We start from the raw sequence: 115,343 nt of genomic DNA, 5'->3' as shown, positions 1-115,343 counted from the left end.
AGGAAAGACGCTCGCCCCGGCGCACCTGTACCGACCCACGGTCCAGGATGTCCTCCGGGTGGAGTTTGCGGGCCATGCCCACTGCCTGCACAATTGCTGAGCCGTTGTCATCCTGCTTGCGGACCTTGTTGGTGTCCGGATCGACATAGAGCGGCAGGGTATCGAGGTCGCGGTTGGCCGGGAAAACCACACGCTGGACTATTCGAAGGTTCTGCTGAGTCGAGGCCGGGCTGTCTGCGGCTGTTGTGGCCGTCATGGCAGTCTCCTGGCTTTCATTTGTTGTGGCGGTCATGCGTCCACTCCACCACTTTCCAGCTTGGCGCCGCCCGTAAAGTGCGGCTTGATCTTGTTGTCGAACATGGACAGGGCCGAGCCGATGGCCATGTGCATGTCCAAGTACTTGTACGTTCCAAGACGCCCGCCAAACAGTACAGACTTCTCGCCACGTGCAAGATCACGGTACGCGAGCAGTTTGCTGCGGTCTTCTGATGTGTTGACGGGGTAGTAAGGCTCGTCGCCCTTCTCCGCAAAACGCGAGAATTCGCGCATGATGACCGTCGCGTCCTTCGTGTAGTCGCGCTCAGGGTGGAAGTGGCGGAACTCGTGGATGCGAGTGAAAGCAGTCTCCGGGTCCGGGTAGTTCATCACCGGGCACCCCTGGAAATCCTCAATCGGCAGCACTTCTTCTTCGAGGTCGATCGTGCGCCAGGAGAGATCACCCTCGGCGTAGTCGAAGTAGCGGTCAACCGGGCCTGTGTAGATGACTGGAACCTGCCCAAGAACGGATGAACGGCCGAATTCGCCATCGTCAAAGAAATCCGTGTTCAGGACAACTTCAATGTTGGGGTTGTCCGCCATGCGTTCGATCCAGGCCGTATAACCGTCAACCGGGAGGCCTTCATGTGCGTCATTGAAGTAACGGTTGTCATAGTTGTAGCGCACGGGGAGCCTGGAGATGATCTCCGCGGGAAGGTCCTTCGGATCCGTCTGCCACTGCTTGCCCGTGTAGTGCTTGATGAATGCCTCGTACAGGGGCCGTCCGATCAGCTGGATTCCCTTGTCATTCAGGTTCTGGGGATCAGTGCCGGCAAGCTCGCCCGCTTGCTCGGCAATGAGCTGACGAGCTTCGGTGGGGCTCATTGCTGCACGGAAGAACTGGTTGATGGTGCCGAGGTTGATCGGCATGGGGTACACCTCGCCCTTGTGGCTGGTGTAAACCTTGTGCTGGTAGCTCGTGAACTTGGTGAACCTGTTCACGTACTCCCAGACACGTTCATTCGAAGTATGGAAGAGATGCGCTCCGTAGCGGTGCACCTCGATGCCCGTCTTCTCTTCATTCTCGCTGTAGGCGTTTCCTCCAATATGGTGGCGGCGATCAAGAACCGCGACCTTTAGCCCCAACTCGGTAGCGGCGCGTTCTGCAATGGTCAGGCCAAAGAAACCCGAGCCGACGACGACGAGATCAGCGTTCACAAACTCTCCTGTGTATTGGCGTGCGGGCACAGAAGTGCCCACGTCTACTGGTCAAGGCTACCCGACATGGCGTGCGTTCCCCGTATCCGGGCCCTTGGCCAAGCAGGGGCGGCTGGGGTCCACAAACACCAGAGGGAGGCTGGCACGTGGCCAGCCTCCCCCAAAGGCGATGCTTGATTTGGCGTCTCAGAGGCTGATGACAGAGCCCGATTTGGCGGAGTCCAACACGGCCTCAGCAACCCGCAGGGTCTCAAGGCCTTCGGCCATCGTGACGATATTCATCGACTTTCCGAGGATTGCATCGCGGAACGCCTCGTGTTCCATCTTTAGCGGCTCCCGCTTGGCAAGGGCGAACCGGGTGGAGGACCCCTCCGATACTCCGCGGAAGGCTGCGACGGAATCCCAATCAGTCTGGAACGTTCCGTTCTCCACGAAGGTCAGGTCTGCAGAAATGGTGTCGGCGATGAACGCCCCCCGTTCGCCCAGAACGACCGTTGTACGTTCCTTCATGGGTGACAACCAATTCACGATGTGGTTGGTTACGACACCGCTCCTGAGGTGGCCAATGGCTGTAACCATGTCTTCATGTTCGCGGCCACTGCGGGAGGTCGTGTGCGCTACGACGTTCACGAAGTTGCTCTGCGCCAGCCATGCGGTGAGGTCGATATCGTGCGTCGCAAGATCCTTGACCACCCCGACGTCGGCGATGCGCGCCGGGAAGGGTCCCTGCCGTCTTGTGCTGATCTGGTAAACGTCACCAAGGTCACCATTCCCGAGCCGCTCGCGAAGGCTTTGCAGGGAAGGGTTAAAGCGCTCGATGTGACCGACCGCGCCGATGAGGCCGTTGGCTTCGAAGGCCTTGGCAATGCGTCCGCCCGACTCGGAATCGTTCGCGATCGGCTTCTCGACGAGACAGTGGATACCGGCCTCAGCAAGCCGCAACGCCACTTCCTCGTGCAGGATGGTCGGCACGGCAGCCACTGCCATGTCGATTCCCTGCTCAATCAGTTCCTCAACTGTGTTGTAGACAGTCAGGCCATCAGCAACATTGTGTGGATCACCGAACGAATCCGCGACAGCAACCAGGTCAACGCCATCAAGCTCGCGGATTACGCGGGCATGGTGGCGGCCCATCATACCCAGTCCGATGAGGCCTGCCCGGAGGTTTGCCACTAGCTTCCTGCCTTTGCGATGGCGTTGACAGCCGTCACGATGCGGTCCAGATCATCCTGGCTCAACGATGGGTGCACCGGGAGGGACAGCACGCTGGCTGCAGATACCTCGGTTACAGGCAGCTCATCCGATGTCTGGAAGGGCGCAAGGCGGTGGTTCGGGATGGGGTAGTACACGCCACAACCGACGTTGTATTCCTCACGCAATGCCTTAGCGAAACCATCACGGTCATCGGTAATGCGGATGGTGTACTGGTGGTAGACGTGCTCATAGCCCTCGGCTACCTTCGGGGTGATGACGCCTTCGATGTTTGCGTCAAAGAATGCTGCGTTTTCCTGCCGCGTCTTCGTCCAGCCTTTGACCTTTGTCAGTTGGACGCGCCCGATGGCTGCATGGATGTTGGTCATGCGGGCGTTAAAGCCAACCAACTCATTTTCGTACTGGCGCTCCATGCCCTGGTTACGCAAGAGGCGGAGGCGGCGTTCGACGTCGGCCAGGCCTGTGCTGACCATCCCACCTTCGCCGGAAGTCATGTTCTTCGTGGGGTAGAGGCTGAACATGGCGAAGTCGCCGAAGGTTCCGACCTTCCGGCCGTTGACAGCGGCACCATGAGCCTGGGCCGCATCCTCGAACACCTTAACGCCGTGCTTCGAAGCGAGCGCGCCGATGGCATCGACGTCGAAGGGGTGACCGTAGAGGTGGACCGGCATGATCGCAGCCGTGCGGTCGGTGATCTTCGACTCAACGGACGCAGGGTCCAGCGTGTAATAATCCGGGTCAACATCGGCAAAGACCGGCGTGGCTCCGGTCAGCGCCACCGAGTTGGCCGTGGCTGCGAAGGTGAAGGAAGGAACAATGACTTCGTCGCCGGCGCCAATGCCGGCGGCCAGAAGGCCAAGGTGCAGCCCTGAGGTGCCAGAGTTGACGGCGACAGCTGCGCGGCCGTCCAGAAGTACTTGGGAAAATTCCTGCTCGAAGGACGCAACCTCCGAGCCTTGGGCAAGCTGGCCGGAGGCCAGAACTGCCTCTACGGCCTTGCGCTCGTCGTCGCCAATGATGGGTTTGGCGGGGGGAATGAATTCGGGGCTCATGCCTCTACCTCTCGAAGTGTCTCGTTCTGTTCAACATATGTGGCGCCGGTTTCCGGGCATACCCAGTTCCCGCCAATGTTCTGCAGCGGGAAGCCCGCCTTACCGACCCAGCCCCGCCGCTTGGCCGGAACCCCGACCATCAGCGCGAAATCAGGGACATCTTTGGCAACAACTGCTCCGGCGGCTACGGTGGCCCAGCGTCCGATGGTCACGGGAGCGACGCACACGGCGCGGGCACCAATGGACGCTCCTTCACGAATAGTGACGCCCACAGGCTCCCAGTCGTGCGCACTCTTCAGACTTCCGTCCGGACCTACAGCACGGGGATAAGTATCGTTCGTCAGCACTACTGCGGGACCGATAAACACGCCGGCCTCCAGTTCTGCGGGCTCGTAGACAAGTGCATAGTTCTGGACTTTGCAGTTGTCCCCCATCTTGACGCCAGTGCCTATGTAGGCGCCGCGTCCGACGATGCAATTGACACCCAATTCAGCTTTCTCGCGGACTTGGGCCAGATGCCAGATCTTGGATCCATCACCAATTACCGCCTCGTCTGAAACATCGGCGCTCTCTGCAACCACTATCACCGGTGAAGGTCCCTTCTCATTGAGCACACGCGACAACGAGTTTCATCTTAGCCGAGACGCCATGTCCTCGCGTCAAGTCGGCGCCTTCAGCCGGTATCGCCGAGAGTTGTCCACATAGCCCAGGAAAGGGGCAGCAGCCTGCCCGGGAATTCCATAGCCTCAGTTCTGGACGGCTACGGGAATTCAGGAAGGAGCGGGCAAATGATCTTTGAGTGCACGCTCGTTGGCGGCCCGAATGCCGCATCACCGGCGCCACCGGAAGAGTTGACGATCACTGTCTCCAGCGGAATGCCGGGCTCAGAACTTCAGCGGCAATTGCAGGAAGCCCGCGGGGTCGGTCCCCTGTCAGTTGCCGGGGAAGACCTATCCGCCCTGACCGTCGGACACCCCCCACTCGTAGCCGGGGCCGTTCTGGTGGACGGACATTGTCCTGCGGAAAAGTCGGACTCTCCGGCCACGCCGCTCCTGCTCCTGGCACATACCGGGCCGGGGGCCGGCTCAGTCTTTGCACTCCAGCGGGGTTTCCACCGCATTGGCCGCGGCGCTGTCGACATTTGCATCCCTGATCCGGGGATGTCCCGTGAGCACGCCGTGTTGGAGGTGTCCGGCACCGCACTGAGCGTCACGGACAAAGCGAGCCGGAACTCGGTACTCGTTGACGGGGAGCGTGCCCGGGAAAGGACGGTGACATCGTCGTCGAGAATTCGCTGCGGAAGCACTACCTTCACCATCGTTACGCCAAGCAGCTCCACCCCCGGGATTCATGCCGACGCCGGACGTTCTGTTGCCGAGCCCCTTGAAGTCCAGCGCCACACGGGCTCCTTGAACCGCTGGTCGGTTGCCGTTGCGGCGGGGCTCCCGCTCATAGCAGGCGTTGGCCTGGCACTCGCGACGGGGATGTGGATGTTTCTGGGGTTTACGGCCGTTTCCGCGGTGAGCCTCATTGTTCCAACGATCACAGGAAGGAAGGGACGCCAAGAGTTCAGGCGTGCCGTCGCAGAGGCGGTGCGGCAGGACTCCGAACGCCGCCGCCGATGTTCGCCGTCTGCGGCGGAAATCATTGTTGCCACCTTGGCCCCCGCGGCAGGCTTGATCCTGAAGCCTCCAGCACCTCTAACATTGCCTGGCTCTGGGGCAGGACCGCCCGATGCATCACGACAAGATCCGACCGCCGGGTCAGCAACATGGATCCGGCTGGGTACCGCGCCCAGTCTGGCCAATGTGCGGCTCGTCCCAGCAGATCCCCATTTCCGTCCACCCGCAATCGGCCCCATGCCAGTGACGCTGGGCTCGCACCCCGCCATTGTTGCCTTGCACGGCCAGACCGAGCACATCGACGCCCTGATCCGTTTCATCGTCATGCAACTGGCAAGTTTCCCAAGGTCGTCGTCCACACCGATCATTCTTCTCGGACCAATAGGGCGGCTACCTCTCAGCGCGCGGTTCCTGCCATACCTGACACTTGCCACGAATGAGGCGGCAGCGACAGCAGCTCTTCGAAGGTTGAAGGGAACCAACCAGGGCAGGCTCATAGTTCTCTGTGACTCGCAGGGCTCGGGTAACCGCTGTACCAAACTCCTGGATGCCGCCATCGAGGCTTCGTGGCAGGTGTTGCGGCATTCCGGCCCCCATGCCGGACCCACGGGTGTGGCCATTGAGATAGGACCATCTGGTACATCCGCCGTTTTGCAGGTTCCCAGTGGCCGCCAGGAGTTCATCCCGGACATGGTTCCGCTTAAGGCCTTCGAACAGTTTTGCCGCACAGTGGTGTCCAATCCACACGGGGAAGGTCCTGCCGGCGACGGCATACCAGGATCCTGCTCTCTGGATGACCTGCTTCCAGGCGGACCTCGAGGCATACTGCGGCGATGGACTGGCGAGAACGGGCAGCATGAACTGCAGGCGATTCTGGGTCAGGGCCAGGAGGGCCCCTTGACGTTTGACTTCCACGTCGACGGACCCCACCTCCTGGTAGCCGGGACCACCGGCGCCGGGAAGTCAGAACTCCTCCGCACAATCGTGGCATCCATGGCACTGAATCATTCGCCGGACCAGGTGACATTCCTCTTCGTCGATTTCAAGGGCGGATCCGGCCTAAGTCCTTTACTTGGGCTTCCGCACTGCGTCGGGCTTCTTACTGACCTTGGAAGTCATCATCTTGACCGCGTGCTTACTTCCCTTCGAGGCGAGATCCGCCGTCGCGAGAAGCTGTTCGCGGACGCGGGGACTTCAGACTTGTCTGCATATCAACGTTCACGTGCGGCTGTAGAGGTGGCGATCCCCCATCTGGTACTCGTTGTGGATGAGTTCCGAATGTTGGTCGACGAAGCCCCCGGAGCCCTTCGTGAGCTGATGCGTGTTGCCGCCATTGGGCGGTCCTTGGGCATTCATCTGGTTATGGCTACTCAAAGGCCGCAGGGTGCGTTGACCGCCGACATCCGCGCCAACGTCACTTCAAGCATCGCCCTGCGAGTTCAGTCGGATGCGGAGTCAATGGACATCATCAATTCCAAAGCTGCAGCATCCATCGGCGTTGATGTCCCGGGGCGGGCGTATCTTGTGAGGGCCACGGGTTCCCCCGAAGAATTCCAGGGAGCGTCCCTTGCTGTGTCAGCCACGGTCAGCCGGAAGGCTCCGGGGGCAGCAATCGTTCAGTCGGCCATCGAGGCCTTGCACGCTCCTCAAAACAAACAGCCAATGGTCGGTAAGTCAGCAGCCCAGGCGGAGGCAAGGGCGGAGGCGGTGGTCTCGGCAACCCGAACAGTCTGGCGCTCCCTGGGGCGGGCCGATCCCCGGCAACCTGTAGCCCCACTCTTGCCGTCATCCATTGGGTGGAATGAAGATCTGTCCGCTTTCGGTGTTGCGGGCAAGGACGGTCAAGACACACTGGACACGTCGATGGCCCCCGTAGGTCCATTGGGGATCGTGGACAGGCCGGAACAGCAGTCAGTTGAGGCCCTGGAATGGTCACCTCCTGACCATGGTCATTTCGCCATGATCGGCAGCAGTTCCAGTGGAATGCACGAATGTTTCAAGGCTGCTTCTGCGATGCTGGCAGCACATGGCACCCCACCACATCTGTACATCCTGGATTCGGCTGGAATGCTGGGAAAGCTCCGCCGGGGAGGCAGCTATGGCGCCACCTTGGGCCTGCACCAGCTGGCATTGGCCGTTCGGGTCCTTGAGCGGCTTACTGAAGAAATGGCACGTCGACGCGTGGCGGGCGAGGACGTCTCCGCAAGTCCCCGCATGGTCCTGATAGTTACTGGCTGGTGCTCATGGGCCGCAGCGCTCCGATCAGGGCGATTCGCGTGGGCAGAGGACCTTTTGAGGGACATCATCCGGGACGGGACCCCCCTTGGAGTCACAGTCCTGATATGCGGCGAACGCGAACTGGTAAGCTCACGCTTTTTTGCCGCCATCCCAAACCGGGTATTTTTTCCAACGGGAGCCACGGAAGAGTCACGATATCACTGGCCCCGCCTTCCGGAAGTCGAGCATGTCCAGGGGCGCGCTGTTGCCATGGGTGCATTTGTTCAGGGCGCAGCCACGGCAGCTCATTTCCGCACTGCACCAAGCGGGACAGCCTGGCCGTTCATTGACCTTCAGCCTTCGTCAAAACCACCTTTCCGAGTGCGGCCGCTCCCCGAATCCCTCAGCAAGTCTGATTTCGATGTTGCGATGGCTGCGATCCCAAGACCGTCCGGCCCGTCCTCGGGATCGGCGCAGTCCGCCAGCAACGAGGTTGCGGCTGAAGACCTGGACTGCCGAATGACGCCGGACTCCATCCCCTTGTGGATCGGCATCGGAAATGACGAATCAGTTCCCGTCTCATTTCCCCTTGGGCCGCGTGGCGTCAGCATCATCATTGGGAGTCACGGCTCCGGCAAGACTTCAGTGTTGGCATCCCTGAAGTCCCTTCATCCCCAGGTTCCGTGGGTCTTCCCGGGAGTCGGAAGTACGGCTGGAGCTTTCTGGGCAACTGTGGCCCGCTCAGCGACCACGGGATCGCTGGATCCTGCAAGCATCCTCATTGTCGATGACGCCGATCTCCTGGATCCGGAGGGGCGGGCAGCTCTCGCCGCACTGGCTGGCCGGACACGAGGAGTGATCTTGACTGCCACGTCGGGTCCCGCTTTGCTTCAGCGCCTGCCACTGGCCGCAGAGGTCCAAGCAAGTGGCATGGGCCTCATTCTGGCTCCGAGGACTCCCCTGGACGGCGACATCCTCGGCGTGAGGCTGGAAATAGAAACCTCACCGCGTGCTGGTCGGGGTGTGATTGTCCGCGGAAACCGTGTGGTCCAGGTGCAGGTGGCTTTCACGTCCGACACCAGAAAGCACATCAGCACGATCGGAAGTCATGGCAGCATTCGCTAGAGCGCGCCCTGCGTCCCTCCTGCTCGTGACGCATATCCGATAACGCTCTTTTGGAACAAAAAAACGATCGCAGCCAGTGCAGGCAAAATCATAGCCAACCCTGGCAGAACCAAGCCGCCGGTCATCGTTGGGAACCCAATGGTGAGGACGAACAACTGAGCAACCAGAGCGGCGGCGCGGGTCCATCTGTACCCGCGGAACAGGAAATGGCCCACTGCGAACAGCCAGGCCGAGAAGGCCAATAAGAGGCCCAGAGTAAAGACCGCTCCCCAAAACGTCAGGACAGGGGCTCCTGTCAATAGTTCGAAAGCGTACCAAGCAGCTGCACCAAGGAGGGCCAGTGCTTCCAGCACGACAACGATCGAGATAATCAGGATTCCAGGGGGCTTCTTGCCACCGGATTTCAGCCCCCCAGATATCGGGTCCTCAGGCACAGGTCTGACTGGACCGTCGTTTCCATCTGATCCAGAGTTTGGTTGGGCCGGGTTAACAGGAGGTCTTGACACACTGGCACACTACCGGACATAGTCATCTAGCAGTGAGGGCACTGGCGGCTGATGTGATGCATCGCTCACGGATTCAGGGCATTTCAACGACTAATACCCCTTGTTTACAAGGCGTTAACATGAAACGCTTGACTCAGACGACCAAGGGGGCCCATGCGGGCCCCTTTCCTTTGGAGCCTCTCGTGAATGTTTTCACAAAAGGCTCAAACTAGTTCTCACGAATGGAGTGACTGATCAGCATGGATTGGCGTAATCGCGCAGCCTGCCTCGACAAGGACCCGGAGCTCTTTTTCCCAGTCGGCAACACGGGACCAGCACTTCTGCAGATTGAGGAAGCAAAGAGCGTTTGCCGCCGATGCCCCGTCGTGGACACTTGCCTTCAATGGGCTCTTGAGTCCGGCCAGGATGCAGGCGTCTGGGGCGGCATGAGCGAGGACGAACGCCGCGCACTCAAGCGTCGCGCAGCACGCGCCCGGCGCGCTTCGTAGCAGGCAGTACAAGCACCAAACGCAGAAGGCCGCGGACCACATGGTCCACGGCCTTCTGCGTTTAAGACAGTTGCCTGTTAAACCCGTCGACCTCCGGAACGCCCTATGCGCGAGCCAGGTTCAGGACAATTTCGACGGCGGTACCGCCACCCTCCCGCGGGCTCCATTGAATGGATCCCCCAAGCTCACTTGTGACGAGGGTACGCACGATCTGCAGGCCCAGGCCCTCCGTGTACTGCCCGTCCGGCAGCCCAACGCCGTCGTCGGCAATTGTCACTGTCAGGAATTCGTCATTTCCGTCTCCTGCTGCACGATCAGCCAGCAACCAAACGGTTCCCGTCCTCCCCTCCAACCCGTGCTCAACAGCGTTGGTGACCAGTTCGTTGATGACCAGTGCCAGGGGCGTGGCGAAATCGCTGGGGAGCTCGCCGAACATCCCGGACCTTTCGGTGCGTACTTGCTGGGAAGGCGAAGCGACTTCGGCAGAAAGCCTGAACTGGCGCCCGATGAGTTCATCGAAGTCGACGCTTTGGGTCAGACCTTGGGAAAGGGTCTCATGAACAAGCGCGATGGTAGCCACGCGGCGCATGGCCTGTTCCAGTCCCTGTTTTGCTTCGTCGCTGACCATACGTCGGGACTGCATACGCAGCAGGGCGGCAACGGTCTGGAGGTTGTTCTTTACTCTGTGGTGGATCTCGCGGATCGTCGCGTCCTTGGTGACCAACTCCATTTCACGGCGCCTCAACTCGGACACATCGCGGCACAAAACAAGGGCGCCAAAGCGATGTTGCTCGTCGCGCAAGGGAATGGCACGCAGGGAAAGGCTGACCCCTCTGGACTCAATCTCGCTGCGCCACGGCATTCGTCCGGTGACAACCAACGGCAGTGTTTCGTCCACCATGCGCCGATCCTTCAGCAATCCGGCCGTCACTTCAGCGAGGGAACGTCCTTCCAGGGACTCGACCTCCCCCAGCCGCCGGAAAGCAGATACGCCATTGGGACTTGCGTACTGCACGATGCCTTCAGCGTCGAGCCGGATGAGTCCGTCCCCTACACGGGGAGCACCTCTGCGGGATCCGGTGGGCGATGCGAAATCAGGCCACAACCCGAGAGTTCCCATGCGAAGGAGGTCGTAGGCGCATTGCCGATACGTGAGTTCCAGCCTGGATGGCATACGGGAACTGGACAGGTCCATATGGGACGTGACAACGGCCAGGGTCCTGCCGTTGCGCACCATCGGCACGGCTTCGACGCGCAGCGCCATCTCGCTGCTCCAGCTTGTCTCACTGGAGCGCTCAATGGAGCGGCTGTTCCAGGCCTTTTCCACGAGTGGACGAAGATCCGAGCGGATGCCCTCACCCACGAAGTCCGCGTGAAACACCGTATGCGATGTTGACGGACGTACGTGGGCGAGGGCGATGTACCCAAACTCCGGATGCGGAAACCACAAGGCGAGGTCGGCAAACGCGAGGTCGGCGACCATTTGCCAATCGCCTACCAGGAGGTGCAGCCATTCAGCATCGCCAGGCCCGAAATCAGCGTGTTCCCTGATGGGGTCTGTAAAGATTGCCACTGCACCTCCATTTGCGACGCCAGGACCAGCCCCTAGCGTCGAACGATTGACCTCAAGAGCCTTAATGCTACCGATAGTGAAGCCATGTCATCGGCTTCGAGGGAATTGACCTCATCAAACATGGTTTTCGCCCGTCCGAGCTGTTCGGCATTCAGGCCTTCCCACGTCTTCAGGCGATCCTCGGCAGGGGTGCCCGGCGTGCTCGACTCAAGCACCGACGTCGTCATGTCTGCGACGGTTGAGTAGAGGTCGTCCCGGAGCGCCGCACGGGCCAGTGCCTGCCAGCGGTCGTCGCGTGGCAAGGCGCTGATCCGTTCCAGCAGCGAGTCAACGTGGAAGCGGTTGAAGACCGTGTAGTAGACATGTGCCACTTCCTCGACACTGTTGGTTCCGGTCTGGGCGATCTTTGCGATGTCCAGCAAAGCATAGCTCTCGAACAGCTCCGCCCACCTGTGGGCCAGGTGATCCGGCAGCTCCCAAGTGCGGGCTTTTTCCAGCCAGCCAGTGATGCGAACTTTGTCATCCCCACGCAGGTAATCCAACAATTTGGCCCGAAGCGGCACCATCATGGGCTTGAATGACTTCACGACGTCCGCGATCGGGCGGGATGCCATGCCCTGCCCGAGCACCCACCGGACCGCACGGTCAAGGAGCCGGCGGACATCGAGATGGACTTCGCTCCAGTGTTCGGTGGGGAACGATGCCGGAAGGGCATTCAATTCCTCAACCATCGGATCGAGATCGTAGATTTCACGCAGCGCCACGAATGCCTTGGCTACGGCTACCTCGTTGGCGGACGTTTCTTCGATCGCCCGGAAGGCGAAGGTGATCCCACCGAGGTTGATGATGTCGTTGGCCACGACCGTAGCGATGATTTCGCGCCGCAGCGGGTGGGTGTCCAGTTCGGCGTCGAACCTCTCCCGCAACTGCTTCGGGAAGTAGGCCCGGATCGTGTCCTTGAACCAGGGGTCGTCGGCCAGGTTGCTTTCCCGAAGGGCACCCGCCAACTCGATCTTCGCGTAGGCGGCCAGGACAGACAGCTCGGGAGACGTCAGTCCCTGTCCCTGTTCCAGGCGCTGCCGCAATGTCTCTGTAGTGGGCAGTGCCTCAAGGTCACGCTTGAGGTCGGCTGATTTTTCCAGCCAGTCCATCAGGCGCTCGTAGCTGGGGCTCCAGTCCGCAACGCGAGTACGGTCGTTAAGGAGCAGGATGTTCTGGTCGATGTTGTCCTGCAGGACCAAGCGGCCGACTTCTTCGGTCATGTCAGCCAGGAATGCTGCCCGTTCTGCGGCCTCAAGCTTCCCGGCCGCCACCATACGATCAACGAAGATCTTGATATTGACCTCGTGGTCGGAGCAGTCAACGCCCGCTGAGTTATCAATCGCATCCGTATTAAGGATGACACCCTGCAACGCAGCCTCAATACGACCACGCTGGGTCAACCCCAGGTTTCCGCCTTCGCCGACCACCTTGACGCGGAGGTCCTTGCCGTCCACGCGGATGGCGTCGTTGGCCTTGTCCCCTACGGCAGCATGCGTCTCCGTGCTGGCCTTGACGTAAGTGCCGATGCCGCCGTTGTACAGAAGATCCGCCGGGGCAAGCAGGATTGCCCGAAGCAATTCGGGAGGGCTCAGCTGGGTGGTTCCGTCCGGCAACCCCAGGGCCTTTCGTACTTGGTCGGACACGGGGATCGTCTTGGCTTGGCGTGGGTAGACGCCACCCCCTTCGCTGATGAGGGCCCGATCATAGTCATCCCACGAAGACCGCGGAAGCTCAAAGAGCCTCTGCCTCTCTGCATACGAGGCGGCGGTGTCCGGGTTGGGGTCCAGGAAGATATGACGGTGGTCAAATGCGGCCACGAGCCGGATGTGCCGCGAAAGCAACATTCCGTTGCCGAAAACATCACCTGACATGTCGCCCACGCCGACAACGCTGAACTCTTCAGACTGGGTATCGAGGTCGAGTTCACTAAAGTGCCTCTTCACAGACTCCCAGGCGCCGCGGGCGGTGATACCCATGGCCTTGTGGTCATAGCCTACGGATCCACCCGACGCGAAAGCATCGCCAAGCCAGAACCCATATTCGGCCGCCAATCCGTTGGCTGTGTCTGAGAACGTCGCGGTTCCCTTATCGGCTGCCACCACCAGATAGGAATCATCGCCGTCATGGCGAACAACGTCCGACGGCGGCACAAGCCGTTCGCCCTCCGCTGTAGTAATGAGGTTGTCGGTGATGTCCAACAAGCCGCGGATGAAAGTCTTATAGCTTTCCACGCCCTCGGCCATCCAGGCCGCGCGGTCAACTGCGGGGTTGGGCAGCTTCTTCGCGAAGAAGCCACCCTTGGCACCGGTCGGTACGATGACCGCGTTCTTAACCGTCTGCGCCTTCACCAAGCCCAGGATTTCAGTACGGAAGTCCTCCCTGCGATCAGACCAGCGGAGACCACCACGAGCCACCTTGCCAAAGCGGAGATGGACGCCTTCCACCCGCGGAGAGTAAACCCAGATTTCGAACATGGGTCGCGGGAACGGCAAGCCATCGATGGTGGTGGGATCCAGCTTGAAGCTCAGGTAACCCTTGTTTTGGAAGAAGTTGGTGCGCAACGTCGACTCAATAAGGTTGACGAAGGTCCGAAGCACGCGGTCCGCGTCCAACGTAGCGACTTGGTCGATAGCTTCTGCGAGGGCTGCCCTTGCGGCACCTTGCTGGTGGGGACGCTCGCTTTCCTCGACGCTGGGATCGAAACGGGCAGCAAACAGGACGGTCAGACCCCGCGCAACATCCGGGTTGGCCAAGAGGGTATCGGCGATGAACCCAAAGGAGTTGGTATTGCCCATCTGGCGCATGTACTTGGCGTAGGCGCGGAGGACCACCACTTGGCGCCAGTGCATGCCCTCGCGGAGCACGAGGCGGTCAAAGTTGTCAGACTCGACGGCCCCGGTGACGGCAGCACCAAATGAGTCAGCCAGGAGATCTCCGGTGGCGAGTGGGTCTATGCCAGCCGGGTACTTCAGCCCAAGGTCATACAGGAAAAAGTCGCGGTGATCCGCAGTTTCGATTTCGAAGGGCCGTTCGTCCAGGACTTCAAGGCCAAGGTTGTGGAAGTAAGGAAGGATCTGGCTCAGGCTCTTGGGCTCCATCAAGTAGAGCTTGACGCGCGCATCCTCCTCCAGTGCGTCACCGGCACCTTCGGGAAGGTACACGTGCACGCCGGGGCGGAGTTCCTTGCTCGCTTCCCCTGCCCGTTCGGCCTGGGCTCCATACTCTTCAAACCGTTCGATGTCCTCAAGCGCGTCTTCAACCTCGTAGTCAACGCGGTAGCCGGGAGGGAATGCCTCAGCCCACAGGGCGGACAGTACGTCGGCGCTCTCCGCGGGACGGTTCTCCCGAAGTACCTCGGCGATGCCTTCGCTCCAGGACCTGGAGGCACGCATCAGGCGGTGCTCAAGTTCTTCTACGTTGACTTCGGCAAGTTCCGCTGTGCGTGGCAGCCTGATCCTGAAGAAGACACGCGCAAGCGCGGACTCCGTGATTCTCGCTTCGTAGTCAATACTCTCGGCCTGGAAGGTCTCGCGCAGTTCCTGTTCAATACGGAGCCTGACGCTCGTGGTGTACCGATCGCGCGGCAGGTAGACGACGGCGGACATGAATCGTCCGTAAATGTCGGGGCGCAGGAAAAGCTTGGTCCGGCGCCGTTCCTGGAGTCGCTGGATCCCGGTGGCCGTAGCCGCAAGGTCCGGAATTTCGATCTGGAACAGTTCGTCGCGAGGGTATGTTTCCAGGATGCCCAGCAGGTCCTTGCCCGAGTGTGAGTCCATCGGGAAGCCTGCGTTACGCAACACTGCATCCACTTTGTCGCGGACGATGGGTATGTTGCGAACCGATCCCGTGTAGGCACTTGTGGCGAAGAGCCCGATGAAGCGACGCTCGCCGTTGACGTTTCCGGCGGCGTCGAAGCTCTTGACTCCGATATAGTCCAGGTATGCCGGACGGTGCACGGTTGAGCGGGAGTTCGCTTTTGTGATAACCAGGGCCCGCTTTTCACGGGCGCGCTTGCGGCCGGCGTCAGTGAGGTGCTGGATCTGCCGCGTGTTGTCGCCCTCGCGGAGCAAGCCAAGTCCGCTGTGCTCACGAAGTTCCAGGACGTCCTCGCCGTCTTCGTTCACGAGGTCGTATTCGCGGTACCCGAGGAAGGTGAAGTTGCCGTCATCCAGCCAGCGCAAAAGGTCCTGCGCCTGCCTGAGTTCGGCAATCTGTTCCGGGTGCGAGACCTTTCCAAGCGCTTCTGCCAGCTCCAGCGCCTTGCTGCGCATTTTCGGCCAGTCCTCCACTGCGGCACGGACATCGCCCAGGACGCGTTGTAAGCCGGCAATCAATTCTGCTCGGGCTTCCTCGCTGACGCGGTCAATTTCGACGGCGATCCAGGACTCCATGTGCGAGGCGTTATCGTTGTCGCCGAGCAGGTGGGCGACACTGGGCAGCGCAGCGGTGTCGCCGCTGGAAATGCCGATATTTGACGGAACCCTGGAAGCGCCGGTGAGCTCGCCGGAAACGCGGTCACGGGTAACCACGAAAAGCGGGTGCATCACCAGCCGGATCGCGCAGTTTTGGCGGACGAGTTCGGCGTTTACGGAGTCAACAAGGAACGGCATGTCATCAGTAACGATGTATACGACGTTTCGGTCGGCTTCGACGCCGATTTCCACAATGGCATTTCCAGGTCGCCGGGAATGGGCAACTTTCCTATGTGTGCTTGCCCGCGAAATCAGCAGCTCGGGCGCGTAGGCCCGGGAGTCCTCCTCTGCGAGATGCTCATAGTAGTCACCGAAGAACCCTTCACGGACAACTGCTGCATCGGACCGATCCTCCACGCTGGATCCTGACGACATCTACAAACGCCTCCATCACATGTTGATTGCTGCGACTCTGCAGCCCACATGGCGAGCCTAGCGCTTAAGCAGACCGAAGGCTCTGGTAGATCGGCCAAGGGATTTCCGATTTTGCTGGATAGGTGCACAGACTAACCCCGCGATGGCTTTTCGCAAGGGAGAGTCGGGCGATGATTCCAACAGGACAGATCCCGACAATAGTGCAGCATCGCACGCTTCCGCGTCTGCAGGTAAGTAGGCATCAACGCCATGGCCAGGGCCGAAGCGCTCCCAGGCCTCGGATAACTGCTGTCGGGGCGAACGGCCCACCGTGGCCCGCTTCACCTTATTGAGGAGCACCCGTGGCGTTGCCTGTGGAACCGCAGCTTCGAGCTCGGCAAGGCCACGGACCAATCGCGGGACGCCGATTGCATCCGCAGCCCCAACGGCAAAAACCTCGTCTGCCAGCTCCAAACTGCGCAGGGTAGCGCCATTGCGGCGTGGCGCCATAGTGTCAAAGCTCAGTTCCTCATCTGCTTCCAGGCAGAAGCCGGTGTCCACGACAACCACCTCGGCCACTTGCTTGGCCCTTTGGAGGACAAGCGAGAGTGCGGAGGCCCTTAGTTCAGTCCAGCGGTCCGCCCTTGTGGTTCCAGTGAGTACTCGAAATCCACCAGTCTTGATGAAGACAGGCGTAGCAGCCCTGTCCAGTGCATCCGCATCCAGCAATCCTTGGTCAGCGAGTCTGCACGCCTGGGCGAGGCCCGCCGACTCCTCCAGCAGCCCAAGCATGACCGATACGCTCGCACCGTAACTGTCCGCATCCACAAGAATCACGGACTTGCCTTCGGCCGCCAACTCGGCAGCCATGTTTACCGCAACCAGAGTTCTTCCCGGAGCGCCCGTTGGTCCCCACACTGCTATCACCCTCCCCCCGCCTGCCGCTTCTGGTTCTGGGGTTTCCGGCGCCAACTGGAATCCCGCAGATGAGTCCGCGAATCCGGCGTCTGGAAACTTGCGGGCTCCAACGGGCCCACCGTGGCGGCCCACTGCATCGGAAATCCTCAGGGCAAGATCGGCGGGCTTAATATCGGTAGACGCTGTCACTACACCAATAGCGGTGAGCCTGGAGACCTCCAGGGGGTCCACGGTCAGGGCGAGAATGGACACACCTACGGCGGCCAGCCGGTCCACCAATGTAGCGGTTAACTCTTCGGAGCCTTCGGCAACGACGGCGGCCAGGGCAAGCCCGCTTTGGCAGGCAGCCATCAACTCTGCAAGCTCTGAACACCGCCGGACCACAGTGACGGGGCCATGCAAGCGCTCCAGCCCGCCAACCACGGCTTCCTGTGCCTGGCCAACAGTGATGACCGGGATGCTCATTGGCTGATGCCCGCAGGGTTCCAAACAACAGACACCTTGGCGGCGTTGGCCTTGGCGCCCAGCAGCTTGGGCATCTGCTTGTCCGTGACCAGCACCAGCACGACCGTTGTCTTTGAGGCACCGAGAGCACTCGAACCCGCTGTTACTTCTGCGATTTCGGCGCCGGGCAGCAATAGCTGTGGTTCTTCAAAAGCGTTTTGGGAACCGGGCATTGCGACCCAGACGTCCACCTTCGCCCCGGGAACCGCCTGCGCTGGAAGTGACTCTTCCATCGATATGGCAACAGGCTTGCGGTTCAGGACGTCAGCCTGTCCGAGGCTCTTCTGTGGAACGAGTTGGCCCTTCTCAATTCTCTGTAGAGCTACCTTGCCCTGGTCAATTCCGTCCTCCACGGTTACATAGCCGGACTCGACGTCATCCAAGCGAACCTGGACGACGGCTAAATCCTCAGGAACCACGGTTTGCCCAACCGAAATACCCTCCCGTGCGGCATAAACCTGAGTGGTCCGATCAGCGGTACTGACAACTGAGATGACTCCGGCGACGGATACAAGCATGAGCAGTACTCCCACCAGTAGTCGTGGATCCCTCCAAGATGGCTTCTTCAACCTGTTGCCGGCGACGCCTGCACTCGGATCCATTTTCCTGCTCCCCCATTGAAGTTCTCATGGCATGGTTACCCGCGCCGCCTCTTCATTGTTGCCGTGACATGGCCTACGCCAAAGTCAAGAACTCCAAATCATGGGAAATTGTGGATAACTGTGCCAAACGGCGCCAACAGATGCCAAAATAGTCCCATGCCCCGATTCCTGACTCTGGCGGACGTCGCCGAACAACTGCAGATAAACTCGCCGCAGGCCTATGCCCTGGTGCGCAGCGGTGAGTTGAAAGCCATTCAGGTCGGAGGACGTGGTCAATGGCGCATCGAGGAAAAGATGCTGGAACAATACATCGAGGAGCGGTATGCCGAGGCCAGCCGCATGATTGAAGAGGCCAAGTCCAAGTCGAGCTAGCGTTCGGGAACCAATCGGGCCGATGAACGGCTAGAGCCCCTGGCTCCCGCTCGAGCAGACCGCCTCAAGTGATGTAAATGGAATTGTCCTCACGGCGGCCACTGCACCGCCGCGCCGCGCCTCGCCCCGCGTATCGGCAAAATCGAAATGGTCACGCCCAACCCTGTCGATGACGCCATGGAGCCTGTGGCCTCCCTCCGGGCCAGTGGCCAAGACGACCGTCACCTGGGTCCTGTCACGCGAGAGTCCGCGGAGGGCGCTGGCAAGCCTTAGCGAACTTTGGATCTGGGAAACAGGTTTTCTAGCCAATCTTCCGAGTCCGTCGTAAAGACGTACCGATGCGCATGGAATGAGCCATTGCCGTCCGTTGTCGATCAACACAAACCAATCCCCACCGACGTGACCCAACGTCCCCTGGAGAGAAATACCGCCGCTCAGCACCAAAGCGATCTCAGCTCCGCCGACTCCCCGAAGCCTGTCCACAAGGTCAAGGCCGGCTAGCTCGACTCTCACGCGTTCGGATATTTCCGATTCACGGGCCAAGGCGCGCTCAGCAGAAAATTGCGCTTCCAGATCTTCAAAGAGAGAGTCCCATCTCATATGGTCACAATAGGACCCGTAGCGCGTGGCGCCAAGCGCAATGGGATTTTCCCGTCATGATTGGACAAAGTCCTTCGACTATGCTGAGAATGGGCAAACAGCACTAAATGACATCAAACAGCATTAAACAGCCGAAAGGGTAAGTATGAGCAGCTATCCGGCAAGGGTCCGCCACGATGCCACGTTGGCCGCCGTACTCCTCGCGTTGGGACTTTTGCTGCTAATCGTTGGGCAGAACCTCTTGGGGCAGTGGCAGGTGGATGCAGCCCACGGGCAGAGAAGTACGTTCGACCACCTCCTCGCCCTTGCATCCAGCGCGTCGGGAATTGCCATCGTGTCTTGGTGGGTCCTCTCACTTGGCCTCGCAGCTTGGGCTGCAGTTCTGCAAAGTGCGGGGAGGAGGGGCAGCGCCAACGCCATCGCCAAGTTCAGTCCCGCTTTCATGCTGAGACTGGCGTTTGCCCTTCTAAGCCTGAATCTCCTCGGAATTCAGGCCGCTCAGGCTGCGGCAACGCCGGAACCTCAATGGCAGGCCACTTCCAGTGGCGCCACAGGCAGGGCAGCGTGGCATCCGTCCGGTGGCGTACAAGAACCCCTGCCCGCTGTGGTGATGGCCCCTGCGCGAACCACCGAAGAAAGCCACGAGGCAAATCGGTCAGGGCCTGCCTGGCAGCCACAGGCTCCCACAGTTGAACCCGGCCTCCTGTCGCGACAAGGCTCTCGCGACAGGGCGTTTGAACATCACGCTGAAGCCAGCGTTGTGGTCAAGCCGGGTGACACGCTGTGGTCCATTGCCGCAGACAACCTTGGACCCTTCGCAACCGACGTTGATATAGCACTCCATTGGCCGATGTGGTATTCAGCCAACCGAGGGATCATTGGCAACGATCCCGCGACGTTGCGCCCGGGACAAGTCCTGCAGCCCCCAACGCCCGGCTGAGGTCCTCGCCGCCCGTAAAGAATCCGAATGTATTGAACGGCACCCACTCAGGGGCACTCGTTCATGACCTAAGAGCAGTCCCATTGTCATCCCAGACGTAGCAACCTGAGCCAAGCGATGCCCGCGCAACGGCCCACAGAGTGAACTCATGAGGATTGACCATGACTGTTGTAACTGCACGCCGCCACGCAGACCGCCAAAGAACAAAACATCCTGCAACGAACGCAGGAGCCAACCCTTCTACCCTTGACGTAAGGCTGGTGGCACGAAGCATCGCCCAAGCTGCGGTTGAGGTCCTTGCCGGGACACGGTCCGTTGTCCAGCTGTCCAGATCCCTCGATGAGCAATGCTTTCTCTCGCTCCAGCATCGGGCCGCCCTTACACGCGAACACTCTGCACGCACCCGCGGCTCGCTACAGGTTCACAGAAGCCCAATGGTCCGTTCCGTCCGTGCTTGCGCCATTTCAGACTCCATCTACGAGGTCAGCATCGTTGTTTCTGAGGAGCAGCGCTCCCGCGCTATTGCCATGAGGTTGGAACACTCCGACGGGACGTGGCAGGTCACCGCCCTGGAGATTGGCTAGTCACCCAGATTGGCTAGGCACTGGAGATTGGCTAGTCACCCCAATTGGCTAGGCACCCGTGATTGACTAGTCACCCCTGAACCAGGCAGGTTGCCTCGACCGGGGAAGGCGGCTCTACGAAAAAAGACCCCGGACATGTGTCCGGGGTCCGTTTTCATAGGCACTAGATCAGCGTCGCTTCTTCTTGGCAGTTTTGCGCTGCTCCTGGGTGGCTGCCTTGGCAGGATTACCGGATCGGCCCGAGGAGCGGCCTTCGATGCGGGTCTGGCTCGCTCCGTCCTCGCCTGGGGCTGTGTACTGCAATTGGGCCGGCTTTTCGGGTGTCTCCAGACCGGCAGCCCGGATCTGGGGATCGTGGTGCTCGGTGTGTGCACCTGCCACAGTATCGTCGGCAACAACGACATCTTCGGCGGGGGTTACCTCAACTTCAAGGTTGTAGAGGAAGCCAATGCTTTCCTCGCGAATGGCTTCCATCATGCTTTGGAACATCACGAAGCCTTCGCGCTGGTACTCAACCAGCGGATCCCGTTGGGCCATGGCCCGCAGCCCGATGCCCTCTTTGAGGTAGTCCATCTCGTACAAGTGCTCTTGCCATTTACGCCCAAGCACCGAGAGAACCACCCTGCGCTCGAGCTCCCGCATACTTTCAGAGCCAATGGCTTCTTCACGGGCCTGGTACACCAGCCGCGCGTCAGAGAGGATCTCTTCCTTGAGGAATTCGGCAGTGACCCTGGACTTGCCGCCGGCCTCATCAATGATTTCCTGGGCAGTTACGGTGGCCGGGTAAAGCGTCTTCAGGTTGGACCAGAGCTGGTTGAAGTCCCAGTCATCGCCGTTGCCTTCTGCCGTAGCGGCGTCAATAAGGGCGTTGATGGTGTCTTCCAGGAAGAACTGGACCTTTTCGTGCAGGTCATCACCTTCGAGGATCCGACGACGGTCCCCGTAGATCGCTTCACGCTGGCGGTTCAGGACGTCGTCGTACTTGAGGACGTTCTTACGCTGCTCCGCGTTGCGGGCTTCCACCTGACCTTGAGCCGAGGCAATGGCACGGGAGACAAGCTTTGATTCCAGCGCGACGTCGTCGGGCACGGAACTGTTCATGAGCCGCTCGGCAGCACCGGAATTGAACAGCCTCATGAGGTCATCGGTCAGTGAAAGGTAGAAACGGGATTCCCCGGGATCGCCCTGACGTCCGGAGCGGCCCCGCAACTGATTATCAATCCGGCGGGATTCGTGGCGCTCGGTGCCCAGCACGTAGAGGCCGCCAAGGTCCAGTACTTCCTCGTGCTCGTCCTTAACCGCCTGCTTGGCCGCAGCGAGTGCCTCCGGCCATGCTGCTTCATACTCTTCCGAGTTCTCCTCCGGATCCAGGCCCCTCTTGGCGAGATCTGCGATAGCGGTGAATTCGGCGTTGCCACCAAGCATGATGTCGGTACCGCGGCCTGCCATGTTGGTGGCTACCGTGACAGCACCCTTACGTCCGGCCTGAGCCACGATGGAGGCTTCCCGCGCGTGGTTCTTGGCGTTGAGAACCTCGTGGCGGATTCCTTCCTTCGCCAGCAGCTTGGACAGATACTCGCTCTTCTCAACGCTGGTGGTGCCAACCAGTACGGGCTGGCCCTTCTCGTGGCGTTCCGCGATGTCCTTGACGACGGCGTCAAACTTGACGATCTCGTTCTTGTAGACGAGGTCCGACTGGTCAATGCGCTGCATGTCCCGGTTTGTGGGGATCGGCACAACGCCGAGTTTGTACGTGCTCATGAACTCGGCTGCCTCGGTCTCGGCCGTACCCGTCATGCCGGACAGCTTGGAATACATGCGGAAGTAGTTCTGCAGCGTTACCGTTGCCAGAGTCTGGTTTTCGGCCTTGATCTCGACGTTTTCCTTGGCCTCAATGGCCTGGTGCATGCCTTCGTTGTATCGTCGACCGGCGAGGATACGGCCTGTGTGCTCGTCAACAATCAGGACCTCGCCGTCGAGGATGACGTAATCCTTATCGCGCTTGAAGAGTTCCTTCGCCTTGATGGCGTTGTTCAGGAAACCAATGAGTGGGGTGTTGGCCGATTCGTACAGGTTCTGGATACCGAGGTAGTCCTCCACCTTTTCAATTCCGGCTTCCAAGACACCAACAGTCCGCTTCTTCTCGTCGACCTCGTAGTCAACCTCTGGTTGAAGTCGGAGTACGACCTTCGCGAATTCGCTGAACCAGCGGTTTGTGTCGCCTTGGGCCGGGCCGGAGATGATGAGGGGGGTTCGCGCTTCATCAATCAGAATCGAGTCAACTTCATCCACAATGGCGAAGTTGTGGCCGCGCTGGACCAGTTCACTGGCGTCCCAGGCCATGTTGTCGCGCAAATAGTCGAAGCCGAATTCGTTGTTTGTCCCGTAGGTGATGTCTGCCGCGTACTGCTGCCGACGCACGGACGGATCCTGGTTGGAGAGGATACAGCCGCTTGTGAGGCCAAGGAAGCGGTAGACACGTCCCATAAGCTCGGACTGGTATTCGGCGAGGTAATCATTCACCGTGACCACGTGGACGCCCTTGCCCGTAAGGGCATTGAGGTATGCCGGTGCAGTTGCCACGAGGGTCTTGCCTTCACCGGTTTTCATTTCGGCGATGTTGCCCAGGTGGAGGGCGGCACCACCCATGAGCTGCACGTCAAAGTGCCGCATGCCCAGCGTTCGGGATGAGGCCTCGCGGACTGCAGCGAACGCCTCCGGCAGGAGAGCGTCCAAGGTCTCGCCGTCCTGGTGCCGCGAGCGCAGACGGTCCGTTTCCTCCCGAAGTTCAGCGTCAGAGAACGTCTTGAAAGAGTCTTCCAGGGCATTGATGGAATCGGCATAGTTCCGCAGTTGCCTGAGTGTTTTCTTGTCACCCGTGCGGAGAAGTTTTTCGATTAGTGATGCCACGTGAAATTGCTCCCAGTCTCATGCTGCCGAATTCTGGCTGTTTCAGTCTACGGGAGAGAGTATCGCCACGTTATCCGGTTCCCCTGTGAGCGGACTGCTTTGCCCCTCTGGTTCACAGCGTCCGACAGTGCCCCGGCCCACTGCCTCGGCGAGCGGTTCCGAGAGATCCCCCACGGGCCACACAACAACTTCCTGAAGGCCGAGCCATTGGGCCAAGAGCCACAATTCGGCGGAAAGCTCGACGGCGGTATCCGGTGGCGCTCCTGGCTCACCAAAGGCGGACCGAACCAGGAGTTGGCCTGCGGCCCTGTCAGCCTTCAAATCGACCCGTGCCACAATGCCTTCCCTGAGCAGGAAGGGCAAAACATAGTAGCCGTAACGGCGCTTTGCGGCGGGCGTGTAGATCTCAATCCGATAATGGAATCCGAACAACTCTTCGAGGCGCCGCCGCTCGAAGACCAGCGAGTCAAAAGGGCTCAGGAGGGCCCGGCCTTCGGCCCTGCGTGGCAATCTGGCCTCGACGTGCCGGTAGGTTTCCCGGTCCCAACCGCGAACGGAAACGCGCTCCAGCCGGCCTGCTTGGAGAAGGCGCTGTACTGACGCCGCCCCGGCCTTCATCGGCGTCCGAAAGTAGTCGGCAAAACAGCGGACCGTTCCGATGCCGTGTGCCATTGCGGCTGCATCCATGAGCCGGTCAAGGGCGGCATCTGCATCCATCCCGCCGTGCACCGAACCCGGCAGAACCCTGGAAGTAAGTGTGTAGAGGCGTTCGAATTGGGGTGTCCGCGAAGCTGCCGAAACGCGGCCTTCTTCAAACAGATGCTCCAGAACGCGCTTCACGGTGTTCCAGTTCCAGCCCCAATTTACGCTTTCAGCATCCCCTGTGTGCCCAAGTTGTGCAGTCAAGGCAGACGCCGTCATCGGCGGTCCAGCCTCCAGGGCCGCGAGGATTCGTTCCTCCATGGCAATCCGCACGGTGGGCTCCAAGTGATGAGCACCCACCCACGCCCGCTTTTGCCAGAGAAGGAGATCCTGAAAATGCTCCGGTCGGATATAGCTGGCTTCGTGTGCCCAGTACTCCATCATTTTGCGAGGGTTTCTACCTGCCATGGAGTGAAGGATTGCCGGATCGTAGTTTCCCAAACGGGAAAAGAATGGCAGATAGTGGCTCCGGGCCAACACATTCACGGAGTCGATCTGGACAAGCTGGATCTGGGCAAAGGTCCGGCCCACCGCCCGTGAGGTCACGGGGCCGGCGGGCCGGACTTTCGCCAATCCTTGGGCTGCCAATGCGATCCGCCGTGCCTGTGACAGGCTCAGCGAAGCGGTCATTGAAGTCCTTTCACGGCGATCAAGCCTTACTTGGCGGTGGCCGCCTGGTCATCTGAGCGGTACGCGTGGATCTTCTCCTCCACGGCTTCCTCGCCGGGCTCGCAGGTGGAGTCCAGGGTTATGACACCATAAGTCCAGCCATTGCGCCGGTACACAACCGAGGGCGCATTGGTTTCCTTATCCAGGAACAGGTAGAAGTTGTGTCCCACCAGTTCCATGTTGTCCACCGCATCATCGAGCGTGAGGGATGCTGCAGGGAAAACCTTCCGACGGATCAAAACGGGTGAATCTCCCGCTGGAATGTCGTTCTCGATCTCGTAGGGCGACCGCACATCGGCCTGCGGTGCAGGCTCCTGGTGGCTGTTGGCCTCTACGTAAATTGGCTCGCTGGCACTCGCGGGCTCAAGGGAGGCCGTTGCTTCCCGAACGGCCTTGGGCGTGTGTCGCCCATGGTGCACCTTCTTCCTGTCCTTTGCGCGACGCAACCGCTCAAGCAGCTTGTTGTACGCAAGATCGAAGGCAGCAAATTTGTCAGCGGCTGTGGCCTCGGCACGGATAACGGGGCCTCGGCCCAGAACTGTCACTTCAACGGTGAGCTGTCCCGGCGTTTGCCGGGGGTTGGTCTCCTTGGAAACCTTGGCGTCGACTCGCTGGACTTTGTCCCCCAACGATTCAATCTTTGAGATTTTCTCGCCGGCATATTCGCGAAAGCGGTCAGAAACTGTCAGATTTCGTCCGCTGATCATGAACTCCATGGTGCCCTCCAAATAACTCAGGTGACACGACAACGACGCTGTAGGGGGCTGGTCTGACGGACAGTCGAGCCCCTTTCCGAGCCGCTATCGACAGGTACATCTGTTCTTGGTACCCACAACCGACGTTAGTTCATCGGCACGAGTTATTCACCCTTTGGCCACTTATTTTTTGTTTGCGTCTTAACCCCACCACGGGGCTCGTCTCCGGCGGTGTGCGAGGCGTAGGCTGGTGGCCTCGTGGCCGCGAGAACAACGGCGCCGCAGACTATCCCTCCGGCCGCAGACACTGCCCGTGCAGCCTCCGCAAGCGTGGCTCCAGTGGTGAGAACATCGTCCACAATCAGGCACCTTTGCCCACGGATCTGTTCCCTGTAGCGGGGCCGAACCCTCATGGAACCCCGGACACGCCTGGCACGCTCACCCCTGCCGAGGCCTTTTTGGCCTGTGGAACCATCTCTCCCCTCCGCGCCAAGGATGGCTCTGACGCCATTTCCAATCAGGTCTTTGCACGTTGCGGCCAGCCCCCTGTTTTCCAGGAGACTCCCGGTCTTCTCAAGTGCATCAAAACCCGGGTACCGGGAAAACATCCCTCGTCTCTTCATGCAGTGGAGCAGAACGTGTACGGGGCTGAAACCCCGGCTTCGGAAGGCCTTCGCACTGCTGGGAACAGGAACAACGCAAAAGCCTGGCTGGTTACCAGTGGCCAGCCGAACTGCGTTTCCGAGGCAGGGCGCCAACACCTCAGCCAGTCGCCTCTGGCCGAAGCTCTTGAAGGACAACAGGGACTGCGAAAGTTCATCCCTGTAGGGCCCCGCGGCCACCACGCCCAGCTTTACGGTGCCATCCACATCAACCAACGCAGGCGATTCCTGTTCGGCCCTGAAGGGCTTCCTGCAAAGCTGACGCACCCGCTTGGCACAATGCCTGCACAGGACGGTATCTTCCGCACCACAGCAGACGCATTCAACGGGAACCAGTAGTGCAAGCAACTCCATCAACGCCCCTTGCAGGTTGGCGATCAGGCGCCCAAGCAAGCGCCTGTCTTTTCCGCGTCGCCGGGGTCCTGAGGAGTCCGGGGCACCAACATCCGGGTCAAGCCGGCGTCGGATACGTTGAGCAGATCCAGGACAATTGACGGCAGATGGAAGGTTGTTCAAGGAAACGATCATGCTAGTAGCCTTGAGCACTTTTTGTTCCGGTGACAGCCCTGGAACCCGCTATGTGAACAACCACCGTCTTGTTGCGGCAGCGCCTCCAGGGCGCTCCGGCTCAGCCGGGGAAGGCCGGCTCCGTTGGGCCCTTGAGCTGAAGCTCCCAACCATTTCCGACACGTTGGAAAATTCCCGCTGCGGACTGGCCGTAGATCTGTTCTGACCCGTTCCCTGCGCTCAGGCTCATGAGGCCGTCCCAGGGTGCCAGTTGCTGCGGCTCCCCCGAGGTAAGGGAAAGCAACTCCGGAACCACTGTAGCCGTCGCCGAACTGGCCATGACGGCAACCGTGGATCCGTTGACCCACACTCCCTGGTCAGGCGAGGTGGAGGTGAAAAGAGTGACAGGAGCCGTAAGATCCTTCGGCGCGCCGTCTGCATTCCGGACGATGCCCGTCACCTGAACCACTGATTTACCGTTCGCCTCGGATATCACCAGGGCCCGGGTGCCTTCGCGCGAGATCCGAAAATCCTTGACGATCCGTCCGGACAGCCACGTGGGAGAGATGGTCGCCGTGGGTATGGCCATTCCGGGGGCAACGCCCGTGGGTTTGAAAGCCACAACCTCAGTATTCCCGCTGGCGCCTGGTCCCGCCGTCCAAACCCAATCATGAGGACTGAACGATGGCCCGGTCAACGTGCTTCGGGTGGTCAACTGGCGGGCCGGTTGACCCGGCTCGATGGAGTACAAGGTGGTTTTGTCGCCGTTGAGGAAGGCAACGGTTTGGGATACAGGCGATTCGGCGGGTGAATGGGGCCCAAGGCCTGCAACCGACTGGATGTCGGGCAATGGTGAAACACGATTGTTCTCGTAGCGGACCAAGTCGCCGTTATTGACCGCAATCTGGCGGGCAGGCACATTCTTGTCCACAACCGGCGGTAGAACTGTCCCGTTGTCCTCGACTCGGACCAGGTCCTGGTCGGCGCGAAGCTGGACATTAATGACGTCCGGTTGCCCCCTGAACGTTAGTGCCAGCTGGTTCTGCATGCGTTGGCGGTCTTCTGCCGATGCGTCGAACAGTTCCTTGGCTGACAAATCCACCTGGGCTGCTCCGGAAACTACCGGGACAGATTCCCGGGCCAACTTCATTCCAGAGGGAAAGGCGCTCACCACTGCCCCACGCAAGTAGGGCGCAGGCCCAGCAAGAAGGGCGCTGGTCATGGATTTAACAGTCTTCTTCTTGATGAACCATCGGTAGTCCGGCACCGCATACGTGAACGTCGGGTCATAGAAGTAGATGGGGAAGGCGCCGTAAATGACTTTGAACGTCTCTTCCGGAATCGCAGTACCATCCGGAACTTTGGAGATCCGCCACTCCCCTTCCACTTTCTCCAGCGAGACGGGGATGGTCTCCTTGGTCCCAGGTGGGAACTGCGTGGCTATTCCGTCCGCATCCACCGTGTAGGCAAGATCGACCTCGTAGAGGTATTCATTCTCCACGGCCGTCTTGACCACGTGCGCCCCGCGGAACACGACGGCCCGCTTATCCGGTTTCCACGTAACGGCCTGGGCCTGGGTCAGATATTGCCGTGCTACGGGATAGTCGTCCTCATAGCCGCTGCCGGCCATATAGAAATCCTCAATGACGGCTTCAGGTGTGGAGCCCGCCCGCGGTGCTGCGGGGAAGAATACAGGGGCGTTGGGGTTTCCTGCTCCCTCATCCTGGCTTTTTCCCACTGGGCCGGAGCGGGGAATCTGGGCGCATGAAGCCAGCAAGACCATGAGCGCCGCCAGCACGGCAACGGCAGCCCGTCTGCGTGCGGTGCCAAGGACCCTCATGATGCATCGCCCTTTCCCTTGTCACCCAAAGGAGGCGTTCCGACGTCGGACTTGCCCTCTGTAGCGCCAAAACCCGTACCCAGGACAAGCATCTGGCGTTCGCTGCCGGCTCCGGGCAATTCGATGTCCGCAGGTTCCAGCTGAAGTGGCGACTTGAGGATGGTTCCACCCTGCTTGAGCGGCAAGGTCAACCTGAAGTTTGAGCCCGCCCCTTTGCGGCCCCATGCCTGAAGCCAGCCGTTGTGCAGCTTGGTGTCCTCAGCGGCGATGGACAAGCCCAGTCCGCTGCCACCAGTGGTACGGGCGCGTGCCGGGTCAGCCCGCCAGAATCGGTCGAAAACCCTGGCAGCTTCCGCTTGGCTCATTCCAATTCCGTGGTCACGCACGGCCACGGCCACGGCGTCATGGTTTGCTGCCACGGATATGTGGATCGGCTTTCCTTCGCCGTGCTCAAGGGCGTTGAGAAGCAGGTTCCTCAGGATCCGGTCAATCCTGCGCGAGTCCATTTCGACAATGATGCTCTTCTGACGGGCGTTCAGGCGGACCTCAGAGCCGTATTCGGCGGCTACGGGTGCTGCACCCTCCATGACGTGCGAAATCACCTGGAAGATGTCCTGGGGTTCGGCGTCCAAGACGGCGGCCCCAGCATCGAAGCGCGAAATCTCCAGCAAATCCGACAACAAGGACTGGAACCGCTCCACCTGGTGATAGAGGAGTTCGGCCGAGCGTTTGTTCATCGGATCAAAGTCTTCACGGGCGTCGTAAAGGACCTCGGCAGCCATGCGAACGGTGGTCAAGGGGGTGCGAAGTTCGTGGGAAACATCCGAGACGAATCTTTGCTGCATTTGGGACAACGTGGCCAACTGCGTGATCTGCTCCTGCAGGCTGGCGGCCATATGGTTGAACGACGCACCAAGCCTGGCTACCTCATCCTCGCCTTTGACCACCATGCGCTCTTGGAGTTGGCCTGCCGCCAGCTTTTCCGACACCACGGCAGCGTGGCTCACAGGGCTGACGACGTTGCGGGTGACGTACCAGGCGATGGCACCGATCATGAGCACCAGCGCCGCACCACCTGCCCACAGCACGTTCTGGATTTCGTCCAGGGTCTTCTGGGCAGTGTTCAGGTCATAGATCAAATACAGCTCATAGGCAGTGCCGTTGAAGGTCACTTTGTTTCCTACAGCAATACCCGGGCGGTCCTCGTTTCCGACCGGGAACTGCATGGAGGCCCAGAATTGTTGCTTCCCGCCTTCCTGGACAGCCTTTCGCAATTCCGGCGGGATGACGCGGACAGTGAGCTGGTCCGAGGCGCGCGACTCAACCCAGCGGTTACGGGGTTTGGTCTGTTCCGGCACTGCTTCAAAGACGTAGCGCCGCTGGATCACAGAGCCCCGGCCCTCTACGGCGGTTAATGTGTCATAAACCAACGTGATGACGCTTGATTGATCAGTAACCTGTGCGCCGTCGAAGGTGTCCTGAACCTGTTTGACGTTGTAGCGGGATTCCGACTCCGCCTGGGCCAGCCTTTCCTGGAACAGGTTATTCGCGATCTGGTTGGAAAGGTAAGCTCCGACGATCGCAAAAGACGTCACGGCAAGCAGGAGAGTCGTCAGCACGGTCCTGAACTCCAAAGACCGGCGCCACCGCCTCAGCAAAGAACGCCAGAGGAAGCGAAGACCTGGCCGTATCTGCCGGACACCGATCGAGACGAGTCGGGAAACCCTCAGAACCAGAATCAGGCCACGTCGCGTCCATATCCTGGCGCGCCACATCAGCCAGGGAAGATTCCTTCTTACTGGATCGCTGGGAGCGGAGGGTGAATTCCCGGACGCCGAAGTCTCTGCGGTCTGTTCCTGGGCTGCGGTCTGCTCCTGGGCCCGCTGCTCCGGACTGTCGGCCCGCTGGTCCTTGTCCGTAGTGCCGGTCTTGCCGGTGGGAGACTCAGGAACCTGCTTTATACCCGACACCACGCACCGTCAATACAACTTCGGGCGCTTCCGGATCCCGTTCAATCTTGGAGCGCAAACGCTGAACGTGGACATTGACCAGCCGGGTGTCCGCGGCATGGCGGTATCCCCATACCTGTTCAAGCAAAAGTTCGCGCGTGAAGACCTGCCACGGCTTGCGGGCCAGTGCTACCAGGAGGTCGAACTCCAACGGTGTAAGCGAGATTCGCTCTCCACCGCGGGTGACCAGGTGCCCGGCGACGTCGATGGTTACATCAGCAATCCGCAAGGTTTCAGGCGCCTTTTGTTCGCCCGGCCGAAGGCGTGCACGGACTCGGGCCACGAGTTCAGCGGGTTTAAAAGGCTTGGGCACGTAGTCGTCAGCACCGGATTCAAGGCCGCGGACAACATCCGAGGTGTCCGATTTTGCGGTGAGCATGACGATGGGAACGTCCGATTCTCCACGAATCTGCCGACAAACTTCGATGCCATCCGAACCCGGAAGCATGAGATCCAAGAGGACCAAATCGGGCTTGGACGAACGGAACACTTCAAGAGCCTGGCCGCCGTCTGCGCAGAATACCGGCTCGAAGCCATCATTGCGCAGGACAATACCAATCATCTCTGCGAGCGCTTCGTCGTCGTCAACTACCAGAATGCGTGCCTTCATAGTTATATATTCCCTTATCGCCCAGCCTTTGTCCTGTTGGGCGGCCGCACGGCATGGCGTCCCCCAAGGCACTTCCACCGTACTGCACGTCCGCGCTTGGCTCGACGTAGTTCCGCTGGCCAGGACAGTGAGGGCTTCAAGCTATGAGGGAGGACACCGGGACTATAGGCTTGGGGCGAAGGTCCAATGTGGGGGACGTCGCATGTCGGCGGCCGGGTCTCTTGGGGAGGAAATCGTGTCACAGCCAGAGCACGGCCAGCAGCCATATCCGGGCGGTCAGCCTGCCTGGGGCAACCAGCCCCAGTGGGGTGGGCCACCCACATGGTCACACCCACAGGGTGGCGCCAACAATTGGCCGGGCTACCCTCCGCCCGGACCAGGACCAGGACCAGGACCAGCGGGCGGATGGCCTGCGGCTGGGCCCGGCGGTCCATACTATGGAGCGCCCGGCGGTCCGCCCTATGGCCAACCAATGTACGTTGCCCCACCCAAGCCAGGTGTCATTCCCTTGAGGCCCCTGCAATTCGGGGAGCTGCTTGATGGCTCCTTCCAGACCATACGCCGGAATGCCGCCTCCATGTTTGGTTCAGCCCTGATCGTCCAGGCCGTTGCCGCTGCCCTCCTGGGTGTTGTCACCGTCGCCATGTACGAGCTTATGGATTCGTTGGAAGCGACGGATTTCAGCGGGGACGCGACTGGGTTCTTCGGCCCGTTCGTGGCCGTCATGGCGGGTTCGGTGGGAGTCTCCGTGTTGATCGGCTTTCTCGGCGCCGTTCTCCAGGGCGTCATGGTCATTCCGGTTTCCCGTTCTGTCCTCAACCGGCGGACGGGCTTCGGTCAAATGTGGAAGCTGGCTGCCGGGCGGATCCTGCCTCTCCTGGGAGTAGCAGCCGTGCTCACTTTCGGTGGACTGCTGGCCGCAGCTGCCGTCGTCGGGATTGCCGTGCTGTTGTTCACGGCCTTGGGACCGGCTGCCTTGTTGATTGTGTTTCCCTTGGGCTTCGGGGCCATCGTCGTCTTTGTCTGGATTGGACTGAAGCTCATGTTCGCCCCCGCCGCCATCGTCGTGGAACGGATCGGCGTCTATGACGGACTCCTGCGATCCTGGCAGTTGACCAAGAGCAATTGGTGGCGCATCTTCGGCATAACGCTGCTGGTGAGCGTCATGGTGGGAATCATCGCCCAGATAGTGCAGATTCCAGCGTCTCTCGCTGCTACCGCGATAGGCTCCGTAGTCTCCCCCCACCCCGACGCCGGGACAGTGGCCTCCACCCTGGTCCTCACGACTGTGATCTCGATGGCAATTGGGGCTTTGGTAGGGTCTGTGACTTTCGCTTTCCAAACATCGGTGTCCGCGCTCATCTATATGGATCTTCGAATGCGTCGGGATGGGCTGGACGTGGAGTTGATGCGCCTGATGGAAAGTGGTGCAGATCCGGAGGGAATCCCCGGTGGTCCTGCCCCGCAGTTCCAGGGCAGCACATGGCCCCCTGGCGGCGGGCAATGGCCAGGCACTCCTCCCGGGCGCCGGCCGCAGGCATGAGTCCAGCCTTACTCCATGTCATTACCGCTTTGGCCGGCACTGAGCCGCCGGTGAGTCCGGACCGGGACGAAGCACGTCGTTGGGCCGAGGAGGAACTATCCAAGGCGCAGTATGCCCAAGCCCGGCCCAGTTGGCTGGACCAGCTTTGGCGCGATTTCCTGGACTGGCTCAGCTCCCTGGACGGGGACGGAACTTCCCCGGCCGGCAACATCGCTGTTCCCCTCATCATTGCCTTGGCTGTGGTACTCATTGTGGTGGCTATCTTCGTAGTCCGTCCCAGGCTGAATGCAACGCGAAAAACCTCCGTTGCCGGCATTTACGGCAAGGACGCGGTTGTGGACGCTGCCACATATCGGAAGCGCGCTTTGGCCGCGTCCGACGACGGCGACTGGCCGTCCGCCGTCGTCGATCAGTTCCGGGCCTTGGTGCGCTCCGCGGAGGAGCGCGATGTTATTGAAGCGCGGGCTGGACGGACGGCCGATGAAGCCGCTAATCACTTGGGCCAGGCCTTCGCTCCCGCCCAGCTCCGGCTTGTTGATGCCGCCCGCCTGTTTGATGCGGTCCGCTACGGAGAACAGGCCGCGACACGCTCGGATTATGACGAGCTGCGCAAGCTGGATACAGACCTCCTGGCCCTGACACCTGACTTCAGCGGCCAGTACCAACAGGGATTCGCGGTGCCGCGATGACCCTCCAGGAACAGGTGCCTGAAGCTTTGCAGGAAGGAACTCCTCCTCCACGGCGGACCAGCGCCATGTGGAGTTGGTTCCGAAAGCACCTGGTTTGGATTGCGCTGGGCGTAGTGTTTGCCGCGTTCGTGACGTTCCTGGCAGTGGAGCGGTTCTCGGCGCCCAACGACTCCCGGGCCTTGTCTACCCGTAATCCCGCTCCCGACGGGGCCATGGCGTTGGCCGAAATACTGGGGCGCCACGGTGTTGCCATAACTCCCACCGATACCCTCGAAGACACCTTGACAGCCATTTCCGACGACACCCATACCACCGTGCTGCTCTATGACCCCCGCGGTTTCCTGGACAGGTCGCAGTTGGAAGATCTCAGGTCCGAGGCCGACCGGTTAGTGGTGGTCGCACCACGACTACGCACGCTGAACGGCCTTGAGCCGGGCATCCGTCCCGGCGGAGTGGTTCCCGAAGCAACGAAAATCCTTGAACCTGGCTGCGGCCAGGAAGACGCAGAGCGGGCGGGAGCCGTTGCAGCACAAGGACCCGTCTACCTGGGTCCCGTAATTTGCTACGCCACCCGCAGCGATGGACCTGGTCTTTATGTGGCCTCGGCGGATGGGCGCGTGGTGGTGCTGGGGAGCACTGAGTTGCTGGAAAACCAACACCTCGCTGCCGAAGGCAACGCAGCATTGGCCATCCGGACCTTGGGAGGCGCGCCCGACTTGGTCTGGTACACACCAGGCCTCACGGATGTAGCGTCCGATAGATCCGCCCCGACGCTGAACGAACTTGCACCTGCATGGCTGGCGTTTGCGGGCCCATGGCTGGGTGTCGTAGCTATCCTTGCCATTCTCTGGCGCGGACGACGCTTGGGACCGTTGGTCTTTGAACCGCTTCCCGTGGTGGTGAAGGCAGCCGAAACGGCCGAAGGCCGTGCACGTCTCTATCAGGATTCACGTGCCGTTGAACGCGCGGCCGACAATTTGCGGGCAGGAACCCTCGCCCGGTTGGCCAAGCATTTCAATCTGGGGACCGACGCCACCGCGGAAGTCATCGTCGACGCCGTGGCCCGGCGCCTTGGACGGCAAGCACCGGCGATCCGGTGGTCGTTAATTGATTCCAAGCCGCAGACAGAAGGACAACTGGTGCAGTGGGCACAACAGATCGAACGAATCGAACAGGAGGCGACGGCCTGATGAGCAACCAGCCGAACAGCTATACGGACAGCAACTACCAATACTCCGGAGGCGCGGCCCATCAGGGGGTGGAGGATCCTGCCCGGCAGTCCCTGTTGAACGTCCGGACCGAGGTTGGGAAGGCCGTGGTGGGGCAGGATCCCACAGTGACCGGGATGCTCATCGCCCTTCTCTGCGACGGCCATGTCCTGCTGGAAGGTGTGCCCGGAGTCGCCAAGACCCTGTTGGTCCGGGCGTTGTCAACTGCCCTGAGCCTGGAAACCAAGCGCGTACAGTTCACCCCGGATCTCATGCCCGGAGACGTCACGGGTTCCTTGGTGTATGACTCGCATTCATCGGAATTCACTTTCCGGGAAGGGCCTGTTTTCACGAACATCCTGCTGGCCGATGAAATAAACCGAACGCCACCCAAGACGCAGGCCTCGCTCCTGGAAGCAATGGAGGAACGCCAGGTTTCCGTAGACGGCGTGTCCAGGCCGCTGCCGGCACCCTTCATCGTGGCAGCCACCCAGAATCCTGTCGAATACGAAGGAACCTACCCCCTGCCCGAGGCCCAATTGGACAGATTCCTCCTCAAACTGACCATGCCTTTGCCGGGCAGGGCCGAGGAAATCGAAGTGATCCGTCGGCACGCGGGCGGCTTCGATCCCCGAAACCTCGCCGCAGCCGGCGTGCGGCCGGTGGCTGGCGCCGTCGAGCTTTCCAACGCGCGTGCGGCTGTGGCGCAAGTGACTGTGGCACCGGAAATCCTGGCCTACATCGTGGATGTAGTCCGGGCCACCAGGTCAGCCCCGTCCTTCCAGCTTGGCGTCTCCCCTCGAGGCGCTACTGCTCTTTTGAACACGTCAAAGGCATGGGCCTGGTTGTCCGGGCGGCCCTTCGTGACGCCGGACGACGTCAAAGCGTTATCGTTGCCTTGCCTCAGGCACCGGGTAGGCCTGCGTCCTGAGGCCCAGATGGATGGCATCCACGTTGACGACGTCCTGGGCAGCATCCTCGCGTCCGTTCCGGTGCCTCGTTGATTCTGCCGGTGATGCAGATGATGCAAATGACAGCAATGGCAAGGTTGCCCTGATGGCCATCACGGGTCGTTTTGTGTTGCTGGCAGTTGCCGGGCTGGTTCCGTTGCTGCTGTTTCCCGCGTGGAGCACGGTGCTGTTCGTCGCTATCGGACTGCTGCTGTTCCTGACCCTTGACCTTGTCCTGGCGGCTTCCCCAGCCAAACTGGGCTTGGTACGTCAGCAACCGGGCAACGTCACTTTGGAGAGTCACGTTGATTCCGTCCTCACGGTAACCAACCTGGGCGGCAGGAAGCTGCGGGCGATGGTCCGGGATGGTTGGCAACCTTCCGCTGGAGCCCTTAACCCAGCCCAGCCGCTGGACGTTCCACCTGGCGAACGTCGCCGCATGACGGTGTCCCTGGTGCCACGGCGCCGCGGGGATCTTGAGAGCCCACACGTGACGATCCGCTCCTATGGGCCCTTGCGGCTGGCTGCCCGGCAGCGAACAAGGGCACTTCCCGGGCGGCTTCGAGTGCTCCCGCCCTTCCATTCCAAGCGGCATCTGCCATCGAAACTACGCAAGCTGCGCGAACTTGATGGCAGGGCCGCTGTGCAGATCCGGGGCGCGGGAACGGAGTTCGATTCCCTGCGGGACTACGTTCGTGGCGATGACGTTCGTTCCATTGACTGGCGTGCAACCGCACGTCGCACATCTGTGGTGGTGCGTACCTGGCGTCCGGAACGGGACAGGCGGGTTGTGATCGTTCTGGACACATCGCGAACCGCAGCGGCCAGGATTGACGACGAGCCGAGGCTCGATACTTGGATTGAGGCTGCGCTGCTGCTCGCGGTTCTGGCGGAACGGGGCGGGGATCGGGTTGACTTCCTCGCCTACGACCGGATGCTCCGCGCGAGGGTCGAATCCGCTTCGAAAGGCAATCTCCTGGCCCAACTCGTTCAAGCCATGGCGACGTTGGAGGCCGAGCTCATCGAACTGGACTGGCAGCAGATCCCAGGCCAGGTGCGGGCTGTCTCGGCACACCGCTCTCTTGTGGTGCTTTTGACAGCCCTCGACGGCGGCGCCCCCGAGGAAGGCCTTCTTCCCATGGTGGCCCAACTGGTCCGCCAGCACGTAGTGGTGGTCGCATCTGTCCGGGACCCCTTGCTGGCAGCCATGAAAGCCGGACGTTCCACCGCCAGCCAGGTTTTCCGTGCCGCCGCCGCGGAACGCGCACTCCTGGAACGCGCTGCCGTCACAGAACAACTGCGGCAACTCGGCGCTGAAGTGGTGGACGCCGAACCCTCTGAGGTCCCTCCCCTGCTGGCTGACACCTACATCCGGCTAAAAGCGGCCGGACGGCTCTAGGAAGGATTCCAATGAACGAACCTATCTACCGGTTGGCCCTGGGCAATGATTTCACCAAGCTGGCCCCCGAACTCCAGGAGTACTTCTCCCTCGCGGCAGGCTCCGGCTCATATGGAATCGGCGAAGGGGTCTTTGACGTCGTGGGGTGCCAGCAAAAATGGCTGCGTCCTTTGCTGGCCTTGACGGGAAGCGAAGAGGCCTTCTTCCCTGAATACGGTGAAGGCATTCCGTTCCGCATTGAAAACCACGCCCACGTGGATCCCTTTGGCCGGCAAGCCCTCACGGCACGGCGTGAAATCTACTTCCCATCCGGGACGCGGTTGTTCCACGACACCACGAGCGCTATCACGACGCCGCATACCAGCTCCGACACGCCCTCGCCGACCCGCTTAGTGGACCATGTTGGTCGTTACCGCCGCCTCGTCACCGACCTCGATGTCAGCGTCACGCCCATCGGCAGGCTACGCGGAGTGTCGAAAGCGAGCCGGCTCTTCCTGGGTCCACTACGCATTCCATTGCCGGCGGCGCTCGACGCGAAGGCCTTCGCGGAGCAATGGTGGGACGAGAACGAGGGCAAGCACCGGATCCAGGTCAAGGTCATCCAACCCCAGATCGGCGTAGTGCTTGTCTATGCGGGCCGCTTCGATTACCGGTTGGCGCCCTACCTACCCGGGGCTGCCCCTGGCACATCGCTCCCCCGCTACGCGGAACCGGATCGCTGGGAAAAGAGAATCTAACCCCCTCGCCGATCAGCCTTGCGCCAGTTGGTCCAGGCCGTCCGCCACTTGGGTGAGCCGGGTGAGCACTTCCTTGGCTGTGGACGGCTTCAGATGCGCGAGTCCCGTTGCTGGCGTTAAGCGCAATGCCGACAAGGCCGACGCCGGGAGGCCCAGTTGGCTCCAAGGCCGCCAAATGCTTTCCACGACGTCCGCAGTCCGCGGGAGCATGGCATCAGCGCCCATTGTGGGCATAGCACCGGCCCACACACGTTTGCCATCTTCCACTGCCCCGGCAAGGTGCTCCCATTGGCGGGTTGTCAAGGCTTTCAGCGGCACGGCAATGCCATCGGCGCCCGCTTCGAGTATGCGATCGATTGGTGCCTCGATCTCCGGTACGGACACCACGATTTCGACGGCTCCCGCTGCCCTGAGCGCGTCGATCACCAACCGCCAGGCTCCCGCCACTTCCTCACCGGGGATGGAGCGCAGAGTGCGGTAACCACTCGCCGTCGGGATGGTTCCGCCCATAACTGCGGCAATGTCCGGCTCGTCCAACTGGACCACGACGCCCGCTCCTGGGACAGCTCCCAAGATCCGCTGAAAGTGTTCTGCGACTCCAGCTGCCAGTGACTCTGCAATGTCACGGCGCGCCCCAAAATCGAGAAGGGCTCTCTCGCCGTTGTGGAGGTACAAACCGGCTGCGAGGCTCATGGGACCCATCAGCTGGATCTTGATCCCGGTGGCTGAAACTTCCTCTGTTCCAGCGATGTCGGCCAGGATGTTGATGTCGGTGGCAAGCGCGGATCGTGCCCGCTGGGCGTCCTTTCCTCCCCGGTCCACCAATCTCCATCCGTGGGGTTGAACGTCCACGGCCAAGTCCACCAGCAGCGAAGCTGTACGTCCAACGGCGTCGGATCCGACACCACGGTCCGGCAGTTCGGGCAGGAACGGAAGGTGGGGGTCGCCCAATTCGCCCCGAATGATTCGCATGGACTCGGCAGGGTCAATCCCGGGCCATGGGCCCAGCGCCGTAGCGCTGACCCGCTGCACTTCTCCCGACATACTTTCAGGCCTGCCGGCTGGAGATCTGGTGATCCTCTGCGATGGCCTCGTGATGGCGGATCACTTCACTGATGATGAAATTCAGGAACTTCTCGGCAAATGCGGGGTCAAGATGCGCGTCCTCGGCCAGGCGGCGAAGCCGGGCGATCTGGGCTGCTTCCCGTCCGGGGTCGCCCGCGGGAAGCTTGTGCGTGGCCTTCAGGATCCCTACTTTCTGGGTGGCCTTGAAGCGTTCCGCGAGCAGGAAAACGAGTGTGGCATCAATGTTGTCGATGCTGGACCGGATGGAGAGCAGCTCATCCATGACGCCGCGATCCACCTGGCCCGCGAGGGAACTCGCTGACGGGTTGAAGGAATCGTCGTCTTCGGGGAGGGCATTGTTCTGCTCGGTCATGATCCCCAGTCTATGGTGTGGGGCGGTAGCGTTGCGGGTGTTACCTGCCGGCGCCGGTAGAACCGTGTTCCCGTCGCGCAAATCGGTGCAGAATGGCAGCATCACTGCACGTCGACCAAGGGAGCTTCCATGAAAATCGCTGTTCTGGGAACAGGAATGGTGGGCCACGCCCTCGCTGGCAAGTTGGTGTTGCTGGGCCACGAGGTCATGATGGGTTCCCGTGAATCAGGCAATCCCAAGGGCGAGGAGTGGGCGCAGCAGGCTGGTCCACGCGCCCATGCCGGCTCTTTCGCGGAAGCGTGCGCCCAGTCCGAGCTGATCATCAACGCCACACCCGGTACGGTCAGCCTGGCCGTCCTCGCCGAAGCCGGCGAGGCCAACATCAACGGCAAAATCCTGTTGGATGTGGCAAATGCGCTTGATGGATCCAGCGGCTTCCCGCCATCTCTCACTATCTGCAACACGGACAGCATCGCCGAGACCATTCAACGGACCTACCCCGAGGTGCGGGTAGTGAAATCCCTTAACACAGTCAGTGCCCCCGTGATGGTGGATCCAGGGCGCCTTCCGGGCCCACATGACATGTTTATGGCCGGAAACGACGCGGATGCCAAATCCACAGTGTCAGGCCTGCTGCAGGAGTTTGGTTGGGCACCCGAGCACATAAGGGACCTTGGTGGACTTGATGCTGCCCGCGGCATGGAAATGTGGCTGCCCTTGTGGCTAAGGATCTTCATGCAGCAGCCAAAGGGAAAGATGTTCAACATCGCCATCGTCTCGGAATAGGTCAGGAAGCGCCGTCCGCGATGGAGGCATCGAAGGTCCGCTCCCCAGCGTGGAGAACGGACCTTCGATGCAGCTTCACGGACTTCGCAGCCGCCGGGTTTCTGGGACCTAGCCGCCCAACAGCGCCCGGTGGGCCTCCCGGCGTCGTGCTTGTTCATCAGGGTCCGGAACCGGCAAGGAGGCGATCAGCCGTTTGGTGTAATCATGCTGGGGCGAGCCCATCACATGGTTCCCGATGCCCTGCTCCACCAACTGGCCCTTGTACAGCACGCCAACCCAGTGCGAGAGCATGTCCACCACTGCGAGGTCGTGGCTGATGAAGAGCGCCGCGAAGCCGAACTGCTCCTGGATGTCCTTGAACAAGTCCAGCACCTTGGCCTGCACTGAGACGTCCAGCGCAGAGGTTGGTTCGTCGGCAATCAGCAGACGCGGATTGAGCGCCAAGGATCTCGCAAGCGAGGCCCGCTGCCGTTGTCCACCGGACAGCTCGTGCGGGTAGCGTTGCGCGTACGACGCCGGCAACTGGACTGACTCAAGCAGCTCGCCTACCTTTTTCCGCGCCTCAGCCGCGCTGGGCTTCGTGTGGATAATCAGCGGCTCGGCCACGCACTCGCCGATGGTGAGATGAGGGTTGAAGGAAGCGGCCGGGTCCTGGAAAACAAAGCCGATCTCCTTCCGCAGCGGACGGAAGGTGCGCTCCTTGAAGTCCAGCATCTCGTAGCCGAGGACTTTCAGGCTGCCGCCCGTTGTCCGGTTCAGGCCTGCGATTGCCCGGCCAATGGTGGACTTTCCGGAACCGGACTCGCCCACCAAGCCAAAAACCTCGTTCTCCGAGACCGTGAAGCTGACGTTGTCCACGGCTTTGAAGCCATGACGGCCAAACCGGCCCGGGTACTCAATGGTGAGGTTCTTCGCTTCGACGAGGACCTTGCCATCCTGATGCAACCGACCGCGGGCGCCTTCAGAGGCTGAGTTCCGGCCCAGGTGCGGGACCGCGGCGAGGAGCTTTTTCGTGTAGTCCTGCTTCGGTTCCGCGAACAGCACCCTTGAGGGCGCTTCTTCCACCACGTCGCCCTGGTACATGACCACCACGCGGTCTGCGAGGTCGGCCACGACGCCCATGTTGTGGGTGATCAACACGATGGATGTGCCGTAGTTGTCCCGCAAGTCCCGGAGTAGCTGCAGGATTTCCGCCTGCACTGTGACGTCCAGGGCAGTCGTTGGCTCATCGGCCACAATCAGGCCCGGGTTCAAAGCCAACGCGGCGGCAATCACCACGCGCTGCTTCTGCCCGCCGGAAAACTGGTGTGGGTAGTAGTTGACGCGGGTCTCGGGGTCCGGAATGCCCACCTTTCGCAGCGCTTCCGTGGCCCGTTCCTTGGCCTCCTTGGAGGACACACGGTGGCCGTCCTTGGCGTGGGCACGGATCCCCTCGGCAATCTGCCAGCCAACGGTGAACACGGGATTCAAAGCAGTGGATGGCTCTTGGAAGACCATGGCTACGTCGCGGCCACGGATCTTTCGTAGTGCGGATTTGCTGACGCTGATCACGTTGTTGCCATTGATCACCACCGCGCCGGAGCTGATGGCAGTTTCCGGAAGCAGGCCAAGGATGGTCTTGGCCGTCACGGTCTTCCCGGAGCCGGACTCCCCCACGATCGCCACTACTTCCCCGGCTTTGACGTCCAGGCTGACATCCTTCACCGCATAGACATCCCCGCTGTCTGTGGCGAAGGTGACTTTGAGCCGGTCAATGGTGAGGACCGGTTCACCGGTGGCCCCGGCATCGGAAATGTTTCCGAGGTTGGTGGTCATGGCTTACCTGCCTCTGAAGATGTTGGAGTTGCCGGGGATTTCGTTGTCCCTGCGCGCTTGCGTCCACGGATCCGGGGATCGTTGAGGTCGTTGATGCTTTCGCCAACCAGCGTCAATCCCAGGACCGTCAGGACGATTGCAATGCCAGGGAAGACGCCGGTCCACCAGATACCGGAGGACGTATCGGCCAGCGCCTTATTCAGGTCAAAGCCCCATTCTGCAGCGGACGTTGGCTCGATGCCGAAACCCAGGAAGCCAAGGCCGGCAAGCGTAAGGATCGCCTCGGAGGCATTGAGGGTGAACATCAGGGGCAAGGTGCGCGTTGCGTTTTTGAAGATGTGCCGTCCGATGATACGGAGGCTGGACGCACCCAGGACCTTGGCCGACTCGACGAAAGGCTCTGCCTTGAGCCGAATGGTTTCAGCGCGGATGACCCGGAAATACTGTGGCACGAACACCACGGTGATGGAGAAGGCACAAGAGAAAATACCGCCCCAGAAACTGGACTGGCCACGGCTGATCACAATCGAGATGACGATTGCCAAAAGCAGGGTGGGGAACGCATAGATGGCGTCCGCCACTACTACAAGGATCCTGTCCAACCAGCCGCCGAAGTAGCCGCTGAGCAGGCCCAGGGCGACGCCGAGGAAAAGTGACATTGCCACGGACACGATGATGACGGTCACGGCCGTCTGGGATCCCCACAGGACGCGGGACAGGACGTCATAGCCGCCCACAGTGGTACCAAGCAGGTGCTTGCCACCCGGCGCCTCTTGGGTGGGGAAGGATCCGGACGCATCGCTGAGTTGGGAGTAGCCGTAGGGGGCCAGAAGCGGGGCGAAAATGCTTGTCAGCAGGAACAATCCACTGAGGACAACGCCCACGACCAGCATGCCGCGTTGGAGGCCAACGCTTTTCCTGAGGTGGGACACCACCGGAAGCCGGGAGAAGAGGGGCTGCTTGGGAGCAGTCAGTGAAGGAGTGCTCATGGTCAGTACCTCACTCGGGGATCGATGAGCGCGGCAATGATGTCCACGATGAAGTTGGTCACGGCGACGATGATGGCCAGCAGCACGACAATGCCTTGGACAGCCACAAAGTCACGGGCATTGAGGTATTGCACCAGCTGGTACCCCAGCCCCTTCCACTCGAAGGTTGTCTCGGTCAGGATGGCGCCGCCGAGCATGAGCGCAATTTGCAGGCCCATGACAGTGATGATGGGGATCAGTGCCGGTTTGTAAGCGTGTTTGGTAACCAGCCGGAACTCACTGACGCCCCGGGACCGGCCAGCCTCAATGTAGTCCTTTCCCAGCGTGCCAATGACGTTGGTCCGTACCAGCCGCAGGAAAACCCCGGCGGTCAGCAAACCCAGGGCTACGGCTGGCAGGACAGCGTGGGACGCAACGTCTCCAAGGGCAGCAAAGTTGCCGCTGCGGAGCGCGTCCAACCAGTAGATGCCTGATGGAGCTCCCAGGCTGCTCATGCTCAATTCCGTGCGTGTGGAGGCGCGTCCTGCTACCGGGAACCATCCGAGCCACACTGAAAAGGTCAGCTTGAGAAGCAGGCCCGAGAAAAACACGGGTGTGGCGTAGCAAAGAATCGCGAAGAACCGAAGCACGGCGTCGGAGCTCTTGTCGCGGTGTTGGGCTGCGATGAGTCCGAACGGGATGCCGACTGCGAGCGCCACGATCAGGGCGTTGATCGAAAGTTCAAGTGTTGCGGCCCCAAAGGTGGTGAGTACCTCCACGACGGGTCGGCGGTCGGTGATCGTCGTGCCAAAGTTGCCGGTGATGAGTTGGCCAAGGTATTCGAAGTACTGGATCAGAACCGGGCGGTCATAGCCGGCATCGTGGATTCGCTGTGCCAGGACATCCGGTGGGAGGCGTCCGCCCTGGGCAGCAGTGATGGGGTCTCCAATGACCCTCATCAGGAAGAAGACCAACGTCACCAGAATGAAGACGGTGGGGATGATCAGGAAGAACCGGATCACGATGTACTTTCCAAGGCCTCCCCCGGCCTTGGACTTGCTCCTGGGAGCTACTATCCCGGGCTCCGCCTCGGGTACCTCTATAACTGTTGTCATTGTTACCTGTATTTCCTGCCCGTGGATTGCGCGGGATTGGCTCATGCATGCCGGCCACGAGGGTGGTCAGCAAAGGAGGCGGGACACCGGATCAGTGTCCCGCCCCTTTCCATCACAGTGGTGTGGTTACTTGGAAACTGTTCCGAGGCGGAACTTGAAGGATGCGTCCAGCGTCTTATCGACGCCGTTCACGCTACTTCCGGCCACCGCGACTTGAGCGCCCTGCAGCAGGGGCAGGGTTGAGATGTCTTTGGCCAATGCGTTCTGGACATCTTTAATGTCTGCTTCCCGCTTGGTCTTGTCAGCCTCGGTCAGCTGCTTCGCGATCAAGTCGTTCACAGTGGGGTTGTTGTAGTGGTTCTTCAGGAAGCCGCCCTCCGGGAAGAACGGAGTGAGGTAGTTGTCGGCGTCGCTGAAGTCGGGGAACCATCCAAACTGGAAAACGGGATACTCGTCAGCACGGCTCGCCTTGCTGTAAGTAACCCATTCCGTAGACTGCAGATTGACCTTGAAGAGGCCGGACTTCTCCAGCTGCTCCTTGATCATGGCGTACTCGTCACCTGAAGATCCCCCATAGTGGTCCGGGTTGTACTGCAGGTTCAAGGCAACGGGTTCGGTAATTCCGGCGTCCGCCAGCACCTTCTTTGCCTTGTCCAGGCTCGGCTTTCCGTTATCTCCATAGGCATCCTTGAACGATTCGTTGGCGCCGAGGAATCCGCTGGGCACGTTGGAGTACAGCGGGAGGTAGGTGCCCTTGTAGACCTGGTCAGCAATGGCTTGCCGGTCCACGAGGTTGGCTACGGCTTGCCGGACGGCGAGCGCCTTGGCGGTGTCAGCGCCGGCTGCCTTGGTGCCAAAAGGCATGGTGTCGAAGTTGAAGGTGATGTAGCGGATCTCGCCGCCCGGGCCCGTCAACACCTTGACTTTGGAGTCTTTGCGCAGGTCATCGACATCCGTGGCACTGAGGCTGCGGAAGGCGACGTCGATGTTGCCCTGCTGGATGTCCAACTTGAGGTTGGTGGGGCTGGCGTAGTACTTGATGGTCGCTTCGTCGTTTGCTGGCTTGCCAAGGACACCCTTGTAGTCGCCGAAGGCCTTGAAGCTGACAAGTTCGTTCTTCTTGTAGCTATCGATCGTGTATTGGCCGTAGAAAGCTTTTGCCTTGATGATCTCGTCGTCCGGAAGAACCTTGTCCGCAGGGAAGACTTCGTCGTCAACAATGGGCGCGGCAGGACTGCTGAGAATCTGGCTGAAGGTCTGGTCATTTGCGTTCTTCAGCTTGAAGACCACCGTGGTGGCATCAGGAGTGCTGACACTCGCGATGTTGGTCAGCAGGGACGCCGGCCCGGCGGGGTCGTTGATCGCAACCTGTCGGTCGAACGAGAACTTGACGTCCTTGGAGTCCAGCGTGTGTCCATTGGCCCATTTCAGGCCCGACTTGAGTTTGACCGTGTATTCCGAAGGTGCCGTGAACGAGGACGATTCCGCAAGGTCCGGGACCGGTTCAGCACCCCCTGGCTTGGAGTTCAACAGGAACGAGTAGATCTGGTTCATCACCATGAACGAACCATTGTCATAGGATCCGGCCGGGTCCAATGACGTGACTTTATCTGTGGTGCCGTAGGCGATCGGGCCGGCGGCAGCCGGGGCGGACGAGGAACCGCCGCCGGAGGGGCCCGTGCATGCAGTCAAAGCGAGGGCGGAAACGCCCGCCAGCGCGATAACGCCATGCAGGGCCTTCTTCTTCAGTGCCATCTGTGAACCTTCTGTTCGATGGATTAGGCGCACCGCCGTGGGATATTTGTGACGGGGCGCACTCTTGATTCCACGATTCAATCAGACTTCAGCGCCGCCGGGTCCTTGATTTTATGATTCGAGACACAATATTTACCTACGAGTAGGTTTTCCGGGGGACGCCAAAGGATTGCCACTGAAGGATCGCCGGAATATCTTTATTCCGAGTTGATAAGCGCTGATCACGGACAGGCGGAATGCGGCCGTGGACAGCATCCAGGCGGCGGTTCAGGGGGCCGCCGCGGTAATGGGTGCAAGTACCAGTCCTAAGGACAGGAACATGAGCAAGGCAGCCCTCTGTGTGGGGATCAACAAGTTCAAGTATTTACCCGAATCGAGCTGGCTTCACGGTTGTGTTAATGACGCTGAAGACCTGGCCGCCCTCCTTGAGGCGCAGTATGGGTTCGCCTCCTCCAGCATCAAGGTCCTGAGAGATGCCAAGGCCAACAAAAAGTCCGTGATGGCTGAACTCAACAAGTTGGTCGATAGCGCGGTGGACGGAAAGTCCGACCACATCGTCTTCACCTTCTCCAGCCATGGCACGCAGATACCTGATACCAGCGGCGATGAGATGGATCGGCTGGACGAGGCCTTCGCCTGCTACGACATCAACAATGCCGGCGACTCATGGGACCCGGAGACGGTGATCAGTGACGACGAGTTGGCAACGCTCTTCGGGCGGCTGCCGGAGGGCGTCCTCATGGATGTCGTCCTGGACACTTGCCACAGTGGCACTGGACTGAAGTCCCTGGACCTCTTGCCGGGCCGACGCCCGCGTTTCCTGCCTGCACCAACGCCTCGGGCTGTGGTCGCAAACGAGTCCAGTGACTCCCGCACCCTTCGCGACCTTGTGAAATCAGCAAAGTTATCCAAGCCCGTGCTGATGGCAGCCTGCCGATCGGATCAGACGGCTGCGGACGCCCTGATCGAGGGCCGCTACAACGGAGCCTTCACCTATCACTTTGTGAAGACCCTGCAGGGCAACGGCAAAGCAGGGCGGGCGGAAGTACTGAAGCTGGTGAGCAAAGGGCTCAAAGGCGGCGGTTTTGATCAAGTCGCCCAATTGGAAGGCACGACGGCGGCACGCAAGGCTGCGTGGGGCAGCTAACTTTCGCTCGGGTCACCTCAGGGCACTAGCTGTTCCCGCGTCCTTATTCTGCGCCCCTATTCCCCCGTGCCGTGGAACTTGTCCCTGACACCGGAAGACGCGGCTTCCTCGGCGTCGTGCTGTTGATCGGAACCAAACAGCATTCCTTGCCGCTCCCGGTCCATCACCGGTTTGAGGGCGGCATACACAAGCCGCCCACCGGCGTCGAATCTGAGGACTCCTCCCCCACGGACGTCCACGAATTCCCGCCGCGTCTTCAGGCCAAGGCGGACGTAGGCCTCCTTACGGCTCATCCGCACCGTTTGAATGAATGATGCCCCGATTTCGGAGATGATGAAGCCGTCCGGTGATACGCGTTCGGACGTACGCACCCTGGTGGAGCTCAGAGGAGTACGCCGCTCCAGCCGGGCCGCGTCCAGGAGCCTCGGGTTTTCCCACACGAAGCGTTGGACTTCCTGGGGATCGGACCCCAGTGCCGAAAGCCGGATCGGATAGCGAAGCCCTTGGTAGTTATCCACCCCGCTGATGTTGTTCAGCGACACCCGGCGGATCCCAATGGCCGAGAATTCCGTTTGGAGGGCATCCCGATACCCGTAGGTGTCTTCCGGGACCATGTCCAGATCCGCGGCAATGATGCCACGCAAGAGGTCCCGCCAGGTAACGTCCACGGGTGGCATGTAGGAAAGGCCCCTGATCACCATGCGCAGGACCCTCGTGGCCACAATTGAACCGGATTCAGCTTTCTGCTGCAGGCTTTGGTTGTCTCCAAAACGGGCATTTCTTTCCGACCACAACCGCTGGACGGCGCGGAGTACTGCCCCAACCACCACAGCCCCGCGGGCGTGCGGGTCCAGCATGGTTTGCCAGCCCTCAGGAACGGCGCCAACAAATGGTTCCCTCAAGGGACCACGGGCGAAAAGGTCCCTCGCAAAGTCAAAGAGGGACCTGATCAGGATCGCGTCGTCCACGATCTGCCCTGCCTCAAAGCCTTCCCCTGCAGCTTCAAGTTCCCGGAAGACCACCTCACGGGAAGAAAAAACCGACAGTATGGCCACCAGGTCTGCCAGTGCCTCGTGCATGGCAAGTTGCTCCATGGTGGCCAGCTGGTCTGCCCATGCTGGCCGGAAGCCGTCAAGGATCGCATGGGTGACTTCATGGGCAACGATGTCCCTGTACAGCGCAGTGGGTACTTTGTAGCCCATGCGGTCCACTGAACCGAAGCGGATGGTGTTGGTACCGCGCTCATATCCGGTATCAATGGCTGTCACACGATCCCGTGCCTTCAGGACCACCCGCCCCTCCGGGTTCCAGGGCATCCGCCGGCCGAGCGTGGATTCGAAGATATCCAAGGTGCTCATGGCCACGCCGTAGACGTGCTGGGCAAGGAAACGGGTATCGTCCAGGAGTTCGCGAAGGTCCGTGGGGGGAGGTTCTGAAACCAGTTGCCAGGGGTCGCCTTGGCGCGTCAGGGTAACTGGCGAGACATTGGTTCCGCGCCACTTTCGGATGTGGATCGCATACCGGTGTCCAGTGGGACCACGCCGGAGCCGCTCTACGGGTATCCGCACTTGGGCCGTCAGCGGTGGGGCCCCGCCGCTGCCTATCGGCCCCTCCGCAAGGACCATCACGGAGACCATCTGCCCGGCTTTGATGTCTCCAGGGCTCTTCTTTGGAAATGCCACAGTCATCGCCATCCCGGGTGCGGACCCCAACATACCGCAGCGGTGCGCTGCTTAGGCCAGTATGGGGGCCCTCAAACCCGGAGGCAATAATGCGGTAACGGCTAGAGAATTGCCCTCTGCAGGGAACGAGCGGCGTCGATGGTTGCCTGTCCCAGTACCCGGGTGCCCTGATACAGCACCACGGTCTGGCCAGGTGCCACTCCCCGCAGCGGTTCGGTCAGGGTGACCACCAGTTCGGCCCGCTCAACACCCTCGTCATCGGCAACCGGCTCAATGTGTGCACGGGCCGGCACAGGGTCACCATGGGCACGCACCTGGGCATGGCACTCGAATTCCGCACCGGTCCCAACCTCGGAGATGGGCAAACCAGCCCAGGACACCTTGATTCCACGGATTTCATCGATGGCAAGGAGCGCTTCCGGCCCCACAACAACCTTGTTTTCCTTAGGCCGGATTTCCAGGACGAACCGGGGCTTGCCATCGGAGGCCGGGGTGCCCAGCTTCAGTCCCCGGCGCTGGCCCACGGTGAAGGCGTTGGCACCCGGGTGCTCGCCTACCTTCGTGCCAGTTTCGTCCACGATGTCGCCAGTTGTCATTTCGATTTTCTCGGCCAGCCAGCCACGCGTATCTCCGTCGGAGATGAAGCAAATATCGTGGCTATCCGGCTTGTTCGCCACCGACAAACCACGCCTTTCGGCCTCGGCCCTTACTTCGGCCTTGGAGGGGGTGTCCGCCAGCGGGAACATGGAGTGCTTGAGCTGCTCATGAGTCAGGACGCCCAGGACATAGCTTTGGTCCTTGGCCCAGTCGGCCGCACGATGCAGTTCGCGGTTGCCGTCCGCATCTTCGATTACCTTGGCGTAGTGCCCGGTGCAGACAGCGTCAAAGCCCAGGGCAATGGCCTTTTCCAGCAAGGCAGCAAACTTAATGCGCTCATTGCAACGCATGCACGGGTTCGGCGTACGCCCGGCAGCATATTCGTCAATGAAGTCCTGAACGACATCTTCCTTGAAGCGTTCGGAGAAGTCCCACACGTAGTAAGGAATCCCCAGGACGTCGCAGGCCCGCCACGCATCACGGGAGTCTTCAATGGTGCAGCAGCCCCGGCTTCCGGTGCGAAGGGTGCCAGGCATGCGCGACAACGCAAGGTGGACTCCGACGACGTCGTGTCCGGCCTCGACGGCGCGGGCGGCTGCCACGGCGGAGTCGACTCCGCCGCTCATTGCTGCAAGTACTCGCATGCTGGCTTTCTGTGTTTTAGGGAGTTTTAGATATTGATTCCGGCTGAGGCGAGCCGGCACGCCCAACTATTCTAGCTCCCGCACCAATGCCCGCGCTAAATCCCTTGACTGGCCATAGGACCAAATCTAAAGTCAAAGTAAGTTGTTTTAGAATATGCCAACACAAAGGTGGGCTGAAATGACACACGAACGGATGGTCATCGCCGGCGGCGGGCTGGCCGGTGCAACCACAGCAAAAACCCTTCGCTCAGAAGGCTTTACTGGACCCATCACCCTCCTGGCATCCGAGGAACGGATCCCTTACCTTCGGCCACCTCTGTCCAAGGAGTTCCTTCTGGGCAAGGCCGACGAAGATAGCGTCCCGGTGATGCCGGCCGGCTGGTACGAAGAAAACGACGTCGAACTCCTGTTGGGCAACCCCGCAGTGGGCATCGATGCGGGGAACCGGACCGTAACCCTTCAGGATGACCGAACCCTTGACTACGCCAAACTGCTGATAGCCACCGGAGCGCAACCGCGGCAGATTCCGCTGCCCGGCGCCGAGTTGGAGGGCGTGATGACTTTCAGGACCTTTGAGGACAGCCTGCGCCTGCAATCCCTGCTCAGGGACGGCGGCAAGCGTGTTGTCATGGTGGGTTCCGGATGGATCGGCATGGAGCTGGCCGCGGCTGCCCGCAGCTACGGCAATGATGTGGTCCTGCTCGGTTTGGAAGAAATCCCCCTCAGTGCCGCCATCGGCCCCGAACTGGGCAACTACTTCCGGGCACTCCACGAAGAGAACGGCGTGAGCTTCAGGCTGCCCGCGAGCGCTGCTGCCATCGAGGGGAAGGAGGGCCAGGCCTCCGCGGTGCGAACCAACACGGGCGAAGTCCTGCCCGCAGATATCGTCATCATTGCGGTTGGGGTAGTGCCTGACACATCGTTGGCTGAGACAGCAGGGCTACGTCTGGACAACGGAGTCGTGGTGGATTCCGCACTTCGCTCAAGCGCCTCGGACATCCTTGCAGCAGGTGACGTTGCCAACGCCCTGCATCCCTTCACCGGAGAGCATCATCGCAGTGAGCACTGGGCAAACGCACTTAACGGCGGCAAAGTGGCCGCCAAGACGATGCTGGACCAAAATGCCGCCCTGGACGTTGTCCCCTATTTCTATACGGACCAGTTCACGCTCAGCATGGAATACTCGGGTTTCCCCACACTGACCTCCGGCGTAGAGCCTGTAATCCGCGGCTCGCTCGATGACGGCAGTTTCATCGCGTTCTGGCTGCGCGATGGCCAGAAGGAGCAGGGCGAAGTGGTGGCCGGCATGAGCGTGAATATGCGCCGCGTGCAGAAGCCGATCAAGTCGCTGATTTCTGGCCGGGTGCCCGTAGACGTAACCCGCCTGACAAATCCCGATGTTCCCCTTGAGGAGCTTTTGCCTGGCGACTGATTTCCTGGCTAAAACTCCGTCGTGCCCCGTCGCGCTACCGTTGCCGCTGTCTGGATGCTGGATTCATGACCGGCCATGCCTGCTTGGCGAGCCCGCGAACAAGCTTCGGGAAGCGCCTTTAGCAGGGCATCAACATCGGCATCTGTTGAGCTGTGCCCCAGGGTGAAGCGTTGGGCACCACGGGCAGTATCTTCATCCAGCCCCATGGCCAGGAGGACGTGGGAGGGGCGGGGCACCCCTGCCGTACAGGCCGAACCCGTAGATGACTCAACACCTGCGAGGTCCAGAAGGAACAGCAGAGAATCTCCCTCGCAACCGGGAAAAGTAAAGTGGGCGTTGCCGGGCAGCCGACCGTCCCCGGGTGCCCCACGGAGCACCGCGTCCGGCACGGCCTCCCGAACCCCGGCAATGAGTCGGTCCCGCAGCCTGCTGATTCGCTCGGCCTCCGTGGCCAGATTAGCCGTAGCGGCCTCCGCAGCCGCCGCGAAGGCGGCAATGGCCGGCGTATCCAATGTTCCCGAGCGCACATCGCGCTCCTGCCCGCCGCCGTGTTGAACCGGAGTCAACTTGATCGCCCGCCCAAGGAACAACGCGCCGACTCCGACGGGTCCGCCGAGTTTATGCCCTGACACTGACATCGCGGCGAGCCCGGACGAGCGGAAGTCGACCGGAACGGAACCGAATGCCTGGACAGCATCCGAGTGCACGGGAATGCCGTATCGGCTGGCCAGTTCGACGATCTTTGCAACGGGCTGGATGGTGCCCACTTCGTTGTTGGCCCACATCACCGTGACAAGCGCAACGGAGTCGGGGTCGCGCTCCAGTTCGCGCTGCACGGCATCGAGCTGCACCGCACCGTCTGCATCGACAGGCAGCCACACGGCTTCGGCCCCCTCATGACGCTCAAGCCACTCCACCGTGTCCATGACCGCATGATGTTCGACGGCGGAACACAGGATTCGGATCCTGCGTGGGTTTTCGTCATGGCGGGCCCAGAAAAGGCCCTTGACCGCCAGGTTGTCGGCCTCAGTCCCACCCGAGGTGAAAATTACCTCGGACGGGTGGGCGCCAGCGGCCGCCGCCAGCGTTTCGCGTGCATCTTCAACGGCGCGCCTTGCCCGACGCCCGGCTCCATGGAGGGAGGACGGGTTGCCGGTTCGCGCCAGCTCGCGCGTCATGACGGCAAGGGCTTGGGCCGACATAGGTGTGGTGGCGGCGTGATCGAGGTATACAGGCACGTTGTAATTCTACCGGCGGCGTAATTCCATCGACGGCGTCAGTGTCCAGTTTTGGGGTCAGGTCTTGGAGCCCGGTTCCAGGCTGCTAATCCGGGCACAACAATGACCAGAACCAGGTTCCGGAAGGACGTTGTCAGCACTAAGACCGGATGCGGTGGCCGCGCCCTTAAGGAACGCGCCATTCATGGCGCAGACCACCTCCTCATGATCCTGTGAGAGCCGATGGAAAGGGCAGTTGAGCAGGCGGTATCCTCCGGCGTCATCAGCGGTTGGCTCATAGCCAAGGTCCGCCAGCGCACCGAGGAAATCGCCGGGCCGGCCCGCTTCCTGTCCTTTGCGGTCGGCAACATCCATCAAAGCGTCCCGCACGGGCAGCTCGCCTTTAAGGGAACGTGTGATCGCTGTAGCCATCAGATCCCCAGCGAGGTCGTACTGGCGCTCAGGGACTGAGGCGACAACCTCGTCCATGGCCGGGCGGTAGAGCTTGGCAGGCCGGCCGGAACCGGGCCCGGCTTTGTCGGAGGACTTTCTGAACTCCACTTGCAGGACGCCGTCCTTGACCAACCGATCCAAATGGAAGGAGGCCGTGCTTCGGGGAATACCGAGGGCACGGGCCGCTTCGTCCCGCCCTACGGCATCTGCAGCGCCGCGCACGTAGGCGAACAACACCCTCCGGTTGTCGTCGTCCAAAGAGGCGATCGCTGAAATCCTTTGGAGCCAAGAGTGGCGTGCAGTGGTCATACAGCCAGAATATCTCTAAAAACAAGATTCGTTGCTTAATCCCAGAAGGAGATCTAAAATCAAGATACCTATTTTTAGAAAGGAATGCGCCATGGAAGCCGCAACCACCCACATGAGCCCCAAGTCCAGCCGCAGCGACCTCCGGGACCCTTCCCGGCAGGCCTTTGTCCTCCTGAGGACGATCTTCACGATTGCCCCGATCATTTTCGGGCTCGACAAATTCACCAACCTCTTGGTGGACTGGACTGTCTACTTGGCGCCCGCAGCCACCGCCGTGATACCTGTTTCAGCCCAGACCTTCATGTACGGCGTGGGAGTCATCGAAATTATCGCCGGCATCCTCGTCGCCCTGCGGCCGCGCTGGGGATCCCTCATTGTCGCCGCCTGGCTGCTCGGCATCATCGTCAACCTACTGGTGCTTGGCTCGTTCTTCGACGTCGCACTGAGGGACTTCGGCCTGCTGGTGGGAGCACTCGCGTTGAACCGCCTGGCCACCGCGTTCAGGAAATAACACGGCGTTCAAAAAATGAAACTCACGCTGGTGGGACCACGGCCAACCGGGACTGGACCTCAGCCCTGGCCTTGGCCAGGGTCCCACTATCCGGACATGCAACTGATACATACACAGAGGAAGCCGGGCTGCTGAAAAGTCTTGCGAGTACCAGGGCAGCGGTGCCGCCGGAAGCCGGAGCTGATTCCAAGGCCAACAATTCCACTCTGTGCTCCGGCTTGCCGGAATCCTGGCCCCAGCGCAATGAGGACGGCTTTAGCTTCTCCACAGCGATGCCCGGATCCAAGTAGCGGAACAGTTCCTTCGTGGACGCGGCGTCATCGCCCGGCACCACCAATGGCCTCTGATTAACGCTGACCCGGACAACCACCACGCACCCATCAGTCTTCGCGTACCGGGTTTCACCTTGCAAGCCGGAGTGCACAACGGACCATCCCTGCACCTCTTCAAGGCGGCTGGACACTAATACCGGATCTCCAGGCGCCAATGTTCCTCCCGCACTCAAAGGCAGGTCCTTCGCGGCGAGAGCCTCAGCATCATGTCCGGGCGTGATGGTTGGGGTGGACAGCGTCGACTCGGAAGGTGAAGGCTTCGGTGCTGCGGGATCAGGCACGTTCACACTGCATCCGGCAAGCAGCGCACCCAAAGCAGCCAGCGCACCCAAAACAGCAATGGCAGCCCAACCAGGCTTGGCGCCCGCCATCGCCGGGGCCTGACTTCGCGCAACCCTCCGTACCATCGGCGATCCTCTCTTTTGGCGGCGAGTCTTTTTGCTGGGAGCCGCTTCTGCCGCCATCGAGTCTAACTGCCTGCAGCAGCGGTTCAGCTAGGCAAGGACGCGGAGACCACGGGGTACAACCTCGACCTCCACAGGCAATCTGCCCACGCGCTCGCCGTCGGCGTAGGCCACTACACCTTCTGCCTCCAGGCGCACTTTCCGTACCCGGCGGATCTCCACGGCCGGATGGCCAAGGTGTTTGCCCGCGAAGACCTTGGGAAACACTGCCAGGAAACGCAGCCGCGACAATGGCTTGACCACAAACAAATCCAGCCACCCGTCGTCGGGCAAAGCATCGGGCGTAATCCTCATCCCGCCCCCGATCGATTGGCCGTTCGCCACAGAAATCAGCAACGCCGGTTGGCGCCACTGCTCGCCGTCGGCAGTCACCGTGTATTCGATACGCCGGAACGAACCGAGTTCACGGAGCATCGCCAGGTTGTAGCGGCTCTTTCCCCGGGGCCAACGCCACGAGTTCGCCCTTTCGTTGACAGCAGCATCAAATCCGGCCGACAGGACCCCCGCAAAATAGGTGCTTCGCCCGCTGGCGGTGACGCGTCCGGCGTCGATCTTCCGCCCGCCCGCAGCCATTGACTCCAGCAAGCGATTACAGGCGGCATTCGTGTCCGTGAGTGGCAGGCCCAGCAGCCTGGCAACATCGTTGCCAGTTCCAGCAGGAACAATTCCCAGCGGCACATCCAATCCGGCGAGCGCGTTGACGCCCAAATGGACCATGCCGTCCCCGCCCACCACAACCAGCGCACTGATGCCTGAAGTCAGGGCCTCATCAACCAGGGTCCGGAGGTCGTCATAGCTCCCCGCTTCCAGCACGACGACGTCACAACCCCGGGCGCGAAGGCAGGCCGCGGCTTCGTCCCCGGCAAGACCGTGACGGCCGAACGATGCTGTTGGATTGATGGCAAGGGCGATCTTGGGCGCCGGAGGATTCACCTGCTGAATTATGCCAGCCGGGAACCACGGAGCCCGCTGCCGACGTTCTCATAGTGGCTGGATAAACTGGCCATACCGCCCCGCCCCTGGAGCGGACCACCATCCTAGAGAAGGGCCTGTGCTTGGCCGAGGGCAGTAGTTCCCACTATCAGGTTCTTCGCGTGTCCGTCACTGCGACGGACAAGGAGATCAAGGTGGCATATCGGAAGGCCGCCCGGAAGGCCCACCCCGATCACGGCGGCGAAGCCGAAATGTTCCGCCGAGTAACGCTCGCTTATGAGACCCTGATTGATCCGAAGCGTCGGGCCGAGTATGACCGGAGGTATGCCAGCGGCGCCTCCGTCCGCTCCCAACCACGTCCGGGCGACTACACAGGCGCGGCCGCGCCGGGTGCGGCGACCAGTACGGGGGTCAGACGTCCGCAGGCCCCGCGCAACACGGCTGGCGATCCGCCCGTTTACGTTCCGGCCTTTGATGACCCTCTTGAGGTTCCCCTCATTTCGATGGCAGAAGCTGCCCAGCAGGTCCATGGCTTGCCGCGAAAGCGCGGCATTTTTGGAGCCGAAGCCCGCATCCAGCGCGAGATGCGTACGGTTCAGCTCATCAGCAGGCAGGTCCTGCCTGCCATCCCCGCCGCAAGGCTCATCAACGGGCTCCGCTCGCCCTCTGACAACAACCACATCGACCACGCAGTGCTTTCCGGCTACCGGCTGGCATTGGTTGGTTCCATGCTGTTGCCCAGGGGCGCCTACGCGTGGGACGGCAATTCGTTGCGCCACGGCGGCCGGTCCGTAGCCCCGCCGCAGCTCGCCCACATCGTCCGCCACATGCAGGACATCTTCCCCGAGTTGAACGTCACCGGCTGGGTGGTCCTGCACAGTCCTGACGGCAACCTGCACGAACCAGTCATTGACCACTACGGCAAAGGGCAGTCCAGCCATAACGCGGTTGAGGTGGTCAACGGCGCAGGATTGGTCCGTGGGTTGAAACAGTTCCTCGGTTCAGGACCATCACCCAACACGGTGGTGGTTCCAGTTCTTGCCCGCTTGCTCCGCGGCATGCACTGAGATCTTGCTTTCTCCGGCACTGGTTGAGGGCGATGGTTGATTCAGTATGAAGCCAGTGCGATGGGACTGGCTGGGACGGGACTGGCTAGGATGGGACGGTGTTCCGCATCCTCTTCCACACTCCAGAAATCCCGGGCAATACGGGCAACGCCATCCGTTTGGCCGCCATCACCGGCGCCGAACTCCATCTGGTGGAGCCTCTGGGCTTTGACTTTTCCGATGCCAAGCTGCGCCGGGCGGGCCTGGACTACCATGATCTCGCCGTCGTTACGGTACATAAGGACATCAACGCGGCTTGGGCTGCCCTGCAGCCTGAGCGAGTGTTTGCGTTTACGTCCGACGGCGAAACGTCCTACACGGATATCAACTACCGTGAGGGTGACGTCCTGATGTTCGGCCCTGAATCTGTGGGCCTCCCGGATTGGCTGAAGAAGGATTCGCACGTCACTGCCCGGGTGCGGCTCCCGATGCGACCTTCCCTGCGTTCACTGAACCTGGCAAACGCCGCGTCCATTGCGGTTTTCGAGGCGTGGCGCCAGAACGGATTTGCCGGTGCCAAGGTCTAGCCCATCCGCGGCGCCCACAGCTTCGAATACCCTGTGCAGGATCAATTCCTGCCTTTGATATTCATGAGGGAGCAGACGTGAGCGCGCTGGAGACCCAGGTGGTGGCGGCAACCCGCTGCACCGCTGTGCGCCCAACGCCGGGCCCTCATGCTGCGGGTTTCAAACCGCACGACTTATGCTGGACAGTGATGGACATCCCCAACAACCCCGGTCCCCCGGTCGTCGAGACTTCGGGCACGGCGACAGACCTGAACTCGCAGCTCACTGACCTGCTTGAATTGATTGCTGCGGGCGATCAGGACGCCTTCGCTGAGTTTTATCGGCTAACCTCCAGACGAGTCTTTGGCATGGCCAGGCGCGTCCTGATTGACTCCGAGCTGAGCGAAGACGCCACCCAGGAAGTCTTCGTCCAGGTCTGGCAGGGCGCCGCCAGGTTCGATCGCGCATCCGGCAGCCCCATGGCCTGGCTGATGACCATCGCGCATCGCCGTGCCATTGACCGCGTTCGTGCCGTGCAGGCAGCCACAGACCGCGAAGCCCGATACGGCGCAGCGAGCCAGGACCTTGATCGCGACGTCGTATCCGAGGAAGCCGAGACGAACTTTGAGGCCGAGGCCGTCAGCCGGTGCCTTGGCACCTTGACGGACACACAGCGGGAATCGGTCCGCCTGGCCTATTACGGTGGGCTCACTTACAGGGAAGTTGCGGAGCATCTTGGTGCCGCGGTCCCTACCATCAAGTCCCGCATCCGCGATGGACTCCTGCGCTTGAAGACCTGCTTGGGGGTGGGCTGAAATGAGCGAAAACAACGGTGGAGGATTTGTCCGCAGAATGTTCGCCAATGACATCGCAACCGACTTGGCCGAGGGCCGAGTCCTGGAACTCGCGGAAATCTATGCCTTGGACGCGGTTACTGAATCCGAACGGGCCCTGATTGACGATTACGTCAAGGACGCCCCGGAAGGTCCAGCGTTCCAGGAGCGGGTCAGGCAGGCCCGCGAAACCCTGGTGGCAGGTTTCGCCCCTGAGGAAGAGCCGCCCCCTGCCGTCTTCGCCAAAATTATGGACCGGATCAACCGGGAATCCGCAGATTCCCCTGCAGGGCCGGGTAGTGATCCAAAGCCGGAGCCAGTCCTCGACGTACTGGCACTCGCCCGGACCAAGCGCGGAGAACGCCGCGGCCTCGGGCGCGGACGCGCCTGGCTGGTGGGCGCAGCGGCTGCTGCCGTCATCGCCGTCGGTGGCGTGGGTGTAGGCGCGTACATGGCCGGCCAAAACGATCCCGTGAATCAGGTCCTGCAGGCCCAGGACGTCCAGAAGAAGACGGCCCAGGTTCCCGGAGGCGGCACGGCTACCATTTCCGCTTCCTCCGCCAAGGACTCCTTTGTGGTGTTGATGGACGGCGTTGCCCCGGCACCCGACGGTAAGGTCTACCAGTTGTGGACGTTGCCGAAGGATGGATCTGCCCCTGTGCCGCAGGGCACTATGGACGCCGAGACGTTGTCCAAGCCGGCGGTGGTGAAGGGATTGTCCACAGCTTCCTCAGTAGCTATAACGGTGGAGCCCACTGGCGGATCAAGCTCGCCCACGCAGCCGCCTGTGTTGGTGGTTCCGCTGAGCGCCTGATGTCAGCCAGGCCTGGCGTCAAAGCTTAAAGCCCGACGGCGGCCGCGCACCTTCCGTGAGGTAGGTGGGGCGGCCGCCGTCGTTCTTGCCTGCAGTTGACCGGCAGCTACAACACGAGCGACAACAGCATCACGAAGCCGAAGCCAACCAGGGAGATCAAGGTCTCCATGACGGACCAGGTCTTGAAGGTCTGACCGACTGTCAGGCCGAAGAGCTCCTTGACCAGCCAGAAACCAGCATCATTCACGTGCGAGAGGAACAGCGAGCCAGCACCGATTGCCAAGGCGAGCAGTGCCGCGTGGGTCGGGGTCAAACTGCTGGCCAGGGGCGCCACAATGCCCGCAGCAGTCACGGTAGCTACAGTGGCGGAGCCCGTGGCGAGGCGGAGTGCCACGGCAACAATAAAGCCGAGCACAAGGACGGACATGTTGGCACCTTCCGCCCACTTCTTGACGGCGTCGCCCACTCCAGCACCAATCAGTGTCTGCTTGAAACCACCGCCGGCTCCAACTATCAGAAGAATCGCTGCGATGGGGCCAAGGCTGTCGCCCAGCTTGGCAGTGATCTTGCTGCCAGTGAATCCCACTGCGTAGCCGAAGCTCACAGTGGCAGCAAGTACCGCCAAGGTCATGGCGACCAGGGGCTGGCCCACGAAATCGAAGAAGATCCTGATCATCGGAGCGGTGGCCGCGTCCGGCCAGATAATGTCTCCCAAAGCCTTTAGCAGCATGAGGACTACCGGGAAAATGATGGTCAGCAGCGTCACCAGGAACGAGGGCTGGCGCTTGACGTCGCTAAGATCGGCGCGGTGCTTGGTGTCGATGCCACCCGCCACGGCGGGAGCGTTTACCGGAACCCAACGTGCGGCCAGGCGGGAGAAAAGCGGTCCACAAATGATGACCGTGGGAATGGCCACGAGGATGCCCAGGCCCAGTGTTGTTCCCAATTCAGCTTTTACGGCGCTGATGGCAATCAGGGGTCCCGGGTGCGGGGGCACCAGGCCATGGAGCACTGAAAGGCCCGCCAAAGCCGGTATCGCGATGCGCATGAGCTTCATCCCGGATCTCTGCGTCACAAGGACAATCACGGGAAGCAGGAGCACAAGACCGATTTCGAAGAACATCGGCAGGCCAATGATCACTGCCACAAGCGTGATCATCCAGACGATCTTGTTGCCGGTGGCCTTGGCCAACAACGTATCCACTACCCGGTTGGCTCCGCCGGAGTCCGCGAGCAACTTGCCAAGCATTGCGCCCAAGGCAATCAGGAGGCCAACTTCCTTGAGGACGCCGCCAACTCCGTCCTCGAAGTTGGTAATGACCTTGCCCAGTTCCACGCCTGAGGCGAGGCCGACAAACGCCGAGCCCAGCACCAGCGCCAGGAATGGGTGGAATTTCAGCTTGGCGATCAGGACCACAATCAGCGCAATACCCAACGCTGCCACCACAAGAAGCTGGGTGTCGTGCGCGGACCAATCCTGCACCTGTGTGGCCGTTTCCAGCGCGATCATGACGCTGCCGCTTCGGAACCGGCGCCCAGGGGACGCAAGCCGAGCCGTTCGATGATTTCGTCCGCCTCCTCAGCGGGCGAGGCGGAAACACACAGCGAGATGTAGTTCTCGTCTTCTGTAGGTTCCTCAAGTGCTTCGAACTGGGACTCCAGGAGCGACGGCGGCATGAAGTGGCCGTGCCTTGACGCCAGCCGGTCCGAGATCTTGTCTTTGCTCCCTTGCAGGAAAACGAAAACAACCCCTTCGCCCCTGAGTACGTCGCGGTACTTCTTCTTCAACGCCGAGCACGTGATGATGGCCGGCGTACCGGCATCTGTGTGCTCACGGATCCACTGGGCAATGATGCCAAGCCAAGGCCATCGGTCCTCATCGCTGAGGGCCTGGCCCGCGTGCATCTTGGCCACATTGGCTTCCGGATGGAGATCGTCGCCTTCGGCGAGATCCCATCCAAGCTTTCCGGCAAGAACGCCGGCTACAGTCGACTTGCCCGAACCGGAGACTCCCATAATCACCAGTACGGGTTGCTGTGCAGTCTTCGCCATCAAAGTCTGCCTTCCTCGAATAAATATGATTTAACCGAGGTCCAGCATATGACACGGGTTACATATCGGCAATGTCAGAAGCCGGCGATAGTACTGGATCCGTTAACGGACACCACGTGGAAACTCTCAGCACTTGCGCCGGCAGGGAGCCCTGCACGCGCACCGTTGGCCATCAACATGCCACGGACCACACGCTCCATCCCCTCGATGTCCGGGTGCTGGCTCGCGTGGATGCGGATCGCATCCAGCTTGGCATCAACGTGCTTGGTGACGTCCACGAAATGGTTCTCACGGTCCTCCGGACTGGAGATAAACCAGAGCCAGGGCAACTTGTAGGCTTCCAGACCGGCCTCAGCCAACTCAGAGTAGGCAAAGGGATTCTCCACGGCGGGATAAACCGCCCGGGTCACGGCTTCCCCTGCTGCGAGGTGGTCGGGGTGGCTCTTCTGGAGGCGGTCCCAGTTCCGTTCCGGGTGCATGGTCAACACGATGTCCGGGCGGATTTCCCGGATCAGCTTCACAACCTGCTTGATGACGTTGTGTGTCGGCTCAAGGTAGCCATCGTGTTCGTGCAGGTAGCGGATGTCGTTGACTCCCACCAACTCTGCCGCGCGTTGCTGTTCTATGGCACGGAGTTCGATAATGCGTTCCCGGTCAACGGGATCAAACCCGCCGGCGTCGCCGTCAGTCATGATGCAGTAGGTGACCTGTACACCGGCAGCAGTCCAGGCAGCTATGGTTCCTGCAGCTCCGAAGTCGATGTCGTCAGGATGGGCAGTAAAACAAAGCACCCGCTCAACACGCTCCGTGGAGGCGTTGAACGGGCTCTTTGCTGACGAAACGCCAGAAGTCAAAGGGATCAGCCTTTCCGCTTTTTGATCTCAGCTGTTGCCTGCGGCACAACTTTGAACAGATCGCCGATAATGCCGAAGTCCGCGATCTCAAAGACAGGAGACTCTGCATCCTTGTTGATGGCCACAATGACCTTGGACGTCTGCATTCCTGCCTTTTGCTGGATTGCTCCTGAGATGCCTGCCGAAATGTACAGCTGCGGAGAGACAGTCACACCGGTTTGGCCCACTTGCGCGTCGTGGCCAATCCACCCTGCATCGGTTGCTGCCCGCGAAGCACCAACCGCAGCACCAAGGGCATCCGCGAGTTCTTCCAACGGGCCAAAGTCGCCATCGACGCCCCGCCCGCCGGCCACAACGATCCGGGCCTCGCTGAGGTCGGGCCGGCCACTGGCGGGCTTCTCAGTGCGGGAGGAGATCCGGGCCGCATTCGCTGCAGCATCTGCAGGAACCTCAACCTTGGCTGTCGCGGGAGCTGTCGCTGCGCCCGCTGGCTCCGGTTCCACGATGTTCGCTTTTACGGAAAAGACTGCCACCGGAGTGGTGGCCTTCGCCGTGGTGTTGTACGAACCCGCGAGGACCGACTTGTGGGCAGTGCCGTCCGCCTCCAGACCAACGACGTCCGTGATGACTCCGGCGTTGAGCTTAATGCCGAGTCGTCCCGCGATCTCTTTGCCCTCGGGCGAGTTTTCAATCAGGACAGCAGCGGCGCCTGAAGCCGCCACTGCAGCCGCGAGGTACGCGGCCTTCGGCGCAACCAGGTAGTCATCCAGGTCCGCCACAGAGGGCTGGTAGATCGTCGCCACGCCATAAGCACCCAAGGTGGCCGCGACGTCGTCGGTCAATTCACCGTTGAACGCGACGGCGGTCTCCCCCAGCTTCCGCGCAAGGGTCAGGAGCTCCAAGCTGCTCTTCTTGAGCGCAGCTCCGGGGTTGTCAATGAAAACAAGTGCATTTGCCATGATTGGAGTCCTTTAGAGCAGCTTCTGTGCGGCCAGGAAGTCGACGAGCTTGATGCCGGCGTCGCCCTCGTCGGTGATGATCGTCCCTGCGGTTCTGGGCGGGCGGGCAGCTGCAGACTCCACAACCGTCCACGAGCCTGACTGGCCTACCTCGGAAGGATCGACGCCGATATCGGCAAGCGACAACGAGGCAATCTTCTTCTTCTTGGCTGCCAGGATTCCCTTGAAATTGGGGTACCTGGGTTCGTTGATCTGGTCTGTCACCGAGACGAGTGCAGGAAGCTGCGCTTCAACGGTCTCCGAGTGGGAGCCGGCATCCCGGCGTGCCACCACGGTGCCGCCGTTAACCTCGAGGGTGGAAGCAAACGTGAGCTGCGGGAGCGACAACCGCTCCGCGAGCTGAGCCGGGATGAGTGAGGTCTCGCCGTCCGTGGAAGCCATGCCGGTCAGGACCAGGTCCACCGGGCGTCCATCGGCGGAGAGATGGCGGATGGTGGCCGCAAGCGCCAATGATGTCGCGGCGGCGTCCGAACCGGCCAGCGCGTCATCGCTGAGGTGGACCCCGGAGTAGGCGCCAATCTGCAACGACTTCTTGACTGCGTTTACGGCACCGGAGGGCCCCATGCTGAGGGCAATGACCTCGTTGCCGGCTTTGGCTCCGCCACGCTCTTCAGCCAGCTGCAGTGCTGCCTCAAGCGCGTACTCGTCAAGTTCGGACAAGATGCTCTCGTCGCGGTCAGTTGTGTTGCCGGGTCCGGTGATGTGCCGGTCGAACTGCGCGTCCGGGACGTGCTTGACCAGAACGACAATCTTCAATGTCTCTTCCACTGTCTTCGAAGCAGCCTTCCATGCTTGTGGACGGCCAACCGCAGGAGCGTGGCCGTGAATTGCCCAGCGCGTGGGCTTCCCCTAGCTAAGCATATTGCCCGCAGAAATCCACTGCGCGCATTAACGCCTGTTTCATCAGCAACGGCCAAAGGGCCGTGGACACGCCGACGGCGGGCCACACCACTGAGGTGCCGCCCGCCGTCGTCCGCTGTGCCAGCAGCAGTTTCCTGCTGTTGGGGTTTGTTAGTGCTCTTCGGGTTGTTAGTGCTCTTCGGGTTGTTATTGCTGTGCGGCGTCCAAAGTAACTTCTACTTCCTGCGACTGGCCGTTGCGCTGGATAGTTACCTTCACCTTCGCGCCGGCGGCCTGTTCGCGGACGGCCGCGGTCAACTGGTTGGGGTCAGTCACCTGGTAGTCGCCGAACTTGGTGACGACGTCGCCAACCTTGATGCCCGCCTTCGCCGCGGCCGAACCCGTGGTCACCGAAGCAACCTCTGCGCCAACGGAGAATCCGGAGTCGCTGCCCGTGGACGACTTCGATCGTACAGAGACGCCAAACTGGCCATGACTAGCCTTACCGGTATTGATGATTTCCTGTGCAACGCGCTTGGCGTGGTTGATCGGGATGCTGAAGCCCACCCCGATGTTTCCAGTGGAGGAATCTGCTGTGCCACTGCCCGCGGAAGCAATAGCAACGTTGACGCCGATGATCTCGCCCTTGCTGTTTACCAGCGCGCCACCGGAGTTGCCAGGGTTGATGGCAGCATCCGTCTGGATCACGTTGATCGAGATTGAGCCCTCATTCGCGCTCGGCTGGCTCTGGCCGCCACCTGGAGGGGCGAACTGGAAGCCCTGGTCACCGCCCTGTGAATTGTCAGTGCCTTCCTTCGGGGCAGCTGAGGAGGCAACGCTGATAGTGCGGTTGAGTGTGGAGACGATACCGTCCGTCACCGTGCCCGTCAGGCCAAGGGGCGAACCAATCGCGACGGCGGTGTCGCCCACGTTGATTTTCGAGGAATCCCCGAGCGTAGCCGGCACCAAACCGGAAGTATCGTCCACCTTGATAACTGCCAGGTCCGAGAGAGGATCAGTTCCAACAACCTTGGCCTTGAGAACCTTTCCGTCACTGGTACGGACCTCGATGGCAGCATTCGATGTTGCGCCATCCAGCGTGACGACGTGGGTGTTGGTCAGGATGTGGCCTTGGTCATCGATAATGATGCCGGAGCCCGTTCCGCCCTCGTTTCCACTCGTTGCCTTGATGGTGACCACGCTCGGCGACGCCTTCGCCGCTGCTGCCGTGATGACGTTGACGTCGTCCTTGTTATTCACAATTACCGTGCTCGACTGGCCACCACTTGATGCCGCCGGTGCCGGGTTGTCCAAAAGCGCGGTGCTGCCTGCCACCACACCGCCACCTACCAGGCCAGCGGCAAGAATGCTGGCAATGAGCGTTCCAATACCGAATGCCGGCTTGCGCTTGGTGCCGACGGAGGACTGCTGACCCGGAGCGCTGTGGAGGTTCGGGTTCCCAGGATTGGTGCCTCCGCCATAGAACGGCTGGTGCTGCGGGTAGTTGGGACGGTGCCCCGGGTCCTGGTGCTGCGGACCGCCGTAGTACTGCGGCTGGGTGTTGGCATGCGGGCCTTGGTTTACGTTGGTGTGAGGTGCCGATTGGGCAGGCGGCTGAAAGGCCGGCAGCGGAGTCGTTGCATGGGTACCGGTTCCCTGCCCGGAGTTCCAACCAGGCTGCTGTGCGTGCTGCTGTGTCGGCTGCTGTGGCTGCTGGTGGGTGGCGGCGGAGTCAGGCCTCGCAGCGGGATCCCGCGGCTCGGACGGATCACGGTTCTCTGGTGCGTTGCCCTGCGCTGGGTTCTCCGTCATGGGTCTTCCTTTCATCCTTGTCTTCCATAACTATGGCCCTTTTTACTGGAACAAAATCGGACGTTCGCTGGGAGCTTCCTGAAAGCCAATCGCCATGCTGCGGCAGAGCCAGCGTGAAGGGCCAACACGGCAGACACAGAGACCCTCAACGCCCAGGCATCGCGCGTTTCTCCCGTGTTTCGCTGGTGGCATATTCAAGGCTGTGGACGGGGTATGGGGTGCACCATAGAATCAAGTGGAATTGCCACAGCGACCTGCGGCTTTACAAACCATGCGTGGGGGCGCTGAGCATTCTGTGACGATTGGTTCGCCTTGTTCCAGTCGCAGACGTGCTGAAGGGTTGCACATGCGGTCAATAGTGAAACGTGTACTCGCCGTGATTGGCGTGGCTGGAATGTTGGCCCTCCCGGCTGGCGCCGCCTGGGCTGCAGATCCGGTGACTATACCGTCCGGCCAAAACATCGTGGATGATGCCAATGTCCTGGGCAGCCGCAAGGGTGAAGTCCAGGAAGCCATCCAGAAGACGCTCAAGGACCACAAATACAACCTGTACGTGGTCACGGTGAACTCCTTCGAGAACCCTTCTTCGCCTGCGGAATGGGTCAAAGCTGTAGCCACCAAGAAGGGCATGGGCAAGGCCGACGCAATTCTGGCAATCTCCACCGCTGGTCAATACAACTTCGCCCTGAACTCCGGCAGTTCCATTTACTCCAAGCAGTCCACCATCGCTCAGAACGCCGTTGTAGCCAACCTGGCGGGCGGTAAGAAGGACTATGCCCAGGCAGCAATTGACACAGCCGCAGCTATTGGAGACGCGGCCGGCGGTGGAAGCGGTACCGTGCCAAGCGGCAACGGCGGTGTCGGGGTCCTCGTAGGGGTTGGCGTTGTTGCAGCAGGCGGTGCGGCCACCTATCTCTACCTGCGAAATCGCCGCAAGAAGGTGGGCCAGGCATCCAGTGCGAGCTATGGTCCCCAAGGAGAAGAGCTTGACCCATTGGCAGCCCTCAGCATTCCGGAGCTGCGTCAGAAGAGCGGCTCGTTGCTGATCGAAGCTGATGACGCCATCAAGTCCAGCGAACAGGAGCTTGGGTTCGCACAGGCCCAATACGGTGATTCGGCTATCGGCAACTTCACCAAAGCCCTGCAGGAAGCCAAAGCCCACATGACCGAATCGTTCAAGCTGCAACAGCAGCTGGACGACCATATTCCGGACACCGAGGAACAACAGCGGACATGGCTCGGAGAGATTATTCGACGTTCGGAGGCGGCCCTCGCATCACTGCGTGACCAGAAGGCGGACTTCGACTCCCTTCGCGAACTCGAGAAGAAGGCTCCGCAGGCCTTGGCCACGGTTACGGCAGGTGCCCGGGAAGCCGACTCCAGGATCGCCACCGCGGAGCAATCCCTTGAGGGCCTCCGCAGCAAGTACGCCGAGTCCGCGTTGACGCAGGTATCCGACAACATCCTCCAGGCCAAGGAACGCCTGGCGTTCGTGCAGAATGCTGCCACCACCGCCCAGGAAAAACTGTCTGCCGGCGAAAACAGCCTGGCTGCCGTAGCGGTTCGCGCTGCCGAAGAAAGCCTGCATCAGACGAACGTCCTGATCGACGCTATTTCCAAGACGGCAGGCAGCCTTGACGAGGCACGCGCCTCCTTGGAAAGCGCCGTTGCGGAGACCAGCCAGGACCTCGCGCAGGCCAGGGCCATGATCCAGTCGGGTGAACATCCTGAACTCGCCGGCCCTGTGGCTGGTGTGGAAGCGGCCCTGGGCCAGGTCAAGGCCGAAATCCAAGGTGGCAAGATCGACCCCATTGCTACGTTGACCCGCGTAGAAACAGCGCACCAGGCGCTTGATCAGTCATTGTCCGGCATCCGGGACCAGCAGGAACAGGCCCGCCGTGCACAAGCATCCTTGCAGCAAACCATCATGGCGGCACAGGCCCAGATCAGTGCGACCTCGGATTACATCACGGCCCGTCGGGGCGGCGTTGGGACAGAGGCCCGCACCCGGCTCGCCGAGGCCCAGCGCAATCTCGACTACGCCTTGTCAATCTCGCGCAATGACCCGGTGACGGCCCTGACCTACGCCCAGCAGGCACACTCACTCGCTGCGCAGGCAGCGCAGCTGGCGCAGGCCGACGTCGACCACTTCGGCTATGCCGACCAAGGCTACGGCCGCGGGGGCATGTTCGGTGGTGGCGGCGGAGGTGGCGGTCTTGGAGGCGCGATCCTCGGCGGCATTCTCATTAACTCTATCTTCAACAGCGGTGGCGGCGGTTGGGGCGGCGGTAACAGCGACGGCGGTGGCGGCGGCGGATTCTTCGGCGGCGACTCCGGCGGCGGCGACTGGGGCGGCGGTGGAGGGGGAGACTTCGGCGGCGGCGACTCTGGAAGTTTTTAGCCCCACAGTTTAGATGGGGTCGATGCCCCTTCTAGGAGCGGTACAACAACTGATCACTGATTTCAGTGGCTTCCACTGAGCAGGACGAAAGGCAACACCATGGTTAAGCAGTCCATTTTCGGTCGGATCTCGCAGCTCGCCAAAGCAAACATCAACGCTTTGCTGGACCAGGCTGAGGACCCGCAGAAGATGCTGGACCAGATGGTCCGCGACTACACGAACAACATTGCTGAGGCCGAGTCGGCAGTGGCTCAGACCATCGGGAACCTCCGCATGTTGCAGGCCGACTACAACGAAGACGTCAAGAACGCCCAGGACTGGGGCAACAAAGCCCTTGCCGCGTCACGCAAGGCCGACGAATACCGTGCTGCTGGTGATACCGAGGATGCCACGAAATTCGACAACCTGGCCAAGGTTGCCATCCAGCGCCAAATGACGGCAGAGTCCGAAGCACGGGCGGCCGAGCCCAGCATTGCGTCCCAGACCGAGGTTGTGGACAAGCTCAAGAGCGGGCTTGACCAAATGAAGAACAAGCTCAACCAACTCACGGCCAAGCGTAATGAACTCGTGGCCCGTTCCAAGACAGCTGCTGCGCAGTCGCAGGTGCACGATGCCCTGAAGAGCATCGACATCATGGACCCCACCAGTGAGGTTGGCCGCTTCGAAGAGAAGATTCGCCGCGAGGAGGCCAAGGTCCTGGGCCAGCAGGAGCTTGCTGCATCCAGCTTGGACGCCCAGTTCAACCAGCTGGAAGACCTTGGGGAGCAGACCGAAATTGAGGCGCGTCTTGCGGCCCTCAAGTCGGGCGGCAGCAAGCCTGCCATCGGAGCCGGTGCCCCTGCATCCAGCAGTGCAACCATCGACGAAACCGATTTCGACAAGCTCTGACAATGTGAGGGCTTGGCGGCCCTGTGATATTGCCTGAACCGATGTTGGCTGGACCGATGTTAGCTGGACCATGAGGAATGGCCGGATCCCACTTCGGGATCCGGCCATCTTGTTCTCTGAGGGCAACCCCGCCTAAAGCGAGGAGGGTTCCAATGGATCCTGGCTGGGACTGACATCCGTGGCCACTTCAGCACGAATTTCGAAACCCTTTGGGTGGAAATAGGTCACAGTGCATTCAAGGACTTCACCGTGTGCTCCCAGTGTGGTCCTTTCCAAGCGCGGGACCATGGGAAATTCGCGGACATTCAGTGCATCGGCGAGGTGCTCCGGCGGGGCGTGCATCGTGACGGTGATTTCAGCACGCTGTAGGGGCTTGGACGTCCTGTCCTGGATGACCTGATAGATGGAATTGCGCTCAGCATCCGCGAGGCTGATGTGACGGCCAATGTGCGAAGGGATGAAGATTTCCGCAATGGCATAGGGCCAACCACCGCTTGAATAGGAGCGACGGATCACAAGGACAAGATTGTCATCGGAAACCAGCTTGGCTGGCACGGACCGATCCTTCTCCATCCATTTGTATTCAATCAGGCCTTTGACAGTCTTCATTCCTGCTGCTGTGAACGTCTCCATGAAGGGCGCCAAGCGGTTCAGCATTCGGACCGGACGCTGGGCCATGACGAAAGTTCCCTTGCCCTGCCGGCGAACAAGCAGCCCCTTCACAACGAGGGTTTCTATCGCCTTGCGGACGGTAGTACGGCTGATCCCGTACTCGTCCATCAATGATTCTTCGGTCGGGATCCGTGCGCCCGGTTCCAACCGGCTGACTTGATCAGTCAATACGTCTGCAACCTGCTGGTACACCGCTACGGGGCTGTTCCTTTGCAGGGCCTGTCGATCCAGGCCCTGGTTGTAGTCTTCCTTGACCATCCGGCCTTCCCATCCATTCCCGGCATGCCGCCATTCCGGATTTGATGCTAGCACCGGGACTTCCAGGGGCCTGGTGCAGCACAAAACAAAAGGTCCGGATCAGTGAAAACTGATCCGGACCTTTTCTCCAGTTGCGGGGACAGGATTTGAACCTGTGACCTCTGGGTTATGAGCCCAGCGAGCTACCGAACTGCTCCACCCCGCGTCGCAAGAACAACTCTACCGCACCCGGAAGGGTGCTTATGACCATAGTGCGGGGAAGGTGCTGCAGATCACGGCCCTGAGTGCTAGCCGGCAAATCGTCACCAAGGTCTGAGGCTCAATCGACCTTCCGAGCCTCCCCCTGACCCCGATAACCGGGCACAGTCCGGAGCCGCAGGGGACACGCAGATTCCACGGCGCCGCGGAATGCGACTACGGCTGCCCGGATTTGAGTGTCGCCACCCCGCCAGCCTGTCAGGGGCGCATATGCGTGCCGACTCTTGAGCTGCGGAGGAGCATCCTTGGGTCGAGTCCGCAAGATCTGCCGCAGCCCCCAAACATCACGGGAAAACAAAAGACCCGGACCAGTGAATACTGATCCGGATCTTTTCTCCAGTTGCGGGGACAGGATTTGAACCTGTGACCTCTGGGTTATGAGCCCAGCGAGCTACCGAACTGCTCCACCCCGCGTCGCAAGAACAACATTACCGTCAGGTGAATGGCAGACCAAATCCTGGCTACGTGATGTGCATCTCCCCCAACCAATATCGCTCAACGCGACTCCAGCAAGCCGCTGCCCAAGTGTTTCCTTTAAGCCGAAAGGGCCGTTGCCCCTCCAGGAGGAGAGGTCAACGGCCCTTCTTAATCAGGCTGTGTCAACTATTTACCGGGCATTAGCTGCTCGGCGAAGGCGACGGTGTGGCGCTTGGCGTAGCACTTGGCGTCGCTGTCGGTTCCGGCGTTATGCCGAGACGGGTTTCGGCGTCGATCGCCCTCTTGAGAGCCTCGGAGAGCCTGGTCTGCTGCTGGCCATAGGTGGCGAAGTCTCCCTTGGCCAGAGCTGCCTGGCCATCCACGATTGCCTTGTTGGCGTCGTCCAGAGCTGCCTTGAGATCAGCCTTGGCATCAGTCGGGCCGGCCGGGGGCGTTGTGGTCCCAGGCGGGGTCGCGGGCGTCTGGCCATTGTTCTGGAAGTCGCCTGCCTTGGCACCGGAGTTGCCACCGAACAACTGGTCCAGGGCCTCGTCCAGTGTCGCCGCAAAGCCGATCTTGTCGCCGAAGGCCACGAGCACCCGCTGCAAGGTGGGGTAAGAAGTCTCGCCTGTTGACTTCAGGTAGACGGGCTGAACATAAAGTAGTCCGCCACCCACGGGCAGGGTCAGCAGGTTGCCGTTCAAAACATCCGAAGCACCCTGACGCAGCAAGTTAAGCGCCTGGGAGACTGTGGGATCAGAGTTGAACTTGTTCTGCGCCTGGCCTGGGCCAGGGACCTGGGTGTCCGTTGGAAGTTGCAACAGCCTTAGCTTGCCGTAGCTGTCCGCTTTAACCCCCTTGACATTTCCGGCATCTGAATCCGCCGCCAGGAAGCCATAGAGGATATTCCTTGCGTTCCCGTTGACTGTTTGCGGAATGAAGGACGACGTCAGTTGGAACGCAGGTTTGTCCTGGTCAGGCATCTGCAGAGACATGTAGAACGGCGGCTGCTTGACGGCTTCCGAAACTGTGGGGTCGTTCGGAACACTCCAGGCATCGTTGTTCTGATAGAAGTTGTCAGGGTTGGTGACGTGGTAGCGTCCGAGAAGTTCACGTTGGACCTTGAAAAGGTCCTCCGGGTAGCGGACGTGGCTCATGAGTTCGCCAGACATCTCCGTGTAGGGCTTGATAGTGGCAGGGAACACCTTCTGCCAAGCCTTCAGGAGAGGATCCTGGTCATCCCAGGCGTAAAGCGTGACCGAACCGTCATAAGCGTCAACAGTCGCCTTGACCGAGTTCCGGATGTAATTGACGGAGCTGTTAGGCAGCGTCACCGTCCGGCCTGCACTTGTCTGCGAATCAACGGTCGCATTCTGCAACTGCTGCGGTTGGGAGTACGGGAAGTACTGGCTGGTGGTGTAACCGTCAACGATCCACTTCACGCGACCATCGACGACGGCCGGATACGCGTTGCCATCCACGGTCAGGTACGGAGCGAGCTTCTCAACCCGTTCGCGGGGATTGCGGTCATAGAGAATCTGGGATTTCTCGTTCACGCCATCCGAAAGCAACAAGTCCGAGGACTGGAATTTGATGGAGTACAGAATCCGGTTGAGCCAGTTGCCCACAACGGGCCCGCCGTTGCCGGTGAAGGTGTATTGCGTCTCTCCCCCGCCTTCGCGTCCCGCTGGGCGGTCTTGTTCGCGATGCTGGGCACCTTCCGGAGCGCCAACGATCGAATATTCGGGAGAATTCTCGCCGAAGTAGATGCGTGGTTCGTATGTTGTGTCATTGCCGAGAACGCCGTTGGACGGAATGCCCGATTGCAGGAATTCCGGCTTGCCATCAACCGTGAACTTATTGCCCTTCGCTGCGACCACACCGTAGCCGTGCGTGTACACGATGTGCCGGTTGACCCAGGTCTGCTGGTTTGCGCTCAGGCCATCCGGATTCAGCTCGCGAACAGCGATGACGGTGTCCTGTACTTTTCCGTCCACCGTGTAGCGGTCCACGTTCAGCGTCTGGGGGAATTGGTAGTACGGACGGTACTGCTCAAGCTGGGCGAACGCCGAGGAGATGAGGTTCGGGTCCAGCAGGCGGATGTTGGCGGCGGTCTGGGCGTCCTTTGCCAAAGCTCCGCTTGTAGCAGTTGTTGTGGCGTTATAGGCCGAGACATCAATCTTGTCCAGGCCGTAGGCTGCCCGGGTCATCTTAATGTTGCGGTCGATGTACTCCCTTTCCAGGGTGTTCTCCGAGGGACGCACCTGGAATTGCTGGATAACCCATGGGTACACGCCGCCAGCCAGGATGGCGGTGATGATCAGCATCGCTGTACCGATTACCGGCAAGCGCCAGCGGCCGATAACCGCAGCGATGATAAAGAGGATCGCAACCAAGCCGGCGGCAACCGCCAGGATGGCCTTCGTGGGTACAACGGCATTGACGTCCGTATATAGTGCACCCGCCCACCGTCCGGATGAGCTTTGCACCGTTGAGTACCTGTCCAGCCAGAAATTCACGCCAAGCAGCAACAGGAAGAATGCACCCGTCACGGCAATGTGGATCTGCGCGGCACGGCTTGTGAAGACACCACGCTCCATGAGCCGGATGCTTCCGTACAGGTAATGAGTGAGGATGCCCGCAATGCCGGCCACTACGGCGATGCTGATGAGGAATCCGGTAACAAAGCCAAGGAACGGAAGCGACATCAGGTAGAAGCTGATGTCCAGATTGAACAACGGATCTGTTTGGCCAAAGGGTTCCTGGTTGAAGAAGAGGAGGACCTTCTGCCACTGGCTGGCGGCGGCGCTGCCGGCAAAGAGTCCGAACAGGATGGGCAGGCCGATCATGACGACCCTGCGCACAGGCTCAAGCTGGGCCTGGTAGCGGTTGAGGTTGTCACGTGACTCAGCATCCGGAGCGTAGACCGGCCGGGCGTGGTACGCGATCCTGATGGCGAAGTAAACGGCAGCGAACATCATGGCGAAACCGACCAGGAAGGTGACGATCCGGGCGAGGTTCTCGCGGACATAAACTTCGAAGAAGCCGAGCTGTTGGTACCAGAGGACGTCAGTCCACACATTGGCGAAGAAAATGAATCCAACGACGGCCACCGCAACGACGATGAGTGTCGGAGTCAGGGCACCTCGTCTCAGCGGCGATCTTCCGGGCGGGTTGGAGCTGGCGGGACGGGACAAACTCTGTACCTCATTGGTGGTCGTCAGTTAAAAGTCGGTGTGCGTGTGTTCGACGATCTCTGCCCCTGGGCGATGGCGGAGTCCGTCATATATGCCACGAGTGGCGGTGGAGCTAAGTTCCACCGTCAGTCTAGTTGTTGGCGCAGGTGGGAAGGCCCGCCGTGTCTTGTCCTGAACCGAGTCGTTCCACTGCCGCGGTGGCATCGGCCAGCGTTTCCACCTTCACCACCTGCAGGCCATCGGGAATATGCCCTACGACGTCGGCACAATTTGCCGCCGGAGCCAGGAACATGGTGGCTCCATGCTGACGCGCCCCGATCATCTTCTGTGCAATGCCACCGATGGCTCCCACTGCCCCATCAGCCGTGATGGTTCCAGTCCCGGCCACGTGCTTTCCTCCTGTGAGGTCCCCCGGCGTGAGATTGTCCACGATGCCCAGGGCAAACATCATTCCGGCGCTCGGTCCCCCCACATTGTCCAAGGAAATTTTCACGTCAAAGGGGAAGGTGAAGTCGCTGCCGAGGAGAATGCCCAGAACGTAGCGGCCAGCGGGATTCTTGGTGGGCGTTATCGTTTCCGTGACGGCAGAACCGTTCCTGTCCACGACGACGGCCACCGGGGCGCCGTTTCCGGCTGCCAGTTCAGCCTGGACCAGGCTGAGGGAGGAGATCGGTTTTCCGTCAATGGAGGTCAGCCGATCTCCTTCCTGAAGTTTCCCTGCTGACGGAGACGGGTCCGACAGGCCGGCAACCTTAAGCCTCTGTTCAAAAGGGATGTCCAATTGCCGCAGTGCTGCGGCAACAGCGTTTTCCTGCGAAGTCTCCATGGCAATCTCGCCTTGCTGGACCGTCTCCTCCGCTGTGGTGCCTTTGGGATAGATCAATTCCTCGGGATAAACGGCTTTCGATTTGTCCAACCAGGCGCGAAAGACCTCGAAAATAGTTGCGGGAGTCTTCGGCCCGCCCGTCATCACCACCGTCGTCAGGTCCAGGTTCCCCTTGGCTGGGTAGGACTCATGTCCCGAAATGCTGATGACCGGTTTGTCGCCATCCTGCCCCAGCGTATTAAAGGTCGGTCCGGCAGACTCAACAACATAGGGAACCGGCAAAGCAGCCGCCCCGATCCCAAGTCCCAGTGCCAACAGGCCCGAAACCACCATGATCATGTAACGGCCGCTGCCGGGAGGTTCCGGAGATTCGGTGGAGGAATCGGCGTCGTTCGTTTGACGCGGGTCGAGCGAGCCCTCCGGGCTGGGCGAAGTAAGCATTGAGGCCTCTCTTTACCGGCACTATGCGACCGGTATTTTGGCTCCTGCCGCTGGCCGCGGCGACGGGCACATACCAAACATCCACATTACGCGGTTGGACGTTGTGGGGATGCTTTGCCTACAGCGAACGACGCCGCGCACAGGCAGACAGCCTTCCCACCGCGCGGTACGGTGAAAGTGATCACCAGCCAGTTCGACGATCGGCGGCACCATGACTTCCAATCCCAACAACCCGTCAGATGACGATGAGACGCCCAAGGACCCGCTGGCGGAAATGCTGCAGAACCTGATGGGCGGCCAGGGTATGGGTAACATCGATCCCGCCGAACTCGCCAAGGCCGCAGGGCTGCCCAACGATCCCCAGCTCCTGCAACAAATGTTCGCGCAGGTCCAGGCCATGATGAGCTCAACGTCCGAGGGTCCCGTGAACTGGCAACTGGCCCATGAGAACGCTCGACGCGTTGCGGCTGCCGGGAGCGATCCCTCGGTGAACGCCCAGCAGGCCCGGGACATCGATGAAGCGCTCCGGCTCGCGGAACTGTGGCTGGATCCGGTAACAGATCTTTCCGCTACTGGACTTATCGGCCGTGCATGGTCCCGCGCGGAATGGGTTGAAGCAACCCTTGGAACGTGGAAGCGGCTGACTGAGCCAGTTGCCAACAGCATCGCCAATGCCTTGTCCAACGCGCTGACCCAGCAGATGCCCGAGGAAATGAAGTCCATGATGGGTGGTGCCTCGTCCATGCTGCAGAATATGGGCGGTGCCATTTTTGGGATGCAACTGGGACAGGCGATTGGCGCACTCTCGGCCGAGGTAGTCAGCTCCACGGACATTGGTGTTCCCTTGGCTGACCTGGAGATGGCTCTGCTCCCGGCCAACGTCGCCAAGTTCGGCGAAGGACTCAGCCTCCCCGAAAATGATGTCCGGCTCTTCCTCGCCGTCCGCGAGGCAGCCCACGCCCGGTTGTTCGTGCAGGTGCCGTGGCTTCGCGGCCACTTGCTCGGCGCCATTGAAGCCTATGCGCGAGGAATTCACATTGACATGTCCCGAATCGAGGATCTCGCCCGGGATCTGGATCCCGGCAATCCTGAAGGAATCCAGGAGGCCTTGTCCCAGGGTGTCTTCACTCCGGAGCGGACGCCAGTACAGACCGCCGCTCTTGAGAAGCTCGAAACGGCGCTTGCCCTTGTGGAGGGGTGGGTAGATGAACTCACTGCTGAAGCAACGGACAAGGTACTGCCCTCGGCTACCGCCCTGCGCGAAACTGTCCGTCGTCGCCGTGCTACCGGCGGTCCCGCTGAACATGCTTTCTCTTCGCTTGTGGGGCTGGAACTGCGCCCACGCAGGCTTCGCGAGGCCGCTACTCTGTGGGCGACGCTGAAAGAAGAACGCGGTATTGCAGGCAGGGACGCCATCTGGCACCACCCTGACCTGCTGCCCACCGGGGAAGACCTGGACGATCCCAAGGGCTTCTCCGAACGCCGCAGGCTCGCCGAGGCCAGCGACACCGAAGTTGACGATGCTCTGCAGAAGCTCTTGAGCGGTGGCTACGATGAGCCCGCTGAAGCCACATCGGAGGACGAAGACCCCCAGGATGAAGGCTCCCAGGACGACACCGGGCCTGACTCGGGCAGCGAAGACCCGAAGTCACCGTCCACTTAATACTCACCATCCACCTAAAGTCAGCAATGGTCGCCATTGATTATGGCGACCATTGCCCTCTCTAGCCCGTCGGTTCCGGTTCCGTTCCGGCGGCTTGGTTGGCGTCACCGCTCATCCCACGGGACGTCGCGAACGCGACCCCCTCCAAGAATGCTTTGGCGCGCTGTGTCTCCGGGTAGGCCTCAAGCAAGCGCCAAAACTGCGCGTTGTGTCCAGCTACCAGCAAATGCGCCAACTCGTGCAGGAGCACGTAGTCGATCACCCATTGGGGCATTGCCTGAAGCTTGTTGGAAAGCCGGATGGTTCCATCCGCTGGAGTAGCCGAACCCCACCGTGAGTTCTGGTTGGTCACCCAGCGGACCGACGTCGGAACCGCCCGTCCTCCGAGGTAGGTCCGCGAAAGGTGCGCTGCATGCTGGGCAAGTGCCTCGTCCGTAGCAGGCCTGCGCCGATCTGGTTTACCCGCCCGGCGCTCACCTTGCCTCTGCAGCTTCGCAAGCATGCGCCGCACCCACTCGCGCTCCTGCGATTTGGTAAAGCTTGCCGGAATCGCGACAACGGCATTACCGTCTTCCCAAAACGCTGCTACCGTCCGCCGCCTCCGGGCTGAGCGCCTGACGACTACCGGAGCGCCGTCGTCGGTGAGCATCTGAACGTCGGGCTGACCGGCTGTTGAACGCGGCATCAGAGGTTGGTGCTTTCTGCGAGGACGGCGAGGACGGCTTCTCCGTAGCGCTCCAGTTTGGACGGCCCTACCCCCGCCAGTCCAGCCAATTCCTCCAGCGACGCCGGCCGGGCTTCGGCTATTGCCGTTAATGTGGCATCAGTGAAGACAACGTAAGCGGGAACGTCGGCAGATTGCGCTTCATCGCGCCGCCATTGCCTCAGGGCGTCGAAGGTCTGTTCCTCGTACGTGGGCGGGCATTGGTTGCAGCGACCCACCTTCCTCTCTGCCCCAGAGGCAAGCATGCTTCCACACACCCTGCACGACGCCGGTGCCGCAGCTTTGCGGCGCGTGGAACCTGCCCGGCTCCTGGCGTTCGCGGACGCCACCGAATCCGGCCGGAGTCCATCGAGGAAGCGGGAGGGCTTGCGGTTGGCACGGCCACCGGGAGTACGCGCAGAGGACCACGACAGGTTCAGATGTTCACGCGCACGGGTGATCCCGACGTAGAGCAGCCGGCGTTCTTCGTCGACGTCCTCCGGAGTGTCCGCGAAGGAGATAGGCATGAGTCCTTCGCTGAGGCCCACCAGGAACACGGCATCCCATTCAAGGCCCTTTGCCGAGTGAAGGGAGGCAAGGGTCACACCTTGAACCGTGGGAGCATGCTGGGCAACCGAACGTTCCTGGAGCTCGTTGACGAACTCAGCCAATGTGAAAGACTCTCCGCGGGTGACTGACAACTCATCAGCCAAGGCCACCAAGGCAGCCAGCGATTCCCAACGCTCGCGAAGGGCTCCCCCGCTGTGCGGCGCGGCTTCGCTGTAGCCAAGCGAAGCAACGATGTCACGGACAATCTGGCCCAAGGGCTCCGGAGCGCCTTCCGCCACGGCCCTGGTTGCAGCCCTCAACTGCAGGATCGCATCCCGGACCTCCTTGCGCGCGAAGAACCTCTCTCCGCCGCGAAGCTGGTAACCGATCCCAGCCGACGCCAACGCTTGCTCGTAAGCTTCGGATTGCCCGTTGGTGCGGAACAGTATGGCGATCTCGCTCGCCTTGACTCCCGTGTTGAGTAGCTCCTGGATTCTGCCGGCAACGACCGCCGCCTCCGCTTCGTCGTCCGGACATTCCATGAACCGAGGCTCCGGGCCGGCCGGCCTTTGGGCGACAAGCTTGAGCGGAGGCGCCCACGCCGCATCGGCAACCGGTCCGCCACTTCGCCGGGACCCGAGGAGATCATTGGCCAGCTTAACGACCTGTGGCGTGGACCTGTAGTCACTGATGAGCTTGACCACGGTGGCACCTGGATAGTGTGCCTTGAAATTCAAGAGATGCTTGGGCGAGGCCCCCGTAAAGGAGTAGATGGTCTGGCTGGCATCGCCCACCACGCATAATTCGTCACGGCCACCCAGCCAGAGATCCAGGAGCCGCTGCTGAAGCGGGGAGACGTCCTGGTACTCGTCGACGACGAAGTGGCGGTATTGCTCCCTGACCGTGGCTGCCACTTTGGGATCCTCCTGGAGGATCCCAACGGTAATCAGCAGGACGTCTTCGAAGTCAATGACGTTGCGGTCAGTCTTAATATCCTCGTACGCCTGGAACACCCTGGACACAGCCGTGAGGTCGAAACCACCCGGAGTCCCGCGTCCTTGTGCATTCTCCAGGTAGTTGGCAGGTGTGAGCATAGAGACTTTTGCCCACTCAATCTCTGCAGCCAAGTCCCTGATGGACGCGCGATCGGTGCTGAGGCGAAGCCTGCGTGAGGCCTCCGCGATCATGTTCGCCTTGTGGTCCAGCAGGCTGGGCAGGGTGCCGCCGACCGCCTGAGGCCAGAAGAACTGTAATTGCCTCAGGGCCGCGGCGTGGAAAGTCCGCGCCTGGACATTGGCCACGCCAAGATCCCGAAGCCTGCTGCGCATTTCGGCCGCCGCCCTGGCTGTAAAGGTCACGGCCAGCAGCCTCTGAGGCGAATACACCCCGGAGTGCACTCCATAGGCGATGCGATGCGTGATGGCGCGGGTCTTGCCTGTGCCCGCACCTGCAAGTACGCACAGAGGGCCTGTGAGAGTGCTGGCTACTTCACGTTGCTCATCATCCAGGCCGCTGAGGATTCGCTCCTCGAGTGAGCCACCGACGTCGAAAATTCCTCCTGTCACGGCTGGAGGTCTTCGATGACGCCGCCGTACCAATGCTCAATCAACGAGCGCGCGATCGACAAGCGCGTGGAGATGGTGATCTCGCCACTCAACACGGCCTCCTGCAACTCTTCCCGGCTGAACCACCGCGCTCGGGTGACCTCGACGCCGTCGGGGCGGGCAACGGCGTCGTTCGTTATTGCCGTAAAGCCCAACATGAGCGAGGCAGGGAAGGGCCACGACTGCGAACCGAGATACTGGCATGCAGTAACGCGGACACCTACTTCCTCGCCAATTTCGCGGACAACAGCCTGCTCAAGCGATTCCCCGGGTTCAACAAATCCAGCGAGGGTGGAGTAGTTCCTGGCGTCGGCAGGCCCGCCGCCACCCAGCAGAAGCCGGCCATCAGGGCCAACTACAGTAACGATGATCGCCGGGTCTGTGCGCGGATAGTGCTCAGAGTTGTCCTTGGGACACCGGCGCACCCAGCCCCCGGTTTCGATATCGGTCGGGGTACCGCACTGCGGGCAATGGGTATGTGTTGCGTGCCAGTTGGAGATGGCGCTGGCTTCGATGAACAGGGCGGTGTCAGTAGCATCGAGACGTCCGGCAACTTCCCGGAACCCTGCCCACTGCGCATCGGAAGGGATCAGGGCTGTCCCCGGAACGGGCGGTTCAGCAACTGTAAACAGCAAAACAGGAGTACCCTCGGCCACGGAAGAAGGCCGCAAGGTTGTACCCAAGTAGATAGCCGTCAGGGCGCCAGTTTTTGCCTCGCCGAGGGCCGCCCACAGCGGGCCAGCGTCCCCGAACCAGAGGCCGTCCGTGTTCACCAGCGCCTTGCGTTGGGAAATAACCATGGCCTTGGCCTTGCCAGAGACGATGAGGTCTTCAACCATGCCAGGCTTCATGCGCTCACTGGAGCCTCGGTCCACCAACGCCGGGCGCACTGGAAGAACAGTTTCCATCAAGTGGTTGGCCAGCGCCGGAGACTCCGCATAACTCATGTATCTACCGTACTGATTCGCACCGACAAAGAACATTTGGATGGGCCGCTTGTGCATATCCTGGCATTGCCGGCCGCTGAACTGAACCGATGATCCACTTCGGCCTTGTTTTCATGCGGATCTGAAGACTCGCCGCACTGCATCATGGCCACAGGCGCCAGTCAATCTACCGTGGAAGACGTGAGAAGAACACCGCTCGAACTGGCCGCTGTAGCAACCGCGGCGGTGCCCGGACTGGCACCGACGGCTACAGCCTATTCCCCCGACGACGACGCCGACTTCGATTCGGCGTTGTTGCTCGACGCGGAAGGCAAGCGCTGGCGCGTCCGTTCGCCGCGCCATCCCGAGGCAAGTACCCGCCTCGAAACGGAATTCATGGTCCTGCGGGCCTTCGCGCCCGGCATCCGTGCCGAGCTTCCTTTCCATGTGCCAACCGTCGCCGGCACAGTCCGGCAGGGCGCCCTCACAACGTTCGTGTACGCCCATCTGCAAGGTTTCACGCTGTCCATTGACGAACTATCCGCTGGCAGCTCGGCTTTGGCCCGTGATATTGGCAACGCCCTTGCCGCCATCCACGACCTCCCCCTGGCACTGGTCAACAACGCTGATCTGCCCAGTTACTCGGCCAACGAGTTTCGGCAGCGCAAGCTCAACGAATTGGACCAGGCGGCCACTACCGGCAAGATTCCTGCCATTTTGCTGCGGCGCTGGGAACATGCCCTGGAGGACGTCGCCCTCTGGCGATTTAACCCCTCGGTGGTTCATGGCGACCTCCATGAAGACAACCTGATGGTCCAGGACGACACTGTGACGGCCTTAACAGGATGGACCGACCTTCGCATCGGGGATCCCGCCGATGATTTTGCTTGGCTGGTAGCGTCCAACGAAGCCTCGTTCGTTGAGGCCGTGCTAAGCCGGTATACCGAAGCGCGCCGGGACACGCCGGACGCCCATCTGCTTCGACGGGCCGCTTTGCTGGCTGAATTCGCGTTGGCTCAGTACCTGGTGAAGGCAATGGCCGTTGGGCACGAGGATATGACGTCGGAGGCAGTATCAATGCTGCAGTCCCTCGCAGACGACATCCAAGAGCAAGCCCGGCATGACCAGGCCGTACTTGCCGCAGAGCAGGCAGCAGCAGCTGAGGCGGAGGCCGAAAAGGCAGCACTACAGGATGCCTCGAATCACTCCATCCACACCCAGCAGCCTGCTGTTACAGTTGTGGCGATTCCCGACGCCGGCACCTCAGTTTCAGCGACGCCCCTAGCTCCCACGTCTTCGAAGGACGTCCCCCACGCCGGATTGCCTGACGCCCAAGCGCCTGGCAAGGAAGCGCCTGGCAAGGACGCGCCTGGCAAGGAAGCAGCATCAGACTCGGATGCCGAAACCAGGTCCGATAAGTTGGCGGAAGAACCCACCTCCCGGCCTCAGGATGACGCGTCGACTGCAGCTTTGAACGTTGTCAATGTGACACCACTGCATGCTGGCGAACGTTCATAGACCAGCGTTTCCACACCGGGGTTCCGGGCGAGCTATCCAGCGCTCCTTCTAACTGGAGTCCCCACCCGATAATTCGTTCTTGAGGGCCTTGCTGATGATCTGCTCAAGTTCCCCGGCACTGCCCAAGTCATGCGGACGCACGACAGCATCCTCTGCAACGTAATAGAACGCCGCGCTGACTTCCTCCAGGGGAACGCCCTTCAACCTCGCCCATGCAAGCCGGTAGACAGCCAGTTGCACGGCTCTCGCTGCGAGCTGTTTGCCCGCCGGCCGGCGACCCGTCTTCCAGTCAATGAGTTGCCAGCGCCCGTCCGCGTCACGGAAAACGGCGTCGATACGTCCGCGGACCACCACCTCACCGATCCTCGTTTCCACAGGCACTTCCACAAAGGCTGGAGCCCGATGCGCCCACTCGGATTGCTTGAACGCTTCAACCATGTGATCCAAGCCGTACGCTTCGTCGATATGGGCATCCGAGCCAGGTGCTTCGTCGATGTCCAACATGCCGGTTGTTCCGAAGTACTCCTCCACCCAGGCGTGGAAGGCTGTGCCCTTTCGGGCCGAAATGCCTGGTTCGCGGGGCACGGGCCGACGGAGTTGGGCCAGCACAGCTGCAGGATCTGAGCCAAGGTCAACAAACAGGGACGCCGAGATATGGCTGGGCAAGTGCACGTCCTGATGAAGTTTTCCCTGGAGCCGGCGATCCAATAGCAGCTGGGCTTCGTGTGACCAGCGCCCCGGGTTGCCTGTCAACTCTTCCGGTGATGCTTCGGAAGCGGCTCCCTCCATGAATTCAAGTACCTGGGCTGCAGCCCGGTCCATGGCGGCCCGGCGGCCGGGAACGAGCCTGATACGGGCTCCGGTACGCGGATCGGACGGGCCTTCGAGTGGATCATAAGGAAATTGAGCCACTTCCAACGTTGCTGTGAGCGGACTGCTATCGGGCAGTGATTCTTCGGCTACTGATTCAGGGTGGACCACAACGCTCCGCCCGGCCACGACAGCGAGGGCATTCCCGGACGAGGAGGGCACTGCCGCGAGTGGCGCCAGCTCGGATAGGAACGACGACATCCCTGCCATACCGGACCTGGACCCATTCCACGCGGAGCTGGATACCATCAAAACGAACTTGGCCCGGGTGTAGGCGACGTATGCAAGCCTGCGTTCCTCGGCTTCGCCATGATGTTGAACTTCCGATTTGAAGTCCTTCTCTGCGTCCAGCCAACCCTTTTGGTCCTGCTGGTCAAGATCCCACTGCGGCAGATCGGCTCGGTCACCCCGCAACGGCCATGGCAAGGCAGCTGCACCGCTGCTCCACCTTGAGTCCCTGTTGCTGGGGAAGGAACCCGCGTTGAGCCCGGGGACAAAGACGACGTCCCATTCCAGCCCCTTGGAGGCATGGACGGTCAGGAGTTGGACTGCTTCCCGGTTGGTTTCAAGAGGGGCAATATCCAGGCCACCCTCTTCGGAGGCCGCAGCTTCCAGCCAGGAGAGGAACGCCAGGAGGTCGATCCGCTGCGACGTCTGCAGGAATCCAGCGGCTGCGTCCTGGAAGGCATCCAGGTTTCGCCGTGCTTGATGAATGCTCACTCCCGGCTTTGCCGCCACCTCGATATCCAGCAACATGGCACGCTCAACTTCGCCGAGCAGTGTAGTCAGGTCATCACCGATGTACGTTCGAAGGGAGCGCAATTCCTCAGACAACCTCGTCAATCGTTGCAGGGCTGAAGGGCTCAGTGTTCTCCCATGTCCGGATGTCCAGCCCGGCCGCGGCAGGAAGTCAAGGGCTTCCACCAGGCTTGCGGCGTCAGTGATGTCGCTTTCCATCACGACGGCAGCCGGGTCTTCGTCGGCGACCTCAAGGGTGTTGCCAGGTCCTGACCTCCGCTTGGCCAGGAAACGGGACCAATCGTTGAACGCCATGAGGTCCGCTGGTCCAATGCGCCAGCGGGCTCCCGCCAGGAGTCGCATCAAAGCATCGGAACGGCCAGGATCAGCCAGGACCCGCAGCGTTGCCACCAAGTCCACGATCTCAGGAGTGTCCAACAGACCGCCGAGGCCGACGATCTCATAGGGAATTCCTTGGAGTTCGAATTCCCTCCGAAGGCATTCCATCTGCGCACGTCGCCGGCACAGAACCGCCATGGTTGGCTTGACCGGAGTACCGTCTTTCTCTTCCTCGAAGACAGTCCTCTGGTAGCGCCGGATGTCGCGGGCAATAGCGCCAGCCTCGTCTTCGTCAGTGCCAAAGCGACCGATAACAACGCTGCCTTCGGCCGCGGCCGGACTCGGCACCAGGGGCGGAACAGCAACGCCACCTGCATTCCCTCTCTCCCCCGCCGGACCGTCGGTGGCCGCGGCTTTGTTCAACGGGGCCGCAATTGTGTTGGCCGCTTGGAGGATGTTCCGGCCGTTGCGCCAAGCCGTGGTCAGGTAAGACGTCGGGGCCACAGAATAGGCCTCGCCGCCTGACTCTTGGTCGTTGTGCCTCACAGGGAACTCCTGCACAAAGTGGAAGAGCTGCCCCGCCGAGGCACCGCGGAATCCGTAGATCGATTGGTTGGGGTCCCCTACCGCGGTGACGGCATGGCCGAGACCGAAGAGGCGCGAAAACAAGACAAGCTGAGCATGCGAAGTGTCCTGGAACTCGTCCAGCAGCACCACCTTGTAGCGTGCCCGCTCAGTGGCCGCAGCCAATGGTATTTCCCTCGAAATGCGGGCCGCGAGTGCCACGAGGTCCCCGAAATCCAGCACTCCCCTTTGCCGTTTTGCATCCTGGTACCGGAGAACCATGTCTGCGACGCTGGCCCGGGTCCGTAGCATGGCAGCGAGCTCGCCTGCCGCCTGCGTCGGGTTCTTCTTTGCGCCGGCCACATAAGGGAGCTGTTCGAAGGACTGAACGCGCTCCAGCAACCAGTCCCGGACGGCGGCCGGGTCCTGCAGGTGTTCTGCGCACTCACCCGCGAGCTGGATGACGGCATTGACGAGCGTCGACTTTGCCGCGGTGAAGTGCTCATATTCGCCGTCGTAGGCCTCAACGACCTCGCTTGCCAACTGCCACGATTGCGCGGCACCCAGCAGGACGACGTCACGCTCGATGCCCAATCTCAATCCATAGTCCGAAACAATTCCGCTCGCGTAGGAATGGTAGGTGGACACCTTGGGCTCAAGGTCATCGGCACCCAGAAGCCCCTCAGGGAAGCCGATGCTGCCATCGTCCTCGCCTGCTATTCGCTGGAGGGTGGCCAGTTTGGCCCGGATTCTGCTGGCCAGCTCGCCGGCAGCTTTACGGGTAAATGTCACACCGAGGACTTCCTCGGGCCGGACCCAACCATTGGCCACAAGCCACACAACGCGGTCTGCCATGGTGGCCGTCTTCCCCGAGCCCGCGCCAGCTATCACAAGGCGCGGAGTGAGCGAGGAAGAAATAATGCTGGCCTGCTCTGCAGTGGGATGGTTCTTTTCGCCAAGAATGTCTGCCAACTCGGACGGGGAGAACCTGGGAACAGGCAGCCCGGACACCACATCCAGGATTTCGGCGTCCCTGGTTTCGGATCCTTCAAGAAGATCGGTAGTCATTCAGTGACCTGCTTTCCTCTGGCGCACAGTGGGCAAATATCGGGTAGACGGCAGCCATGTCCGCCGTGTCCCCCTTTGCTCGGATCGTGCCGGGCCTCGAACGTTGCGCCGGCCATGAGTTCCGCGGCCTCGTTGACCAAAGCCTCTGCCCAATTGTCGTCAGGCTCGAGTGGATCCTGTTGTTGAACCCCGGGGCTTTTGGTCTTGGTTCCCAGCTGTGCAAGGACGGCCCCACCGGGAACAGGTTTGTCGAACTCCCCCAACGTGCCCGCATCCTCAAATGCACCTTTGAGAACCGCTGCCTGGTACGCTCCCAGCTGAGGGTGCCGGGCCACTTCGGCCTTGCCCGGCTGGCGTTTTCCGGTCTTGAGATCGACGATCACCAAACGGCCTTCGGCGTCGATTTCCAAGCGGTCAACCTGTCCGCGAAGCACAGCGTGCCGGGTGGCTGTGGAATCATCCGCGCCTTCCTCCAGACATGCAGAAGGAAGGTGGACGTCAGGAAGTTGGACTTCGAAGTCGTGCTCCACCGCGAGCAGGCTCCGGCCTTCGCTGCGCATGATGAGCACGTACTGCGCTAACTTGCGAACCATCAGTTCCGCGCGCTGGTAATCGAGCTTGCCCTCCCAATTGTCCTTCATGCCAAGGGTGGGCCAGCGGCGAACGAGTTCGGCAACGTACTGCGCACCCGAAGCGTCCGGCAGCTCCTGTGCAATGGTGTGGACCAGTGTGCCAAGGCTCCGTGCGAAGTCGGTGGCAGCTTCTCCCCCGGCCGCTTGCACAAACCAGTCCAGGGGGGACTTGTGGACAGCCTCCACCTTGGATGGCGACACGGATACAGTGCCTCCCGCCGGGACCACCGCTTCCTCGGAGCTCAAGGGAGCCAACCCCCACCATGTATCCGGATGGGCTCCCGCTACTGGTGGATCAACAGACGCGAGGCGAGCCAGCACCCGCGCTGCTTCGCGCGCGGTGGACGATTCGCCGTCGTTCTGATCCTCAGCCTGGGCATGCTGTCTCAACTCAGCTACCAGCGCACGCAGGGTCATTGGACGATCTACCGGGGTGTAGTCACGCTTGTAATCGCCGGGAGCCAAGGGGGCTACATAATCCAGGAAGGCCGATGGTTGTTCGTCCTCGGAGGAGACTGCCGTGCAGATGAGGACCTCCTTGGCGCGCGAGACCGCTGTGGAGAAACTCCTGAGTTCGTCGTAGCGAATGTCCCTCAGCCTGCTGAGTGGTCCGCGGCCCAACGCGTAGTCAACTCCATGCTCCACGGCGTCCGCAAACAGGGTACTGCCCAGGAGTTCACCACGTAGACGGGTGTTCGGCCAGACACCTTCCTGCAGGCCGGCCACGATCACCACAGGCCATTCGCGCCCGGCAGCACTGGCCGGAGTCATGATTTCCACGCATTCCTCAAGCTGGGCCCTCGCCGCAAGTGTGTCCATCGGAAGTTCCTGGTTCAACAAGTAATCGAGGAACTGTTCCGGGCCAGAGCCGGGCAGTTGATCCACAAAACGCTCTGCTGTGTGGAACAGTGCCATCATGGCGTCAAGGTCGCGGTCAGCGCGGGCCCCGGCACTCCCTCCTTCCAAGGCGGCGTCAGACCAGCGCGAAGCCAAGCCCGTGGCATGCCACAGCGCCCAGAGGACAGATTCCGCATTGGCCCCCGGCTCGGCTGCTGCGGCGGTGCCGGCAGCGATCATCCGTGCAAGCCGCCGGGCAGGGTTCCCTTCAATCCCCAACGACGCCAGCGCTCCGGGTTCAAGCAGCGCTTCTACCAGCAAAGCGTCACTGGATCGACCGCCGCCCCCCAGGAGCTCCTCGCGCCGGAGAGATTGACGGAGGCGGCGCAGCTCAATGGCGGAGGCTCCACCAATACGCGAAGTCAGGAGGGAAACAGCACTCTCAGGAGTGAGCTTGGCCGGGTCAAGGATGACAGCGAAGACCTCCAGGAGGGGTCGGACGGCCACCTCGTCCCGTACTGCGGAATCAGCCACCGGAACACGCACGGGGATTCCCTGCCCGTTGAGGTAACGCTGGAGCTGCGAGATCAATCCACCATTGCGGACAATGACGGCGATGTCACCAAACTCGCGGCCCTCACGCAACTGGGCTTCCAGAATCCGCTGCGCAACATACCGAAGCTCATGGACAGGAGAAGGAAGCACATGCGCTTCCACCCGCCCACCGTTGCTGATTTCATCAGCGCTTTCGATGGACTCCGGCTGTTCTAGGCGCCTGGCCCGTTGGCCTCCGGATCGTTGGGAGATACGTGCGGCAACCCTTGTCCAGGCCTCCGCCACCTCGGGTCGGTGACGATGCGTGATCCACAGTGGCCGCTCAAGAACCCCGTGGCTTCCTTCGAGCAGCAAGGGCAGCTCGGCGACAAGGTCGGGCCGCGCTCCGCGAAAGCCCTGTACCACCGTGTCAGGCGAGTATGTAACTACGGCGTCCTTGCCCTCTGCAATATCCGCGAGGAGTTCAAACACGGCAGGATTGGATTCCTGGGCGTCGTCCACGAGAACCAGCTGCAGGCGGTCGCGCTCAGCGGCCAGGAAAGCCGGCGAGTCCTGAAAAATCTGGCGCGCCGTGGTGATGATCCCCGCGGGGTCGAAGGCCTCGGGCATTCGGAGGTCCAAAACATCCCGGTACTCACCGTAGAGCTCGGCGGCTGCCATCCAATCCGGACGCCCACATTCATAGGCGAGGCCCACCACGTCCTCTGCAGTGCGGCCGGCCTCGATAATGCGATCAAATAATTGGCGGACCTCGTGGCGGAAACCACGGGTGGGCAGCGCTGCGGAGAGGTCCTCTGGCCAGGGCAACTGGTGCCCTGGGCGGGAATGGCCCTCCAGTAACTCTTTGATGATCAGATCCTGTTCCGGTCCGGACAGGAGCTTGGGCGGCCGGGGCAACGGCAGGACGCCTTCCGCTTTGGCGCGCCGGATGACGTCGAACGCGTACGACGCCCAGGTGCGTGCCGGCGTCGTACTGAGGCTCCTGTCCAGGCGACCGGTGAAGGTGTCCCGCAAGGCGGCCGCGGCGTGTCGGCCAGGGGCGAGAATAAGGATCCGTTCGGGATCCACGCCGTCTTCATTAACCCGGCGGACCGCTGATTCGACCAGCACTGTGGACTTTCCGGTGCCCGGACCTCCAGGGACCAGCACAGGTCCGCCTCCTTGCCCGACTGACACCACCGCACGCTGGTCCGTGGACAGGTCAGGTGCCGCGTAGTGAATCTCGCGCGGCGGAAGCAGGCGGAGGGCTGCCGGGGCTTGGCGGGTTTTGGTAGCTGTTGCGGTCACAAAGTCATTTCATCATCGGGCACCGACAAAATATGGAGCTGACGCTCCAACTGGTCCGAGATCACATCAATAAGATCGAAATCAGCATCAGTTGGCGCCCATCGTGCAGTGCCAAGGTCCACGCGCCAGCGGCCCTCACCTGTTCGCAGGAATTCCTCAAAGGCGCCGTGCAGGGGCGTGGACTCCTGTACATAATGGCGCAGGGCTTCTGCCTCGTGGCCGGGCGGGGCATCACCGCTAGCCCGTAGGACACGCCACCAAGCTACGGAACTGCCGTAGTGGCTCATCACCGCGCCCACTTGCCTGGGTCCGCCGGCTCCAAGGAGTTCTGCGACGTCACCATATGACACGGCCGTGCCGGGCGGAACAAGGTCCACGACGGCCAGTACCGCCGTCACATACTCCATCCGCATGTGCTCCAGCGTAGCCGCAGGAGTGTCGTGCCCAGTACTGTCAGTGCCAGCCGGTAGCGTGAAAACATGAGCTCCTGGAATACCCTCCCCCGCGCTGCCTTCGACCTCGAAACCACAGGGAAGAATTCCCGTTCCGCCCGCATCGTCACGGCTTCAATCACTGTGGTGGACGCGCACGGACAGCTCATCAAAGAGCATGAATGGCTGGCGGACCCCGGGGTGGAGATTCCGCTGGAGGCCAGCGAGGTCCACGGAGTGACCACCGAGAAGGCCCGCGCCGAAGGCCGCCCGGCGGCCGAGGTCACCCGCGAGGTGGCCGCCGTTCTTCAAAAATTGTTCGACGACGACACCCCGGTCATTGCATTCAACGCCAGCTACGACTTCACGGTGCTCGCCGCCGAGTCAGCACGGCATGGTGTCCCGCAATTGACCCGTTTCCCGGTACTGGACCCATATGTGATGAACAAGCAGGTGGACCGGTACCGTAAGGGCAAGCGCACCTTGACAGCTTTATGCGAGGAATATGGTGTGAACCTGGACAACGCCCACACCTCCGCCGCGGACGCCTTGGCGACACTGCGCGTTTTGGATGCCATGGCTGGCAAATTCCCCAAGTTGCAAATGCCGGCCTCCAAGCTGCACCATTTGCAGGTGGACTGGGCCGCATCCCAAGCTGCTGACTTCCAGCAGTATCTGCGGCGAAGCAAGCCCACCGCTGTCATCGAAGGCGAGTGGCCCGTACTGCCACCCGAGGACGCCAGTCGAGGCGGCTTCTGAGGGGGTTCCAGCTCCAGACCAGCCGGAGTTGGGACGCAAGTCACAAGAATCCCGAAGCTCCTTCAGCACGAAACTTGCGCGCAGGGATTCCATCTCTTTGCCTATCGCCGGAATAGTTCGGCGAGGTAAGGCGTCCTCCAGAAACTTTATTCGTAATAAGCGAGCCAGAGCAATCACTTGTTCGATTCACAGCGCTTCCGTGGGCTGGTGACATAATTAAGTTTGGCGGGTTGAAGTCTGCTAGGGCAGCCATCCCCATACTTGCTGCCACGTTCCCCGCCCACCGCGAACGTCTCTGTGACCCGACGAAAGTGATTTCTTCATGAAATTCAAAGCCCTCAAGTGGCTGTCTGCTGCTCCCGTAGCGGCGGCCCTGGCGATCTCCTTGGCAGCATGCGGCGGAGGAACCTCCCAGCCCAGCGGCTCGCCCACCGATGCCCTCGCCGGCAGCGACCAGCAGACCCTGGACAAGTACACCACTGCGGACGTCAAAGCGCTGGACAAGATCGACAAGTCCAAGCTGGGCCTCGTCACCGATGGCACGCTGCGTGTTGGTACCCTGTCTGATGCACCGCCGAACATCTTCATTGATCCTTCGGGCAAGTTCACCGGTTATGACAACGAGCTCCTGCGCGCCATCGGCGACAAGCTTGGCCTGAAGGTGGAGTTTGCCTCGACTGACTTCTCCGCCCTGCTCTCGCAGGTAGCAAACAAGCAGTTCGACGTCGGATCCTCCTCGATCTCCACCACGGACGCCCGTCGCAAGACCGTCGGCTTTACCAACGGCTACGACTTTGGCTACATGGCCGTTGTGACCAAGAACGACGCCAAGGTCACCGGCTTCGCCGACCTTAAGGAAGGCGTCCGGATCGGCGTCGTCCAGGGCACCGTCCAGGATGACTATGTCACCAACACGCTCAAGCTCGAGCCCGTGCGTTTCCCTGATTACAACACCGTTTATGGCAACGTGAAGAACGGTCAGATCGACGCTTGGGTGGCTCCCTCCCAGCAGGCTTCCGGCCAGGTCAAGGACGGCGACGGTACCAAGATCGCCGAAAAGGTTGTCAACACGCAGAACTTCACGGCTTACGCTGTGAACAAGGACAACCAGCCCCTCCTCGATGCCCTGAACGCCGGCCTGGACGCCGTTATTGCTGACGGTACATGGACCAAGCTCACCTCCGAGTGGTACAAGGATCGTCCCACCGCGGCCGAGCAGACTCCGCAGGGCTGGAAGCCGGGCAGCAAGGCCGTCCAGATCCCAGCCAAGTAACCCGGGCGTTCCATGGATATCCTCAAGCAACTGGCTGACACCTTCCTTGACTGGGAGGCGATGGGCGAAGTCATTCCCAAGATGTTTGCCGTCGGCCTGCCGAACACCCTGGTGCTCGCTGTCATTTCGGGCATCATCGGGACCCTGCTGGGCATGGCCCTGGCCCTGATGGGGATTTCCCGGAACGCCGCGGCCCGGTGGATTGCACGCATCTACACGGACGTCCTCCGCGGACTTCCGCCCGTGCTGACCATTCTGGTCATCGGATTCGGCTTTGGCCCCATCATCCGTGAACTGACTGGTTCCACGAGCCCCTACCCGATGGCCATCGCAGCATTGTCTTTGATGTCCGGGGCATACATCGGCGAGATCTTCCGCTCCGGTATCCAAAGCGTGGACAAGGGACAGCTCGAAGCGTCCCGTGCCTTGGGGTTCGGCTACAGCGCTTCCATGCGCTTGGTAGTGGTTCCCCAAGGCATCCGACGGGTGCTTCCTGCCTTGGTCAACCAATTCATTGCCCTGATCAAGGAATCCTCCCTCGTCTTCCTCTTGGGCCTGCTGGCCACGGAGCGCGAGATCTTCCAGATAGGCAAGGACGCGGCTGCGACCAGCGGCAACCTCTCGCCTTATGTGGCTGCGGCGATCTTCTACCTGGTACTCACTATTCCGCTCACGCACTTCGTGAACTGGATTGATGCCCGCTTCCGTTCAGGCAGGCCTGAAAAGAAAGAACCGGACGATGCCGCGGCGGTCGTCGGGAAGGGAGCCCACGCATGAGTGAATTTACATCCGGCACGTTGACGGCAAGAAACATCCATTTGTCGTTCGGCACCAACCATGTCCTGCGGGGAATCGACCTGCACGTTGAGAAGGGCACCACGGCTTCGGTCATCGGCCCCTCGGGTTCCGGCAAGTCAACGCTGCTCCGCGTGATGAACCGACTCATCGAACCTGACCAGGGCGACATCCTGTTGGACGGCCGTTCCGTCCTCAAGGACAATCCCGACGAGCTCCGGCGTCGCATCGGCATGGTGTTCCAACAATTCAACCTCTTCCCCCACAAGACGGTGGCCGAGAACATCTCTCTGGCGCTCCGTAAGATTCGTGGACTGTCAAAGGAACAGGCACGTGAGGAGGCCTTGGCCCAACTGGACCTGGTCGGCCTCAAGCACAGGGCCGATGCCCGCCCTGCCAACCTTTCGGGTGGCCAGCAACAGCGCGTAGCCATTGCCCGTGCGCTTGCCATGAAGCCCGAGGTTATGTTCTTTGATGAGGCCACTTCCGCGCTGGACCCGGAACTCGTCAAGGGTGTACTTGCCCTGATGACCGATCTCGCGCAGGGAGGCATGACCATGGTGGTGGTTACCCATGAGATGGGCTTCTCCCGCAATGTCTCAGACGTAGTGACGTTCATGGACGCCGGCGTAGTTGTGGAATCAGGTCCGCCGGAGCAGCTGTTCAACAGCCCCCGGACAGAGCGGCTCCAAGGATTCCTCTCGGACGTCCTCTAGTCCCCCGCAAGGCAGCCAAACAGCAGACCCCGCCTCCAGACGGTCGCCCCAGTGGTGAAAAGTCATGGAGGCGGGTTTCCTGCATTAAGCGCAGCTGCGGTCAGCACCGGCCAGTCTCCGCGCCCTTGACTTATTTCCAGCATTACTTCCCTGGTTTCACCGACAACACCGTCAAGGCCGCAGCATCTACCTTGGTACGGAAATCCGGCTCGGACTGTGCTTTCTGGAGTACGGCGTCATACATAGCCGGGATGCTTCCCGGGTCCGCGCAAACCAGCATCGTGCCGCCCGCTGCGAAGAAGTTGATGGCACGGTCCGCGGTGGTCCACGGCTTCAACTGCGCTGCACTACAGACGTCATCCGAGAGGATAATGCCCTTGAAGCCAGCGTCCCCGCGAAGCATCTGCCCCATGACCACGGGCGAGAACGGCGCAATGTTGGCGGGGTCGATTTGGTCGTAGTAGGCATTGGACACCATGACCCATTGCACGCCGTTCGTAATGGCTGTGCGAAATGGCTCCAAGGCGGGATCATTCCGCGTGGTTTCAGTGTCCCTGACGTTCTGGCTGACATCGGTGTTTGGAATTACCCTGCCGAGGCCTGGAAAGTGCTTCACGACCGGTGCCACCCCCGCGTCCTTCATACCTTGGGCAACAGCGTTTCCGAGGTTGGACACTTGCCCCGGCACATATCCGTACTCGCGTTGGAATTGTCCGATCGGTGCATTGGAGGGCGCGAATTCAGGGCTCGTCACAGTATCAAGGACCGGAGCCAGATTGACGTTGACGCCAGCGCTAAGCAGTTCCTTTCCCCAAACGCTGGCGTCTGCCCGCAGCTTCGCGGGACCAGCTCCGGCTTGCACCAACGCGGCAGGGATGGTGGAGAAACCCGGACCAGCCAGGACCTGGACGTATCCACCTTCCTGGTCTGTGGCCACGAAGAGAGGCAGCCCACCGGTAGTTTCGGCGGAAACTGTCCTGGTAAGGGAGGCCACGACGGCAGCTGTGGCAGCAGCCCCGGCCTTGCTGCGACCACTCAAGTAGACGTTGCCTGCGTGGTATTTGGTGAGTGCTTCCATGGTGCCTGGCTCAGCACCCGTCGCCTTCGCGGCAACCATGAAGAGCTGCCCCACGCGTTGTTCGAGACTTAACTTGGCAAGCTGTTGTTGCGCCGTGGACAGTGCTTCAGGGGTAGGTGCTGCCGAAGGTGGCCGGGAGTCCGTGGGTTCGGTTGAAGCCCCGGAAGCGGACTTGGACGGAACAGGGGTCCTCGTGGGCGAAGGGGTAGTTGCAGATGGTGAAACGGGCGAAGTCGTTGGGCTCGCGGTTTCATTTCCATTTGAGCAACCAGGCACCATTGTGACCAGGATTCCGGCCGCCGCGGCCCTCACTCCAAGGGATGCAATTGACTGGATCTTGCGCATGGTAAACCGTGAATTCGTTGGGGTTGGGTTTCCCTTACGAGCCTACCCCGGGAAGTGACAGTGCCCCAGCCTGCTTGGAACAGCCGGCCGGGGCACTGCAAGTTCTTGCCTTGGGCGATCGCGAACTTAGGCGACCGCGGACTTAGGCGATCGCGGCGGCTGCAGCCTTGGCAGCAGCCGGGAGTGCGTCAACGATCCTGTTCATGGCAGCGTCGTCATGCGCCGAGGACAGGAACCATGCTTCGAAGACTGATGGCGGCAGGTAGATGCCGGAGTCCAGCATCGAGTGGAAGAACGGTGCATAGCGGTACGCTTGCTGGCCTTGGGCGTCGTCGTAGTTGTGCACACCGCTGGCCGAGGTACCGAAGGCAACCGAGAACAGGTTGCCTGCACGCTGGATGGAGTGGTCCACGCCTTCGGCATCAAGTGCCGAGGAAAGAGCAGCGGACAGCTCCAGCGAACGGGCGTCCACATAGGCGTAAACGTCAGGCGTGGCATGGGTAAGCGTTGCGACACCGGCAGCCATAGCCACAGGGTTTCCTGAGAGCGTGCCTGCCTGGTACACCGGACCCACGGGTGCGAGGTAATCCATGACGTCGGCACGTCCGCCGAGGGCCGCCGTCGGCATTCCGCCGCCAATGACCTTGCCGAAGGTCAGCAGGTCCGGCGCCCATCCTTCCTGGCGGCCCGTGAGTCCCCAGTAGCCGGCGTAACCGGTGCGGAAACCGGTGAGGACTTCGTCGAGGATGAGCAGCGCCCCGTGTTCCGTGGTGATGCGGGACAGCCCGGCGTTGAAGCCCTCGGCCGGGGTGACGACACCCATGTTTGCCGGGGCAGCTTCGGTGATCACGGCCGCGATGTTGTCGCCGTGCTTGGCGAAGGCAGCTTCAACAGCTGCGAGGTCGTTGTAAGGCAAAACAAGTGTCTCAGCGGCGGTGGCTGCCGTGACCCCGGCCGAACCGGGGAGCGCCAACGTCGCGAGCCCGGAACCCGCTGCTGCCAGCAGGCCGTCCAAGTGGCCGTGGTAGCAGCCGGCAAACTTGATGATCAGGTTGCGGCCGGTAAAACCACGGGCGAGGCGAACCGCCGTCATCGTGGCCTCGGTGCCCGTGGAAACCATGCGCAGGCGTTCGACGGCGGACACGCGCTCCTTCACGATCTCGGCGAGGTTGGCCTCATCCGGGGTGGACGCTCCGAAGGACAGGCCGCGGTCCACAGCAGCGTGCACGGCGTCGAGCACGGCGGGGTGGGCATGGCCGAGCAGGGCCGGGCCCCACGAGCAGACGAGATCCACGTATTCCTTGCCATCGGCGTCAGTGAGGTAGGCGCCCTTGGCCGAAACCATGAACTTCGGAGTGCCGCCAACGGACCCGAAGGCACGCACGGGCGAGTTCACTCCGCCGGGCATGAGGGACTGGGCTCGATCGAAAAGTTGGTCGGACACAGGGGTGTTTGAAGTCATGGTTCCTATTCTTTCAGTCATTCAGAAGCCTCTTTCGGTGATTCAGAAGCAGCTATGAGGCGTCCGCCAACAGCTCAGCGACCCGTGGGGCCACTTCGGTGCCGTACAACTCAATGCAGCGCATCATGGATCCGTGCGGCAGGGTGCCGTTGCTGTATTTGAGGTCGAAGCGGTCCACGCCGAGGTTGCGTTTGAGCAGGACGATTTTTTGGGCCACAGTCTCGGGAGATCCCACGTAGAGAGCGCCCTCCGGGCCGCACATTGCGTCGAATTCCCCCCGGTTTCCCGGACCCCAGCCGCGCTCGGCCCCGATTCTGTTGCGCTGCTCCAGCCAATGCGGAAAGAGTTCCTCCCGGGCATCCTGGTCAGTGTCTGCAATGAAGCCGGGTGAGTGGGTTGCGATTTGTCGCATCGGGTGACCGTATTTGGCCAACGCGTCGCGATAAAGATTTACGAGGGGAGCGAAACGGCGGGGCTCTCCCCCGATGATCGCGAAGATAATCGGGTAGCCATATTCCGCGCACCGCAACACGGATTCAGGTGTCCCACCCACGCCTATCCATGCCGGCAGCAAATGGTGCTGCAAACGCGGATAAACCTGGAGTCCGTTCACGTTGGGGCAGGTCCGCCCTTCCCAATGGACCGGCTTCTGGGCCCGCACTTTGTCAAACAGCTCAAGCTTTTCTTCGAACAGGACGTCGTAGTCCGCAAGGTCCAGTCCGAACAATGGGAAGGACTCAATAAATGACCCCCTGCCCAACATGACCTCGGCCCGGCCGTTGGAGATTGCATCAACAGTGGCGAAACGTTGGAAGACCCGGATGGGATCATCCGAACTAAGTACCGTCACGGCCGATCCGAGCCGGATCCGGGATGTCACTGCGGCAGCTGCCGCGAGGAAGACCTCGGGAGCCGATACAGCAAAATCGCGGCGGTGATGCTCTCCCACGCCAAAAGCATGAATGCCCAGGGCGTCAGCCAGCTTTGCTTCCTCAAGCAACTCCCGCAGGACCTGGGCGTGCTCCTTGGGATTACCGTCGGCATCGAGGCCCGCGTCCCCGAAGGTGTTCAGGCCGAGCAGGATTTCGCTTGCACCTACGGGTGTGGTGGGGTCGGAGTCAGCCCTGGATGCGGACGCGGATGCGGACGCAGATGCGGACGGAAGTCCTGATTCGGAGGGCACTGCGGTCATCAGGACTCCTTCAGCCAGCCTGCCAGTTCGGAGGCCCAGTAGGTCAGGACGGTATCGGCTCCGGCCCTCTTGATGCCCAGCACCGACTCCGTGATGGCGCCCCGCCGATCGATCCAGCCGTTGGCAGCGGCCGCTTCGATCATGGCGTACTCCCCGGAGATTTGGTAGGCCGAGACCGGTACGGGGCTCATTGCCGCAATATCCGCGAGGATGTCGAGGTAACTCATGGCCGGCTTGACCATGACCATGTCGGCGCCTTCTTCAAGGTCCAGTTCCACTTCGAGAATGGCTTCGCGACGATTGGCTGCGTCCATTTGGTACGTTCGGCGGTCACCCTTCAGTTGGGAGTCCACCGCTTCACGGAACGGACCGTAGAAAGCTGAGGCGTACTTGGCGGCATAGGCCAGGACAACGGTGTTCTTGTGGCCGGAATCCTCCAACGCCTGACGGATGACGGCGATTTGCCCGTCCATCATGCCTGAAGGTCCAAGCACGTGGGCGCCCGCCTCAGCCTGGGCAACGGCCATCTGGCCATAGATCTCCAGGGTGGCGTCGTTGTCCACATATCCATCGGCATCCAGAACGCCGCAGTGTCCGTGGTCAGTGAATTCGTCCAGGCAGACATCGCCCATGATGACGAGGTCATCGCCCACTTCGGCCTTGACGTCGCGGATGGCCTTGTTCAGGACACCTTCCGGATCCAGGGATGCGGTGCCCCGCGCGTCCCGAACCTCCGGCACGCCGAACAGCATGATGCCGCCCACACCAAGTTCCACGGCTTCCGCGGCTGCGCGCTTGAGAGTGTCGGTGGTGTGCTGGACGACGCCGGGCATCGAGCTGATCGGGCTGGGCTCGCTGAGGCCCTCACGGATGAAGGCCGGAAGTATGAGGTCTGCGGGGGCCAGGCGTGTTTCTGCCGTGAGCCTGCGCATTGCCGGGGTTGTCCGCAAGCGGCGGGGACGGTGGTTCGGAAAGCTCATCTGGGGTTCCCTTCGTTGGCGAATACTGTTTCCAAGGCGGCCGCAATGCCGTCCGGGGTAGGTTCTTTGGCCGTGGCTGCCACGGTGATGCCGAGCTGGGTGGCCTCTGCCGCCGTCGGACGCCCAATGGCTATGAATCGGCAACTGCCCAACGGCAGGAGGGTCTCCGCAATCCGCCGGGCGGCACTCGGGGAAGCAGCCACGACGGCGTCCAGCATCCCGGCGTCAATGGCCGCGCGGGCTTCCGAGGGAGTCATCTCCTGCAGCTGTCCGGTCCGGGAACCAGCACTACCGGAGGCAGAACGGCCGGATGCAGAACGGCCGGAATGCACGACGGCGGCGGGCAGTTCGGCTTCGAGGCGCAGTCCCGTCCGGGCCGGGTAGTCCACCGTGTGATAGGCGGTCACGGACGTTACCTCTGCACCCTTGGCGGCCAATCCGTCACGCAGCTCGGGGCCCGCAATATCGGCTTGCGGGAGAAGAACGCGTCCAGGAGCCTGCTCCCAGAGGGCGACGAGGCCTTCGGCAGATTGAAGGTCAGTAGGTGCCAGTGAGACGGTCAGGCCGATAGCTTCCAGGATCCGCCGTGAGGACGGACCGATCGTGGCCACGCGCGTCCGTGTCGGCACGAGGTTTGCCGGAAGCGTGCCACGCTCGGCAGCTTTTTCGAGCAGGACACGCACGGTGGTGATGCTGCTGATCACCATCCAGTCAAAATAACCAGAGGAGAGCTGGTCCAGGGCGACGTCGAGGGAAGCCTGGTCCTCTGCCCGCTCGAAATCGATGAGGGGAAGCACCAGCGGCTCCGCTCCGAGCGTGTGCAGGAGCGAAACAAGTGGCCGGGCACGGTCGGCACTCCTGGTAATCAGGACCCGCCGACCTGCCAAGGCCGATGCTTGAGTCACATCAGGACGCTGCAAGATCCGCGATCTCCGCGGCACCAGCAGCGAGCAGAAGCTCCGCAACTTCAATGCCGAGCAACGTTGCCCCCACTTCGGTCAGGCCATCCGTGGCTTTCTTCTCGCGAACGGTCTTGGTGCCGTCAACAGCGCAAACAACGGCTTCAAGGTGCAGCATGCTGCCCTTCCTGAAGGCGTAAGCACCCACCGGAGCCGCACAACCCGCTTCAAGCCGGGCCAGGACGGCACGTTCAGCTGTCACAGCAAGCCGGGTGTCGTCGTCGTTCAAGGCAGCGAGAGCCTGGGCGAGAACACCATTGGAGCCTTCCACCTGCGGGGCGTCCGCCGTGCGGCATTCGATGGCCAGCGCACCCTGACCCGGGGCAGGCAGCATGACATCCGTCTCGAAGAACTCGCTCACGGTGTCCAGCCGGTCCATCCGTTCCAGCCCAGCAGCAGCGAGCACTACGGCGTCCAGGTCGCAGGACTTGCCGGGAACAACTTGGTCGGTGACGTTGCCGGGAAGCCCGGGGACGCGTCCCAGGCGCGTGTCCACGTTTCCACGGATATCCAGCACCTCGATGTCAGGCCGAGCCGCCCTTAGCTGCGCCGCACGTCGTGGTGAACCCGTACCTACCTTGGCGCCACCGGGCAATTCGGCAAGGGTAAGGCCATCCCTGGCACACAGGACATCCCTGACATCCACGCGCTTGGGGGTAGCGGCGATGCTCAATCCAACTGCAGCCCCCGTGGGCAAGTCCTTCAAAGAATGAACAGCGACATCGCAGGTTTCAGCAAGCAAGGCATCGCGCAGGGCAGCCACGAAGACACCCGTGCCGCCCATCTGTGACAGCGAGCCGGTCCTGACATCGCCCTCGGTCTTGATATGCACCAACTCCACCGGGAAGCCACCAACAGCTGCCAGCTGATCGGCCGTCTGCTGGGTCTGGGTCAGCGCGAGCTTGCTGGCCCGGGTGCCGATGCGGATTCTCACTTGCTGACCTCCGAGGAAGTGTAAGCCTCATGCCCGACGCCGATAGTGGAGCCAACCTCGGCAATAACCGGCTTTGCTCCCCGGAAGTTTTCGCAACAATTGGGGCGGCAGACGTCGTACCAAGGACCAAGGTCCGTAACGTGGGGGCGATCGGCGATGTTGTTATCCACCGTGCGTTCACAGATCAGGTCAACCAGCCCTGACACAAAGGCAGCGTGCGTTCCCGGGGTGGGCACGCGCGTGGCTTCCATCTCGAGGTTCCTGCAGGTTTCCAGGGCTTCGGTGTCCAGGTCCCAGGCAACCTCCATATGGTCGCTGACGAAGCCGAGAGGAACGATCACGACGCCGCGCACGCCTTGGGGCGCGATTTCTTCGAGGTGATCGTTGATGTCCGGTTCCAGCCAAGGAATGTGCGGCGCGCCGGAGCGGGATTGGTACACGAGGTCCCAACCCACGTTCGGGGCAACGGCATCCATGATGGCCTGGGCGTTTGCCAGGTGCTGTGCCGCGTAGGCAGATCCTTCTGCGAACTCGCGCGGCTCGTCCTCAGACCTGCCGGCTGCTTCGGCATCACGCGTGGGGATGGAGTGGGTGGCAAACAGGACTCGGATTTTCGAATCGGGGTCGGATTCGCCGGCGGCAATCAGCTTGGCGCGGATTTCTTCGAGGCCGGCGGCGGTACCTTCAAGGAAAGGCTGCACAACGCCCGGGTGGTCGAAGTACTGGCGGATCTTGTCTACCTCGAGCTTGCCGTCCAGCCCTGTTTCCGTCAGGGCGATGCCAATGTCTTCACGGTACTGGCGGCAGCTGGAGTAGCACGAGTAGATGCTGGTGGTGAGCATCAGGATGCGGCGGTGGCCGGCGTCGTAGGCGTCCTGCAATACCGGAGCGATGTACGGATCCCAGTTACGGTTACCCCACAGGACCGGAAGCTCAATGCCGCGCTTGGCCAACTCGACCTCGATCGCGGCCTTCAATTCACGGTTCTGCTGGTTGATGGGGCTGATGCCCCCAAACGCGCGGTAGTGGTGTGAGACCTCTTCAAGGCGTTCATCCGGGATGCCGCGGCCGCGGGTCACGTTGCGAAGGAAGGGAATGACATCTTCCTGGCCTTCAGGACCACCAAAGGATGCAAGGAGCACGGCGTCGTACTGCTTTGCTTCCTGGCGGCCACGCTCGGTGACCTCGTTGGGGGTGGTGGAGACGGCAAGGCCACTCATGCGAGGACCTCTGCAATCTCGGCAGCAGTCACCCGGCGGCCTGTGTAGAACGGGATTTCTTCGCGGACATGGTTACGGGCGTCGGTTGCACGCAGGTGGCGCATGAGGTCAACGAGGTCAACGAGTTCAGGTGCCTCCAGTCCAAGGATCCACTCCCAGTCACCCAGCGCGAAAGAGGAAACGGTGTTGGAGATGACCTGCGGGAACTCCCGACCCAGCATTCCATGGTCACGCAGCATTTTTCCGCGCTCTTCCGCTGGGAGCAGGTACCACTCGTAGGAGCGGACGAACGGATAAACGCACAGCCAGGTGCTGGGCTCGACGCCCCGCGCGTAGGCCGGGACGTGGCTCTTGGCAAACTCGGCTTCCCGGTGCACGCCCATGGCGGACCAGACGATCTCTGTGCCGGCAAAGAGCTTGCTGCGGCGAATGGAACGGACGGCGGACTGAAGGTCTTCCGGCTTGGATCCGTGGAGCCACACCATGATGTCGGCGTCCGAGCGCATGGCGGAAACATCGTAACTGCCCCGCAGGGTCACGCCTTCTTCGGCGAGCTTCCCTTCAAGGGCTTCGAATTCCTGGGCAGCATCGCCGCTGCGCAGGACGTCGGCCGAGCGCTTGAAGACGGTCCAGAGCGTAAAGAACTGCTCTTCGGTTCCAGCAGTTTTAGTGACAGATTCGGCAGAAGTGTGGCTCATGGTTCAAGTTTGCCCCGTGCCAGCCACTAAGTCGAAACGGATCACTTCTACAAGGCGTAGAAGTGACACAAATCACGAAGTTGCGCGAATATCGCGGATGCCTCGGGCAAGCTGCGAGCGGGTATCCGACACTACTGCGGCAAGGCCATTACCTGCCAACCAGCCACCAACCACCGTCAGTCCATCGGCTGCGGCGCACACCTTCCGGACCTGCTCTACGCGCTGTTTATGACCGACGGCGGCAAACGGCAAGGCGCCTGCCCAGCGCACAACATCCCAATCCACAATGTCCGCGTGCGTAACTGGGACCGTCAGCAATGCGGAAGCATCATCAAGCGCTGCGGCCAGCAACTCTTCATCGTCCATGACAACATCCGGCGCTCCCCCATCGGCATCCTCCCGGCGGCCATAGGAAAGGCGCAGGACGTGCGTGCCCGGCCCGGCTTCCTCTGCCAGCCAGTCCCATTTGGCAGTGGCATGCGTGAGGGCCTTCGCCCGGATTCCCGGCGTTTGAGGGGCCACCAGGATCCCCGTCCCACGGGGCCGCCCGTCCAGCTCGGGAAGGTCAACAACCATCGTCACCAAGCTCACCAAGGGGCCCGGAGCAGGACGTAGGCCGGACAGTTCCGGCATGGCCCCTTCCAGGAGCCCCACGGCAGCCGGACCATCCAGCGCTACTACCAGCCGGCCGGCGTCGTACGTGGTTTCGCCGGCGCTGACCCGCCAACCATTGCCCGTTTTCGAAACGGTGTCGGCCCTCTTTCCACTCACCATGTCCACGTCCCGGCGACGCAGGTCGTTAACCAGCGCGGCGACCAGTGTGTTCATGCCACCCTTCAAACCCGCGACGGCGGAACCTGCTTTCGCGGATCCGGAACCGGACCCGGGGGCTGCTTTGCGCTGGGCAGCGACAGCCGCAGCCAGGGACCCATGCTTCTTCAGGCCGGCGCGGAGGCCCGGAGCCACCATATCGACGTCCAATAAGCCGGGATCGGCGGAGTGAACACCACCCACCACCGGAGCAACCAGCCTCTCCAGGACTCTCTTCCCCATACGGGCGCGCACCAGTGAGGACACGCTGGAGACCTCCGATGATGCGCCAAAAGATGTGGGCAGCCAGCGATCCAGGGATGCACGCAGGGCGCCGGCGAGGCCCAGGGAACGCCTGACCTCGGGGTCCCAAGGATTGGCGGGGATACCAAGAATTCCAGTCTTGGGCAGCTCTTGCGGTCCATCCGGCAGCTGCACCCAGGCGCCGCCCGGGTGCGGGGAAACGATCTTGCCCTCCAGTCCGAGCTCGCGCGCCAGATCGGCGACAGCTGAAGACCGCGTGGCAAAGGACTCGGCCCCGCTGTCCAATGACAGGCCGGCTACCACGTGGCTTCCCACGCAACCACCCCAGGCTTCGCTCGCCTCAAGGATGGTCACCGAGGTTCCCGCCATGGCCAGTTCCCTCGCAGCAAGAAGGCCGGAAATACCGCCACCGACCACTACAGCTGTAGGTCCAGGCATTGATGGTTTAGTGGCTGCTTCCTTCGCTTTGCCGTGGACGTGTTCCCCGCGCATGCGTCCTACTCTGCCGGGATCGAGTGGATGAGCTCCACAACCCGCGTCAGGACAGCCGGGTCCGTCTCCGGGGGCACGCCATGGCCCAGGTTCAGGACATGGCCTGGAGCCTGCGAGCCCGCCGCGATCACTTCGCGGACATGCGCTTCCAGGACCTCCCACGGGGCCGGGAGGAGGGCGGGGTCGATGTTGCCCTGGAGCGGAACCGTGCCACCCAGACGGCGGTTGGCCTCATCAAGTGACAGCCTGTAGTCCACCCCCACAACGTCCACACCGACGTCGCGCATAGCGACAAGGAGCTCGGACGTGCCGGTACCGAAGTGCACCAGCGGAGCACCCAGTCCACGCACGTGATCCAGCGCCCGGGCCGATGCAGGAGCCACGTACTTGGCGTAATCAGCCAGGCCCAATGACCCAGCCCAGGAGTCAAAGAGCTGTCCGGCTGACGCCCCGGCCTCAAGCTGTGCCTGAAGGAACATTCCGGAAGCATCCGCTGCCCAGTTGGCGAGGGCTGTCCAGGTTTCGGGGTCCGCGTGCATCATGGTCCGGGGGCCGAGGTGGTCGCGCGAAGGTTTCCCCTCCACCATGTAGGCGGCGAGCGTGAACGGCGCGCCGGCGAACCCGATGAGGGGAGTCTTGCCCAGCTCCGCCACTGTCAGGCGAACGGCTTCGCGAATGGGCTCGAGTGCTTCCCAGGTCAGCTTGGGGAGGTCAGCCACATCGGCTGCCGTTCGGATCGGCTTGTCCAGGACCGGACCGACGCCGGGAACGATGTCCACGCCAACGCCTGCGAGCTTCAGCGGGATAACGATGTCGGAGAAGAAAATCGCGGCATCCACGTCATGGCGGCGAACCGGCTGCAGGGTGATTTCCGCGGCCAGTTCGGGGCGCAGGCAGGAGTCCAGCATGGCAACGCCCTCACGGACCTTCAGGTATTCCGGCAGGGACCTGCCAGCTTGGCGCATGAACCATACAGGCCTGCGGGACGGCTTGCCGCCCCGGTAGGCGGTGATGAGCGGGGAGTCCGACGTACGGCCGTCCATCAACGGGTGATCCGCGCCAAGTTTGCCGGCAGGTTCGCCTGCAGGGGCGTTGGTGGCCGTACTATTGGATGCTGCCGCGCTAGAAGTCATGCCTTTGATTGTGCCGAAAATCCCGGCCAAAAGATAACGACAGGCTGTCACGTCCCACCCCTCCAACCGGTGGGGTGGCGGGGATCACGGAACCGCGTGTGAATTCCCACTGCGCCGCATTGTTCTACCGGCCTGCGAAAAAGCTATGATTGGGGTGCTGTGGTTCTTTTCTCATTGGTGGCTACACACGCCGACATCGACCTCGAAACCGTTGCTCAGCTGAGCAACGGTTCCTCTGAGCTTGCCTCTTCGGCCCTCTCCGGATCCCCGCTGGTCTCGGGCGCCGTAGTCCTGGCAACCTGCAATCGCTACGAGATCTACGGCGAAACAGCCAACGGAGCAGGCCTCGAAGCCGCCCGTTCGGCCCTTGTCTCCCAGATCAGCGAATTGAGCGGCCTCAACGAGCAACTCGTGTCCCGCTCCTTCAGCACGCACACCGGGCCCGATGTCACCCGGCACCTCTTCGCTGTAAGCGCCGGCTTGGACTCTGCAGTGGTGGGCGAACGCGAAATAGCCGGCCAGGTCCGCCGAGCCCTGATCACGGCGCAGCAGGAGGGCACTGCGAGTTCCGGGCTCGTCCGCCTCTTCCAGGCTGCATCCAAGACCGCAAAAGACGTAGGCGCCCAGACGGCCCTCGGCTCCCGCGGCCTTTCCATCGTCTCGGTAGCCTTGGATCTGGCAACGGACCTCTCTGACAGTGACGATTGGTCTGCCAAGAAGGTAGTTGTCTTCGGAACCGGCGCTTATGCCGGGGCCACCATGTCCCTGCTCCGTGAACGCGGATGCACCGACATTTCCGTCTACTCTTCCTCCGGCCGCGCCGAGGGTTTCGTCGCCACCCGCGGTGGCACAGCGCTCGACGCCGATAGCCTTCCGGCGGCGGTTGCCGCAGCCGACGTCATGATCGGATGCAGCGGTTCGGACACGCGCGTTGAAGCTGAGGATCTGGCCCGCGTCAGGGCGAATTCCGGTAAACCACTCATCGCGATTGATCTCGCGCTCACCCATGACTTCGATCCTGCCGTGGGCGAGCTCGACGGCGTGGAACTCCTCACGCTTGAGTCCGTACGTCTCGCTGCACCTCAGGAGCAGGCAGAATCGCTGTCCCACGCCAGCGAGATCGTCAACGGCGCGGCAACGGCGTTCGAAGCGGAACGCGAATCCCGCTCCGTCGACTCCGCGATCGTGGCCTTGCGCCGCCACACCATGAACGTACTTGACGCGGAAATGGAAAAGGTCCGCGCCCGCCACGGTTGCACCGCCGCTGCCGAAGAGGTGGAGTTTGCGCTCCGCCGGATGGTCAAGCAGCTCCTGCACATTCCGACCGTGCGCGCCCGCGAGCTGGCAGCCAACGGACAACAAGACGACTATGTAGCCGCCTTGGAAGCCCTGTACGGCATCCAAGTGGAGCAGCCCCAGACTCCCGCTGCTGCAGAATGCCCCGTGGACCACGAGCAGCTCCGCTCCGAAAGCGCCTGACGGCCCAGCCCCCAGCCTGAAGCGGCCGGGGCACCGATGCTTTCTGAGCGCATCCGGAAAACGAGATCCGGCTAACGAGATCCGATTAGCCGAACGCGTTGATCCCCGTCAGCTCCGCCGACAACGCCCACAGCTTCCTTGCGTCGGCTTTGTCCACCGCGTGGGCGTCGACTCCCTGGTAGCGCGCCAGCGGAGACGCCTTGTCGGTCGGATTGGCAATGTCACAGTCCTCGCAGTAGACACCGCCCATGCCGGCCAAAGCCGGGGACGTCGCCGCCCAAACTGACGTAGCTGCCCCTTGCTCCGGCGTCTTGAAACCTTCGCGCACCTTGCCCTCGGCGTCCATCCAGCCTGCGGCCACCATTTCCTCCTTGGGGAGGTGCCGCTGCAACTCGGTCATGATCCCGCCTGGATGGACGGCGAACGCCCGTACACCGGATTCACGGCCCAGGCGGTCGAGTTCCACCGCAAAGAGGGCGTTGGCTGTCTTTGCCTGCCCGTAGGCCTGCCACTTGTCATAACCGGTGCTGAAATTGAAGTCCTCGAACCGGACCGGTGAGATCTTGTGCCCGGTCGATGACAATGAGACAACGCGCGCATTCCCTGATGCCTCCAACGCCGGCCACAAGGTGTTGACCAATGTGTAGTGCCCCAAATGGTTGGTGGCGAACTGGGCTTCCCAGCCTGGCCCGACACGTTGTTCAGGACTGGCCATGATGGCAGCGTTATTGATCAGGATGTCCAGCTTTTCGTGGCCGGCCAGGTAGCGGGCGGCAAAATCCTTGACGCTGTCCTGATCGGCGAGGTCCATGTGCTCCACGTGGACGGCCCCGGAGAGGCCTGCGTCCGCGAGGACGGAGCGGGCGTGCTCAAGCCGCCTGGCAGGTACCGTTACGTCAGCCCCGGCCGAGACCAGGGCCCGCACGGTCTCCAATCCCAACCCGGAATAGCCTCCCGTTACGATTGCCGTCTTGCCCTGCAGGTTGATCCCGTCAATGACCTCCGTGGCAGTGGATCCGTGCCCAAATCCGGAGCCGATGGGATGCTGCTCTGTCTCTGTCCAATGTTCGCTCATTGCCTGAGCTTCCCAGAGAAGTCTGGGAACGGGCAACGACTAGTAGACGGGCTTTTCGGGCTCGACGTCGCGGACCCAGGCGAGGATGCCGCCGTCGAGATGGCTGACGCGGGTGTAGCCTGCCTTCTGCGCGGCCTCCAGGACGGCAGCAGAGCGCGTCCCTGCCTTGCAGTGGAACACGATGTCTCTGTCCTGCGGCAACTCGACCCAGGCCTCGCCTGAAAGAATCCTGCCCTGCGGGATGAGGACCGAGCCATCGATGTTCACGATGCTGTGCTCGCCGGACTCGCGCACGTCCACCAATTCAAAGTCGCGTTCACCAGCTTCCCGTTCGGCCAGCATCCGGGCAAGGTCCTTCGCGGTGACGGTGTGCTCCAGGTCAGTGGCAGCAGCAGGCGTCACCCCACAGAATGCTTCATAATCCATCAGCTCTGTGATGGGCTCCGCTTCAGGGTCCTTGGACACCTTGATTTCGCGCCAGCTGCCGCCAAGGGCATCGAACAGCGCCACACGGCCAAGCAAGGAACGCCCGACGCCGGTAATCAGCTTCACTGCCTCCGTCACCATGAGGGATCCAACGGCGGCACACAACATACCGAAGACTCCACCCTCACCGCATGAAGGCACTGAGCCGGCAGGCGGGGCTTCCGGGTAGAGATCCCGGTAGCTGGGGCCGTGCTCGGCCCAGAAGACGCTGACCTGGCCATCGAAGCGGAAGATGGAGCCCCAAACGTACGGCTTGCCCAAAATCGCGGCGGCGTCGTTTACCAGGTAACGGGTGGCAAAGTTGTCAGCGCCGTCCAGGATGAGATCGTAATCCGCGAACAGTTCCAAGGCATTCGAGGAGTCAAGGCGGACGTTGTGCAGGACAACATCCACCAGAGGGTTAAGCTCCTCAATGGCCTTCCGCGCAGATTCGATTTTGGGGGTGCCCACGTCCTTGACCCCGTGGATGACCTGCCGCTGCAGGTTGCTGAGGTCTACGTCGTCGTCGTCAACTATTCCCAGGGTTCCTACACCCGCCGCGGCGAGATACAGCAACGCTGGAGATCCCAGCCCGCCGGCACCGATGACAAGAACTTTCGCATTCTTAAGCCTGCGTTGGCCCAGAGCGCCGATTTCCGGAATGATGAGATGCCGGGAGTACCGTTCCACCTCGGCCGGCGTTAGTGCGGCGGCCGGTTCAACGAGGGGCGGCAGGACAGCGGGCGCGGGGTGGGCAGCAAGAATTGAGGCCATACCCCAATGTATGCCTGCCGATGCCGCCCGGTCATATTACCCACCGGTACAGTGGTCATAACTGCAAAGGAAAGGCGGCAGACTGTGGCTGACGGCACACGGGCAAACGATGGAGCACCAGCGAAGCAAGAACGGACTGGTTCGACGCGTTCAGCAAGGTTGCCCCGGGACGAGCGCCGCGCACAGTTGCTTAACGCCGCCTTGGAAGTTTTCGTGTCCAACGGCTTCCATGGTGCCGCCATGGACGAAATCGCCGAGACAGCGCATGTGAGCAAGCCGGTCCTGTATCAACACTTCCCTTCCAAGCGCGAGCTGTACATGGCGCTGCTGGACAGCCACCTGGCTGCCCTGACCGATTTGATGCTCAATGCGCTGAACTCAACCACGGACAACAAAGAGCGTGTGAAGGCAGTCATGCGGGCCTACTACAGGTTCATTGCCGACGACGACCAAGCCCACCGGCTGGTTTTCGAGTCTGACCTCATTAATGACCCCGATGTCAGCTCGCGCCTGGAGACCTTCAACAAAACGTTCGCGGACGCCGTGGCCCATGTCATCGCCGAGGACACCAAGTTGCCCCCTCTGGAGGCGCAACTCCTGGGCCGGGGACTTGCAGGAATGGCGCAGGTCAGCGCCCGCTACTGGCTCGAAACCGATGGAAACCTCGACCTCGATGTAGCCAGCGATCTCATCTATCGTTTAGCTTGGCGCGGAATCAGTCGATTCCCCAAAGAGTCCTAGGCTACAAATAGAGGACTGACTTAAAACTTGATTGGCTTGGAGGCCTTGCTGTGGAAGTAAAGATCGGCATTCAGAATGTTGGCCGTGAAATCGTGCTCGAATCCGCACTCGATGCTGATGCTGTAGCCAAGATTGTCGGAGAGGCCATCTCCAAGGGTTCGGATCTGCGGCTCACGGATGAGAAAGGCCGCCAGATCATCGTTCCCGGCAGCGTGTTGGGATACGTCGAAATTGGTGCTGAGGAAGTCCGCCGCGTCGGTTTCGGCGCACTCTAGCGGTTCCCGGTTACAGCTGCCGCTAAGGAGTCTCCATGCTTTCACTCGTTGTGGTGGTTCTTGCCACCATCGCTACAGGATTCATCGTGTGGGCAAATGACAAGCGACACGGCAAGTACGGCATTGCATTGCCGGCGGGCGTTTCGACAACCGTCGGCGTGCTGGGCTGGATAGCTTTCATCATGGCCGGCTTTGGTTACCAGCCCGGGCTGACCTGGATCCCCTGGATCCTCCCTATCGTGTTGGGGACGGTTATCGCGATTGCCGTTGTGCTCTTTCTTGGCCGCACGCGCACCCAGCATGACACCGCCGCCCTCACCAAAGCTCTGAGGCTCTAGGGCATTGAGACTCTAAGGCACTGTTCAGTTTTAAACGACGCTGGCCACCACCCCGTGGGTGATGGCCAGCACCGTTTAACCTCTTCTATCCCGTTGAAACTCCCGGGTAGCGATCCGGCTGCGCCAAGGCACCGGACGCGGCCGCGGCCTCGCTCACGGCAGCGGCTGCCGCGATGTCGCGTTGGGTCACCTGGCCGCCTGCGTCATGGGAAACGTAGCGCAAGAACACCCTGTTGTAACGCCAGTCAAGATCCGGGTGGTGGTTCTGTTCCTCGGCGATCCGGCCAATGGCGGCGATAAGCGCCAGGGCGTCGGCCGCCGTCGAGGTTTTGAATACCGTCACGAGGCCGTCCTGGAGCTTCCAGTCCGGAAGGCCCTTGAGGGCGGTCTCCACGGCGATCTGGGTCAATGGCTCTTTCCTGTCAGCCACCACTGCTCCTTCATTGAGAGGAACTGCATTTAGAGGAACTCTGCCCGGCCTTCCATGGCCGATGACGCGAGGGCGTGCTCCCGGCGCGGGATTCGGCCAGCCTGCTTGGCCAGCCTACCGGCGATCACCGCGTGTTTGAAGGCTTCACCCATCTGCACGGGGTTCTGCGCACGGGTCACGGCTGTTGCCAGCAGGACAGCATCGCATCCCAGTTCCATGGCGAGCGCGGCATCGGACGCGGTTCCAATGCCGGCGTCGAGCACTACCGGGACAGAGGCCCGGGACACGATCAGTTCGATGTTGTGCGGGTTCAGGATGCCCAGCCCTGTACCAATAGGCGAACCAAGGGGCATGACTGCTGTGGCACCCAGGTTTTCCAGGCGCAGCGCCAGGACAGGATCATCATTGGTGTACGCGAAGACCTTGAAGCCCCGGTTCACCAGCTGTTCGGTGGCCTCCACGAGTTCCACCGCATCCGGAAGAAGTGTGTGCTCATCGGCGATGACTTCCAGCTTCACCCAGTCCGTCTCCAGCGCCTCCCGGGCGAGCTCCGCGGTCATCACTGCGTCTTTGGCAGTAAAACAGCCAGCGGTGTTGGGCAGGACCCGGATGTTGTGATCCAGCAGGAGTTGAAACAGTGAGCCTGTCTCGGCCGGTGAGTACCGGCGCATTGCCACAGTGGTCAGTTCCGTTCCTGAAGCCAGAAGGGCTGCTCCCAACCCGTCAAGACTCGGTGCACCACCGGTACCCATGATCAGGCGGGAGCCGAATTCGACGCCGTCGATCACCAAAGCATCTGTGCGGATGTCAGATTTTGCTACTGTCATTTTTTCAGCCTCCCTGGACTGCGGTTACGAGTTCGAGTTCGTCTCCATCGGCGAGCGCAGTCGTGGCCCACTGGCTGCGCGGCACTACCTCGGAATTGCGCGCGACGGCGACACCCAGCTTGCCGCCGTCGGCCGCCTGTCCGCGGTGGTCCAGGATGCGGCCTGTGATGGCGCTGACGAGCGTGCTGACGGATGCGTCATCCGCCACGGCATGAACGGAGCCATTGAGTTTGATGTTCATGGTGTGTCCTTGGTTGCTGGTTGGAGGCGGTGATCCGGCGTTGCCGTAAATCGATCAGGGGTGAAGTTGGACCATCGGGGATCGGCTGACCCGCTGATCAGCCCGCCGACGATTCTGGCGGCCACAGGCGTCAACAGGACGCCATGGCGGAAGAACCCGGTTGCGATTACGAGACCGTCGATGGTGCCCGCGCGCCCGGCAACGCGTCCCAGTAATGGTGCGTTGTCCGGAGTGCCGGGCCGTGCGCGGGCTGTCACTTCCAGCAGTTCCAACTCCGCCACCGCAGGCACCAGGACTTGGGCGTCCCGCAGGAGTTGGTAGACGCCTCCGGCGGAGACTGCATTGGTGGAGGCGGATAGTCCGTCCTCGCGCTGGGTTGCTCCAATCACCACGGTGCCATCTTCCCGGGGCACGATGTAAACGGGCACCCCGCGGACAATACCCCGGATGGTGGATGTGAGGAGGGGCTGGAGGTGGTGGGGGACGCGCAGCCTGAGGATGTCGCCGTAAACGGGCCGCAGGGGCAGACTGAGACCTTCGGGGAGATTACCGATCCTGGCCGCGTCCAGCCCGCAGGCGATCACAGTTTCCAAGGCCGCGACTGCGCCAGAAGCCAGTTCAACCCCGGAGACGCGGTCCCCATCCCAGAGCAAACGGGATGCGTGGAACGGCAGGGCGAAACCGTCCTCCGCTCCGGAGACCCACGTTGCGTCACCTGGTCCGTGGGCTGCCAGCCCTTCCATGAGGCATCGTGCAAGCCGCCGCGGGTCCACTTGGTGGTCGGCCGGTATGTCGAAGGCACAGGAAATCTGTGGACTCAGCAAAGGCTCACGTTGGCGCGCCTCCCGCAATGACAATGGCTCCACGTGCAGGCCCGCGGCCTGCTGGACTGTGCGGAGGTCTGCGAGGGCGCGGCGGTCGGCGGCGTCGGCACCAACGGCGATTGTCGGCGTCGTGCGGTATCCGGTGGCTGATTCGCCGCCATGGACGCTCCGGATGAAAGCGGGCCACAGTTGGGAGGATTCCAGCATGAGTTCCAGGAGGTGTTCCTCCTGGTAGTGGAGTTCGCTGACCGGAGCCAGCATCCCCGCGGCAGCAAACGTCGCACCGGCCGCGGGGGTGGGATCAATGAGGACCACCGAGCGGCCCTGGCGGCGCGCTTCGTGGGCGATGCCAAGGCCAACGATGCCGCCACCAATCACTGCAACGTCTGCCTGCAAGGGGGTTTGGCCGGATTCTGCCATGTGTTTCCTTCCCTACGCCGGTACTAGCCGGATCAGGTCAAGCGGTCGGCGCTGAAGCCCTCTCAGCCGGACGGTCATATGACGCTGTCACGGCTCCCGCAGTACGTGCCCAGTTTAGAGGAACTACTCTGGTTTCCATGACCCAGCATGATGTCCACACCACTGCCCGCCTTTACTTATGCACTGATGCCCGCAAACGCCAAGGCGATTTCGAAGACTTCGTCGACGCCGCGTTTGAGGGCGGCGTTGACATCATCCAGCTTCGCGACAAGACGCTCGAGGCCGCTGAGGAGCTTGAGGTACTGGAGGTTCTGCACAACGTTGCCCAACGGCACGGACGGCTGTGGGCCGTCAATGACCGCGCCGATGTTGCCAGTATTTCCGGGGCTCCGGTGTTCCATATCGGGCAAAAGGACATCCCCCTGCCCGCTGCAAGGCATCTCCTCCACGACCGCACCGTGATCGGCCTTTCCACCCATACGCCGGAACAGGTTGACGCCGCTATAGCTGCCTCCCCTGGCAGGAGCGGACTGGACTATTTCTGTGTTGGTCCGGTGTGGGCAACGCCCACAAAGCCCGGCCGTGAAGCAGTCGGGCTGGATCTGGTCACATATGCCGCAGAAGCCGTAAAGCGCGCGGATGCGGAGACCGTAGGTGGCGTCCTCCTCCCCTGGTTCGCGATTGGCGGCATCGACCTCACCAACATTGAACAGGTGGTGGCTGCGGGAGCGAACCGGATCGTCGTGGTGCGGGCCATTACTGAGGCGGAGGATCCGACGGCGGCGGCAAAGACTCTGCTGGAAGCGCTCGACGCCGGATAATCACCGCCGGCGCCCTGGCGGCAGCCGAGGATATGCGAAAGTCTCTTAAGCCGTGAGCCCGAGCCCGGACATCCGTCGACCATGCCGCTCGGCAAGTTCAGCGGTAAGGACCTTGACTGCAGTGCGGGCATCCCCGCCGCCCTTGAGCAGCGGTCCCAAGTGAGGATGTTCCATGCCCACGCGTTGGGCCTGGGTCAGCGCTTCACCGACGAGGCGGCGGCCCCACAAAGCCAGTCGCGATGCCAGGCGAGGATCATCAGCCAGGGCCCTGCGCAGGAGGACGCGTAATACTTCCGTGGCTTGGTCGGCGGAGGCCACCTTCTGGACAAAGAGTTGCGTCCCGCCGTCGAGGTACGAAGCGACCATGCGGTAAAAGTCCGATGACACGGTGTCGATCACATAGGCCTTCATGACTGATTCAAACCAGTCCGCCGGCTTTGTTCGCTCATGGAAGTGGTCAAACGAGTGCTGGAACGGAAGCATGGCCTCTTCGGCATCGAGTCCCATCTCCGAGAGCCGGCTGCTGATCAAGGCAAAGTTTCCGTAAGCCCCGACGGCGATCTTTGCCAACACTGCCCTGTCGTGCAGGGTGGGAGCGTACCGGGAGTCGAAAGACAGCCGGCCAAACGCCGAGAGCTCGCCGTACGCCATAGCTCCCAGCAGCTCCGAAGAGAGGCGCTGGACGCGAGCATTATCGTCCAAGGAAGTGCTCATGGTCCAAGACTATCCAGCGATTTCGGGCTAACCTGATTTTCGTGTCACATCATCGGATTTCGCCCAACGTCGACGACTCGTCGGACCAGCTCGCGGAGGCATTTGCAGCCCTTCGGACCGAACTGGAGCTCCCAGGCGAGTATCCGGCCGAAGCCGTGGCGGAAGCCAGGAAAGCAGTAGAAAAACACACACTGCCAGAGCGTGACCTCAGGGACATTCCGTTCGTGACCATCGATCCAGCCACGTCCACCGATCTGGACCAGGCCGTATTCATTGAACGGGCCGGCGACGGCTACAAAGTCCTCTACGCAATCGCCGACGTGCCATCCTTTGTTGCTCCCGGCGGGGCGCTCGATGCAGAGACGCGGCAACGGGGACAAACGTTCTACGCTCCTGACGGGAGGATCCCCCTGCACCCGGAAGTGATCAGCGAGAACGCCGGAAGCCTGTTGGCTGGTCAGGACTGCAGCGCCTTCGTGTGGGACTTCGAACTGGACCACAATGCGGAGGTGTCCACTACGTCGGTGGCCCGTGGCACTGTCCGCAGCCGCGCCAAGCTCAGTTACAAGGGTGCCCAGGAACAGATCGATGCCGGCACAGCCCCACCGGTCTTGAAGCTCCTCAAGGAGGTTGGCCTGAAGCGAGTGGAACTGGAACGGCTGCGCGGTGGCGCCAACCTGAACATGCCGGAGCAGGAAATCGTCCAGGCGACCGGCGGCGGGGGCTACAGGATTGTGGCCGCGCCCTCCCTGCCGGTGGAGGACTGGAACGCGCAGATATCCCTCATGACCGGGATGGCAGCGGCCCAACTGATGCTCGACGGAAAAGTGGGCATCCTGCGCACCATGCCGGCGCCGGATGAACGGTCGCTGCTCCATTTCAAGCGCCAGACCAAGGCACTGGGGAAACCGTGGGACGGCGAGGTTACCTACGGTGAGTACCTTCGGACACTTGATGCTTCGGATCCCAAACAGCTTGCCATCCTGCACTCGGCAGGCACGCTCTTCCGCGGCGCAGGGTACACGCCTTTCGATGGTGAGCTTCCCCCAAACGTCATCCAGTCAGCCATCGGCGCACCCTATGCTCACACCACTGCCCCTTTGCGCCGACTCATCGACCGCTTTGTCCTGGTGATCTGCGAGGCCCTCAGCAACGGCCACCAGATCCCGGCGTGGGCGCGGGAAGCACTTCCATCCCTCCCTGAGATCATGGCGTCATCCGACCAACTGGCCGGGCGGCTTGAGCGTCTGGCCATGGACACCGTGGAAGCTGCACTCGTCGCGAACCACATCGGCGAGGAGTTCGATGCAGTGGTCATCTCCGGTTCCAAGCCGTCCAATGGGACCACCAATGGCAATGGAAGGGGAAACGGAAACGGCAATGGGCCGTTCGGCATCATCCAGATCGCTGAACCCGCCGTGACAGCCCGGTGCGACGGCGAACTGGAGTCAGGCACCAAGGTCCGGGTGCAACTCCTGAAGGCCGATATCGCCAGCCGCGAGATCCGTTTTACCCTGCTCCCCTGAAGCCCGGCAGCACCCGAACTACCGCCGATCCGGGCTTTAGGGCTCCCAGAGGATAGACTGACCCTGTAGTAATGGATGCCCGGTCGTTGATTCAGTTAATTTTTGAACTCAACAAGCCCGCCCCTACGCGATCTTGAGATGTGCCCGCTGGTCACCAGTGCCAGTACTTAGATAGCCCGCGATCGGCTTCCACTGGATTAGCTTGCGCGCCCGTTCGTGCTCCGGTACGGCTCCGCCACCCGTTGAGCATGCAGCGCCAATGCCCAAATGAATAAGGAAACTCCCTGTGAGTGAATTGCACACCCATGAAGTCCTGACGGACGCCACCGGCACCGAATCAATCGAGCCCGAGGAAACGATCATCTCTGATGAGACGCCCCACGAGATCGAAGAGAAATCGTTCGCTGACTACAACGTCCGC

97 protein-coding genes, 2 tRNA genes and 1 riboswitch (2 of these 100 cut by a window edge) are annotated in these 115,343 nt (G+C 61.4%); of the genes, 35 read left to right on the top strand and 64 right to left on the bottom strand.

What is annotated here, in order from left to right; genetic code table 11:
* The 5 genes from AC1DD5_RS04085 to AC1DD5_RS04065 all read right to left on the bottom strand — a co-directional run.
* Positions 1-292 carry the 5' portion of a glycosyltransferase gene (locus AC1DD5_RS04085; protein ID WP_477518294.1) on the bottom strand. It extends 1,721 nt beyond the left edge of the window, so 292 of the gene's 2,013 nt are visible here — the first part of the coding sequence; the start codon lies at positions 290-292; its stop codon lies beyond the left edge, outside the window.
* Entirely contained in the window at positions 289-1,473 is a 1,185-nt protein-coding gene (glf, locus tag AC1DD5_RS04080) for a UDP-galactopyranose mutase (protein ID WP_442003789.1), read from the bottom strand. The genes AC1DD5_RS04085 and glf overlap by 4 nt, the downstream gene beginning before the upstream one ends.
* A 186-nt stretch (positions 1,474-1,659) precedes the next feature.
* Positions 1,660-2,646, bottom strand: a complete 987-nt coding sequence (locus AC1DD5_RS04075; RefSeq protein ID WP_442003788.1) for a Gfo/Idh/MocA family oxidoreductase — start codon at positions 2,644-2,646, stop codon at positions 1,660-1,662.
* On the bottom strand, positions 2,646-3,737 hold the full coding sequence (locus AC1DD5_RS04070; RefSeq protein ID WP_477518293.1) for a DegT/DnrJ/EryC1/StrS family aminotransferase: 1,092 nt from the start codon (positions 3,735-3,737) through the stop codon (positions 2,646-2,648). The genes AC1DD5_RS04075 and AC1DD5_RS04070 overlap by 1 nt, the downstream gene beginning before the upstream one ends.
* A complete protein-coding gene (locus AC1DD5_RS04065) occupies positions 3,734-4,351 on the bottom strand; it encodes an acyltransferase (RefSeq protein ID WP_216924020.1) in 618 nt (205 codons plus the stop codon). The genes AC1DD5_RS04070 and AC1DD5_RS04065 overlap by 4 nt, the downstream gene beginning before the upstream one ends.
* A gap of 174 nt (positions 4,352-4,525) precedes the next feature.
* Between AC1DD5_RS04065 and AC1DD5_RS04060 the strand changes: the two genes are divergently transcribed.
* A complete protein-coding gene (locus tag AC1DD5_RS04060; protein ID WP_477518292.1) occupies positions 4,526-8,701 on the top strand; it encodes an FtsK/SpoIIIE domain-containing protein in 4,176 nt (1,391 codons plus the stop codon).
* Here the strand turns inward: AC1DD5_RS04060 and AC1DD5_RS04055 are convergent.
* Entirely contained in the window at positions 8,698-9,135 is a 438-nt protein-coding gene (locus tag AC1DD5_RS04055; protein WP_477518291.1) for a hypothetical protein, read from the bottom strand. The genes AC1DD5_RS04060 and AC1DD5_RS04055 overlap by 4 nt on opposite strands.
* A 311-nt stretch (positions 9,136-9,446) precedes the next feature.
* Between AC1DD5_RS04055 and AC1DD5_RS04050 the strand changes: the two genes are divergently transcribed.
* Entirely contained in the window at positions 9,447-9,695 is a 249-nt protein-coding gene (locus tag AC1DD5_RS04050) for a WhiB family transcriptional regulator (protein WP_003804966.1), read from the top strand.
* Positions 9,696-9,798: 103 nt separating this feature from the next.
* Here the strand turns inward: AC1DD5_RS04050 and AC1DD5_RS04045 are convergent, their stop codons facing one another.
* Genes AC1DD5_RS04045 through AC1DD5_RS04030 form a run of 4 tightly spaced genes read right to left on the bottom strand, consistent with a single transcriptional unit; the run spans position 9,799 to position 18,160 of the window.
* Positions 9,799-11,268: a sensor histidine kinase gene (locus AC1DD5_RS04045; protein WP_224164751.1), complete on the bottom strand. Its 1,470-nt coding sequence runs from the start codon at positions 11,266-11,268 to the stop codon at positions 9,799-9,801.
* A 32-nt stretch (positions 11,269-11,300) separates the two neighbouring features.
* Positions 11,301-16,157, bottom strand: a complete 4,857-nt coding sequence (locus tag AC1DD5_RS04040; RefSeq protein ID WP_477520669.1) for an NAD-glutamate dehydrogenase — start codon at positions 16,155-16,157, stop codon at positions 11,301-11,303.
* A 57-nt stretch (positions 16,158-16,214) separates the two neighbouring features.
* Complete coding sequence (locus tag AC1DD5_RS04035; RefSeq protein WP_477518289.1) at positions 16,215-17,519, bottom strand: CpaE/TadZ family protein; 1,305 nt, start codon at positions 17,517-17,519, stop codon at positions 16,215-16,217.
* Positions 17,516-18,160 carry an SAF domain-containing protein gene (locus AC1DD5_RS04030; RefSeq protein ID WP_477518288.1) on the bottom strand — a complete coding sequence of 215 codons (645 nt, stop codon included), beginning with the start codon at positions 18,158-18,160 and terminating at the stop codon, positions 17,516-17,518. The genes AC1DD5_RS04035 and AC1DD5_RS04030 overlap by 4 nt, the downstream gene beginning before the upstream one ends.
* A gap of 156 nt (positions 18,161-18,316) precedes the next feature.
* On the opposite strand from AC1DD5_RS04030, the gene AC1DD5_RS04025 reads away from it, so the two are divergent.
* Positions 18,317-18,532: a helix-turn-helix domain-containing protein gene (locus tag AC1DD5_RS04025; protein ID WP_216924027.1), complete on the top strand. Its 216-nt coding sequence runs from the start codon at positions 18,317-18,319 to the stop codon at positions 18,530-18,532.
* 30 nt (positions 18,533-18,562) lie between these two features.
* On the opposite strand, the gene AC1DD5_RS04020 is transcribed toward AC1DD5_RS04025, so the two are convergent.
* A complete protein-coding gene (locus AC1DD5_RS04020) occupies positions 18,563-19,132 on the bottom strand; it encodes a hypothetical protein (protein WP_477520668.1) in 570 nt (189 codons plus the stop codon).
* Positions 19,133-19,277: 145 nt separating this feature from the next.
* On the opposite strand from AC1DD5_RS04020, the gene AC1DD5_RS04015 reads away from it, so the two are divergent.
* Both AC1DD5_RS04015 and AC1DD5_RS04010 read left to right on the top strand, forming a co-directional pair.
* Positions 19,278-20,072: a LysM peptidoglycan-binding domain-containing protein gene (locus tag AC1DD5_RS04015; protein ID WP_477518287.1), complete on the top strand. Its 795-nt coding sequence runs from the start codon at positions 19,278-19,280 to the stop codon at positions 20,070-20,072.
* Positions 20,073-20,233: 161 nt separating this feature from the next.
* Positions 20,234-20,656, top strand: coding sequence for an Rv3235 family protein (locus AC1DD5_RS04010; RefSeq protein ID WP_442003776.1), 423 nt, complete (start codon positions 20,234-20,236; stop codon positions 20,654-20,656).
* 168 nt (positions 20,657-20,824) lie between these two features.
* Here the strand turns inward: AC1DD5_RS04010 and secA are convergent, their stop codons facing one another.
* The 4 genes from secA to AC1DD5_RS03990 all read right to left on the bottom strand — a co-directional run bounded on the left by secA (position 20,825) and on the right by AC1DD5_RS03990 (position 26,045).
* The gene (gene secA, locus AC1DD5_RS04005; RefSeq protein ID WP_477520667.1) at positions 20,825-23,566 is read right to left on the bottom strand and encodes a preprotein translocase subunit SecA; all 2,742 of its coding nucleotides are present in this window, start codon (positions 23,564-23,566) and stop codon (positions 20,825-20,827) included.
* 42 nt (positions 23,567-23,608) lie between these two features.
* Positions 23,609-24,898 (bottom strand): winged helix-turn-helix domain-containing protein, encoded by a 1,290-nt coding sequence (locus AC1DD5_RS04000; protein ID WP_477518285.1) that lies wholly within the window; start codon positions 24,896-24,898, stop codon positions 23,609-23,611.
* Positions 24,899-24,924: 26 nt separating this feature from the next.
* Positions 24,925-25,653, bottom strand: coding sequence for a ribosome hibernation-promoting factor, HPF/YfiA family (gene hpf / locus AC1DD5_RS03995; protein WP_477518284.1), 729 nt, complete (start codon positions 25,651-25,653; stop codon positions 24,925-24,927).
* Positions 25,654-25,796: 143 nt separating this feature from the next.
* Positions 25,797-26,045, bottom strand: a complete 249-nt coding sequence (locus AC1DD5_RS03990) for a phosphoribosyltransferase family protein (protein WP_442003978.1) — start codon at positions 26,043-26,045, stop codon at positions 25,797-25,799.
* 225 nt (positions 26,046-26,270) lie between these two features.
* Between AC1DD5_RS03990 and AC1DD5_RS03985 the strand changes: the two genes are divergently transcribed.
* Positions 26,271-26,633 carry a hypothetical protein gene (locus tag AC1DD5_RS03985; RefSeq protein ID WP_477518283.1) on the top strand — a complete coding sequence of 121 codons (363 nt, stop codon included), beginning with the start codon at positions 26,271-26,273 and terminating at the stop codon, positions 26,631-26,633.
* Positions 26,634-26,922: 289 nt separating this feature from the next.
* Here AC1DD5_RS03985 and AC1DD5_RS03980 read toward each other — a convergent pair whose 3' ends face one another.
* The 3 genes from AC1DD5_RS03980 to mtrA form a co-directional block, all read right to left on the bottom strand.
* Positions 26,923-28,641 (bottom strand): LpqB family beta-propeller domain-containing protein, encoded by a 1,719-nt coding sequence (locus AC1DD5_RS03980; RefSeq protein WP_477518282.1) that lies wholly within the window; start codon positions 28,639-28,641, stop codon positions 26,923-26,925.
* Complete coding sequence (mtrB, locus tag AC1DD5_RS03975; RefSeq protein ID WP_442017720.1) at positions 28,638-30,416, bottom strand: MtrAB system histidine kinase MtrB; 1,779 nt, start codon at positions 30,414-30,416, stop codon at positions 28,638-28,640. Before mtrB ends, AC1DD5_RS03980 begins: the two co-directional genes overlap by 4 nt.
* Positions 30,417-30,585: 169 nt before the next feature.
* On the bottom strand, positions 30,586-31,260 hold the full coding sequence (mtrA, locus tag AC1DD5_RS03970; RefSeq protein ID WP_144649950.1) for an MtrAB system response regulator MtrA: 675 nt from the start codon (positions 31,258-31,260) through the stop codon (positions 30,586-30,588).
* 472 nt (positions 31,261-31,732) lie between these two features.
* On the opposite strand from mtrA, the gene AC1DD5_RS03965 reads away from it, so the two are divergent.
* From AC1DD5_RS03965 to AC1DD5_RS03940, 6 genes are read left to right on the top strand one after another with little or no spacing between them, the layout of a single operon-like run.
* Complete coding sequence (locus AC1DD5_RS03965) at positions 31,733-32,803, top strand: DUF7847 domain-containing protein (RefSeq protein WP_477518281.1); 1,071 nt, start codon at positions 31,733-31,735, stop codon at positions 32,801-32,803.
* Positions 32,800-33,492 carry a DUF4129 domain-containing protein gene (locus tag AC1DD5_RS03960; protein ID WP_477518280.1) on the top strand — a complete coding sequence of 231 codons (693 nt, stop codon included), beginning with the start codon at positions 32,800-32,802 and terminating at the stop codon, positions 33,490-33,492. Before AC1DD5_RS03965 ends, AC1DD5_RS03960 begins: the two co-directional genes overlap by 4 nt.
* The gene (locus AC1DD5_RS03955; RefSeq protein WP_477518279.1) at positions 33,489-34,682 is read left to right on the top strand and encodes a DUF4350 domain-containing protein; all 1,194 of its coding nucleotides are present in this window, start codon (positions 33,489-33,491) and stop codon (positions 34,680-34,682) included. Before AC1DD5_RS03960 ends, AC1DD5_RS03955 begins: the two co-directional genes overlap by 4 nt.
* Positions 34,682-35,704: an AAA family ATPase gene (locus tag AC1DD5_RS03950; RefSeq protein WP_477518278.1), complete on the top strand. Its 1,023-nt coding sequence runs from the start codon at positions 34,682-34,684 to the stop codon at positions 35,702-35,704. Before AC1DD5_RS03955 ends, AC1DD5_RS03950 begins: the two co-directional genes overlap by 1 nt.
* A gap of 52 nt (positions 35,705-35,756) precedes the next feature.
* Entirely contained in the window at positions 35,757-37,049 is a 1,293-nt protein-coding gene (locus AC1DD5_RS03945) for a DUF58 domain-containing protein (protein WP_442017719.1), read from the top strand.
* 11 nt (positions 37,050-37,060) lie between these two features.
* Entirely contained in the window at positions 37,061-37,786 is a 726-nt protein-coding gene (locus AC1DD5_RS03940; protein ID WP_442017695.1) for a DUF4166 domain-containing protein, read from the top strand.
* A 12-nt stretch (positions 37,787-37,798) separates the two neighbouring features.
* Here AC1DD5_RS03940 and AC1DD5_RS03935 read toward each other — a convergent pair whose 3' ends face one another.
* Both AC1DD5_RS03935 and AC1DD5_RS03930 read right to left on the bottom strand, forming a co-directional pair.
* A complete protein-coding gene (locus AC1DD5_RS03935) occupies positions 37,799-38,830 on the bottom strand; it encodes a uroporphyrinogen decarboxylase/cobalamine-independent methonine synthase family protein (RefSeq protein WP_442017694.1) in 1,032 nt (343 codons plus the stop codon).
* 4 nt (positions 38,831-38,834) lie between these two features.
* Positions 38,835-39,224, bottom strand: a complete 390-nt coding sequence (locus AC1DD5_RS03930; protein WP_442017693.1) for a chorismate mutase — start codon at positions 39,222-39,224, stop codon at positions 38,835-38,837.
* Between the two features lie 129 nt (positions 39,225-39,353).
* Here AC1DD5_RS03930 and AC1DD5_RS03925 point away from each other — a divergent pair, with 129 nt between their 5' ends.
* On the top strand, positions 39,354-40,010 hold the full coding sequence (locus AC1DD5_RS03925) for an NADPH-dependent F420 reductase (RefSeq protein ID WP_442017692.1): 657 nt from the start codon (positions 39,354-39,356) through the stop codon (positions 40,008-40,010).
* Between the two features lie 108 nt (positions 40,011-40,118).
* Here AC1DD5_RS03925 and AC1DD5_RS03920 read toward each other — a convergent pair whose 3' ends face one another.
* The 4 genes from AC1DD5_RS03920 to AC1DD5_RS03905 form a co-directional block, all read right to left on the bottom strand.
* Positions 40,119-41,825, bottom strand: coding sequence for an ABC transporter ATP-binding protein (locus AC1DD5_RS03920; protein WP_442017691.1), 1,707 nt, complete (start codon positions 41,823-41,825; stop codon positions 40,119-40,121).
* Complete coding sequence (locus AC1DD5_RS03915) at positions 41,822-42,814, bottom strand: ABC transporter permease (RefSeq protein WP_442017690.1); 993 nt, start codon at positions 42,812-42,814, stop codon at positions 41,822-41,824. The genes AC1DD5_RS03920 and AC1DD5_RS03915 overlap by 4 nt, the downstream gene beginning before the upstream one ends.
* Positions 42,815-42,816: 2 nt before the next feature.
* Entirely contained in the window at positions 42,817-43,908 is a 1,092-nt protein-coding gene (locus AC1DD5_RS03910; protein WP_442017689.1) for an ABC transporter permease, read from the bottom strand.
* A 126-nt stretch (positions 43,909-44,034) separates the two neighbouring features.
* Complete coding sequence (locus tag AC1DD5_RS03905; protein ID WP_442003759.1) at positions 44,035-45,663, bottom strand: ABC transporter substrate-binding protein; 1,629 nt, start codon at positions 45,661-45,663, stop codon at positions 44,035-44,037.
* A 319-nt stretch (positions 45,664-45,982) separates the two neighbouring features.
* Here AC1DD5_RS03905 and AC1DD5_RS03900 point away from each other — a divergent pair, with 319 nt between their 5' ends.
* On the top strand, positions 45,983-46,810 hold the full coding sequence (locus tag AC1DD5_RS03900; RefSeq protein ID WP_477518275.1) for a caspase family protein: 828 nt from the start codon (positions 45,983-45,985) through the stop codon (positions 46,808-46,810).
* Positions 46,811-46,866: 56 nt separating this feature from the next.
* Here AC1DD5_RS03900 and AC1DD5_RS03895 read toward each other — a convergent pair whose 3' ends face one another.
* Positions 46,867-48,498: a gluzincin family metallopeptidase gene (locus AC1DD5_RS03895; protein WP_477518274.1), complete on the bottom strand. Its 1,632-nt coding sequence runs from the start codon at positions 48,496-48,498 to the stop codon at positions 46,867-46,869.
* A gap of 95 nt (positions 48,499-48,593) precedes the next feature.
* Entirely contained in the window at positions 48,594-49,715 is a 1,122-nt protein-coding gene (mnmA, locus tag AC1DD5_RS03890) for a tRNA 2-thiouridine(34) synthase MnmA (protein ID WP_477518363.1), read from the bottom strand.
* A 196-nt stretch (positions 49,716-49,911) separates the two neighbouring features.
* Between mnmA and AC1DD5_RS03885 the strand changes: the two genes are divergently transcribed.
* The gene (locus tag AC1DD5_RS03885) at positions 49,912-51,165 is read left to right on the top strand and encodes an NAD(P)/FAD-dependent oxidoreductase (RefSeq protein ID WP_477518273.1); all 1,254 of its coding nucleotides are present in this window, start codon (positions 49,912-49,914) and stop codon (positions 51,163-51,165) included.
* A gap of 8 nt (positions 51,166-51,173) precedes the next feature.
* On the opposite strand, the gene AC1DD5_RS03880 is transcribed toward AC1DD5_RS03885, so the two are convergent.
* Positions 51,174-52,403: a cysteine desulfurase family protein gene (locus AC1DD5_RS03880; protein WP_477518272.1), complete on the bottom strand. Its 1,230-nt coding sequence runs from the start codon at positions 52,401-52,403 to the stop codon at positions 51,174-51,176.
* A gap of 57 nt (positions 52,404-52,460) precedes the next feature.
* Positions 52,461-53,144 (bottom strand): helix-turn-helix transcriptional regulator, encoded by a 684-nt coding sequence (locus tag AC1DD5_RS03875; RefSeq protein WP_477520666.1) that lies wholly within the window; start codon positions 53,142-53,144, stop codon positions 52,461-52,463.
* Positions 53,145-53,235: 91 nt separating this feature from the next.
* Here AC1DD5_RS03875 and AC1DD5_RS03870 point away from each other — a divergent pair, with 91 nt between their 5' ends.
* A complete protein-coding gene (locus tag AC1DD5_RS03870) occupies positions 53,236-53,655 on the top strand; it encodes a hypothetical protein (RefSeq protein WP_477520665.1) in 420 nt (139 codons plus the stop codon).
* A 22-nt stretch (positions 53,656-53,677) separates the two neighbouring features.
* On the opposite strand, the gene AC1DD5_RS03865 is transcribed toward AC1DD5_RS03870, so the two are convergent.
* Complete coding sequence (locus AC1DD5_RS03865) at positions 53,678-54,394, bottom strand: hypothetical protein (protein WP_477520664.1); 717 nt, start codon at positions 54,392-54,394, stop codon at positions 53,678-53,680.
* A gap of 87 nt (positions 54,395-54,481) precedes the next feature.
* The gene (locus AC1DD5_RS03860; RefSeq protein WP_477520663.1) at positions 54,482-55,384 is read right to left on the bottom strand and encodes a diacylglycerol/lipid kinase family protein; all 903 of its coding nucleotides are present in this window, start codon (positions 55,382-55,384) and stop codon (positions 54,482-54,484) included.
* A 122-nt stretch (positions 55,385-55,506) separates the two neighbouring features.
* Between AC1DD5_RS03860 and AC1DD5_RS03855 the strand changes: the two genes are divergently transcribed.
* From AC1DD5_RS03855 to AC1DD5_RS03840, 4 genes are all read left to right on the top strand, one after another.
* Entirely contained in the window at positions 55,507-56,451 is a 945-nt protein-coding gene (locus AC1DD5_RS03855) for a J domain-containing protein (RefSeq protein WP_477520662.1), read from the top strand.
* Positions 56,452-56,549: 98 nt separating this feature from the next.
* On the top strand, positions 56,550-57,017 hold the full coding sequence (locus AC1DD5_RS03850; protein WP_216924056.1) for a tRNA (cytidine(34)-2'-O)-methyltransferase: 468 nt from the start codon (positions 56,550-56,552) through the stop codon (positions 57,015-57,017).
* A gap of 77 nt (positions 57,018-57,094) precedes the next feature.
* Positions 57,095-57,811, top strand: a complete 717-nt coding sequence (sigK, locus tag AC1DD5_RS03845; protein ID WP_477520661.1) for an ECF RNA polymerase sigma factor SigK — start codon at positions 57,095-57,097, stop codon at positions 57,809-57,811.
* Position 57,812: 1 nt separating this feature from the next.
* Positions 57,813-58,643 (top strand): anti-sigma factor, encoded by an 831-nt coding sequence (locus AC1DD5_RS03840; RefSeq protein ID WP_477520660.1) that lies wholly within the window; start codon positions 57,813-57,815, stop codon positions 58,641-58,643.
* Between the two features lie 106 nt (positions 58,644-58,749).
* Here AC1DD5_RS03840 and AC1DD5_RS03835 read toward each other — a convergent pair whose 3' ends face one another.
* The 6 genes from AC1DD5_RS03835 to AC1DD5_RS03810 form a co-directional block, all read right to left on the bottom strand.
* On the bottom strand, positions 58,750-60,153 hold the full coding sequence (locus AC1DD5_RS03835; RefSeq protein WP_477520659.1) for a GntT/GntP/DsdX family permease: 1,404 nt from the start codon (positions 60,151-60,153) through the stop codon (positions 58,750-58,752).
* On the bottom strand, positions 60,150-60,695 hold the full coding sequence (locus AC1DD5_RS03830) for a gluconokinase (RefSeq protein WP_442003746.1): 546 nt from the start codon (positions 60,693-60,695) through the stop codon (positions 60,150-60,152). The genes AC1DD5_RS03835 and AC1DD5_RS03830 overlap by 4 nt, the downstream gene beginning before the upstream one ends.
* A gap of 74 nt (positions 60,696-60,769) precedes the next feature.
* Positions 60,770-61,549 carry a PIG-L deacetylase family protein gene (locus AC1DD5_RS03825; protein WP_477520658.1) on the bottom strand — a complete coding sequence of 260 codons (780 nt, stop codon included), beginning with the start codon at positions 61,547-61,549 and terminating at the stop codon, positions 60,770-60,772.
* Between the two features lie 5 nt (positions 61,550-61,554).
* On the bottom strand, positions 61,555-62,508 hold the full coding sequence (locus AC1DD5_RS03820; protein WP_477520657.1) for an electron transfer flavoprotein subunit alpha/FixB family protein: 954 nt from the start codon (positions 62,506-62,508) through the stop codon (positions 61,555-61,557).
* Positions 62,509-62,520: 12 nt separating this feature from the next.
* Entirely contained in the window at positions 62,521-63,324 is an 804-nt protein-coding gene (locus tag AC1DD5_RS03815) for an electron transfer flavoprotein subunit beta/FixA family protein (protein ID WP_442003743.1), read from the bottom strand.
* Between the two features lie 291 nt (positions 63,325-63,615).
* Positions 63,616-65,220 (bottom strand): S1C family serine protease, encoded by a 1,605-nt coding sequence (locus tag AC1DD5_RS03810; RefSeq protein ID WP_477520656.1) that lies wholly within the window; start codon positions 65,218-65,220, stop codon positions 63,616-63,618.
* A gap of 346 nt (positions 65,221-65,566) precedes the next feature.
* Between AC1DD5_RS03810 and AC1DD5_RS03805 the strand changes: the two genes are divergently transcribed.
* Both AC1DD5_RS03805 and AC1DD5_RS03800 read left to right on the top strand, forming a co-directional pair.
* Complete coding sequence (locus tag AC1DD5_RS03805; RefSeq protein ID WP_442017674.1) at positions 65,567-67,621, top strand: TPM domain-containing protein; 2,055 nt, start codon at positions 65,567-65,569, stop codon at positions 67,619-67,621.
* A gap of 99 nt (positions 67,622-67,720) precedes the next feature.
* Positions 67,721-68,509 (top strand): PspA/IM30 family protein, encoded by a 789-nt coding sequence (locus AC1DD5_RS03800; RefSeq protein ID WP_442003740.1) that lies wholly within the window; start codon positions 67,721-67,723, stop codon positions 68,507-68,509.
* A gap of 132 nt (positions 68,510-68,641) precedes the next feature.
* Here the strand turns inward: AC1DD5_RS03800 and AC1DD5_RS03795 are convergent, their stop codons facing one another.
* From AC1DD5_RS03795 to AC1DD5_RS03775, 5 genes are all read right to left on the bottom strand, one after another.
* On the bottom strand, positions 68,642-69,439 hold the full coding sequence (locus AC1DD5_RS03795; protein WP_442003739.1) for a GntR family transcriptional regulator: 798 nt from the start codon (positions 69,437-69,439) through the stop codon (positions 68,642-68,644).
* Between the two features lie 131 nt (positions 69,440-69,570).
* Positions 69,571-69,644: transfer RNA gene (locus tag AC1DD5_RS03790), tRNA-Met, on the bottom strand.
* 393 nt (positions 69,645-70,037) lie between these two features.
* Positions 70,038-70,111 (bottom strand) — tRNA-Met (locus AC1DD5_RS03785).
* Between the two features lie 203 nt (positions 70,112-70,314).
* Positions 70,315-73,311, bottom strand: a complete 2,997-nt coding sequence (locus tag AC1DD5_RS03780; protein ID WP_442017672.1) for a UPF0182 family membrane protein — start codon at positions 73,309-73,311, stop codon at positions 70,315-70,317.
* A gap of 130 nt (positions 73,312-73,441) precedes the next feature.
* Positions 73,442-74,578 (bottom strand): YlbL family protein, encoded by a 1,137-nt coding sequence (locus AC1DD5_RS03775; protein WP_477520655.1) that lies wholly within the window; start codon positions 74,576-74,578, stop codon positions 73,442-73,444.
* Between the two features lie 211 nt (positions 74,579-74,789).
* On the opposite strand from AC1DD5_RS03775, the gene AC1DD5_RS03770 reads away from it, so the two are divergent.
* Complete coding sequence (locus AC1DD5_RS03770; RefSeq protein WP_477520654.1) at positions 74,790-76,241, top strand: zinc-dependent metalloprotease; 1,452 nt, start codon at positions 74,790-74,792, stop codon at positions 76,239-76,241.
* A 61-nt stretch (positions 76,242-76,302) separates the two neighbouring features.
* Here the strand turns inward: AC1DD5_RS03770 and AC1DD5_RS03765 are convergent, their stop codons facing one another.
* The 3 genes from AC1DD5_RS03765 to nudC are packed head-to-tail and all read right to left on the bottom strand — an operon-like array spanning position 76,303 to position 80,044.
* Complete coding sequence (locus tag AC1DD5_RS03765; protein WP_477520653.1) at positions 76,303-76,926, bottom strand: M48 metallopeptidase family protein; 624 nt, start codon at positions 76,924-76,926, stop codon at positions 76,303-76,305.
* On the bottom strand, positions 76,926-79,058 hold the full coding sequence (locus AC1DD5_RS03760) for an ATP-dependent DNA helicase UvrD2 (RefSeq protein ID WP_442017668.1): 2,133 nt from the start codon (positions 79,056-79,058) through the stop codon (positions 76,926-76,928). Before AC1DD5_RS03760 ends, AC1DD5_RS03765 begins: the two co-directional genes overlap by 1 nt.
* A complete protein-coding gene (nudC, locus tag AC1DD5_RS03755) occupies positions 79,055-80,044 on the bottom strand; it encodes an NAD(+) diphosphatase (RefSeq protein WP_442003733.1) in 990 nt (329 codons plus the stop codon). Before nudC ends, AC1DD5_RS03760 begins: the two co-directional genes overlap by 4 nt.
* Before the next feature lie 180 nt (positions 80,045-80,224).
* On the opposite strand from nudC, the gene AC1DD5_RS03750 reads away from it, so the two are divergent.
* Complete coding sequence (locus tag AC1DD5_RS03750) at positions 80,225-81,541, top strand: macrolide 2'-phosphotransferase (RefSeq protein ID WP_442017667.1); 1,317 nt, start codon at positions 80,225-80,227, stop codon at positions 81,539-81,541.
* A gap of 48 nt (positions 81,542-81,589) precedes the next feature.
* Here AC1DD5_RS03750 and AC1DD5_RS03745 read toward each other — a convergent pair whose 3' ends face one another.
* Genes AC1DD5_RS03745 through AC1DD5_RS03735 form a run of 3 tightly spaced genes read right to left on the bottom strand, consistent with a single transcriptional unit; the run spans position 81,590 to position 88,844 of the window.
* Positions 81,590-85,120 carry an ATP-dependent helicase gene (locus tag AC1DD5_RS03745; RefSeq protein ID WP_477520652.1) on the bottom strand — a complete coding sequence of 1,177 codons (3,531 nt, stop codon included), beginning with the start codon at positions 85,118-85,120 and terminating at the stop codon, positions 81,590-81,592.
* Positions 85,117-88,431 carry an ATP-dependent helicase gene (locus tag AC1DD5_RS03740; protein WP_442017665.1) on the bottom strand — a complete coding sequence of 1,105 codons (3,315 nt, stop codon included), beginning with the start codon at positions 88,429-88,431 and terminating at the stop codon, positions 85,117-85,119. Before AC1DD5_RS03740 ends, AC1DD5_RS03745 begins: the two co-directional genes overlap by 4 nt.
* Positions 88,428-88,844 carry an MGMT family protein gene (locus AC1DD5_RS03735; protein WP_442017664.1) on the bottom strand — a complete coding sequence of 139 codons (417 nt, stop codon included), beginning with the start codon at positions 88,842-88,844 and terminating at the stop codon, positions 88,428-88,430. Before AC1DD5_RS03735 ends, AC1DD5_RS03740 begins: the two co-directional genes overlap by 4 nt.
* 66 nt (positions 88,845-88,910) lie before the next feature.
* Here AC1DD5_RS03735 and AC1DD5_RS03730 point away from each other — a divergent pair, with 66 nt between their 5' ends.
* The 4 genes from AC1DD5_RS03730 to AC1DD5_RS03715 all read left to right on the top strand — a co-directional run bounded on the left by AC1DD5_RS03730 (position 88,911) and on the right by AC1DD5_RS03715 (position 92,405).
* Complete coding sequence (locus tag AC1DD5_RS03730; RefSeq protein ID WP_442017663.1) at positions 88,911-89,621, top strand: 3'-5' exonuclease; 711 nt, start codon at positions 88,911-88,913, stop codon at positions 89,619-89,621.
* A gap of 322 nt (positions 89,622-89,943) precedes the next feature.
* On the top strand, positions 89,944-90,894 hold the full coding sequence (locus AC1DD5_RS03725; protein ID WP_442017662.1) for an ABC transporter substrate-binding protein: 951 nt from the start codon (positions 89,944-89,946) through the stop codon (positions 90,892-90,894).
* A gap of 12 nt (positions 90,895-90,906) precedes the next feature.
* Positions 90,907-91,671, top strand: coding sequence for an amino acid ABC transporter permease (locus AC1DD5_RS03720; RefSeq protein ID WP_442017661.1), 765 nt, complete (start codon positions 90,907-90,909; stop codon positions 91,669-91,671).
* A complete protein-coding gene (locus tag AC1DD5_RS03715) occupies positions 91,668-92,405 on the top strand; it encodes an amino acid ABC transporter ATP-binding protein (protein WP_442017660.1) in 738 nt (245 codons plus the stop codon). Before AC1DD5_RS03720 ends, AC1DD5_RS03715 begins: the two co-directional genes overlap by 4 nt.
* A gap of 142 nt (positions 92,406-92,547) precedes the next feature.
* On the opposite strand, the gene AC1DD5_RS03710 is transcribed toward AC1DD5_RS03715, so the two are convergent.
* The 10 genes from AC1DD5_RS03710 to hemE form a co-directional block, all read right to left on the bottom strand.
* A complete protein-coding gene (locus AC1DD5_RS03710) occupies positions 92,548-93,537 on the bottom strand; it encodes a glycoside hydrolase family 3 N-terminal domain-containing protein (protein WP_442017659.1) in 990 nt (329 codons plus the stop codon).
* Between the two features lie 433 nt (positions 93,538-93,970).
* Positions 93,971-95,290 (bottom strand): glutamate-1-semialdehyde 2,1-aminomutase, encoded by a 1,320-nt coding sequence (gene hemL / locus AC1DD5_RS03705; protein ID WP_477520651.1) that lies wholly within the window; start codon positions 95,288-95,290, stop codon positions 93,971-93,973.
* 52 nt (positions 95,291-95,342) lie between these two features.
* The gene (locus tag AC1DD5_RS03700) at positions 95,343-96,482 is read right to left on the bottom strand and encodes an LLM class flavin-dependent oxidoreductase (protein ID WP_477520650.1); all 1,140 of its coding nucleotides are present in this window, start codon (positions 96,480-96,482) and stop codon (positions 95,343-95,345) included.
* Positions 96,482-97,462 carry a porphobilinogen synthase gene (gene hemB / locus AC1DD5_RS03695; protein WP_442003721.1) on the bottom strand — a complete coding sequence of 327 codons (981 nt, stop codon included), beginning with the start codon at positions 97,460-97,462 and terminating at the stop codon, positions 96,482-96,484. The genes AC1DD5_RS03700 and hemB overlap by 1 nt, the downstream gene beginning before the upstream one ends.
* The gene (locus AC1DD5_RS03690; protein WP_477520649.1) at positions 97,459-98,367 is read right to left on the bottom strand and encodes a uroporphyrinogen-III synthase; all 909 of its coding nucleotides are present in this window, start codon (positions 98,365-98,367) and stop codon (positions 97,459-97,461) included. The genes hemB and AC1DD5_RS03690 overlap by 4 nt, the downstream gene beginning before the upstream one ends.
* Before the next feature lies 1 nt (position 98,368).
* Positions 98,369-99,355, bottom strand: a complete 987-nt coding sequence (gene hemC, locus AC1DD5_RS03685) for a hydroxymethylbilane synthase (protein WP_477520648.1) — start codon at positions 99,353-99,355, stop codon at positions 98,369-98,371.
* Positions 99,352-100,575: a ferrochelatase gene (locus tag AC1DD5_RS03680; RefSeq protein ID WP_477520647.1), complete on the bottom strand. Its 1,224-nt coding sequence runs from the start codon at positions 100,573-100,575 to the stop codon at positions 99,352-99,354. The genes hemC and AC1DD5_RS03680 overlap by 4 nt, the downstream gene beginning before the upstream one ends.
* Positions 100,572-101,273, bottom strand: coding sequence for a hydrogen peroxide-dependent heme synthase (gene hemQ / locus AC1DD5_RS03675; RefSeq protein ID WP_216924089.1), 702 nt, complete (start codon positions 101,271-101,273; stop codon positions 100,572-100,574). Before hemQ ends, AC1DD5_RS03680 begins: the two co-directional genes overlap by 4 nt.
* Before the next feature lie 72 nt (positions 101,274-101,345).
* Entirely contained in the window at positions 101,346-102,785 is a 1,440-nt protein-coding gene (hemG, locus tag AC1DD5_RS03670; RefSeq protein WP_477520743.1) for a protoporphyrinogen oxidase, read from the bottom strand.
* A gap of 59 nt (positions 102,786-102,844) precedes the next feature.
* A complete protein-coding gene (hemE, locus tag AC1DD5_RS03665) occupies positions 102,845-103,972 on the bottom strand; it encodes a uroporphyrinogen decarboxylase (RefSeq protein ID WP_477520646.1) in 1,128 nt (375 codons plus the stop codon).
* Positions 103,973-104,131: 159 nt separating this feature from the next.
* On the opposite strand from hemE, the gene AC1DD5_RS03660 reads away from it, so the two are divergent.
* Positions 104,132-105,451: a glutamyl-tRNA reductase gene (locus AC1DD5_RS03660; protein WP_477520645.1), complete on the top strand. Its 1,320-nt coding sequence runs from the start codon at positions 104,132-104,134 to the stop codon at positions 105,449-105,451.
* 85 nt (positions 105,452-105,536) lie between these two features.
* Here the strand turns inward: AC1DD5_RS03660 and AC1DD5_RS03655 are convergent, their stop codons facing one another.
* Both AC1DD5_RS03655 and moeB read right to left on the bottom strand, forming a co-directional pair.
* Positions 105,537-106,526 (bottom strand): SDR family NAD(P)-dependent oxidoreductase, encoded by a 990-nt coding sequence (locus AC1DD5_RS03655; RefSeq protein WP_477520644.1) that lies wholly within the window; start codon positions 106,524-106,526, stop codon positions 105,537-105,539.
* Between the two features lie 39 nt (positions 106,527-106,565).
* Complete coding sequence (gene moeB, locus AC1DD5_RS03650) at positions 106,566-107,765, bottom strand: molybdopterin-synthase adenylyltransferase MoeB (protein ID WP_477520643.1); 1,200 nt, start codon at positions 107,763-107,765, stop codon at positions 106,566-106,568.
* Between the two features lie 6 nt (positions 107,766-107,771).
* Here moeB and AC1DD5_RS03645 point away from each other — a divergent pair, with 6 nt between their 5' ends.
* From AC1DD5_RS03645 to AC1DD5_RS03635, 3 genes are read left to right on the top strand one after another with little or no spacing between them, the layout of a single operon-like run.
* Positions 107,772-108,506: a TetR/AcrR family transcriptional regulator gene (locus AC1DD5_RS03645; protein ID WP_223946458.1), complete on the top strand. Its 735-nt coding sequence runs from the start codon at positions 107,772-107,774 to the stop codon at positions 108,504-108,506.
* A 50-nt stretch (positions 108,507-108,556) separates the two neighbouring features.
* On the top strand, positions 108,557-108,781 hold the full coding sequence (locus AC1DD5_RS03640) for a DUF3107 domain-containing protein (RefSeq protein ID WP_216924096.1): 225 nt from the start codon (positions 108,557-108,559) through the stop codon (positions 108,779-108,781).
* A gap of 35 nt (positions 108,782-108,816) precedes the next feature.
* Positions 108,817-109,119, top strand: coding sequence for a hypothetical protein (locus AC1DD5_RS03635; RefSeq protein ID WP_477520642.1), 303 nt, complete (start codon positions 108,817-108,819; stop codon positions 109,117-109,119).
* An 85-nt stretch (positions 109,120-109,204) separates the two neighbouring features.
* On the opposite strand, the gene AC1DD5_RS03630 is transcribed toward AC1DD5_RS03635, so the two are convergent.
* The 4 genes from AC1DD5_RS03630 to thiO form a co-directional block, all read right to left on the bottom strand.
* Complete coding sequence (locus tag AC1DD5_RS03630; RefSeq protein ID WP_442003711.1) at positions 109,205-109,549, bottom strand: 4a-hydroxytetrahydrobiopterin dehydratase; 345 nt, start codon at positions 109,547-109,549, stop codon at positions 109,205-109,207.
* A 29-nt stretch (positions 109,550-109,578) separates the two neighbouring features.
* Entirely contained in the window at positions 109,579-110,376 is a 798-nt protein-coding gene (locus AC1DD5_RS03625; protein ID WP_477520641.1) for a thiazole synthase, read from the bottom strand.
* Positions 110,377-110,380: 4 nt separating this feature from the next.
* Positions 110,381-110,617 carry a sulfur carrier protein ThiS gene (gene thiS, locus AC1DD5_RS03620; protein WP_477520640.1) on the bottom strand — a complete coding sequence of 79 codons (237 nt, stop codon included), beginning with the start codon at positions 110,615-110,617 and terminating at the stop codon, positions 110,381-110,383.
* Positions 110,614-111,861: a glycine oxidase ThiO gene (thiO, locus tag AC1DD5_RS03615; protein ID WP_477520639.1), complete on the bottom strand. Its 1,248-nt coding sequence runs from the start codon at positions 111,859-111,861 to the stop codon at positions 110,614-110,616. Before thiO ends, thiS begins: the two co-directional genes overlap by 4 nt.
* A riboswitch (TPP riboswitch) is annotated at positions 111,854-111,971 on the bottom strand. Its footprint overlaps the gene before it by 8 nt.
* A 27-nt stretch (positions 111,972-111,998) precedes the next feature.
* Between thiO and thiE the strand changes: the two genes are divergently transcribed.
* Positions 111,999-112,682 carry a thiamine phosphate synthase gene (thiE, locus tag AC1DD5_RS03610; RefSeq protein ID WP_477520638.1) on the top strand — a complete coding sequence of 228 codons (684 nt, stop codon included), beginning with the start codon at positions 111,999-112,001 and terminating at the stop codon, positions 112,680-112,682.
* A 45-nt stretch (positions 112,683-112,727) separates the two neighbouring features.
* Here the strand turns inward: thiE and AC1DD5_RS03605 are convergent, their stop codons facing one another.
* Complete coding sequence (locus tag AC1DD5_RS03605; RefSeq protein ID WP_477520637.1) at positions 112,728-113,396, bottom strand: ferritin-like fold-containing protein; 669 nt, start codon at positions 113,394-113,396, stop codon at positions 112,728-112,730.
* A 41-nt stretch (positions 113,397-113,437) separates the two neighbouring features.
* Here AC1DD5_RS03605 and AC1DD5_RS03600 point away from each other — a divergent pair, with 41 nt between their 5' ends.
* Both AC1DD5_RS03600 and AC1DD5_RS03595 read left to right on the top strand, forming a co-directional pair.
* Complete coding sequence (locus AC1DD5_RS03600) at positions 113,438-114,922, top strand: RNB domain-containing ribonuclease (RefSeq protein ID WP_477520636.1); 1,485 nt, start codon at positions 113,438-113,440, stop codon at positions 114,920-114,922.
* Positions 114,923-115,208: 286 nt separating this feature from the next.
* Positions 115,209-115,343, top strand: partial view of a DEAD/DEAH box helicase gene (locus AC1DD5_RS03595; protein ID WP_442003704.1) — the 5' portion only. Its footprint extends 1,575 nt past the window's final position; the window shows 135 of its 1,710 coding nt (coding positions 1-135); the start codon lies at positions 115,209-115,211; its stop codon lies beyond the right edge, outside the window.

The organism is Paenarthrobacter sp. 10L420 (assembly GCF_056395385.1).
This window is presented reverse-complemented; position numbering and strand designations above follow the sequence as displayed.

What these genes read in the sequence shown, in the direction of transcription:
- AC1DD5_RS04070 (WP_477518293.1), bottom strand. Translation starts at nt 3,737, where the DNA reads ATGAGCCCCGAATTCATTCCCCCCGCCAAACCCATCATTGGCGACGAC.
- AC1DD5_RS04060 (WP_477518292.1), top strand. Translation starts at nt 4,526, where the DNA reads ATGATCTTTGAGTGCACGCTCGTTGGCGGCCCGAATGCCGCATCACCG.
- AC1DD5_RS04050 (WP_003804966.1), top strand. Translation starts at nt 9,447, where the DNA reads ATGGATTGGCGTAATCGCGCAGCCTGCCTCGACAAGGACCCGGAGCTC.
- AC1DD5_RS04040 (WP_477520669.1), bottom strand. Translation starts at nt 16,157, where the DNA reads ATGTCGTCAGGATCCAGCGTGGAGGATCGGTCCGATGCAGCAGTTGTC.
- AC1DD5_RS04035 (WP_477518289.1), bottom strand. Translation starts at nt 17,519, where the DNA reads ATGAGCATCCCGGTCATCACTGTTGGCCAGGCACAGGAAGCCGTGGTT.
- AC1DD5_RS04030 (WP_477518288.1), bottom strand. Translation starts at nt 18,160, where the DNA reads ATGGATCCGAGTGCAGGCGTCGCCGGCAACAGGTTGAAGAAGCCATCT.
- AC1DD5_RS04025 (WP_216924027.1), top strand. Translation starts at nt 18,317, where the DNA reads ATGCCCCGATTCCTGACTCTGGCGGACGTCGCCGAACAACTGCAGATA.
- AC1DD5_RS04020 (WP_477520668.1), bottom strand. Translation starts at nt 19,132, where the DNA reads ATGAGATGGGACTCTCTCTTTGAAGATCTGGAAGCGCAATTTTCTGCT.
- AC1DD5_RS04015 (WP_477518287.1), top strand. Translation starts at nt 19,278, where the DNA reads ATGAGCAGCTATCCGGCAAGGGTCCGCCACGATGCCACGTTGGCCGCC.
- AC1DD5_RS04010 (WP_442003776.1), top strand. Translation starts at nt 20,234, where the DNA reads ATGACTGTTGTAACTGCACGCCGCCACGCAGACCGCCAAAGAACAAAA.
- AC1DD5_RS04000 (WP_477518285.1), bottom strand. Translation starts at nt 24,898, where the DNA reads ATGACCGCTTCGCTGAGCCTGTCACAGGCACGGCGGATCGCATTGGCA.
- hpf (WP_477518284.1), bottom strand. Translation starts at nt 25,653, where the DNA reads ATGGAGTTCATGATCAGCGGACGAAATCTGACAGTTTCTGACCGCTTT.
- AC1DD5_RS03990 (WP_442003978.1), bottom strand. Translation starts at nt 26,045, where the DNA reads ATGAGGGTTCGGCCCCGCTACAGGGAACAGATCCGTGGGCAAAGGTGC.
- AC1DD5_RS03980 (WP_477518282.1), bottom strand. Translation starts at nt 28,641, where the DNA reads ATGAGGGTCCTTGGCACCGCACGCAGACGGGCTGCCGTTGCCGTGCTG.
- mtrB (WP_442017720.1), bottom strand. Translation starts at nt 30,416, where the DNA reads ATGTGGCGCGCCAGGATATGGACGCGACGTGGCCTGATTCTGGTTCTG.
- mtrA (WP_144649950.1), bottom strand. Translation starts at nt 31,260, where the DNA reads ATGAAGGCACGCATTCTGGTAGTTGACGACGACGAAGCGCTCGCAGAG.
- AC1DD5_RS03965 (WP_477518281.1), top strand. Translation starts at nt 31,733, where the DNA reads ATGTACGTTGCCCCACCCAAGCCAGGTGTCATTCCCTTGAGGCCCCTG.
- AC1DD5_RS03960 (WP_477518280.1), top strand. Translation starts at nt 32,800, where the DNA reads ATGAGTCCAGCCTTACTCCATGTCATTACCGCTTTGGCCGGCACTGAG.
- AC1DD5_RS03955 (WP_477518279.1), top strand. Translation starts at nt 33,489, where the DNA reads ATGACCCTCCAGGAACAGGTGCCTGAAGCTTTGCAGGAAGGAACTCCT.
- AC1DD5_RS03950 (WP_477518278.1), top strand. Translation starts at nt 34,682, where the DNA reads ATGAGCAACCAGCCGAACAGCTATACGGACAGCAACTACCAATACTCC.
- AC1DD5_RS03945 (WP_442017719.1), top strand. Translation starts at nt 35,757, where the DNA reads ATGGCCATCACGGGTCGTTTTGTGTTGCTGGCAGTTGCCGGGCTGGTT.
- AC1DD5_RS03940 (WP_442017695.1), top strand. Translation starts at nt 37,061, where the DNA reads ATGAACGAACCTATCTACCGGTTGGCCCTGGGCAATGATTTCACCAAG.
- AC1DD5_RS03935 (WP_442017694.1), bottom strand. Translation starts at nt 38,830, where the DNA reads ATGTCGGGAGAAGTGCAGCGGGTCAGCGCTACGGCGCTGGGCCCATGG.
- AC1DD5_RS03930 (WP_442017693.1), bottom strand. Translation starts at nt 39,224, where the DNA reads ATGACCGAGCAGAACAATGCCCTCCCCGAAGACGACGATTCCTTCAAC.
- AC1DD5_RS03925 (WP_442017692.1), top strand. Translation starts at nt 39,354, where the DNA reads ATGAAAATCGCTGTTCTGGGAACAGGAATGGTGGGCCACGCCCTCGCT.
- AC1DD5_RS03920 (WP_442017691.1), bottom strand. Translation starts at nt 41,825, where the DNA reads ATGACCACCAACCTCGGAAACATTTCCGATGCCGGGGCCACCGGTGAA.
- AC1DD5_RS03915 (WP_442017690.1), bottom strand. Translation starts at nt 42,814, where the DNA reads ATGAGCACTCCTTCACTGACTGCTCCCAAGCAGCCCCTCTTCTCCCGG.
- AC1DD5_RS03910 (WP_442017689.1), bottom strand. Translation starts at nt 43,908, where the DNA reads ATGACAACAGTTATAGAGGTACCCGAGGCGGAGCCCGGGATAGTAGCT.
- AC1DD5_RS03905 (WP_442003759.1), bottom strand. Translation starts at nt 45,663, where the DNA reads ATGGCACTGAAGAAGAAGGCCCTGCATGGCGTTATCGCGCTGGCGGGC.
- AC1DD5_RS03900 (WP_477518275.1), top strand. Translation starts at nt 45,983, where the DNA reads ATGAGCAAGGCAGCCCTCTGTGTGGGGATCAACAAGTTCAAGTATTTA.
- AC1DD5_RS03895 (WP_477518274.1), bottom strand. Translation starts at nt 48,498, where the DNA reads ATGACTGTGGCATTTCCAAAGAAGAGCCCTGGAGACATCAAAGCCGGG.
- mnmA (WP_477518363.1), bottom strand. Translation starts at nt 49,715, where the DNA reads ATGAGCGGCGGAGTCGACTCCGCCGTGGCAGCCGCCCGCGCCGTCGAG.
- AC1DD5_RS03885 (WP_477518273.1), top strand. Translation starts at nt 49,912, where the DNA reads ATGACACACGAACGGATGGTCATCGCCGGCGGCGGGCTGGCCGGTGCA.
- AC1DD5_RS03875 (WP_477520666.1), bottom strand. Translation starts at nt 53,144, where the DNA reads ATGACCACTGCACGCCACTCTTGGCTCCAAAGGATTTCAGCGATCGCC.
- AC1DD5_RS03870 (WP_477520665.1), top strand. Translation starts at nt 53,236, where the DNA reads ATGGAAGCCGCAACCACCCACATGAGCCCCAAGTCCAGCCGCAGCGAC.
- AC1DD5_RS03865 (WP_477520664.1), bottom strand. Translation starts at nt 54,394, where the DNA reads ATGGTACGGAGGGTTGCGCGAAGTCAGGCCCCGGCGATGGCGGGCGCC.
- AC1DD5_RS03840 (WP_477520660.1), top strand. Translation starts at nt 57,813, where the DNA reads ATGAGCGAAAACAACGGTGGAGGATTTGTCCGCAGAATGTTCGCCAAT.
- AC1DD5_RS03835 (WP_477520659.1), bottom strand. Translation starts at nt 60,153, where the DNA reads ATGATCGCGCTGGAAACGGCCACACAGGTGCAGGATTGGTCCGCGCAC.
- AC1DD5_RS03830 (WP_442003746.1), bottom strand. Translation starts at nt 60,695, where the DNA reads ATGGCGAAGACTGCACAGCAACCCGTACTGGTGATTATGGGAGTCTCC.
- AC1DD5_RS03820 (WP_477520657.1), bottom strand. Translation starts at nt 62,508, where the DNA reads ATGGCAAATGCACTTGTTTTCATTGACAACCCCGGAGCTGCGCTCAAG.
- AC1DD5_RS03810 (WP_477520656.1), bottom strand. Translation starts at nt 65,220, where the DNA reads ATGACGGAGAACCCAGCGCAGGGCAACGCACCAGAGAACCGTGATCCG.
- AC1DD5_RS03805 (WP_442017674.1), top strand. Translation starts at nt 65,567, where the DNA reads ATGCGGTCAATAGTGAAACGTGTACTCGCCGTGATTGGCGTGGCTGGA.
- AC1DD5_RS03800 (WP_442003740.1), top strand. Translation starts at nt 67,721, where the DNA reads ATGGTTAAGCAGTCCATTTTCGGTCGGATCTCGCAGCTCGCCAAAGCA.
- AC1DD5_RS03795 (WP_442003739.1), bottom strand. Translation starts at nt 69,439, where the DNA reads ATGGTCAAGGAAGACTACAACCAGGGCCTGGATCGACAGGCCCTGCAA.
- AC1DD5_RS03775 (WP_477520655.1), bottom strand. Translation starts at nt 74,578, where the DNA reads ATGCTTACTTCGCCCAGCCCGGAGGGCTCGCTCGACCCGCGTCAAACG.
- AC1DD5_RS03770 (WP_477520654.1), top strand. Translation starts at nt 74,790, where the DNA reads ATGACTTCCAATCCCAACAACCCGTCAGATGACGATGAGACGCCCAAG.
- AC1DD5_RS03765 (WP_477520653.1), bottom strand. Translation starts at nt 76,926, where the DNA reads ATGCCGCGTTCAACAGCCGGTCAGCCCGACGTTCAGATGCTCACCGAC.
- nudC (WP_442003733.1), bottom strand. Translation starts at nt 80,044, where the DNA reads ATGAGTTATGCGGAGTCTCCGGCGCTGGCCAACCACTTGATGGAAACT.
- AC1DD5_RS03745 (WP_477520652.1), bottom strand. Translation starts at nt 85,120, where the DNA reads ATGACTACCGATCTTCTTGAAGGATCCGAAACCAGGGACGCCGAAATC.
- AC1DD5_RS03735 (WP_442017664.1), bottom strand. Translation starts at nt 88,844, where the DNA reads ATGCGGATGGAGTATGTGACGGCGGTACTGGCCGTCGTGGACCTTGTT.
- AC1DD5_RS03730 (WP_442017663.1), top strand. Translation starts at nt 88,911, where the DNA reads ATGAGCTCCTGGAATACCCTCCCCCGCGCTGCCTTCGACCTCGAAACC.
- AC1DD5_RS03725 (WP_442017662.1), top strand. Translation starts at nt 89,944, where the DNA reads ATGAAATTCAAAGCCCTCAAGTGGCTGTCTGCTGCTCCCGTAGCGGCG.
- AC1DD5_RS03720 (WP_442017661.1), top strand. Translation starts at nt 90,907, where the DNA reads ATGGATATCCTCAAGCAACTGGCTGACACCTTCCTTGACTGGGAGGCG.
- AC1DD5_RS03715 (WP_442017660.1), top strand. Translation starts at nt 91,668, where the DNA reads ATGAGTGAATTTACATCCGGCACGTTGACGGCAAGAAACATCCATTTG.
- hemL (WP_477520651.1), bottom strand. Translation starts at nt 95,290, where the DNA reads ATGACTTCAAACACCCCTGTGTCCGACCAACTTTTCGATCGAGCCCAG.
- AC1DD5_RS03700 (WP_477520650.1), bottom strand. Translation starts at nt 96,482, where the DNA reads ATGACCGCAGTGCCCTCCGAATCAGGACTTCCGTCCGCATCTGCGTCC.
- hemB (WP_442003721.1), bottom strand. Translation starts at nt 97,462, where the DNA reads ATGAGCTTTCCGAACCACCGTCCCCGCCGCTTGCGGACAACCCCGGCA.
- AC1DD5_RS03680 (WP_477520647.1), bottom strand. Translation starts at nt 100,575, where the DNA reads ATGAGTGGCCTTGCCGTCTCCACCACCCCCAACGAGGTCACCGAGCGT.
- hemQ (WP_216924089.1), bottom strand. Translation starts at nt 101,273, where the DNA reads ATGAGCCACACTTCTGCCGAATCTGTCACTAAAACTGCTGGAACCGAA.
- hemG (WP_477520743.1), bottom strand. Translation starts at nt 102,785, where the DNA reads ATGCCTGGACCTACAGCTGTAGTGGTCGGTGGCGGTATTTCCGGCCTT.
- hemE (WP_477520646.1), bottom strand. Translation starts at nt 103,972, where the DNA reads ATGACTTCTAGCGCGGCAGCATCCAATAGTACGGCCACCAACGCCCCT.
- AC1DD5_RS03655 (WP_477520644.1), bottom strand. Translation starts at nt 106,526, where the DNA reads ATGAGCGAACATTGGACAGAGACAGAGCAGCATCCCATCGGCTCCGGA.
- moeB (WP_477520643.1), bottom strand. Translation starts at nt 107,765, where the DNA reads ATGGCCTCAATTCTTGCTGCCCACCCCGCGCCCGCTGTCCTGCCGCCC.
- AC1DD5_RS03645 (WP_223946458.1), top strand. Translation starts at nt 107,772, where the DNA reads ATGTATGCCTGCCGATGCCGCCCGGTCATATTACCCACCGGTACAGTG.
- AC1DD5_RS03635 (WP_477520642.1), top strand. Translation starts at nt 108,817, where the DNA reads ATGCTTTCACTCGTTGTGGTGGTTCTTGCCACCATCGCTACAGGATTC.
- AC1DD5_RS03625 (WP_477520641.1), bottom strand. Translation starts at nt 110,376, where the DNA reads ATGACAGTAGCAAAATCTGACATCCGCACAGATGCTTTGGTGATCGAC.
- thiS (WP_477520640.1), bottom strand. Translation starts at nt 110,617, where the DNA reads ATGAACATCAAACTCAATGGCTCCGTTCATGCCGTGGCGGATGACGCA.
- thiO (WP_477520639.1), bottom strand. Translation starts at nt 111,861, where the DNA reads ATGGCAGAATCCGGCCAAACCCCCTTGCAGGCAGACGTTGCAGTGATT.
- thiE (WP_477520638.1), top strand. Translation starts at nt 111,999, where the DNA reads ATGACCCAGCATGATGTCCACACCACTGCCCGCCTTTACTTATGCACT.
- AC1DD5_RS03605 (WP_477520637.1), bottom strand. Translation starts at nt 113,396, where the DNA reads ATGAGCACTTCCTTGGACGATAATGCTCGCGTCCAGCGCCTCTCTTCG.